The organism is Cupriavidus sp. CER-90, assembly GCF_057652055.1.
The window spans coordinates 2779122-2894464 of record NZ_JBYGYM010000002.1; the positions used below are offsets into that span (position 1 = coordinate 2779122).

The 115343-nt window shown below is 65.4% G+C and carries 96 protein-coding genes and 1 tRNA gene (2 of these 97 cut by a window edge); 69 read left to right on the forward strand and 28 right to left on the reverse strand.

The annotated features are described in order from the left end of the window. The 9 genes from narI to argA all read right to left on the reverse strand — a co-directional run. Positions 1-354, reverse strand: the 5' portion of a protein-coding gene (narI, locus tag AC24R4_RS23375; protein WP_487523674.1) for a respiratory nitrate reductase subunit gamma. 330 nt of this gene lie to the left of the window's left edge; 354 of the gene's 684 nt are visible here — the first part of the coding sequence; the start codon lies at positions 352-354; its stop codon lies beyond the left edge, outside the window. Positions 355-369: 15 nt separating this feature from the next. Next, positions 370-1056, reverse strand: a complete 687-nt coding sequence (gene narJ, locus AC24R4_RS23380) for a nitrate reductase molybdenum cofactor assembly chaperone (RefSeq protein WP_487523675.1) — start codon at positions 1054-1056, stop codon at positions 370-372. An 18-nt stretch (positions 1057-1074) separates the two neighbouring features. Continuing rightward, a complete protein-coding gene (narH, locus tag AC24R4_RS23385; protein ID WP_487523676.1) occupies positions 1075-2625 on the reverse strand; it encodes a nitrate reductase subunit beta in 1551 nt (516 codons plus the stop codon). Next, positions 2622-6383 (reverse strand): nitrate reductase subunit alpha, encoded by a 3762-nt coding sequence (locus AC24R4_RS23390; RefSeq protein WP_487523677.1) that lies wholly within the window; start codon positions 6381-6383, stop codon positions 2622-2624. Before AC24R4_RS23390 ends, narH begins: the two co-directional genes overlap by 4 nt. Before the next feature lie 40 nt (positions 6384-6423). After that, positions 6424-7809, reverse strand: coding sequence for a NarK family nitrate/nitrite MFS transporter (locus tag AC24R4_RS23395; RefSeq protein ID WP_487523678.1), 1386 nt, complete (start codon positions 7807-7809; stop codon positions 6424-6426). A 34-nt stretch (positions 7810-7843) separates the two neighbouring features. Continuing rightward, a complete protein-coding gene (locus tag AC24R4_RS23400) occupies positions 7844-9172 on the reverse strand; it encodes an MFS transporter (protein ID WP_487523679.1) in 1329 nt (442 codons plus the stop codon). Between the two features lie 290 nt (positions 9173-9462). Then, complete coding sequence (locus tag AC24R4_RS23405) at positions 9463-12087, reverse strand: hypothetical protein (RefSeq protein ID WP_487523680.1); 2625 nt, start codon at positions 12085-12087, stop codon at positions 9463-9465. A 216-nt stretch (positions 12088-12303) separates the two neighbouring features. Next, complete coding sequence (locus AC24R4_RS23410) at positions 12304-12579, reverse strand: oxidative damage protection protein (RefSeq protein ID WP_066733742.1); 276 nt, start codon at positions 12577-12579, stop codon at positions 12304-12306. Positions 12580-12688: 109 nt separating this feature from the next. Then, a complete protein-coding gene (gene argA, locus AC24R4_RS23415) occupies positions 12689-14068 on the reverse strand; it encodes an amino-acid N-acetyltransferase (RefSeq protein ID WP_400394778.1) in 1380 nt (459 codons plus the stop codon). A gap of 104 nt (positions 14069-14172) precedes the next feature. Between argA and hrpA the strand changes: the two genes are divergently transcribed. The 6 genes from hrpA (at position 14173) to AC24R4_RS23445 (ending at position 23130) form a co-directional block, all read left to right on the forward strand. Next, positions 14173-18306, forward strand: coding sequence for an ATP-dependent RNA helicase HrpA (gene hrpA, locus AC24R4_RS23420; RefSeq protein WP_487523681.1), 4134 nt, complete (start codon positions 14173-14175; stop codon positions 18304-18306). Between the two features lie 152 nt (positions 18307-18458). Beyond that, complete coding sequence (locus AC24R4_RS23425; RefSeq protein ID WP_400395226.1) at positions 18459-19445, forward strand: YVTN family beta-propeller repeat protein; 987 nt, start codon at positions 18459-18461, stop codon at positions 19443-19445. A gap of 27 nt (positions 19446-19472) precedes the next feature. Then, a complete protein-coding gene (locus AC24R4_RS23430; RefSeq protein WP_400395229.1) occupies positions 19473-20330 on the forward strand; it encodes a polysaccharide deacetylase family protein in 858 nt (285 codons plus the stop codon). Continuing rightward, a complete protein-coding gene (locus tag AC24R4_RS23435) occupies positions 20330-21325 on the forward strand; it encodes a sterol desaturase family protein (protein ID WP_400395232.1) in 996 nt (331 codons plus the stop codon). Before AC24R4_RS23430 ends, AC24R4_RS23435 begins: the two co-directional genes overlap by 1 nt. Positions 21326-21394: 69 nt before the next feature. Next, positions 21395-22270 (forward strand): EI24 domain-containing protein, encoded by an 876-nt coding sequence (locus tag AC24R4_RS23440; protein ID WP_400395234.1) that lies wholly within the window; start codon positions 21395-21397, stop codon positions 22268-22270. 59 nt (positions 22271-22329) lie between these two features. Beyond that, positions 22330-23130 (forward strand): competence/damage-inducible protein A, encoded by an 801-nt coding sequence (locus tag AC24R4_RS23445; RefSeq protein ID WP_400395235.1) that lies wholly within the window; start codon positions 22330-22332, stop codon positions 23128-23130. Positions 23131-23226: 96 nt separating this feature from the next. Here the strand turns inward: AC24R4_RS23445 and AC24R4_RS23450 are convergent, their stop codons facing one another. Continuing rightward, on the reverse strand, positions 23227-23691 hold the full coding sequence (locus AC24R4_RS23450) for a rhodanese-like domain-containing protein (protein WP_487523682.1): 465 nt from the start codon (positions 23689-23691) through the stop codon (positions 23227-23229). A 531-nt stretch (positions 23692-24222) separates the two neighbouring features. Between AC24R4_RS23450 and AC24R4_RS23455 the strand changes: the two genes are divergently transcribed. The 4 genes from AC24R4_RS23455 to ntrC all read left to right on the forward strand — a co-directional run bounded on the left by AC24R4_RS23455 (position 24223) and on the right by ntrC (position 29177). Beyond that, a complete protein-coding gene (locus AC24R4_RS23455; RefSeq protein WP_092594071.1) occupies positions 24223-25638 on the forward strand; it encodes a 3-hydroxylaminophenol mutase in 1416 nt (471 codons plus the stop codon). 137 nt (positions 25639-25775) lie between these two features. After that, entirely contained in the window at positions 25776-26348 is a 573-nt protein-coding gene (locus tag AC24R4_RS23460; RefSeq protein WP_487523683.1) for a DUF4124 domain-containing protein, read from the forward strand. A 5-nt stretch (positions 26349-26353) separates the two neighbouring features. Further along, entirely contained in the window at positions 26354-27526 is a 1173-nt protein-coding gene (glnL, locus tag AC24R4_RS23465; protein ID WP_487523684.1) for a nitrogen regulation protein NR(II), read from the forward strand. An 88-nt stretch (positions 27527-27614) separates the two neighbouring features. Continuing rightward, complete coding sequence (gene ntrC, locus AC24R4_RS23470) at positions 27615-29177, forward strand: nitrogen regulation protein NR(I) (RefSeq protein WP_487523980.1); 1563 nt, start codon at positions 27615-27617, stop codon at positions 29175-29177. 86 nt (positions 29178-29263) lie between these two features. Here the strand turns inward: ntrC and AC24R4_RS23475 are convergent, their stop codons facing one another. From AC24R4_RS23475 to AC24R4_RS23485, 3 genes are all read right to left on the reverse strand, one after another. Beyond that, positions 29264-29593, reverse strand: coding sequence for a hypothetical protein (locus AC24R4_RS23475; protein WP_487523685.1), 330 nt, complete (start codon positions 29591-29593; stop codon positions 29264-29266). 46 nt (positions 29594-29639) lie between these two features. Continuing rightward, on the reverse strand, positions 29640-31367 hold the full coding sequence (locus AC24R4_RS23480) for a M30 family zinc metallopeptidase (RefSeq protein WP_487523686.1): 1728 nt from the start codon (positions 31365-31367) through the stop codon (positions 29640-29642). Positions 31368-31490: 123 nt separating this feature from the next. After that, positions 31491-32297 carry an HAD-IIB family hydrolase gene (locus AC24R4_RS23485; RefSeq protein ID WP_400394720.1) on the reverse strand — a complete coding sequence of 269 codons (807 nt, stop codon included), beginning with the start codon at positions 32295-32297 and terminating at the stop codon, positions 31491-31493. 204 nt (positions 32298-32501) lie between these two features. Between AC24R4_RS23485 and ugpB the strand changes: the two genes are divergently transcribed. The 18 genes from ugpB (at position 32502) to AC24R4_RS23575 (ending at position 53232) form a co-directional block, all read left to right on the forward strand. After that, positions 32502-33812, forward strand: a complete 1311-nt coding sequence (gene ugpB / locus AC24R4_RS23490) for a sn-glycerol-3-phosphate ABC transporter substrate-binding protein UgpB (protein ID WP_400394719.1) — start codon at positions 32502-32504, stop codon at positions 33810-33812. A gap of 125 nt (positions 33813-33937) precedes the next feature. Further along, a complete protein-coding gene (gene ugpA, locus AC24R4_RS23495) occupies positions 33938-34819 on the forward strand; it encodes a sn-glycerol-3-phosphate ABC transporter permease UgpA (RefSeq protein WP_092594064.1) in 882 nt (293 codons plus the stop codon). Positions 34820-34833: 14 nt separating this feature from the next. Continuing rightward, complete coding sequence (gene ugpE / locus AC24R4_RS23500) at positions 34834-35682, forward strand: sn-glycerol-3-phosphate ABC transporter permease UgpE (RefSeq protein ID WP_400394718.1); 849 nt, start codon at positions 34834-34836, stop codon at positions 35680-35682. A gap of 8 nt (positions 35683-35690) precedes the next feature. Beyond that, complete coding sequence (locus AC24R4_RS23505) at positions 35691-36809, forward strand: sn-glycerol-3-phosphate import ATP-binding protein UgpC (protein WP_400394717.1); 1119 nt, start codon at positions 35691-35693, stop codon at positions 36807-36809. Beyond that, positions 36806-37555, forward strand: coding sequence for a glycerophosphodiester phosphodiesterase (gene ugpQ, locus AC24R4_RS23510; RefSeq protein ID WP_487523687.1), 750 nt, complete (start codon positions 36806-36808; stop codon positions 37553-37555). Before AC24R4_RS23505 ends, ugpQ begins: the two co-directional genes overlap by 4 nt. A 286-nt stretch (positions 37556-37841) precedes the next feature. After that, the gene (locus AC24R4_RS23515; protein WP_153945236.1) at positions 37842-40694 is read left to right on the forward strand and encodes a 2-oxoglutarate dehydrogenase E1 component; all 2853 of its coding nucleotides are present in this window, start codon (positions 37842-37844) and stop codon (positions 40692-40694) included. A gap of 96 nt (positions 40695-40790) precedes the next feature. Further along, the gene (gene odhB, locus AC24R4_RS23520) at positions 40791-42044 is read left to right on the forward strand and encodes a 2-oxoglutarate dehydrogenase complex dihydrolipoyllysine-residue succinyltransferase (RefSeq protein WP_092594059.1); all 1254 of its coding nucleotides are present in this window, start codon (positions 40791-40793) and stop codon (positions 42042-42044) included. Between the two features lie 146 nt (positions 42045-42190). Beyond that, positions 42191-43615, forward strand: coding sequence for a dihydrolipoyl dehydrogenase (lpdA, locus tag AC24R4_RS23525; RefSeq protein WP_400394294.1), 1425 nt, complete (start codon positions 42191-42193; stop codon positions 43613-43615). A 92-nt stretch (positions 43616-43707) separates the two neighbouring features. After that, complete coding sequence (gene zapE, locus AC24R4_RS23530) at positions 43708-44805, forward strand: cell division protein ZapE (RefSeq protein WP_153945233.1); 1098 nt, start codon at positions 43708-43710, stop codon at positions 44803-44805. A gap of 158 nt (positions 44806-44963) precedes the next feature. Beyond that, on the forward strand, positions 44964-47585 hold the full coding sequence (locus AC24R4_RS23535; protein ID WP_487523688.1) for a heavy metal translocating P-type ATPase: 2622 nt from the start codon (positions 44964-44966) through the stop codon (positions 47583-47585). Next, positions 47585-47752 (forward strand): cbb3-type cytochrome oxidase assembly protein CcoS, encoded by a 168-nt coding sequence (gene ccoS, locus AC24R4_RS23540; protein ID WP_153945231.1) that lies wholly within the window; start codon positions 47585-47587, stop codon positions 47750-47752. The genes AC24R4_RS23535 and ccoS overlap by 1 nt, the downstream gene beginning before the upstream one ends. 168 nt (positions 47753-47920) lie before the next feature. Continuing rightward, positions 47921-49369 (forward strand): cytochrome-c oxidase, cbb3-type subunit I, encoded by a 1449-nt coding sequence (gene ccoN, locus AC24R4_RS23545; protein WP_153945230.1) that lies wholly within the window; start codon positions 47921-47923, stop codon positions 49367-49369. Positions 49370-49390: 21 nt separating this feature from the next. Further along, positions 49391-50086: a cytochrome-c oxidase, cbb3-type subunit II gene (ccoO, locus tag AC24R4_RS23550; protein WP_487523689.1), complete on the forward strand. Its 696-nt coding sequence runs from the start codon at positions 49391-49393 to the stop codon at positions 50084-50086. A gap of 4 nt (positions 50087-50090) precedes the next feature. Beyond that, positions 50091-50249 carry a cbb3-type cytochrome oxidase subunit 3 gene (locus tag AC24R4_RS23555; protein WP_153945228.1) on the forward strand — a complete coding sequence of 53 codons (159 nt, stop codon included), beginning with the start codon at positions 50091-50093 and terminating at the stop codon, positions 50247-50249. A 5-nt stretch (positions 50250-50254) separates the two neighbouring features. Then, positions 50255-51181: a cytochrome-c oxidase, cbb3-type subunit III gene (gene ccoP, locus AC24R4_RS23560; RefSeq protein WP_153945227.1), complete on the forward strand. Its 927-nt coding sequence runs from the start codon at positions 50255-50257 to the stop codon at positions 51179-51181. Between the two features lie 61 nt (positions 51182-51242). After that, positions 51243-52733, forward strand: a complete 1491-nt coding sequence (gene ccoG / locus AC24R4_RS23565) for a cytochrome c oxidase accessory protein CcoG (protein ID WP_487523690.1) — start codon at positions 51243-51245, stop codon at positions 52731-52733. 47 nt (positions 52734-52780) lie between these two features. After that, a complete protein-coding gene (locus AC24R4_RS23570) occupies positions 52781-52990 on the forward strand; it encodes a FixH family protein (RefSeq protein ID WP_153945225.1) in 210 nt (69 codons plus the stop codon). Continuing rightward, entirely contained in the window at positions 52987-53232 is a 246-nt protein-coding gene (locus tag AC24R4_RS23575) for a hypothetical protein (RefSeq protein ID WP_487523691.1), read from the forward strand. The genes AC24R4_RS23570 and AC24R4_RS23575 overlap by 4 nt, the downstream gene beginning before the upstream one ends. An 83-nt stretch (positions 53233-53315) precedes the next feature. Here the strand turns inward: AC24R4_RS23575 and fnr are convergent, their stop codons facing one another. Continuing rightward, positions 53316-54041 carry a fumarate/nitrate reduction transcriptional regulator Fnr gene (fnr, locus tag AC24R4_RS23580; protein ID WP_153945224.1) on the reverse strand — a complete coding sequence of 242 codons (726 nt, stop codon included), beginning with the start codon at positions 54039-54041 and terminating at the stop codon, positions 53316-53318. Positions 54042-54126: 85 nt separating this feature from the next. Between fnr and AC24R4_RS23585 the strand changes: the two genes are divergently transcribed. The 8 genes from AC24R4_RS23585 (at position 54127) to truB (ending at position 65210) form a co-directional block, all read left to right on the forward strand. Beyond that, positions 54127-54894 carry a sulfite exporter TauE/SafE family protein gene (locus tag AC24R4_RS23585; protein WP_487523692.1) on the forward strand — a complete coding sequence of 256 codons (768 nt, stop codon included), beginning with the start codon at positions 54127-54129 and terminating at the stop codon, positions 54892-54894. A 553-nt stretch (positions 54895-55447) separates the two neighbouring features. Beyond that, positions 55448-56488: an SMC-Scp complex subunit ScpB gene (gene scpB, locus AC24R4_RS23590; protein ID WP_487523693.1), complete on the forward strand. Its 1041-nt coding sequence runs from the start codon at positions 55448-55450 to the stop codon at positions 56486-56488. A 28-nt stretch (positions 56489-56516) separates the two neighbouring features. Beyond that, on the forward strand, positions 56517-58448 hold the full coding sequence (gene rluB, locus AC24R4_RS23595; RefSeq protein ID WP_400393929.1) for a 23S rRNA pseudouridine(2605) synthase RluB: 1932 nt from the start codon (positions 56517-56519) through the stop codon (positions 58446-58448). A 331-nt stretch (positions 58449-58779) separates the two neighbouring features. Further along, complete coding sequence (rimP, locus tag AC24R4_RS23600) at positions 58780-59268, forward strand: ribosome maturation factor RimP (protein ID WP_029051042.1); 489 nt, start codon at positions 58780-58782, stop codon at positions 59266-59268. Next, a complete protein-coding gene (nusA, locus tag AC24R4_RS23605) occupies positions 59265-60740 on the forward strand; it encodes a transcription termination factor NusA (protein WP_153945219.1) in 1476 nt (491 codons plus the stop codon). The genes rimP and nusA overlap by 4 nt, the downstream gene beginning before the upstream one ends. 84 nt (positions 60741-60824) lie before the next feature. Then, complete coding sequence (gene infB, locus AC24R4_RS23610) at positions 60825-63761, forward strand: translation initiation factor IF-2 (RefSeq protein WP_400393931.1); 2937 nt, start codon at positions 60825-60827, stop codon at positions 63759-63761. A 68-nt stretch (positions 63762-63829) separates the two neighbouring features. Next, positions 63830-64201 (forward strand): 30S ribosome-binding factor RbfA, encoded by a 372-nt coding sequence (rbfA, locus tag AC24R4_RS23615; RefSeq protein WP_092289589.1) that lies wholly within the window; start codon positions 63830-63832, stop codon positions 64199-64201. Between the two features lie 70 nt (positions 64202-64271). Further along, on the forward strand, positions 64272-65210 hold the full coding sequence (truB, locus tag AC24R4_RS23620) for a tRNA pseudouridine(55) synthase TruB (protein ID WP_400393933.1): 939 nt from the start codon (positions 64272-64274) through the stop codon (positions 65208-65210). A gap of 126 nt (positions 65211-65336) precedes the next feature. Here the strand turns inward: truB and AC24R4_RS23625 are convergent, their stop codons facing one another. The 4 genes from AC24R4_RS23625 to AC24R4_RS23640 form a co-directional block, all read right to left on the reverse strand. Then, positions 65337-66944 carry a DHA2 family efflux MFS transporter permease subunit gene (locus AC24R4_RS23625; RefSeq protein ID WP_400395411.1) on the reverse strand — a complete coding sequence of 536 codons (1608 nt, stop codon included), beginning with the start codon at positions 66942-66944 and terminating at the stop codon, positions 65337-65339. Between the two features lie 38 nt (positions 66945-66982). After that, a complete protein-coding gene (locus tag AC24R4_RS23630) occupies positions 66983-68230 on the reverse strand; it encodes an HlyD family secretion protein (RefSeq protein ID WP_400395409.1) in 1248 nt (415 codons plus the stop codon). Between the two features lie 70 nt (positions 68231-68300). Beyond that, positions 68301-69827 carry an AdeC/AdeK/OprM family multidrug efflux complex outer membrane factor gene (locus AC24R4_RS23635; protein ID WP_400395414.1) on the reverse strand — a complete coding sequence of 509 codons (1527 nt, stop codon included), beginning with the start codon at positions 69825-69827 and terminating at the stop codon, positions 68301-68303. Positions 69828-69914: 87 nt separating this feature from the next. Beyond that, positions 69915-70430, reverse strand: coding sequence for a MarR family winged helix-turn-helix transcriptional regulator (locus tag AC24R4_RS23640; RefSeq protein ID WP_400394192.1), 516 nt, complete (start codon positions 70428-70430; stop codon positions 69915-69917). A 195-nt stretch (positions 70431-70625) separates the two neighbouring features. Here AC24R4_RS23640 and typA point away from each other — a divergent pair, with 195 nt between their 5' ends. Beyond that, the gene (gene typA, locus AC24R4_RS23645) at positions 70626-72446 is read left to right on the forward strand and encodes a translational GTPase TypA (RefSeq protein ID WP_153945212.1); all 1821 of its coding nucleotides are present in this window, start codon (positions 70626-70628) and stop codon (positions 72444-72446) included. 79 nt (positions 72447-72525) lie between these two features. On the opposite strand, the gene AC24R4_RS23650 is transcribed toward typA, so the two are convergent. Next, positions 72526-73446 (reverse strand): sterol desaturase family protein, encoded by a 921-nt coding sequence (locus AC24R4_RS23650; protein WP_400394194.1) that lies wholly within the window; start codon positions 73444-73446, stop codon positions 72526-72528. A 222-nt stretch (positions 73447-73668) separates the two neighbouring features. On the opposite strand from AC24R4_RS23650, the gene AC24R4_RS23655 reads away from it, so the two are divergent. From AC24R4_RS23655 to AC24R4_RS23680, 6 genes are all read left to right on the forward strand, one after another. After that, positions 73669-75237: a methyl-accepting chemotaxis protein gene (locus tag AC24R4_RS23655; protein WP_400394195.1), complete on the forward strand. Its 1569-nt coding sequence runs from the start codon at positions 73669-73671 to the stop codon at positions 75235-75237. 114 nt (positions 75238-75351) lie between these two features. Then, a complete protein-coding gene (locus AC24R4_RS23660) occupies positions 75352-76431 on the forward strand; it encodes an enoyl-CoA hydratase/isomerase family protein (protein ID WP_400394197.1) in 1080 nt (359 codons plus the stop codon). Between the two features lie 158 nt (positions 76432-76589). Then, a complete protein-coding gene (locus AC24R4_RS23665) occupies positions 76590-77153 on the forward strand; it encodes an NADPH-dependent FMN reductase (RefSeq protein WP_400394198.1) in 564 nt (187 codons plus the stop codon). Between the two features lie 401 nt (positions 77154-77554). Further along, the gene (gene dusA / locus AC24R4_RS23670; protein ID WP_487523694.1) at positions 77555-78559 is read left to right on the forward strand and encodes a tRNA dihydrouridine(20/20a) synthase DusA; all 1005 of its coding nucleotides are present in this window, start codon (positions 77555-77557) and stop codon (positions 78557-78559) included. Between the two features lie 822 nt (positions 78560-79381). Next, a complete protein-coding gene (locus tag AC24R4_RS23675; protein ID WP_153945206.1) occupies positions 79382-79642 on the forward strand; it encodes a hypothetical protein in 261 nt (86 codons plus the stop codon). Between the two features lie 125 nt (positions 79643-79767). After that, positions 79768-79843, forward strand: a tRNA-His gene (locus AC24R4_RS23680). Positions 79844-80098: 255 nt separating this feature from the next. Here AC24R4_RS23680 and AC24R4_RS23685 read toward each other — a convergent pair. Beyond that, positions 80099-80272 (reverse strand): hypothetical protein, encoded by a 174-nt coding sequence (locus tag AC24R4_RS23685; RefSeq protein ID WP_194946421.1) that lies wholly within the window; start codon positions 80270-80272, stop codon positions 80099-80101. Between the two features lie 153 nt (positions 80273-80425). After that, positions 80426-81082: a transcriptional repressor LexA gene (lexA, locus tag AC24R4_RS23690; protein WP_153945205.1), complete on the reverse strand. Its 657-nt coding sequence runs from the start codon at positions 81080-81082 to the stop codon at positions 80426-80428. A 234-nt stretch (positions 81083-81316) separates the two neighbouring features. Here lexA and AC24R4_RS23695 point away from each other — a divergent pair, with 234 nt between their 5' ends. From AC24R4_RS23695 to AC24R4_RS23730, 8 genes are all read left to right on the forward strand, one after another. Beyond that, positions 81317-82327, forward strand: a complete 1011-nt coding sequence (locus AC24R4_RS23695; protein WP_487523695.1) for an asparaginase — start codon at positions 81317-81319, stop codon at positions 82325-82327. Positions 82328-82442: 115 nt separating this feature from the next. Continuing rightward, a complete protein-coding gene (rpsF, locus tag AC24R4_RS23700; RefSeq protein ID WP_029051059.1) occupies positions 82443-82817 on the forward strand; it encodes a 30S ribosomal protein S6 in 375 nt (124 codons plus the stop codon). A 20-nt stretch (positions 82818-82837) separates the two neighbouring features. After that, positions 82838-83137 (forward strand): primosomal replication protein N, encoded by a 300-nt coding sequence (gene priB / locus AC24R4_RS23705; protein ID WP_029051060.1) that lies wholly within the window; start codon positions 82838-82840, stop codon positions 83135-83137. Positions 83138-83140: 3 nt separating this feature from the next. Continuing rightward, positions 83141-83419 (forward strand): 30S ribosomal protein S18, encoded by a 279-nt coding sequence (gene rpsR / locus AC24R4_RS23710; protein WP_006163606.1) that lies wholly within the window; start codon positions 83141-83143, stop codon positions 83417-83419. A gap of 30 nt (positions 83420-83449) precedes the next feature. Beyond that, on the forward strand, positions 83450-83902 hold the full coding sequence (gene rplI / locus AC24R4_RS23715; protein WP_029051061.1) for a 50S ribosomal protein L9: 453 nt from the start codon (positions 83450-83452) through the stop codon (positions 83900-83902). Positions 83903-84025: 123 nt separating this feature from the next. Next, positions 84026-85417, forward strand: a complete 1392-nt coding sequence (locus AC24R4_RS23720) for a replicative DNA helicase (protein ID WP_029051062.1) — start codon at positions 84026-84028, stop codon at positions 85415-85417. A 152-nt stretch (positions 85418-85569) separates the two neighbouring features. Then, a complete protein-coding gene (locus tag AC24R4_RS23725; protein ID WP_029051063.1) occupies positions 85570-86196 on the forward strand; it encodes a DUF47 domain-containing protein in 627 nt (208 codons plus the stop codon). Between the two features lie 13 nt (positions 86197-86209). Next, positions 86210-87220: an inorganic phosphate transporter gene (locus tag AC24R4_RS23730; RefSeq protein WP_092594047.1), complete on the forward strand. Its 1011-nt coding sequence runs from the start codon at positions 86210-86212 to the stop codon at positions 87218-87220. 55 nt (positions 87221-87275) lie between these two features. On the opposite strand, the gene AC24R4_RS23735 is transcribed toward AC24R4_RS23730, so the two are convergent. From AC24R4_RS23735 to AC24R4_RS23755, 5 genes are all read right to left on the reverse strand, one after another. Further along, a complete protein-coding gene (locus AC24R4_RS23735; protein WP_487523696.1) occupies positions 87276-87953 on the reverse strand; it encodes a C40 family peptidase in 678 nt (225 codons plus the stop codon). A 159-nt stretch (positions 87954-88112) separates the two neighbouring features. Continuing rightward, a complete protein-coding gene (locus AC24R4_RS23740; protein ID WP_400393178.1) occupies positions 88113-88658 on the reverse strand; it encodes a hypothetical protein in 546 nt (181 codons plus the stop codon). Positions 88659-88826: 168 nt separating this feature from the next. Further along, a complete protein-coding gene (locus AC24R4_RS23745; RefSeq protein ID WP_400393180.1) occupies positions 88827-90524 on the reverse strand; it encodes a PhoH family protein in 1698 nt (565 codons plus the stop codon). 395 nt (positions 90525-90919) lie between these two features. Then, entirely contained in the window at positions 90920-91381 is a 462-nt protein-coding gene (locus tag AC24R4_RS23750) for a peroxiredoxin (RefSeq protein WP_400393182.1), read from the reverse strand. Between the two features lie 197 nt (positions 91382-91578). Next, positions 91579-91965 carry an Mth938-like domain-containing protein gene (locus tag AC24R4_RS23755; RefSeq protein WP_400393184.1) on the reverse strand — a complete coding sequence of 129 codons (387 nt, stop codon included), beginning with the start codon at positions 91963-91965 and terminating at the stop codon, positions 91579-91581. 317 nt (positions 91966-92282) lie between these two features. Here AC24R4_RS23755 and AC24R4_RS23760 point away from each other — a divergent pair, with 317 nt between their 5' ends. The 11 genes from AC24R4_RS23760 to AC24R4_RS23810 all read left to right on the forward strand — a co-directional run bounded on the left by AC24R4_RS23760 (position 92283) and on the right by AC24R4_RS23810 (position 107189). Further along, the gene (locus AC24R4_RS23760; protein WP_400393186.1) at positions 92283-93512 is read left to right on the forward strand and encodes a pyridoxal phosphate-dependent aminotransferase; all 1230 of its coding nucleotides are present in this window, start codon (positions 92283-92285) and stop codon (positions 93510-93512) included. A gap of 50 nt (positions 93513-93562) precedes the next feature. Further along, positions 93563-94873, forward strand: a complete 1311-nt coding sequence (locus AC24R4_RS23765) for a homoserine dehydrogenase (RefSeq protein ID WP_400393188.1) — start codon at positions 93563-93565, stop codon at positions 94871-94873. Positions 94874-94897: 24 nt separating this feature from the next. Beyond that, positions 94898-96343, forward strand: a complete 1446-nt coding sequence (gene thrC, locus AC24R4_RS23770; RefSeq protein ID WP_400393190.1) for a threonine synthase — start codon at positions 94898-94900, stop codon at positions 96341-96343. Between the two features lie 142 nt (positions 96344-96485). Next, positions 96486-97721 carry a molybdopterin molybdotransferase MoeA gene (locus AC24R4_RS23775; RefSeq protein WP_400393192.1) on the forward strand — a complete coding sequence of 412 codons (1236 nt, stop codon included), beginning with the start codon at positions 96486-96488 and terminating at the stop codon, positions 97719-97721. 10 nt (positions 97722-97731) lie between these two features. After that, on the forward strand, positions 97732-97989 hold the full coding sequence (moaD, locus tag AC24R4_RS23780) for a molybdopterin converting factor subunit 1 (RefSeq protein ID WP_400393194.1): 258 nt from the start codon (positions 97732-97734) through the stop codon (positions 97987-97989). A gap of 1 nt (position 97990) precedes the next feature. Next, on the forward strand, positions 97991-98488 hold the full coding sequence (locus AC24R4_RS23785) for a molybdenum cofactor biosynthesis protein MoaE (RefSeq protein ID WP_400393196.1): 498 nt from the start codon (positions 97991-97993) through the stop codon (positions 98486-98488). Between the two features lie 36 nt (positions 98489-98524). Further along, the gene (gene crcB, locus AC24R4_RS23790) at positions 98525-98905 is read left to right on the forward strand and encodes a fluoride efflux transporter CrcB (protein WP_400393198.1); all 381 of its coding nucleotides are present in this window, start codon (positions 98525-98527) and stop codon (positions 98903-98905) included. A 313-nt stretch (positions 98906-99218) separates the two neighbouring features. Then, the gene (locus AC24R4_RS23795; protein WP_487523697.1) at positions 99219-101402 is read left to right on the forward strand and encodes a D-(-)-3-hydroxybutyrate oligomer hydrolase; all 2184 of its coding nucleotides are present in this window, start codon (positions 99219-99221) and stop codon (positions 101400-101402) included. A gap of 206 nt (positions 101403-101608) precedes the next feature. Further along, on the forward strand, positions 101609-104197 hold the full coding sequence (gene clpB, locus AC24R4_RS23800; RefSeq protein WP_400395712.1) for an ATP-dependent chaperone ClpB: 2589 nt from the start codon (positions 101609-101611) through the stop codon (positions 104195-104197). A 136-nt stretch (positions 104198-104333) separates the two neighbouring features. Then, on the forward strand, positions 104334-104813 hold the full coding sequence (locus AC24R4_RS23805) for an OsmC family protein (RefSeq protein ID WP_400395710.1): 480 nt from the start codon (positions 104334-104336) through the stop codon (positions 104811-104813). A gap of 393 nt (positions 104814-105206) precedes the next feature. Continuing rightward, on the forward strand, positions 105207-107189 hold the full coding sequence (locus AC24R4_RS23810; RefSeq protein ID WP_400396488.1) for a gamma-glutamyltransferase family protein: 1983 nt from the start codon (positions 105207-105209) through the stop codon (positions 107187-107189). A gap of 297 nt (positions 107190-107486) precedes the next feature. On the opposite strand, the gene AC24R4_RS23815 is transcribed toward AC24R4_RS23810, so the two are convergent. Together AC24R4_RS23815 and AC24R4_RS23820 are read right to left on the reverse strand one after the other, a co-directional pair. Further along, positions 107487-107906: a type II toxin-antitoxin system HicB family antitoxin gene (locus tag AC24R4_RS23815; protein WP_487523698.1), complete on the reverse strand. Its 420-nt coding sequence runs from the start codon at positions 107904-107906 to the stop codon at positions 107487-107489. A gap of 83 nt (positions 107907-107989) precedes the next feature. Continuing rightward, complete coding sequence (locus tag AC24R4_RS23820; RefSeq protein ID WP_153945187.1) at positions 107990-108175, reverse strand: type II toxin-antitoxin system HicA family toxin; 186 nt, start codon at positions 108173-108175, stop codon at positions 107990-107992. 276 nt (positions 108176-108451) lie between these two features. Here AC24R4_RS23820 and AC24R4_RS23825 point away from each other — a divergent pair, with 276 nt between their 5' ends. The 7 genes from AC24R4_RS23825 to AC24R4_RS23855 all read left to right on the forward strand — a co-directional run. After that, positions 108452-109459, forward strand: coding sequence for a sulfate ABC transporter substrate-binding protein (locus AC24R4_RS23825; RefSeq protein WP_153945186.1), 1008 nt, complete (start codon positions 108452-108454; stop codon positions 109457-109459). Between the two features lie 247 nt (positions 109460-109706). Then, positions 109707-110726: a sulfonate ABC transporter substrate-binding protein gene (locus AC24R4_RS23830; protein ID WP_153945185.1), complete on the forward strand. Its 1020-nt coding sequence runs from the start codon at positions 109707-109709 to the stop codon at positions 110724-110726. A gap of 37 nt (positions 110727-110763) precedes the next feature. Further along, positions 110764-111927, forward strand: coding sequence for an FMNH2-dependent alkanesulfonate monooxygenase (gene ssuD / locus AC24R4_RS23835; RefSeq protein WP_400395017.1), 1164 nt, complete (start codon positions 110764-110766; stop codon positions 111925-111927). 13 nt (positions 111928-111940) lie between these two features. Next, complete coding sequence (gene ssuC, locus AC24R4_RS23840; RefSeq protein WP_400395019.1) at positions 111941-112762, forward strand: aliphatic sulfonate ABC transporter permease SsuC; 822 nt, start codon at positions 111941-111943, stop codon at positions 112760-112762. A 14-nt stretch (positions 112763-112776) separates the two neighbouring features. Continuing rightward, the gene (locus AC24R4_RS23845; protein ID WP_487523699.1) at positions 112777-113694 is read left to right on the forward strand and encodes an ATP-binding cassette domain-containing protein; all 918 of its coding nucleotides are present in this window, start codon (positions 112777-112779) and stop codon (positions 113692-113694) included. Between the two features lie 39 nt (positions 113695-113733). Next, positions 113734-114594, forward strand: a complete 861-nt coding sequence (locus AC24R4_RS23850; protein WP_400394869.1) for an EAL domain-containing protein — start codon at positions 113734-113736, stop codon at positions 114592-114594. Between the two features lie 131 nt (positions 114595-114725). Then, positions 114726-115343: the 5' portion of an RBBP9/YdeN family alpha/beta hydrolase gene (locus AC24R4_RS23855; RefSeq protein WP_400394859.1), read on the forward strand. It continues 48 nt past the right edge of the window; only the first 618 of its 666 coding nucleotides appear in the window; its start codon is at positions 114726-114728; its stop codon lies off the right edge, out of view.

Here is a 115343-nt window from a genome sequence, read left to right on the forward strand (position 1 = left end):
GCGGGCGTTGGTCAGACGGCGGTGCAGCAGGATCAGCAGCCCGGCCAGGCACATGGTGCCCATGACGCCGCCGGCCGTCATGGCCACGGCCTGTTTGAGGCTGTGCGAGACACCCAGCGCGTCCCACACCGCCACCGGCGTGAGCAGGCCCGCCAGATGGCCGAAGAACAGGCCGAGGATGCCGACATGGAACAGGATGTTGCCCGTGCGCAGGTTGCCGCGGTACAGCATCTGCGAGCTGTCCGATTTCCATGTGTACTGCTCGCGCTCGAAGCGCGCCAGGCTGCCGAACAGAAAGATGGCGGCGGCGATATACGGGTAGATCCCGAACAGGAATTGATGGACCAGAGTCATGGTGAGGGTGCTCGGTTAGCGGGGGTGGGTGGCTGACGGCTTGCCGCGCGCGGCGGCCGCGGCGTCCCGCTTGTAGAAGCGCACCGTCTCGACGTCGGGCTTGCGGGCCAGCAGCGGCTCCACGCCGTCCGCGCCGGGGCCGAATCTCTCCATGGCCTCGTCCATGTCGCGCACGGGCGGTTCTTCCTGCGGCTGCGGCTGCACGTCGGTCAGCGTGCGCAGCGTGCGGAATGCGGCGGCATAGGGGCTTTCGCTGCGGGCCAGGCGGTCGCCAATGGCGGCCAGCACGTGGATGGCGTCGCCCAGCAGCTGCCCGGCACGCGCTGGCTTGCCGTCCATGACCAGGGCGCCCAGGTATTCCAGAAACAGCGGGACATAGTCCGGCAGTTCGGCGGTGGTCAGGTCGAAGCCGTCGCGCCGGTATTCCTGCAGCAGGTCCACCATCGCCTGGCCGCGATCGCGGCTTTCGCCGTGCACATGCTCGAACAGGTGCAGCGAATGGGCCGGATTGCGGTCGAACGTGGCCACGTAGTTTTCCTGCAGCCGGATCAGCGGTTCGCGGCGCAGCATTTCGGTCAGCGGCGCCAGCATGTCGCGCGCCTGCGGCCATTCGGCCAGGGCCAGGTCGATGTCGGGCATGCCGTCGACCAGTGCCTGGTCCGGATAGCTGAGCATGGCGCTCAGCACTCGATGAATAGTCATGGCGTTCTCCGGATCTGGTCAGGTGGCCAGCGCCTTGCGCGAGCGCGGCAGGTCGGCATAGGCCACGTCGGGCTGCGGTTTCTTGCGGCCGAACAGCGTGCCGTCCGATGTGCCGCCCGAGCAGCCGTTGCCGAAGCTGAAGCCGCAGCTGCCTTTTTCGTCGAAGCTGTCCTCGGACATTTCCTTATGCGACGACGGCACCACGAAGCGGTCCTCGTAGTTGGCGATGGCCATGGTCTGGTACATGTCCTCGACCTGCGCAGGCGTCAGGCCCACCTGTTCGAGCACGGCCATGTCCTCGATGCCGTCCACGTGCTGGCCGCGCTTGTAGGCGCGCATGGCCAGCATCTTTTCGAGCGCGCCAAGCACCGGGATGACATCGCCGGCGGTCAGCAGGTTGGCCAGGTACTTCACCGGGATGCGCAGGCTCTTGACGTCGGGGATCACGCCGTTCATGCCCATGAAGCCGGCTTCGGCGGCCGACTGGATCGGGGACAGCGGCGGGATGTACCAGACCATCGGCAGCGTGCGGTATTCCGGGTGCAGCGGGAAGGCCACCTTCCATTCGACGGCCATCTTGTAGACGGGCGACTTGCGCGCGGCGTCGATCCAGCTCTGCGCAATGCCCTGGCGCAGCGCTTCGGCCTGCACGGCCGGGTCGTTCGGGTCCAGGAAGATGTCGAGCTGCGACTGGTAGAGGTCCCGCTCATCGGCCACCGAGGCGGCCTGTTCGATACGGTCGGCGTCGTACAGCATCACGCCCAGATAGCGGATGCGGCCCACGCAGGTCTCCGAGCAGACCGTCGGCTGGCCGGCCTCGATGCGCGGATAGCAGAACACGCACTTCTCGGCCTTGCCGCTCTGCCAGTTGAAATAGATCTTCTTGTAGGGGCAGCCGGAGATGCACATGCGCCAGCCGCGGCACTTGTCCTGGTCCACCAGCACGATGCCGTCTTCCTCGCGCTTGTAGACCGAGCCCGAGGGGCACGATGCCACGCAGGTCGGGTTCAGGCAGTGCTCGCACAGGCGCGGCAGGTACATCATGAACGTGTTCTCGAAGGTCGAGTACATGTCCTTCTGGATCTCGTCGAACAGCTTGTCGCGGCTGCGCGAGTCGAATTCGCCGCCCAGGTCGTCCTCCCAGTTCGGGCCCCATTCGATCTTCTCCATCCTCTGGCCGGTAATGGCCGACACGGGGCGTGCCGTCGGCGGGGTTTCCACCAGCGGGGCCTTCTGCAGGTGTTCGTAGTCGTACGTGAACGGCTCGTAGTATTCGTCGATCTGCGGCAGGTTCGGGTTGGCGAACATGTTCGACAGGATCTTGCCCTTGCCACCCTGGCGCGGGGTCAGGCTGCCGTCGGCATTGCGCTTCCAGCCGCCGTTCCATTTGTCCTGGTTTTCCCACTCCTTGGGGAAACCGATGCCGGGCTTGGTCTCGACGTTGTTGAACCAGGCGTATTCGACGCCCTCACGGCTGGTCCAGACGTTCTTGCAGGTCACGGAGCAGGTATGGCAGCCGATGCACTTGTCGAGGTTCAGCACCATGGCCACTTGAGCGCGGATCTTCATTGCCATGCTCCTTCAGTCTTTTCTGTTTTGTTTTGGGGGGAGGGTGCTTCCTTGCGCGGACCTTCCAGCCAGTCCACCTTGTTCATCTTGCGAAGGATCACGAATTCGTCACGATTGCTGCCGACCGTGCCGTAGTAGTTGAAGCCATAGGCCAGCTGCGCGTAGCCGCCGATCATGTGCGTGGGCTTGGTCACGGCGCGCGTGACCGAGTTATGGATGCCGCCGCGCATGCCGCTGGTTTCGGCACCTGGCACATTGACGATTTTTTCCTGTGCGTGATACATCAGGCACATCCCCTGGGGCACCCGCTGCGACACCACCACCCGGGCGGTCAGCGTGCCGTTGACGTTGAACACTTCCACCCAGTCGTTGTCGCGGATGCCGTTGGCCTTGGCCTCGGCTTCCGAGATCCAGACGTGCGGGCCGCCGCGCGACAGCGTGAGCATGCGCAGGTTGTCCGAGTAGGTGGAGTGGATGCCCCACTTCTGGTGCGGCGTGATCCAGTTCAGCACCAGTTCCGGATTGCCGTTCGGCTTGCGGCCCAGCATCGGGCTCACCGTCTTGGTGTCGATGGCGGGCTTGTAGACGCATGCGCCTTCGCCGAAGTCGAGCATCCAGCGGTGGTCCTGGTAGAACTGCTGGCGGCCGGTCAGCGTGCGCCATGGAATCAGTTCGTGGACGTTGGTGTAGCCGGCGTTGTAGCTGACTTCCTCCGATTCCAGGCCGGACCACGTCGGGGCGGAAATGATCTTGCGCGGCTGGGCCTGCACGTCGCGGAAGCGGATCTTGTCGTGCTCGCGGCCGGCGGCCAGGTGCGTATGGTCGCGCCCGGTGATCTTCGACAGCGCGTCCCAGGCCTTCACGGCCACGTGGCCGTTGGTTTCCGGGGCAAAGGTCAGGATCATCTCGGCGGCGTCGATGGCCGTTTCCAGCCTCGGACGGCCGTGGCTGACGCCCGGCTCGGTCACGGTCTTGCTCAGGTGGCCGATCTCGCGGACCTCATGCTTCGTATCCCAGTTGATGCCCTTGCCGCCGTTGCCCAGCTTGTCCAGCAGCGGCCCGACCGACGTGAACTTCTTGTAGATGTCGGCGTAGTTGCGTTCGACCACCGTCATCGACGGGGCGGTCTTGCCCGGGATCAGGTCGCATTCGCCATGCTTCCAGTCCTTCGGCTCGAACGGCTGGCCCAGTTCGCCCGGGGTGTCGTGCAGCAGCGGCGTGCAGACCAGATCCTCGCGCGTGCCCAGGTAGGGGCCGGCAATCTCGCTGAACTTTTTCGCGATGGCCTTGTAGATCTCCCAGTCGGTCTTGCTTTCCCACAGCGGCTGCACGGCTTCGGACAGCGGGTGGATGAACGGGTGCATGTCCGACGTGTTCAGGTCGTCCTTTTCGTACCAGGTGGCCGTGGGCAGCACGATGTCGCCGTACAGGCAGGTGGTGCTCATGCGGAAGTCGAGCACGGTCAGCAGGTCGAGCTTGCCCTCCGCGGCCGGGCGCACCGTGACCTCGCTCGGCTTGATCGCGTCGTTCTCGTCGCCGAACACCGCGTTCTGCGTGCCAAGCAGGTACTTGAGGAAGTATTCGTGGCCCTTGCCCGAGCTGCCCAGGATATTCGAGCGCCATACGAACATGTTGCGCGGGAAGTTGGCCGGGTTGTCGGGGTCGTCGCAGGCAAACTGCAGCGCGCCCGACTTGAGCTGTTCGACGGTGTGGGCGACCGGGTCCTTGCCGGCTGCGCGGGCGTCGGCCACCACGTCCAGCGGGTTGCGGCCGAGCTGCGGCGCCGACGGCAGCCAGCCCATGCGCTCGGACTTGGCGTTCAGGTCCAGCAGCGACAGGTTGTCGTACCGCTTGGGATCGGCGGTCGGCGCCAGGATCTCGTCCACGCCAAGCTTCTCGTGGCGCCACTGGCTCGTGTGGTTGTAGAAGAACGATGTGCCGTTCATCTGGCGCGGCGGGCGCGACCAGTCGGCGCCGAAGGCCAGCGGCGCCCAGCCGAATTGCGGGCGCAGTTTTTCCTGCCCGACGTAGTGAGCCCAGCCGCCACCGCTCTGGCCCACGCAACCGCACATCATCAGCAGGTTGATGATGCCGCGATAGATCATGTCGTTGTGGTACCAGTGGTTCAGCGCCGCGCCGACGATCACCATGCTCTTGCCATGTGTGCGATCGGCGTTGTCGGCGAACTCGCGGGCCACCTGGATCACCAGGTGGCGCGGCACGGTGGTGTGCTTTTCCTGCCAGGCCGGCGTGTAGGGCACATCGTCGTCGAACGACGCGGCCACGTTGGGGCCGCCCAGGCCCTGGTCGACGCCGTAGTTGGCCATCTGCAGGTCGTAGACGGTGGCCACACGCGCCACGGTGCCATCAGCCAGCGTCAGCCGGCGCACCGGCACGCGACGGCGCAGCAGCGCATCGTGCTCGCCGCCGAAGTAGGGGAAACCCACCTCGGCCACTTCGTCCTCGACGCCGATCAGCGACAGGCGCGGGTCGATGTCCCGGCCGCTGCCGCCATCCTTCATTTCCAGGTTCCAGCGTCCCACCCTGGCGCCGTCGTCATGGGCGGCCTCGCCCCAGCGGAAGCCGATCGAGCCGTTGGGCGCCACGATCTCGCCGCTGGCCTGGTCGATCACCAGCGTCTTCCATTCCGGGTGATTGGCCTGGTCCAGATTGCCGTCCAGATGGGAGGCGCGCAGGAAGTGGTCGGGCACCAGCGTGCCGTCCTGGTCGCGCAGCAGCACCAGCATCGGCATGTCGGTGTACTGCTTCACGTAATCGCGGAAATACGATGACTTGCCGGTGGCGTGGAATTCCTTGAGCACCACGTGGCCCATGGCCATCGCCAGCGCGGCATCGGTGCCTTGCTTCGGGGCCAGCCAGATGTCGCCGAACTTCACCATTTCGCCGAAATCCGATGACACGGCGACGGTCTTGGTGCCCTTGTAGCGGACTTCGGTATAGAAGTGCGCGTCAGGGGTACGCGTTTGCGGCACGTTCGAGCCCCAGACCATCAGGTAGGTGCTGTTGTACCAGTCGGCCGATTCGGGCACGTCGGTCTGCTCGCCCCAGATCTGCGGGCTGGCAGGCGGCAGGTCGCAGTACCAGTCATAGAACGACAGGCAGGCCCCGCCGAGCAGGCTCAGGTAGCGCGCCCCGGCCGCGTACGAGACCATCGACATGGCCGGAATTGGCGAAAATCCGATGACCCGATCCGGGCCGTATTGCTTGACCGTGAAGGCGTTGGCCGCGGCGATCATTTCCGTGGCCGTATCCCAGTCCGCCCGCACAAAGCCGCCCTGGCCGCGCACGCGCTTGTAGCGCGCGGCCTTCTCGGGGTCCTGGCTGATCGATGCCCACGCGGCGATCGGGTCCATGGTCTTGCGCGCCTCGCGCCACATCTCCATCAGCCGGCCGCGGATCATCGGATACTTCACACGCTGCGCCGAATAGACGTACCAGCTGTACGACGCGCCGCGCGGGCAGCCACGCGGTTCGTGGTTGGGCAGATCGGGACGGGTGCGCGGGTAGTCGGTCTGCTGGGTTTCCCAGGTGATCAGGCCGTTCTTGACGTACACCTTCCACGAACACGAGCCCGTGCAGTTCACGCCGTGCGTCGATCGCACGATCTTGTCGTGCTGCCAACGGCTGCGGTAGCTGTTTTCCCACGTGCGGTCTTCGTTGACCACCGCGCCATGCCCGTCCGCGTACGTGGACTTCACGCGCGACAGGAACTTCAGTCGATCCAGAAAATGAGACATTTCTTATGTTCTCCGCTTGCTTTTTGTGGGTGATGCCGCCTCAGCAGGGCATGGGGGCGTTCCGGCGTGCGTAGTACCACCAGGTCACCAGTACGCAACTCAGATAGAAGGCGATAAAGCCGTAGAGCGCGGCATCCGGCGAGCCCGTCAGTTCCAGCGACGTGCCGAAGCTCTTCGGAATAAAGAAACCGCCATAGGCACCGATCGCGCCCGAGAAGCCCAGCACCGCGGCCGATTCCTTGCCGGCGTCCTGCTGGGCCTGCTTCTGCGCGGCGTCGCCCTTGCCGGCGGCGTCGCGCTGGCGCTCGGTCAGGAAGATCACCGGGATCATGCGGAACGTGGAGCCGTTGCCGACGCCGGTCAGGGCGAACAGCACGATGAACGCGGCCAGGAAGGCCTGGAAGTTGCCCGGCTGTCCGTCATGGGGCAGGGCGGACAGCACGGCGCAGACGGCCGCGATCATGCCGATAAAGGTCCAGAGCGTGACCCGCGCACCGCCAAGCTTGTCGGAGATCCAGCCGCCCACGGGGCGGGTCAGGGCGCCGACCAGCGGGCCCAGGAAGGCATAGGCCGTGGGGTTGATGCCCGGAAACTGTGATTTGGTCAGCAGCGCCAGTCCGGCCGAGAAGCCGATGAACGAGCCGAACGTGCCGATATAGAGCCAGCACATCAGCCAGTTGTGCTGGCGCTGGAAGATCACGGCCTGTTCCGCGAACGACGCGCGCGCATCGGCAATGTCGTTCATGCCGAACCACGCGGCCAGCGATGCCGCCACGATGAACGGCACCCAGATAAAGCCCGCGTTCTGCAGCCAGAGGCTTTGCGTGGCGCCGCCGGCCTGGTAGCTCTGCGGTTCGCCGCCAAGCGCGCCGAACACGGCCACCGACACCACCAGCGGCGTGACGAACTGCACCACCGACACGCCGAGGTTGCCGATGCCGGCGTTGAGCCCGGTGGCCAGCCCCTTCTTCGCCTTGGGGAAGAAGAAGCTGATATTGGCCATCGACGAACTGAAGTTGGCACCGCCCAGCCCGCACAGCAGGGCCAGCACCAGCAGCGTGGGGTAGCTGGTCGAAGGGTCGCGCAGCGCAAAGCCCATGCCCAGCGCCGGAATCAGCAGCAGCGCGGTGGAGATGGCCGTGAAGCGGCGGCCGCCGAACACCGGCACCAGGAACGAATAGAAGATGCGCAGCGTGGCGCCGGACAGGGCGGGCAGCGCGGTCAGCCAGAACAGCTGGTTCTTGGTGAACTGGAAGCCGGCGCGGTCAAGGTTGACAGCCACCACGCTCCACAGCATCCAGATCACGAAGGCCAGCATCAGGGCGGGGATCGAGATCCAGAGGTTGCGGTAGGCGATGCGTTCGCCGCGGTCGCGCCAGAACGTGGCGTTCTCGGGCTCCCAGCGGGTCAGTACGGTACTGGTCATGGTGTGCGAGACAGGAAAGTTGGGAAATCGCGGATCAGGCGGTCTGCGTGGACGGGTCCAGCGCGGCGGATGCCTCGGGCTGGGGCCGCGCACGCCGCTGCTCCGCGCGGTGGCTGTAGTGCATCCAGACCAGGCTCACGCAGACCGTGCCGTACATCAGCATGAAGCAGCTGCTGCGGATGCCGGTCAGGTCGGCCAGCGCGCCGAACAGGATCGGCAGGATGAAGCCGCCCAGGCCGCCGGCCAGGCCCACCACGCCCGACACCGCGCCGATGTTGTGCGTGAAGTCGTTGGAGATGAACTTGAAGACCGAGGCCTTGCCGATGGCGAAGGCGATGCCGACCACGAACATCAGGATCGTGAACAGCGTAGGCGTCAGGGCGATCTGGAAGCTCTGCGGGCCGGTGACCGTGTGGATCACGAAGTCGGTCTTCGGGTAGCTGAGCAGGAAGAAGCCCACCCAGCTGATCCACATCACCCACCACGTGGTGCGATGGGCGCCGTAGCGGTCCGAGATCCAGCCGCCGATCGCGCGCAGCACGCCGCCGGGCAGCGAGAAGCAGGCGGCCAGGAAGGCGGCGGTCTTGATGTCGAAGCCGTATTCGCCGATGTAGTACTTGGTCATCCACAGCGACAGGCCCACGTAGCCCCCGAACACCACCGAGTAGTACTGCGAGTAGCGCCACACGCGCGGGTCGCGCATCACGGCCAGCTGGGCGCGAAAGCTCGTGGCCGATGTGGAGCGGTGAGCCGGGTTGCTGCGCGAAAACAGGAAAAATACGATGGCCGTGACCAGCATCGCCACCGAGTAGACCTTGGGCACGATTTCCCAGGTGCCGGCGGCCAGGATCAACGCCGGGGCCACGAACTTGGTCAGCGCGGCGCCCGAGTTGCCGGCCCCGAAGATGCCCATCGCCAGCCCCTGCCGCGAGCGCGGGAACCAGCGGGCCACATACGGCGTGCCCACCGAGAACGAACCGCCGGCCAGCCCGACGAACAGCCCCAGCACCAGCAGCTGCCACAGCGTGTGGACATAGGAAATCAGCCAGATCGGGATCACCGTCAGCAGCATCAGGACGAAAAACACCACGCGGCCGCCGTAACGGTCGGTCCAGATGCCCAGCGGTACGCGGATCAGCGAGCCACTGAGCACCGGGGTGGCGGCCAGCAGGCCGAATTCCGTGTCGTTGAGGCCGAGTTCGTTCTTGAGCGGGATACCGAGCACCGCGAACATCATCCAGACGGCAAAGCAGATGGTGAACGCGAACGTGCTGGACCAGAGCGTGGTCCAGGCGCCGGGCGGTACGGCTTGCGCGGCTTGCGAGGCTTGCGAGGCTTGGGAAGAGTGGGGTGCGGTGGGCATGGCCGGTTCCGGAGTCACTTCGAGGAGTGATGCCAGAGTAGGCCTGCGGGTCTGCGGGGAACATTCGCCGGCCGTACAGCCGGAAGCGGGCGGGGCTATGCCGTGCGTACTAGTTCTTTCGGCATAGGCCCGCCGGAAAGCCGCGTGGGGCAGCGGTTACAGCGGGCCTGGCGCCAAAGGTCGGCGTGGCGGCAACCAGGCTCGCTGCAACAGGTTCATGATTTAGATCAAATCGGATGCCGCCGGCAGAAACGGGTGCCGGGCACCCGTCCTGCGATGGCCTGGGACGGCTAGCGCACGAGCCTGGCCGCGCCGCGGCTGCCGCACCAGCGTGCCGCGCGGCGGCGACGCGGCCTGCGTACCGCGTTGGCGGGCTGGCGTTCTGCTCCGTACGGGTTTTCCGAGAACGGAATCGGCGCATTCATATAGGCGTTGAGCTTGTCGCGCACGAACGACGTGTCGTCACCCACGCTGGAGATGATGCCAGTCGTGGCGCCGCCGCCGAGCAGCAGCGTGAAGATGCCGCGATACGGGAAGTCGGCGTAGGCCGGCCCGCTCACATCGAATGGCTCCGATCGCTTGAACATGTCTTCGGCCGTGGCGCCCATGGCCCAGTGGAACGCGGCCGGGAATTTCAGCGCGACGATCCGGGGATGGATGTTGTGATAGTCCGACCCTATCGCCGGATCGCCAAAAATGTAGGTGCCGCCCGTCCCCCAGTTCTGCGTGTCGAAGTCTTCGTTGACGGTGTCCGACACCAGCGGCGCATGGCTGGCCGGAATCTGCCAGGGCATGATCGGAACCTTGAGGTCGCGGCTCAGCTCGGCGCAGAAGTCGAAGAAGCGCGCCCACTCGTGGGTCCAGTAGCAATAGCCATTGGCATAGCTGCGGATGGTGAAATCGTCGGCTTCGTAGCGGTCCACGGCCAGGAAGTCCGGTGCGTTGGGGCCCTCGTGGACGCGCATGGCGCGGATGAAATCGGCGGTGGCCCGGGCATTCTGGACTGGCTCGTCGCCGGAAGCGTAAATCCATTCCGATGCCCCGACACCCCACAGGTTGACTTGCCAGCCGAAGGTGATGGCGGGCGCCACGGTGCGGATCAACCAGTTCACGGCGGCGATATAGCCGCGGATGTTCTCCTCGATGTCCTGCGGGATCGTGGCCTGGACGTTCCAGTGATCGAGCGCCATCCGCAACGGCTCGCGGACCGGCATGGCGTATTCCGGACCGAATCCGCCTTGCTGGCAGGCCCCCAGGAAGTCGGGATTGATGACATAGCCCGCGGGCACCGGATGGCTGGCATCGGTATGTTCCTTCGCCAGGTTCAGCGACAGGATCAGGTTGGCCAGGCTGTGGGCCAGCCCCTGCTTGTTTGCCAGCTGCGTCGGGGTGTCGCCCAGCGACAGGTTGCAGGTATAGGAAACCAGCACCGGCAGCACCTGGTGGCCGCCGCCGATCTGCCGCTCGATATCGCGCGCCAGCAGCACGGTGGCGGTGGTCTGGTTGTCGGCGCTCAGGTAGGTATTGGCATCGCCGGCGCCATCGAACCCGGCGTACTTGAACACCGACGATGCGCGGGCCGCCACGAAGTCGGCGGCGTTGCCCGGCGTCAGGTCGGCGCAGCCCCCGAAGCTCAGGAAGTCGGGGAACCCGCGCACGTTCAGGTTTGCGCCGCGGGCCACCTCGATCGTGAGCCGCGACACGCCGTTCTGCGCCACGCGCAGGGTATCGGGCGCCTGTACGTGATAGACCTGGCCGTCGATCAGGAAGTCCGCCACCTCCACCGTATAGGTCTGGGGCTGCACGGGCACGGCCAGCTCGTACGTGTGGGTGCCGGCCTCGATCCGGATATCCTGCCGATAGGTCATGTTGGCGGCCACCAGCCGCACTTCCAGCGGGACGCTGACGCCGACGTCGGACACGATCTCGACCGGCAGCTTGACAAAGCCCGTGGTATCGACGGCCGTGGCCTGCATTTCCGCGGAAGAGAACAGCACGTTCTGGACGTTGGCGTCGAGGTCGCGATACTTGGCGGGGAAGGCGTAGCGGACGTTGTTCAGCGGATATGGCGCTACGGCGATATCGACGACGCCCGCGCGCGGCAGCCCGCCGAGCGGCATGATGCCACCCGGCGGCAGCAGGAATTCCACCAGCAGGTCGCCCGTGTTGCGCACCACCACGCTGATGTCGAGTTCCTCGTCAAGCAACGGCTGGATGCGCTCGATCGCCACATTGAGGCGGGCGTAATACCGCGCATCCGCATAGCTGACGACCACTGCGGCGGTGCTGCCCGGGGTGACCGTGACCGTGGTGGGGTGCGCGACGGCGTCGGCCACCACCGTGTAGGCGGCGTTGGACAGCGCGTCGACGCTGACCGCGTAGGTGCCGGCGGGCAGCGCCACCGGCGTGGTGGCGCCCGGTGCCACCGTTTCGACGTGCGTCTGCGAGCCCTGGGTGAACGTGATGGTTTGTGCCGCCGAGTACAGCGCGGCGTCGGGCGGGGAGTCCGCCTGGACCCGTACCGTGCCGCGGGTATCGGGGATGGCGTCGGCTTCCAGGGCGAAGGACGACAGGTAGGCCGCTGCATTGGGGCCGGTCAGGTCGCCGTTGATGCCGATCTTGATCGTGTCCTGCGCGGTGAACGTGTGGGGCGTCTCGAAGTTGAGCGTGGCCTCGACGCCCCAGGTCGTGCTGTCGATCCGGACGTTTTCGGTCTGGGCCGTCGTGGCCTGCCAGCGCCAGAGCTGGACATTGAAGTCCGTGGGTTGCACCGCGGCCGGGGACTTGAACGCCAGGCCGAGGAAATGATCGATGCTGACTGACGAACCATCGGCATGGCGGATGTTCGCGATGTTGATCACGCCATACCACTGCGATGCCCCGCTTTCCACCTTGATGTCGAAAAGGATTGCCATGACTGTTGCCTCCCGGCCGGTTGTGAACGCTGCGCACCATGCGCAGGCGTCAGCGCAGGATAGGAGGCAAGGTACCGGCCTGAGAATGGATTTGCCGCACGGCACGTCCGGCCCCGATGGGTCCGGCGCGGCATGCGGCAATGGATTCCCTGGTGCTGACGGTCAGGGAGGCAGGAGGGGCGGCGGGCGGGCCCGGTGTGCGCGGGCCCCGTACGGTTACGCCGAAGGCGGCGGCACGTAGCCGGCGGCCTGGTCGGCGCCTTCGCCGAAGAAATACTTCTCGGTCTGCTTGAGCAGGTACTGGCGCGCGCGGACGTCGGCCATGTTCAGGCGGTTCTCGTTGATCAGCATGGTCTGGTGCTTGAGCCAGCCCGCCCAGGCTTCCTTCGACACGCTTTGCCAGATCTTCTTGCCGAGGTCGCCCGGCAGCGGCGGGAAGTCGAGGCCTTCGGCTTCCTTGTTCAGTTTGACGCAATGGACCATGCGGGCCATGAGGGACTCCTTTTTCGTGTGGCCGCTATTGTAGCCAAGCCGGGCCGCCGGGGCGGGGCCGGTGGCCCATGCCCCTGCGGCGGCTGTTGTCTTTGCGGACGTTGCGGGGTTACAGCTTCTTCATCAGCACCATCGACTTGCGCTGCCAGTTGTAGAGCTTGCGCTTGTCTTCCGGCAGGTCATCCACGGTGGCGTGCACGAAACCGCGCTTGAGGAACCAGTGCTCGGTGCGCGTGGTGAGCACGAACAGGCGGTCCAGGCCCAGCGTGCGGGCGCGGCGTTCGATGCGCTTGAGCAGGCGCTCGCCGTCGCCGGTGCCCTGGGCCTCGGCCGATACGGTCAGGCAGGCCATCTCGCCCATGTTCTCGCGCGGGAACGCGTACAGCGCGGCACAGCCGAACAGCACGTTGTCGTGCTCGATCACCGAGAACTTGTCGATGTCGCGCTCGATCAGGTGACGCCCGCGTGGCACCAGCGTGCCATCGGCCTCCAGCGGCGCGATCAGCTGCAGGATGCCGCCCACGTCGTCCAGGGTGGCTTCGCGCAGGCTTTCCAGGTCGGTATCGGACACCATCGTGCCCACGCCATCGTGCAGGAACAGCTCCAGCAGCACCGAGCCGTCCATATCGAACGGGATCAGGTGGGCGCGGGGCACGCCGCCCTTGAGCGCCTTGACCAGATGCTCCAGGTAGTAGGCCACGTCGGGCGGCAGGTGGTTGTTCTGCAGCCGCTCCACGGCGGTGCGCAGCGACATTTCCTTCATCAGCTTGCCGACGGCGTCGGGCACGCCCGGCACCTCGGTGATGAAGATCAGCTTGTCGGCCTTGAGCGCGCTGGCCGTGGCGCTGGCCACGTCTTCCATTGACAGGTTGAACGCCTGGCCTGTCGGCGAGAAGCCCAGCGGCGACAGCAGCACGATCTTGCCGTGCGACAGCGACATGCGCATCGACTCGTCGTCGATCTTGCGCACCAGCCCCGTGTGCTGGTAATCCACGCCGTTGACGATGCCGACCGGCCGCGCCGTGATGAAGTTGCCCGACACCACCGACAGCTGCGCGCCGGCCATCGGGGTATTGGGCAGGCCCTGGCTGAACGCCGCCTCGATGTCCAGGCGCAGTTCGCCGGCCGCCTCCTTGGCGCATTCGAGCGCGGCGTTGTCGGTGATCCGCACGCCATCGGCAAACTGCGACTGCACGTTGCGCAGGCCCAGCTGCTCTTCCACCTGGGGCCGCGAGCCGAAGACCAGCACCACGTGCATGCCCATGGCGTGCAGCAGCGCCACGTCGTTGACCAGTGCGTTGAGCACGCCGGCCTTGACCAGTTCGCCGCTGAAGGCGATCACGAAGGTCTTGCCGCGGAACGTGTGGATGTACGGGGCGACCGCGCGCAGCCAGTCGACGAACTGCTGCTGGTCGGGGCCGCTGGCCTCGGCCAGATCGGCGCCGGCCGACGCTGACGGGATGGGCGTGGCAGGCTCGGCAGTGGTCATCGGGACGGTCGACGGATCGGCGGGCGAGGGCGGGTCGGCAGGATCTGGGTCCTGCTGCGGGGAGTCGGTTCTGGCGTTCATGCGGCGGATTATAATCCCGGCCAATGTCAGCACAACGCCCCGCCAAGCCTGCCCCGGCCAACCCCGCCGAGGCTACCTCCGCCCAGGCCAGCCAGAACCCCGCTCCGCGCGACGCGGGCGGTGGTGCTCGCCCCCCGAAACAGGCGCAGCAACGGCCGCCACAACAGTCGCAGAAGCCGGCGCAGAAGCCTGCGCAGCATCCGCAACAGCCGCGTCAGCCCCGTCCGCCGCGCCAGGGCGGCGCCCAGCGACCGGCGCGCCCCGACGCCGGGCAGCAGGCCGCTCGGCCGGAAGCCGGCCAGCGTCCGCCGCGTCCCGAAGGCGGCCAGCGTCCGCCGCGTCCGCCCCAGCCGGTGCGGCTGGCCAATCCGCTGCCCGAGATCACGTTCCCGGAGGCCCTGCCGGTGTCGGCGCGCCGCGACGAGATCGCGCAGGCGCTGCTGGCCAACCAGGTGGTGATCGTTTCCGGCGAAACCGGCTCGGGCAAGACCACGCAGCTGCCCAAGATCGCGCTGTCGGTGGGGCGTGGGCCGGCCCGCGAGGGCAAGCCCGGCGGCGGCCTGATCGGCCACACGCAGCCGCGGCGGATTGCCGCCACGTCCACGGCCAAGCGCATCGCGCAGGAACTGGGCACGCCAGTGGGCGAGCACGTGGGCTACCAGGTGCGCTTCAACGACACCATGTCGGCGGGCGCGTCGGTCAAGCTGATGACCGACGGCATCCTGCTGGCCGAGACGCAGAACGACCCGCTGCTGCGCGCCTACGACACGATCATCATCGACGAGGCGCACGAGCGCAGCCTCAATATCGACTTCCTGATCGGCTACCTGCGCCAGATCCTGCCCAGGCGGCCGGACCTGAAGGTGATCATCACGTCGGCCACCATCGATGCGAAGCGATTTGCCGAGCATTTCGCGCGCGATGGCAAGCCGGCGCCCGTGATCGAGGTCAGCGGCCGCCTGTATCCGGTGGAAATCCGTTACCGCCCGATCCAGGAAGACAAGCCGGCACCGGGTCAGGCGGCCGCGCCGCGCGCCGAAAAGGCGAAGGAACGCGACCTGTACGACGGCATCGTCGATGCCGTGGACGAACTGTGCCGGCTGGGCCCGGGAGACGTGCTGGTCTTCCTCCCCGGCGAGCGCGAGATCCGCGAGGCCGCCGAGGCGCTGCGCAAGCATCATCCGCCGCATACGGAGATCCTGCCGCTGTTTGCGCGGCTGTCCGTGCAGGAGCAGGAGCGCGTGTTCCGGCCGTCGAACGCCCGGCGCATCGTGCTGGCCACCAACGTGGCGGAAACGTCGCTCACGGTGCCCGGCATCCGCTACGTGGTGGATACGGGCCTGGCGCGCGTGAAACGCTATTCGTACCGCAACAAGGTGGAACAGCTGCAGATCGAGTCGATCTCGCAGGCGGCCGCCAACCAGCGCGCCGGCCGTTGCGGCCGGGTGGCCGACGGCGTCTGCATCCGGCTGTACGAGGAAAGCGACTTCGCGGGCCGGCCGCGCTTTACCGACCCGGAAATCCTGCGCTCGTCGCTGGCGGCGGTCATCCTGCGCATGAAGGCGCTGCGCCTGACCGATATCGAGGCCTTTCCGTTCATCGAGCCGCCGCTGGGCCGCGCCGTGGCCGACGGCTACCAGCTGCTGCAGGAACTCGGTGCGCTCGACGAAGGCAACCAGCTGACCGGCACCGGCCGCCAACTGGCGAAACTGCCACTCGATCCGCGCGTGGCCCGCATGATCCTGGCCGCCCGCGACCACCACTGCCTGAAGGAAGTACTGATCATCGCCAGCGCGCTGTCGGTGCAGGACCCGCGCGAGCGGCCGCAGGAAGCCCAGGAAGCGGCCGACCAGGCGCATCGCAAGTTCATGGACGAAAAGTCCGAGTTCCTGGGGTGGGTCAAGCTGTGGAAGTGGTTCGAGGAAGCCGTCGCCCACAAGAAGACCAACCGCCAGCTTCAGGACCAGTGCCGCAGCAACTTCCTGTCGCACGTGCGCCTGCGCGAATGGCGCGATGTGCATTCGCAGCTGCACACCACGGTGAGCGAGCAGGGCTGGCGCCTGAACGAGTCCGAGCCGACCTTCGAGCAGCTGCACAAGGCGCTGCTGACGGGCTTGCTGGGCAACGTGGGCCTGAAGCTCGACGAGGCCGACGGCAAGGGCCGCGAGTACCTGGGCGCGCGCGGCATCAAGTTCCACCTGTGGCCGGGATCGCTGATCGCGCGCAAGGTGGGCCGCTGGATCATCGCCGCCGAACTGGTCGAAACCAGCCGGCTGTATGGCCGCACGCTGGCCCGCGTGGAGCCCGAATGGGTCGAACAGGTGGGCAAGCACCTGCTCAAGGTGAGCTGGAGCGAGCCGCACTGGGAGAAAAAGGCCGGCCAGGTGCTGGCGCTGGAACGCGGCACGCTGTACGGGCTGCCGGTCTACCAGCATCGGCGGGTGGATTTCGGCCCGATGAACCCGGTGGAGGCGCGCGAGCTGTTTATCCGTAGCGCGCTGGTGGAAGGCGAGTTTGACACCCGCCTGCCGTTTTTCGCCCATAACCAGCGGCTGGTGCGCGAGATCGAGAACCTGGAGCACAAGTCGCGCCGGCAGGACGTGCTGGTGGACGATGCGCTGATCTACGCGTTCTACGACAAGGCCATTCCGGCGGACATCCACAACCAGGTGGCCTTCGAGACGTGGTACCAGGCCGAATCGGCCCGGGACCGCAAGCTGCTGTACCTGAACCGCGACGAACTGATGCGGCACGAGGCGGCCGGCATCACCACCGACCTGTTCCCGAAGATCCTGCCTGTCGCCGGCATCGACATGGGCTTGTCGTACCACTTCGAGCCCGGCAGCCACCGCGACGGCGTGACGCTGACCGTGCCGCTGTACGCGCTGAACCAGGTCAGGCCCGAGCGCGCCGAATGGCTGGTGCCGGGCATGATCAAGGAAAAGGTGCATCTGCTGCTGAAGTCGCTGCCGCAGAAGCTGCGCCGCCATTGCGTGCCGCTGCCCGATTACGCGGCCGGGTTTGTCGACCGCCAGCCGTTTGGCGAGGGCGACCTGCTCGACGTGCTGATCGCCGACGTGCGCGAGCAGACCGGGACGATGATCCGGCGCGCCGACTTCAAGCTGGAAACGCTGCCGGCGCACCACACGATGAACTTCAAGGTGATCGACGAGCACGGTCGCCAACTGGATATGGGCCGCAACCTGGCCCAACTGCGCGCCGAACTGGGCGGGCAGGCGCAGCAGTCGTTCCAGAACATCGCCGCGCGCGATGTGCCGGCCGTCGAGGCCGGGCAGTACGAGAACCTGACCTCATGGTCGTTTGGCGAATTGCCCGAACTGCTGGAAATCCGCAAGGGCAACCAGACGCTGTTCGGCTACCCGGCGCTGGTGGACCGTGGCGACCACTGCGACGTGGAAGTGTTCGACGATCCCCAGGAGGCGGCGCGCATCCACCACGCGGGCCTGCGGCGGTTGTTCGCGCTGCAGTTGCGCGAGCAGGTCAAGTTCATCGAGAAGAACATTCCGAACCTGCAGCAGATGGCCATGCAGTACATGACGCTGGGCACGCAGGAGGAATTGCGCAACCAGATCGTGCTGATGGCGCTGGAGCGTGCCTGCCTGCAGGCCCCGCTGCCGCGCAACGAAGCCGAGTTCAATGCCCGCAAGGACGAAGGCCGGGCGCGGTTGTCGCTGCTGGCGCAGGAAATCGCGCGGCTGGTCGGCACGATCCTGGCCGAATATGCATCGCTGCCGCGCAAGCTGTTGCAGGCCAAGCCGTTCGGTTCGGCCTACCAGGACCTGGAAGCCCAGCTCGGCCGGTTGATGAACAAGTCATTTGTGATCGATACGCCATACACGCAGCTGGTCCACTATCCGCGCTACCTGAAGGGCATGGCGATGCGGGTGGACAAGCTCAAGGGCGACCCGGGCCGCGACAGCCAGCGCATCCAGGAGATGGCGCCGCTGGTCCAGCAATGGCAGCGCGCCGAAAAGCAGTTGCGCAGCCAGGGCAGGGGCGCGGCCGACGCGCGGCTGGACGAATTCCGGTGGATGCTGGAAGAACTGCGCGTGGCGCTGTTTGCCCAGGAGCTGCGCACGCCACAGCCGATCTCGGTCAAGCGGCTGCAGAAGGTCTGGGAGTCGATCCAGCGCTGACCGGGAAAAGCGGGCCGCAGCGGGCGTTCGCGATGGAAAGCGCCGCTCACATGTATCCAAATGTAAGTTACGCTTAAGAATCCGTTCTACTCGTCATCGCAACCGTCAGACGAAACGTTAGAATGCGCGATTCGTGTAGAAATGGCGGTCTTATGCTTGCATTGCGTCGTGTTGTGGCGGGGGTGTTGTCGATAGGCGCCCTGGCTTTGGCAATGGTCTCCGCGTCCGCCCGGGCAGAGGTGGTGACGATCCTGAACTCCGGTGACGCCAGCGTCACGCTGATCGACAAGGACACCCAGAAGGTTCTGGAAACGTTCCCGATCGGCAAGGAGCCGCATCACCTGATCGCCACGCCCGACGAGAAATCGCTGATCGTGGCCAACGCGGTCGGCAACGACCTGGTCTTCCTGGACCCGGTCACCGGCAAGGTGCAGCAGCGCGTGCCGGGCATCGACGATCCGTACCAGGTGGGCTTCTCGCCGGACCAGAAGTGGTTCATCGCCACCGGCAACCGGCTGGATCGCGTGGACGTCTACCGCTGGGACGGCCATCAGCTCAAGATCGCCAAGCAGTTCCCGCTGGCCAAGACGCCCAGCCATATCGCCTTCACCGCCGACAGCAAGATCGCCTTCATCACGCTGCAGGATTCCAACCAGATCGCCGCCATCGACCTGACCACGCTCAACGTGATGTGGGTCATGGAGGCGGGCTCGGCGCCGGCCGGCGTCTGGGTCACGCCTGACCAGAAGTACCTGCTGGTGGGCATGACCGGGGCCGACTACGTGGCCGTGATCGACTGGCGCACGCGCACCGTGGTCAAGCAGATCCAGACCGGCAAGGGCGCGCACAATTTCCGCGCCGTGGGCGACAAGCGTCACCTGTTCCTGACCAACCGCGTGCAGGGATCGATCAGCATCATCGACCAGCAGACGCTGTCGAAGGTGGGCGACATCACGGGCCTGCTGCCCGGCCCGGACGACATGGAACTGACCGCCGACGGCAAGACGCTGTGGGTGACGTTCCGCTGGGCGCGCTCGGTGGGCCTGATCGACGTGGCCAGCCGCAAGATGGTGAAGACGATCCGCGTGGGCAAGTCGCCGCACGGCATCTATTTCAAGACCCGCGCGCCGCTGTATTGATATTGACCCGACAAGTCTGAGGACAACATGCGCCGAATGATTTCGCGCATTGCCGCGCTGGTGCTGGCACCGGTGGCGGCTTCGGTGGCCGGCATGGCGCTGGCCGCCGGGGCGGGGCAGGCGGCTGGCGCGTGCCGCGCCGGCACGCTGTACCTGACCTTCGACACCGGCAGCATGAGCCAGGCGGAGCTGATTGCCCGCACGCTGCGCCGCCACCATATTCGCGCCACCTTCTTCCTGGCCAGCGAACCGACCATCAACAAGGACAACTCGCTGGACCCGGCGTGGGCGCCGTACTGGAAATCGCTGGCCGCTGACGGCCACGCCTTCGGCACCCATACGTTCGACCATGTGTACCTGCGCAGCGTCAAGGGCGGCAAGGTCACCATGCGCCCGCAGTTCGGCGCGCAAGCCGGCCGCGATGTGGTCATGGACGAGGCGTCGTTCTGTACCGAACTGCGCCGCAGTGCGCAGGCGTTCCAGTCGATGACGGGCCAGCCGATGGTGCCGCTGTGGCGCGCCCCGGGCGGCCGCACCGCGCCGCAGACGCTGGCGTGGGCCGAGCAGTGCGGCTTCAGGCATGTGGGCTGGGCGCCGGCCGGATTCCTGGGCGACGAGCTGTCGTCGGAGACATTTCCGAACCAGGCGCTGCTGGACAAGGCACTGCGTGACCTGCGCGATGGCGATATTACGATGGCCCACCTGGGCATCTGGTCGCGCAAGGACCCGTGGGCGCCGGCCGTCCTCGATCCGCTGCTGACGGGGCTGGAGCAAAAGGGATTCTGCTTTGCCACCTTGCGCGAACATCCGCTATACAAGAACTGGATCGCGCAGCACGGCGCGGTGGAAGCCGGCGCGCAACCAATTTCCGGGTCGAAACGGTAATGTGGGACGCCTTCACTAACTGGCTCAATCTCTGGGTCGGCCAGATCGAGGCCACGGTCTTCCAGGACGTGATCCTGCCCGTGGTCTACAACCTCGGTTTTGGCGGCTATGCGGAGGACGCCTTTACCGGCACCGAATGGCTGCTGGTGGGCGTGGTGCAGATCGCCGTCATGGTGCTGATCCTGGGGCCGCTCGAAAAGCTGCGCCCGGTGGAGGCCGTGACCGACCGGCGCGCCATCCGGACCGACATGTTCTATACGGTGATCCACCGCCTGGGGCTGTTCCGGCTGGCCATGTTCTTCCTGCTGGCGCCGCTGATGGACGGCCTGGAAGGCCAACTGCGCCTGCTGGGCTGGCAGCGCATCAATGTGGAAGACTGGTGGCCGGGCGTGACATCGGTGCCGCTGGTCAGCTTCTTCGTCTACCTGCTGCTGTTCGACCTGCTCGACTACTGGTATCACCGGCTATCGCACACCTACCGGTGGTGGTGGAGCCTGCACGCGGTGCATCACAGCCAGCAGCAGATGACGCTGTGGAGCGACAACCGCAACCACCTGCTCGACGACATCCTGCGCGACGCCGTGTTCGCCACGGCCGCGCTGGCCGTCGGCGTGGAGCCGTCGCAGTACGTGCTGCTGGTGGCGCTGTCGCAACTGCTGCAGAGCCTGCAGCACGCCAACCTGAAGCTGCACTTCGGCTGGCTGGGCGAGCGGCTGCTGATCTCGCCGCGCTTTCATCGCACGCATCATGCCGTCGGGCTGGGCCACGAGCGCGCCGGCGGCGATGGCCGGCCGGTGCGGCTGGGCGGCTGCAATTACGGCGTGATCTTCCCGTGGTGGGACATGCTGTTCCGCACGGCCGTCTTCACCGACGTCTACTATCCCACCGGCATCCGCGACCAGCTGCCGCCGCCCACGGGGCGCGGGCGCAACTATGGTGGCGGCTTCCTGTCCCAGCAATGGCTGGGCATCAAGCGGCTTTTGCGTCTGGGGTGATGGGAACGCCCCCTGGGCTGTGCTAGGCTCTGGTGGCTTTCCTGAACACTCTTTTTCGCAGATCGCTGCATGAACGATATTCTTCGCGCGTTTGGGCGCGCCGTGGTCAGCCAGCTGCATCCGCGCATGCTGATGCTGACCGTCATCCCGTTTGTCCTGGCCACGGCCCTGTGGGGCGGCCTGATCTGGTGGGGCTGGGACCCGATCATGGGCACCGCCCGCGCGCTGCTGGAAGGTTCGGTCTTCACCAGCTGGATCTACGCCATGCTCGACTGGCTCGGCCTGCAGTCGCTGCGCACCGTGGTGGCGCCGCTGTTCGTGCTGACGCTGGCGATTCCGCTGGTCATCGCGTCGATGCTGATCTTCATCAGCCTGTTCTCGGTGCCCGCCGTGGTGAAGCACCTGGAGCGCGCCTATCCGGACCTGCAGAAGGCCCACGGCGGCAGCATTGCCGGCAGCGTGTTCCAGGCGCTGGGCAATACGGTGGTCTTCCTGCTGCTGGTGCTGGTCACGCTGCCGCTGTGGCTGATTCCGCCGTTTTTTGCGCTGATCCCGCCGGTGCTGTGGGGCTGGCTGACCTACCGCGTCATGACGTACGACGCGCTGTCCGAGCACGCCACGGCCGAGGAGCGCAAGACGCTGATGAAGCGCCACCGCATTCCGCTGCTGACGATCGGCGTGGTGGTGGGCCTGCTGGGCTCCGCCCCGACCTTGCTGTGGGTATGGTCGGCTGTCATCATCTTCCTGTTTCCGGTCGTGCTGGCCGGCACGCTGTGGCTGTACGTGCTGATCTTCATCTTCTCGGCGCTGTGGTTCGGCCACTTCTGCCTGCGCGCGCTGGCGGACCTGCGTGCCGAACGGGCCGCCGGGGCACCGCCGCCACCGCCGCCGGGCGACGTGATCGACCTGGCGCCGTCCGACGTGCGCCAGATCGGGCAGTCGTGATGGCGGACGCAACGGCGGCGTGAGCTTTCCATCCTGAGTCTTCAACCAAGAGGGGCATCATGGGTTTCGGTTTGATTGTCATCGGCGACGAGATCCTTTCCGGACGGCGCGAGGACAAGCACATGCGGCGCGCCATCGAACTGCTCGGCGAGCGCGGACTGGCGCTGGACTGGGCCGAGTACGTGGGCGACGAACGCGGGCGCATTACCGCCACGTTGCGGCGGACGTTCGCCGGTCCCGATGTCGTGTTCTGCACGGGCGGCATCGGCGCCACACCGGACGACCATACGCGCCAGTGCGCGGCGGCGGCACTGGGCGTGGACCTGGCACTGCACCCGGAGGCGCGCGAGCAGATCGCGCTGCGCATCGCGGAGACCGCCAACGGCGATCCGGTCAAGGCCGACCTGAATGCGCCCGAGAACCAGCATCGGTTCAAGATGGGCGAATTCCCGGTGGGCGCGCGCATCATCCCGAACAGCTACAACCGGATTCCGGGCTTCTCGGTGGCCGATCACCACTTCATGCCCGGCTTCCCGGTGATGGCCTGGCCGATGATGGAGTGGGTGCTCGACCACTACTACACGCACCTGTTCCATCTGGACGCCGAGCAGTCGCGGGCGTTCTACGTGTTCGAGGCCCCGGAATCGACGCTGACGCCGCTGATGGAGCAGGTGGAAGCCACGTTCCCGGGCATCCGCGTGTTCAGCCTGCCGTCGGTGGGCGACGTGACCCGAGGCGACCGCCTTGGGCGGCGGCATATCGACCTGGGGGTGAAGGGGCCAGCCGACCTGGTGCCGCCGGCCTACGCGATGCTGCTCGAAGGTGTCCGCGCGATGGGGTTCGAGATCGTCGAGCAGTAGGGCGGGGCGTCAGCTTGGCTGGCCGAAAAAAAGCGCATCACGGTGGTGATGCGCTTTTTTGTTTGCCGCGTGGGGCGCTGGCCGGCGTTACCGGACTCAGGCGCCGTGCCACGGCAGGCCGCGGAAGCACCAGCCTTCCACGGTCTTGCGGTGGTGTTCCTCGTCGCGCGGGCCCTCGAAGCCTTCCAGCACATCCATGGCCAGCGTGTAGCCGGCCTCGGTCGCCACGCGCGCGGCATGCTTCGAGCGGGCCGCGCTGCGGCACAGGAACAGCACCGGGGCGTCCTGCGGCACGCGCGCCTTCAGTTCGGCCACGAAATTGGGGTTCTGGGTGCCGCCCGGGTAGGTCGACCATTCGACATGCGCGAGCTGTTCGTCGGGCAGCGCCACGCCGCCCACCCAGTCCAGTTCGGCCTGGGTGCGTACATCGACCAGTACGGCCTTCGGGTCGGCCTGAAGCAGCGCGTAGGCTTCCTGCGGGGAGAGGGCGCCGTAGTAGGGGAGCTGGCCCTGTTGCTGACGGGCGTGGGCGGCCTGGAGGAGGGTGTCTCGGGTAGTCATTCTGTGTGACGAAGTCAATAAGAAAGCGATCAAAACTGGCGCGCTCGGACGGCTTGCGGGGGCGATCGCAAGAAAGCCCAATCTTTGCTGGGAGCCAGCCCGAATCGGCGCTATTCTAGCGCCCGGCCGTTGCGAGCGGCCCGAAAAATGGTGGCAAACCGGATGCGCCGTTTTGGTGCCAAACTGGTGCATTTATCACGGTTTGGCACTGTCACGGTGCCATGACTTGAATGATGCACCATAATGGTGTGTCATGGGTGTCGGGTCTGCCGGGCCGCGGCGGCAAAGCCAGGCGGGCTCAGGCCGGCAACCGGGATTGCATGCAATCCGCATCCCCCGTCGCGGTGCGGCCTGACAGGCAGATGCACGTTTTTCGGGAAGTCTGTGCGATTGGCGCCCCGTTGGGGGCAGGCGTTGGCACGCTTTCTGCTAACATCCCTCGTCCCTTTTGGGGCGGCCAGATCGGCAGGTCCGGAGGTCGCACCAACAATGGCTTTCTCAGACACAGCCTCGAATTTCCAGGAGATAGGCATGGCGCAGAGCGTTGCAGATGTGATGAAGCTCGTGAAGGAAAACGACGTCAAGTTCGTCGATTTCCGCTTCACGGATACCAAGGGCAAGGAACAGCACGTGTCGGTGCCGACGTCGCACTTCGACGAGGACAAGTTCGAAAGCGGTCACGCCTTTGACGGTTCGTCCATCGCGGGCTGGAAGGGTATCGAAGCCTCGGACATGCTGCTGATGCCGGATTCGGGTACCGCCTACATCGACCCGTTCTATGAAGAACCGACCCTGGTCCTGACCTGCGACGTGATCGAACCGTCGGACGGCAAGGGCTACGACCGCGACCCGCGCTCGATCGCCAAGCGCGCCGAGGCCTACCTGAAGAGCACCGGCCTGGGCGACACCGCCTTCTTCGGTCCGGAACCCGAGTTCTTCATTTTCGACGGCGTGACCTGGAACATCGACATGCAGGGCTGCTCGGTGAAGATCCAGTCGGAAGAAGCACCGTGGTCGTCGGGCAAGGAATTCGAGCACGGCAACAGCGGTCACCGTCCGGGCAAGAAGGGCGGCTACTTCCCGGTCGCCCCGATCGACACGTTCCAGGACATGCGTTCGGAAATGTGCCTGATTCTGGAATCGCTGGGCATTCCGGTCGAAGTGCACCACCACGAAGTGGCTGGCCAGGGCCAGAACGAAATCGGCACCAAGTTCAGCACGCTGGTGCAGCGCGCCGACTGGACGCAGCTGCAGAAGTACGTGATCCAGAACGTTGCGCACACCTATGGCAAGACCGCCACGTTCATGCCGAAGCCGGTCGTGGGCGACAACGGTTCGGGCATGCACGTTCACCAGTCCGTGTGGAAGGACGGCCAGAACCTGTTCGCGGGCAACGGCTACGCCGGCCTGTCGGAATTCGCGCTGTACTACATCGGCGGCATCATCAAGCACGCCCGTGCCCTGAACGCCATCACCAACCCGGGTACGAACTCGTACAAGCGCCTCGTGCCGGGCTTCGAAGCCCCGGTGAAGCTGGCCTATTCGGCCCGCAACCGTTCGGCCTCGATCCGCATTCCGTACGTGGCGAACCCGAAGGGCCGCCGTATCGAAACGCGTTTCCCGGATCCGCTGATGAACCCGTACCTGGGCTTCTCGGCACTGCTGATGGCCGGCCTGGACGGCGTGATGAACAAGATCCACCCGGGCGAAGCTGCCGACAAGAACCTGTACGACCTGCCGCCGGAAGAAGACGCAAAGATCCCGACCGTCTGCTCGAGCCTCGACCAGTCGCTGGAGTACCTGGACAACGACCGTGAGTTCCTGACCCGCGGCGGTGTGTTCTCGAACTCGATGATCGATGCGTACATCGAACTCAAGATGGAAGAAGTCACGCGTTTCCGCATGACGACTCACCCGATCGAGTTCGACATGTACTACTCGCTGTAAAGCGATAAGTGGGTTGCCAGGTTGTGACCGGGCAACACTTGCACCAGGAAGGGGCGGCTTCGGCTGTCCCTTTTTGTTTTGCGGCGACGTTGCTCGCTAGAATGGGGCTCCTTTTCCCAACCTTCATGTCGATGTTCATGAACGCCATTTCGAACAAGGGTTTCAGCATGGCCGGCGGCGCGCTGCCGCACCAAATGCGTGTGGGTTTCCCCATTCTGGTGACGATGGCCGCCCTGGCGCTGGCCGTCTGGGCGGCGCCGGCCGCGGCGCAGTCGTCGGACGTGTACATGTGCAAGGGCCCCAACGGCGTGCCCGAGTACCGCAACGGCAGCGGCGGCGGCAAGGACTGCAAGAAGCTCAACCTGCCCGACGTGATGACGGTGCCCGGCACGCGTACCAGCGGCGGTGGCACCACGGCGGCCGCCAGGCCGGCCGCCACGTCGCCGGCGGCATTCCCGCGCGTGGACAGTGCCACGCAGAAGACCCGCGATGGCGAACGCCGCACGGTGCTGGAGCAGGAACTGCAATCCGAGGAAGCCAGGCTGGCCGGACTGCGCGCCGAGTACAACAACGGCGAGCCGGAGCGCCAGGGCGGCGAGCGTAATTATCAAAAGTATCTGGATCGCACGGCACGGCTGCGCGATGACGTTGCGCGTAGTGAAGCCAATGTGGCTTCGCTTCGGCGGGAACTGTCGAATCTGAAGGATTGAAACCGATGCGTCGCCTGATTCGCGGAGTTTCGCGCAAGGTTACCGGGGCCGACCGCAAGCCGGACGTGGCCGGTTCCGAGGCCCCGGAAGTGCGTGATGCCGATATCCTGCCATTGGGCGATTTCGCATTGCATCCCGGCCTGGACGTGGTGGCCAACCCGGTGCTGCTGGTGCGCCAGCCGGGGCTGCGGGTGGTCTACGCCAATCCGGCCGCCGAGGCCAGCTTTGCCATGTCGCGCAAGGCCATGGTGGAGCTGACGCTGCCCGACCTGTTCGGCGCGTCGGAAGAGCTCGACACCATGATCGACTCCGTGATGGCCCGGCAGGTGGACGTGCGCCGCCAGGACCTGGTGCTGCGCCCGCCGCTGCAGGAACCGCTGCACGCCCACGTGGTGGTGGGCGGCATCGAGGGCAATTCGAGCACGGCGCTGGTCGAGATCCTGCTCAACGAGCAGAAGGTGCGCAGCGACCGCGAGGAACGCCTGATCGACCTGACATCGGCCAACAAGGAACTGATCCGCAATCTGGCGCACGAGATCAAGAACCCGCTGGGCGGTATCCGCGGGGCGGCGCAGCTGCTGGAATTCGAGCTGCCCGAGCGTGCGCTGCGCGAGTACACGCAGGTGATCATCAAGGAATCGGACCGCCTGCAGACGCTGGTGGACCGCCTGCTGGAGCCCCATCGCCACCCGCACATCGTCTCCGAACTCAATATCCACGAAGTGCTGGAGCGGGTGCGCTCGGTGGTGCTGGCCGAATTCCCGAACGGGCTCGATATCGTGCGCGACTACGATGCCAGCCTGCCGGAGCTGCGCGGCGACATGGAGCAGCTGATCCAGGCCGTGCTGAACATCGTCCACAACGCGGCGCAGGCGCTGCACGAGCGCATCGCCCAGGGGGACGCGCAGATCGTCCTGCGGACCCGGGTGGCCCGCCAGGTCACGATTGCCAAGCGTTTGTACAAGCTGGCATTGGACTTGCATGTGATAGACAACGGCCCGGGCATCCCCGAGGACATTCGCGAACGCATCTTCTATCCGCTGGTGTCGGGGAGGGATGGCGGTAGCGGTCTCGGTCTCACACTCGCTCAAACCTTCGTGCAGCAGCACGAGGGCTTGATCGAATGCGAGAGCCGGCCGGGCTGTACCGACTTCCGTATCCTGCTGCCGCTGCACTGACCGCCGATCCAGACATCGACGCGTCCCACGCGGCGATCCAGCGGGTCATACGGGAGACCACATGACACCGAGCAGACAAGCGACGCACATGAAGCCGATCTGGATAGTCGACGACGATCAATCAATCCGCTGGGTCCTGGAAAAGGCCCTTGCCCGTGAAAGCCTGCTCTCCCGCAGTTTTACCAATGTGCGCGACGTGCTCGCGGCGTTGGAAGAGGACGAGCCGCAAGTCCTGATTTCCGATATCCGCATGCCTGGCGGGTCGGGACTGGACCTGCTGCAGGCGATCAAGGCGCGCCACCCCGGGCTGCCGGTCATCGTGATGACCGCGTACTCGGACCTGGACAGCGCCGTGGCCGCCTTCCAGGGCGGCGCGTTCGAATACCTGGCCAAGCCGTTCGATGTCGACAAGGCTGTCGAGCTGATCCGCCGCGCGCTGGAGGAAAGCCTGCGCGAGGAGGAAATGGACGATCGGCTAGTCGATGCGCCCGAGATCCTGGGCCAGGCGCCGGCCATGCAGGACGTGTTCCGCGCCATCGGCCGCCTGTCGCAATCGAACGTGACCGTGATGATTACCGGCGAGTCCGGTACCGGGAAGGAACTGGTGGCGCGGGCGTTGCACAAGCACAGCCCGCGCGCCAACGGCCCGTTCATCGCGCTGAACACGGCGGCGATTCCGAAGGACCTGCTGGAATCGGAACTGTTCGGCCATGAGCGCGGTGCGTTCACGGGCGCGCAGACCATGCGGCGGGGCCGCTTCGAGCAGGCCGAGGGCGGTACGCTGTTCCTCGATGAAATCGGCGATATGCCATTCGATCTGCAGACGCGGCTGCTGCGCGTGCTGTCGGACGGCAATTTCTATCGCGTGGGCGGCCACAATCCGCTGCGCGCCAATGTGCGGGTGATTGCCGCCACCCACCAGAACCTGGAAACGCGGGTCAAGGAAGGACTGTTCCGCGAGGACTTGTTCCACCGGCTGAACGTGATCCGGCTGCGCCTGCCGCCGCTGCGCGAGCGGCCCGAGGACATCACGCTGCTGGCGCGGCATTTCCTGCAGAAGAGCGCCAAGGAACTGGGCGTCGAGCCCAAGCGCATGTCGGACGAGGCGCTGACCTACGTCAGCACGCTGCCGTTCCCGGGCAACGTGCGCCAGCTTGAGAACCTGTGCAACTGGCTGACCGTGATGGCGCCGGCGCAGACCATCGAGGTCAAGGACCTGCCGCGCGAGATGATCGATGCCGGGCATGGCGAAAGCCCGCCGGCGTCGCGTCCGCCGGCGCCCGACCTGCGGCCTGCCGGCGATTACGAGGCCGTGGACACGTCCGACTACGGCATGGGCGCGCCGGGCGGGGATGGCGACACCCTGGTGGCGACGCGTCCGCCCATGGTGACGACATCGTCGGCCATGGCGCCGGCCTATGCCGCGCCGGCTGTCACGCAGAGCTGGGAAAGTCTGCTGGCCGGCGAGGCAAAGTCGATGCTGGAATCCGGCCAGCCGGAAGTCATGGACGCGCTGACGCGCCGGTTCGAAAAGGCCGTGCTGGAAGCCGCGCTCGGCGTCACGCGCGGCCGCCGCGTGGAAGCCGCGACCCGGCTTGGAATTGGCCGGAATACGATTACGCGGAAGCTCCAGGAGCTGGGATTCGACTGAACCCCGGTGGCAATGCCGCGCAACGCGCAAACGTGACGGGAGGCCGGGTCGGGCCTCCCTTTTTCAATGGGGAACGTGGGAATCGCTTAGGGACTGACCGGCTCGGGCGCCTCATCCACCTGGAACGTGGGAAGCCACACGTCGGGCCCTGGCGCCACCAGAATCCTGCCGCGCGCCGACACCCGCTTGCCGGCCAGCGCGCGGGCCTGGCGGACCGTCATGCCGCGCAATTCCCAGAAGTCGAACGCGTCCGTTTCCAGCATGATCGTCGGGAACGGGTCGTTACCCCGGATCTGGATCTCTCCGACCAGCGTCTGCGGCGGCTCGACGCGCGGGTCGGTGGCACATGCCGTGATGGCCAGTGCGGCGAGGAGTGCGGGTGTTGCACCGAGGATTGCGCCGAAACGTGCTTTCACGTCGGGTCTCCGGAAGTGCAGGGTGACGGCGCACCCCGCCAACGCCTTATTGGACCACGACCGACAGCGATGTGCCCGCAGGAACCTCGACTGTCTCGCTGTACGTTCCGGTCACGGCACTGCGGACGATCGGCAGGCTGCCGTAGGGCTGCAACAGAAGCGGCACCGACTGCGTCAGCGTTCGAATCGGCAGGAAGTCCTGGGGATCGATCGACGGCAACCTGAAGTCACCGTCCACCCGTGCCGGGAAGCCAAAGCCGGCAGGGCTTGGCGTTTTCATCAGCGCACCCGCGGTCGCGGCAAACGCGCGTAGCTGTTCGCCGAAACCGGAAGTGTCCTTGACCGAGCGGATGGCCGAATCCAGAACCCGGACCGAATTGGTGCTGCTGAAATCGTTCAGCAGGGCTTTATAGAAGTCGAGTCCGAGCTGCCGGGTCAGGAACCCGCCGAGCGATCCGGAGACGGCATAGCTGTTGCAGGATGCCGATGCAACCCTGAAGTCGAGCAGGCTGCAGTTATAGGAACCGGCCCGGTAGCCGACGTAGTCCGGAAAGCGCATGTCGCGGATCGTGTTGTAGTCCGGGCTGACGGCATCGCTGACCAGATCCTCCAGCATCATGGCTGAAGCTTCCTCCAGCCACGGTTCAAACATGTACGCGGGCCCCTTGGCCACGCCTCGGCGGTAGAAGCTCTGCAGGTGCATCGCTTCATGGATCATCGTAGAGACCATTTCCGTCAGCGCCGCGGGGTCGTCCAGATAGAGCGCCTCGGCATCCATGTACAGCGATACCGACTCGTTGCTGTAAGGATTGGTGACCGGATGCCGGGCGATGGCATTCCGTCCATAGAAGTACCCGAGCATGCCGGTCGGACGCTCGTCGTTGTTGAAATTCAGGATCACGATGTCGATGGGCTGCCCGGTCGCGGGGATCAACTCCGAATAGTCGTGCGGCCCCCAAAGTGGGCCACCGACCGAGGTGAGCGTGTCGTAGAGCCGTCCGGCGGGCGTAAAACTGTCTGCAAGCAGCGCCACGATTTCAGGGCTCACCCTGTCTGGCGTATTTTCTGATTCCTCCACCCAGAAATTGACGGTGGTGCCGTCGCTGGTGGCGCGCTGGAGCACCAGCGTGGCCGAACGCGCGGTATCGTCGGCGTGGTACCAGGTTCTGGTAGTGTTCGCGACCGCGGGGGCCTGGCTCTGCCGTGCCGAGAAGGCCGGCATGCTGCTGCGCTTGCCGGCGAGTGCCGCCCAGCCTTCGCGATTGAAGTCCGCAATGCGTTGCCGGACGGCCTGCTCGCCATCCTCGTTCCATCGCAGCGCGTTCGCCGCGACCGGGGATGCCTGCGGCGTCGTCAGCGAAATCGTTGGCATGATCTTCGGCACGGCGGTCTGGTTGGTAAAGACCAGCGTGACGTCCTGCCCGCTCAGGCCGTCGATCCGGACCGGGATCCTGGCCGGGGTGGCAGAGGCGTTGATGGCTTGCCACACGCCCACGCCATTGCCTGCATAGGTATTCGCGCTGACAGTGCCGCAGTTGCTGCAGGCCGGCGACACCGTGCGGGGCGGGTCCGGCAGCGGCGCGGGCGGCGGTGTTTCGGGTGCGGGTGCGGGTGCGGTTGGGGGTGCCGGCGCGGGCGCGGGCGCCGCGACAGTCGTGGGTGGCGCGGACGGTTCGCCATCGCCACCACCGCCACAGCCGCCGAGCGTGGCGGCAGCCAGTAGTGCTGCGGATACGGACTTCGAATGCGCAAGGATGCGCGACGTGTTTGTCATGACGATTCCCCTCGAATGTCGGTTGGCGAAGCCGGGCGCCATCGCGGCGCAGCGGTGCTTATACCGGCGTGGATGGCAGGTTCGCCGTCCACACGAGGGGAAATCGAGATTAATTGACGGCCGTCATGCCAACTGTTTCAGCGTTAAGACCCTTTCTGCCATTTCCGTAAATCCTTCGCCGCCGGACGCGTCGGTGATGTAGGCCGGCTTCACTGGCAGTTTGTCCAGAATGTCGCGCACGTTGGCGACGCCCACCGACAGCGGGAAGTGCCCGAACATCGCCACGTCATTGGCCGAATCGCCAATGAACAGCCATTCGTCGCGCCTTGCGTCGATATCGTCCCCGAGTAATTCCGCGACACAGAGCCGGCTCATCGACAGCTTGTCGTGATGGCCGAACCAGCCATTGACGTGGATCGAGCTGACCGTGGCCGTCATGCCGGCGCTGCGCATGATCGCCACGATGCGGTCCACGGCGGCCTGCGGCAGCGGCGATACGTCCTCGGCGTGGTCGATGGCCAGGTCGGCCGCGTGCCATGCCTGATCCGAGGCCAGCGCGCAGCCGGGGACTTCGCGCAGGATTTCCTGGCCCAGTGCATGGATGCGGAACAGGTTCGCCTCGCGGGTGGCGGCGTCGTCCAGGAAACGCGTGATGAGTTTGTTGTCGACAAGATGCGAATAGAACGCACCGTTTTCGCCGATGATGGCGTCCACCGGCCATAGGCGGGTGAGGATTTCCGCCCACGCGATGCAGCGCCCCGTGACCGGAATCACGTGCAGCCCGGCCCGTTTGAGGCGGTCGAGCGCGACGTAGGTGGAGGCCGGCAGGCGGCCGTCGGTGGTCAGGGTGCCGTCGATGTCGGTCAGGATGCCGCGGACACGGCGCAGCGCGCTGTCGGGCAGGGCGGAAAAGGAGGTCGGTACGGTCATGGCGGGGCATTGTAGCCGTGGCGAACCGCGCCCGGCGTGGCAATTGTCTGTCGTCAATATGCTGCAACATTCTCTTGCGCAAGGGCGGGTTTGCCCGGTGTTCGATGACAACGGAGCGGCGTAACATGCCTGTCACAAAAAATGCATACAGTCGGTCGCTTTTTCAAAAAAACTGTCGCACCGAACGGCCTCAGGAGAAATACCATGTCCTTCCCGCGCTTCGCAGTGAAATTCGCCGCAGTGGCCAGCCTGGCCCTCGCCGGCACGGCCCACGCAGCCGTAGAGATCCAGTGGTGGCACGCCATGCAGGGCGCGCTGAACGACAAGGTGAACGAGATCGCCAACAAGTTCAACGCCAGCCAGTCCGATTACAAGATCGTGCCCGTGAACAAGGGCAATTACGACGAAACCATGGCCGCCGGCATTGCAGCGTTCCGCGCTGGCGGCGCCCCGGCCATCCTGCAGGTGTTCGAGGTGGGTACCGCCACGATGATGAGCGCCAAGGGCGCCATCAAGCCGGTGTCCGTCGTCATGAAGGAATCGGGCGAGAAGTTCGACCAGAAGGCCTATATCCCGGCCGTGGCGGGTTACTACACCTCGTCGAAGGGCGAGATGCTGTCGTTCCCGTTCAACAGCTCGACCACCGTCTTCTATTACAACAAGGACGCCTTCAAGAAGGCCGGCCTGTCGGCGCCGCCGAAGACCTGGCCCGAGGTCATGCAGTATTCGGCCAAGCTCAAGGCGGCCGGCAGCAGCTGCGCGTACACGACCGACTGGCAGAGCTGGGTGCACCTGGAGAGCTTCTCGGCCTGGCATAACACGCTGTTCGCGTCCAAGAACAATGGCTTTGGCGGCACCGACGCCCGCCTGGTGTTCAACAGCCCGCTGCACGTGAAGCACATCACGAACCTGCAGGAAATGGTCAAGAAGGGCTATTTCAGCTACGGCGGCCGCAAGTCGGAGTCGCAGGCCAAGTTCTATAACGGCGAATGCGCGATGTTCACCGGCTCGTCGGCGTCGCTGGCCAATATTCGTAAAAACGCCAAGTTCCAGTTCGGCGTGTCGCAGCTGCCGTACTACGCGGACGTGCAGGGGGCTCCGCAGAACACGATCATCGGCGGTGCCTCGCTGTGGGTGATGGGCGGCAAGAAGGCCGAAGAATACAAGGGCGTGGCCAAGTTCTTCACGTTCCTGTCGCAGCCCGAAATCCAGTCGGACTGGCACCAGGCCACCGGCTACCTGCCGGTGACAATGGCCGCCTATGAGCTGACCAAGAAATCAGGTTATTACGACAAGAACCCGGGTGCCGACGTATCGGTGGAGCAGATGGTCGTGAAGACCACCGAGAAGTCGCGCGGCGTGCGCCTGGGCAACCTGGTGCAGATCCGCACGATCGTCGACGAGGAGCTGGAGTCGGTGTGGGCCGGCAAGAAGGAACCGAAGGCGGCGCTGGACGCGGCCGTGGCACGCGGTAACGAACAGCTGGAACGCTTCCAGAAGACCGCCCGGGATTAAGCCCGGCCGGTGCGGCACCCGAGCGGGCGGCGGCACAACCGTCGCCCGCTCGCCGTTTGTTCAGTCGTTCAGTCGTTCAGTCGTTTGGCCGTTTGGTCGTTTAGTCTCAGGGCGGACTCCATCCCATGGAAAAACGCGTCGTATTCCGGTCGCCGTGGCTGCCGTATCTGCTGGTATTGCCGCAGATCGTCATCACGCTGGTCTTCTTCTTCCTGCCCGCCGGGCAGGCGCTGTGGCAGTCGATGCTGCAGCAGGATGCCTTCGGCATCCATCTCGATTTCGTCGGCGCCGACAACTTCGTCACGCTCTGGAACGATCCGAACTACATCGAATCGTTCCAGGTGACGGCCGTCTTCGCCATCGGCGTGACGGTGGTGGGCCTGTCGGTGGCGCTGCTGCTGGCGTACTTTGCCGACCGCGTGGTGCGCGCCGCCACCGGCTACAAGACGCTGCTGATCTGGCCGTACGCCGTGGCGCCGGCCGTGGCGGGCGTGCTCTGGATGTTCATGTTCAACCCGACGCTGGGCGTGGTGTCGTACGCGCTGCGCAAGATCGGCGTGGACTGGAACTACCTGCTGGACAGCAACCAGGCGCTGGCGCTGGTGGTGCTGGCGGCCGCCTGGAAGCAGATCAGCTACAACTTCCTGTTTTTCCTGGCCGGGCTGCAGAGCATTCCGAAGTCGCTGATCGAAGCGGCGGCCATCGATGGCGCCGGGCCGTGGAAGCGGTTCTGGTCGATCGTGTTCCCGCTGCTGTCGCCGACCACGTTCTTCCTGCTGGTGATCAATGTGGTCTACGCGTTCTTCGACACCTTCGCGATCATCGACGCGGTGACGCACGGCGGCCCGTTCAACTCCACGAACACGCTCGTGTACAAGGTGTTCCACGATGGCTTCCGTGGCATGGACATCGGCGGTTCGGCCGCGCAGTCGGTGGTGCTGATGGTGATCGTGATCGCGCTGACCGTGGTGCAGTTCCGCTTCGTGGAACGCAAGGTCCAGTACTGACAGGAGGATAGGCAATGGTAGAGCGTCGTCCTGTACTGGACTTCATTACCCACGTGGTGCTGATCCTGGGCATCGTCGTGGTGGCATTCCCCGTGTACCTGACCTTCGTGGCGTCGACGCTGACGGCCGAGCAGGTGCTGGATGCCCCCATGACGCTGATCCCGGGCAGCCACCTGATCGACAACTATCGCACCGTGCTGTTCCAGGGCGTGGGCGAGTCGGCATCGCCGGTGTCCACGATGATGAAGAACAGCCTGATCATGGCGCTGGGCATCGCGCTGGGCAAGATCGCGATCTCGATCATCTCGGCCTTCGCGGTGGTCTATTTCCGCTTTCCGCTGCGCAAGGTCTTCTTCTGGATGATCTTCATCACGCTGATGCTGCCGGTGGAAGTGCGGATCCTGCCCACCTACAAGGTGGTGTCGGATCTGGGCCTGCTGGACAGCTACTTCGGGCTGACGATTCCGATCATCGCGTCGGCCACGGCCACGTTCCTGTTCCGCCAGTTCTTCCTGACCATTCCGGACGAACTGGCCGAGGCGGCCCGCATCGACGGCGCCGGCCCGCTGCGCTTCTTCTGGGATGTGGTGCTGCCGCTGTCGCGCACCAGCATCGCGGCGCTGTTCGTGATCCAGTTCATCTACGGGTGGAACCAGTACCTGTGGCCGCTGCTGATCACCACGCAGAAATCGATGACGCCCGTGGTGGTGGGCGTCACGCAGATGATCTCGCGCTCGGGCGATGCGGCCACCGACTGGAACCTGGTGATGGCCACGGTGATGCTGGCGATGATCCCGCCGGCCGTGGTGGTCGTGCTGATGCAACGCTGGTTCGTCAAGGGCCTGGTGGAAACGGAAAAATAAGGTCAGACATGGCAAGGCTGTCTCTTCGAAACGTACAGAAGACCTATGCCGGCGGCACCCAGGTGGTGCATGGCATCGATATGGAAATCGCCGACGGCGAGTTCATCGTGATCGTTGGCCCGTCCGGCTGCGGCAAGTCCACGCTGCTGCGCATGGTGGCGGGGCTGGAAACGATCACCGGCGGCGAGGTGCATATTGGCGACAAGGTCGTGAACGACCTGGAGCCGGCCGAGCGCGACATCGCGATGGTGTTCCAGAACTATGCGCTGTATCCGCACATGAGCGTCTACGACAACATGGCGTACGGCCTCAAGATCCGCGGCATGTCGAAGGCCGAGATCGCGCAGCGGGTGACGCACGCGGCCGGCATCCTGGAACTGGCGCCGCTGCTCGAACGCAAGCCGCGCGCGCTGTCGGGCGGCCAGCGCCAGCGCGTGGCCATGGGGCGCGCCATCGTGCGCGAGCCGGCGGTGTTTCTGTTCGACGAGCCGCTGTCGAACCTCGATGCCAAGCTGCGCGTGCAGATGCGGCTGGAACTGAAGGACCTGCATCGCCGCCTGAAGACCACCAGCCTGTACGTGACCCACGACCAGGTGGAGGCCATGACGCTGGCCGACCGCATGATGGTGCTCAACGGCGGACGGGTCGAGCAGATCGGCACGCCGCTGGAAGTCTATTCGCGCCCGGCCAGCACGTTCGTGGCCAGCTTTATCGGCTCGCCACCGATGAACCTGGTGCCGGTGGCGCGCAATGGGTCGGGCCAGGGTACCCAGGGCGGCGAGGCGCAGATGCGCGTGCTGCCGAAGGAAGGGCAGGGCGCAGCGGCCACGCTGGGTCATCTGCCGATGGGCCTGCACCTGCCCGAGCAGGCGCTGATGGGGCTGCGCCCCGAACACATCGAGCCGTGCGCGACGCACGAGGCGATTGCCGAGGTCGATGTGCGCGTGGTGGAGGCGCTGGGCGCCGACTCGTTCGCGTATGGCACGCTCGGCGGCCAGCCGATCGTGGTGCGGCTGGACAGCCATATGCCGGTGCGCGCCGGCGACAAGCTGCCGATCACGGCATCGGCCGACCACCTGCATTTCTTCGACATGCAGCACGGCAGGCGGATCGAGGCGCTGGCATGAGCGATATCCGGACGCGCTGGCCGTATCCGCGCCATATCGCGCACCGTGGCGCCGGCAAGCTGGCGCCCGAGAACACGCTGGCGGCATTTCGCCACGGCGCGTCGTTTGGCTACCGGATGTTCGAGTTCGACGTGAAGCTGTCCGGCGACGGCAAGCCCGTGCTGATGCACGACGCCACGCTGGACCGCACGACCTCCGGCCACGGGCGCGTCGATGCGCTGACGCTCGGCGAGATCGCCTTGCTGGACGCGGGCAGCTGGCACAGCCCGGCCTTTGCCGGCGAGCCGGTGCCCACGCTGGCGGCCATCGCCCGCTATACGCAGGCCAACGGCTTCCTGGTCAATATCGAGATCAAGCCGGTGCCGGGTGCCGAATATCGCACCGGTGCTGCGGTGGCGCTTGACGCACTTTCGTTGTGGAAGGGCGCTGCGGTCCCCCCTCTGCTATCGTCGTTTTCCGAGGTCGCGCTCGAAGCGGCGCGCCTGGCCGCGCCGGGCCTGCCGCGTGCATTGCTGCTGGACAAGCTGCCGGCCGACTGGCTGGACCGGCTGCGGCGTCTGGACTGCGTGGCGCTTGATTCGAATCATCGCGAACTCGACGCCAAAGTCATTGCCGACGCCCATGCGGCAGGCTTCAAGGTCCTGTGCTACACGGTCAACGACCGTTCCCGCGCGCAGGATCTGCTGTCCTGGGGCCTCGATGGCCTGATTACCGATGCGGTTGACCAGATCGAACCGCAACCGTAACGTTCCTGGACACACTGTCTCGATTTTGCATCACGAAAAGTCCCCACTGTCTGGGGGATTACATGCTATGCTCTGCGAGTGAAGACTTAGGTCCTTCCCGCACAACTTGCCCTTTCGGGTCTGGCGGCGAGACCGAGACAGACGGCACCCCCGGGTGCCGTTCGTTCAAGGTGGTAACCGCAGGACCCCCAAGAGTTGTTTGCAATCCGCTAACCGGTCAGGCCGTGTCGCGGAAGGTTGATGAACCCGCTTAACTCCGGCATACCCGGAGAATAGTGAGCGCCCCATGATGCAGCAGTATCAAAGCAATTCGTACCTCTTCGGCGGCAACGCCCCCTATGTGGAAGAGCTGTACGAGGCCTATCTCCAGAATCCCAGTTCGGTTCCCGACAACTGGCGCGCGTATTTCGACGCGATGCAGAATGTCCCGGCTGTGGATGGTTCCAACGCCCGCGATATCCCCCACGCACCGATCGTCGCCTCGTTCGCCGAGCGCGCCAAGGCGGGCCCCATCAAGACCATCGTTGCCTCGGCCGACTCCGACATGGGTCGCAAGCGCGTCGCTGCCACGCAGCTGATCGCCGCCTACCGCAACATCGGTTCGCACTGGGCCGACCTCGATCCGCTCAAGCGCCAGGAGCGTCCGCCCCTGCCTGACCTGGATCCGGCGTTCTACGGTTTTTCCGAGGCCGACCTCGACATCGTCTTCAATGCCAGCAACACGTATTTCGGCAAGGAGTCGATGAGCCTGCGCGAGCTGCTCAACAACCTCCGTGAGACCTACTGCGGCACCATCGGCGCCGAGTTCATGTACGTGAGCGACCAGGCGCAGAAGCGCTGGTGGCAGGAGCGCCTGGAAACCACGCGCTCCAAGCCCGTGTTCACGCTGGAGAAGAAGAAGCACATCCTCGACCGCCTGACCGCGGCCGAAGGCCTGGAGCGATTCCTCCACACCAAGTATGTCGGCCAGAAGCGTTTCTCGCTGGAAGGTGGCGAGAGCTTCATCGCCGCCATGGACGAACTGATCCAGCACGCCGGTACCAAGGGCGTGCAGGAAATCGTGATCGGCATGGCCCACCGCGGCCGTCTGAACGTGCTGGTCAACACGCTGGGCAAGATGCCGGCCGACCTGTTCGCCGAATTCGAAGGCAAGCACGTCGATGACCTGCCGGCCGGCGACGTGAAGTACCACAAGGGCTTCTCGAGCGATGTCTCGACCGAAGGCGGCCCGGTTCACCTGTCGCTCGCGTTCAACCCGTCGCACCTGGAAATCGTCAACCCGGTGGTGGAAGGCTCGTCGAAGGCCCGCCAGGAACGCCGTGGCGACGCCGGTCACAAGGAAGTGCTGCCGGTGCAGGTGCACGGCGACGCGGCCTTTGCCGGCCAGGGCGTGGTGATGGAAACGCTGAACCTCGCGCAGACCCGCGGCTACGGCACGGGCGGCACGATGCACATCGTCATCAACAACCAGATCGGCTTCACGACGTCCGACCCCCGCGATGCGCGTTCGACGCTGTATTGCACGGACGTGGTCAAGATGATCGAAGCCCCGGTGCTGCACGTGAACGGCGACGATCCCGAAGCCGTGGTGTACGCCATGCAGCTGGCCGTTGACTTCCGCATGGAATTCAACAAGGACGTCGTGGTCGACATCATCTGCTTCCGCAAGCTGGGTCACAACGAGCAGGACACCCCTGCCATGACGCAGCCGCTGATGTACAAGAAGATCGGCCAGCACCCGGGTACGCGCAAGCTGTACGCCGACAAGCTGGTGGCCCAGAACCTGACCGCCGCCGACTTTGGCGACGAGCTGGTCAAGGGTTACCGTGCCGCCATGGACGCCGGCAAGCACACGGTGGACCCGGTCCTGTCGAACTTCAAGAACAAGTTCGCCGTGGACTGGATGCCGTTCCTGAACCGCAAGTGGACCGATGCCGCCGACACCGCCGTTCCGATGACGGAACTGAAGCGTCTGGCCGAGCGCATCACCACGATTCCGGAACAGCTCAAGCTGCACCCGCTGGTGGACAAGGTCATCAAGGACCGTGCCAACATGGGCAAGGGCGAGCAGATGCTGGACTGGGGCATGGGTGAACACCTGGCCTTCGCCTCGCTGGTCGCTTCGGGCTACCCGGTGCGTATCACCGGCCAGGATGCCGGCCGCGGTACCTTCACGCACCGTCACGCCGTGCTGCACGACCAGGCGCGGGAACGCTGGGATGCCGGTTCGTACGTGCCGCTGCAGAACGTGTCGGACAACCAGGCACCGTTCACGGTGATCGACTCGGTGCTGTCGGAAGAGGCCGTGCTCGGCTTCGAATACGGCTACTCGACCGCCGAACCGAACGCGCTGGTGATCTGGGAAGCCCAGTTCGGCGACTTCGTCAACGGCGCCCAGGTGGTGATCGACCAGTTCATCTCGTCGGGTGAAGTGAAGTGGGGCCGCGCCTCGGGCCTGACGATGATGCTGCCGCACGGCTACGAAGGCCAGGGTCCGGAACATAGCTCGGCCCGTATCGAGCGTTTCCTGCAGCTCTGCGCAGACCACAACATGCAGGTGGTCCAGCCGACCACGCCGGCCCAGATCTTCCACCTGCTGCGCCGCCAGATGATCCGTCTGTTCCGCAAGCCGCTGGTGATCATGACGCCGAAGTCGCTGCTGCGCAGCAAGGACGCCGTGTCGCCGCTGTCCGATCTGGCCAAGGGCCATTTCGAGACCGTGATCCCCGATCACGAGGAACTGAACGCCAGCAAGGTCAAGCGCGTGATCATGTGCTCGGGCAAGGTCTACTACGACCTGGTCAACACCCGCAAGGAACGCGAGGCGACCGACACGGCGATCATCCGCCTGGAGCAGCTGTATCCGTTCCCGCACAAGGCCGTGGCCGCGGAACTCAAGAAATACCCCGGCGCGACCGAAATCGTGTGGTGCCAGGACGAACCGCAGAACCAGGGCGCCTGGTTCTTCGTCCAGCACTACATCATGGAAAACATGACGGAAGGCCAGAAGCTCGGTTATGCCGGTCGTCCCGCCTCGGCTTCGCCGGCGGTGGGCTACTACGCAAAGCACAACGAGCAACAGAAGGCGCTGCTGGAAGCCGCGTTCTCCAAGCTCAAGGGCTTTGTTCTGACCAAGTAATTCGTTGGTACCCCGCGGCGGCGCTCAGGGATGCGCGCCGCGGGACTACCTGCCTGAAACGAAACACACACGCATACATCGAGGATTTAACAAACCATGGCTATTGTTGACGTCAAGGTTCCGCAACTGTCTGAATCGGTCGCCGAAGCGACCATGCTGAACTGGAAGAAGAAGCCGGGCGAAGCCGTTGCTCAGGACGAAATCCTGATCGAAATCGAAACGGACAAGGTTGTGCTGGAAGTGCCGGCCCCGTCGGCTGGCGTGCTGTCGCAGATCGTCAAGAACGACGGTGACACCGTTGTTGCCGACGAAATCATCGCCAAGATCGACACGGCAGCCACCGCTGGCGCCGCCGCTCCGGCCGCTGCCGCCCCGGCGCCCGCTGCCGCCGCACCGGCTCCGGCCGCTGCCCCGGCTGCCGCGCCCGCCGCAGCTGGCGCCATCGCCATGCCGTCGGCTGCCAAGCTGATGGCCGAAGGCGGCCTGTCGGCCTCGCAAGTGGCTGGCACCGGCAAGGACGGCCGTATCACCAAGGGTGACGTGCTGGCCGCCGGTTCGGCGCCGGCCGCCAAGGCTGCGCCGGCGCCGGCCGCTGCCAAGCCGGCCCTGCCGCAAGTGTCGGCCCAGGTCGACTTCGCCGCGCTGGGCGACCGCCCGGAAGAGCGCGTGCCGATGAGCCGCCTGCGCGCCCGTATCGCCGAGCGCCTGGTGCAGTCGCAATCGACCAACGCCATCCTGACCACGTTCAACGAAGTGAACATGAAGCCGGTCATGGATCTGCGTAACAAGTACAAGGATCGCTTCGAGAAGGAACACGGCGTGAAGCTGGGCTTCATGTCGTTCTTCGTGAAGGCCGCCGTCCACGCGCTGAAGAAGTACCCGATCATCAACGCTTCGGTGGATGGCAACGACATCGTCTACCACGGCTACTTCGACATCGGTATCGCCGTTGGCTCGCCGCGTGGCCTGGTGGTGCCGATCCTGCGCAACGCCGACCAGATGAGCCTGGCCGATATCGAGAAGAAGATTGCCGAGTTCGGTGCCAAGGCCCGTGACGGCAAGCTGTCGCTGGACGACCTGACCGGCGGTACGTTCTCGATCTCGAACGGCGGTACGTTCGGTTCGATGCTGTCGACCCCGATCATCAACCCGCCGCAATCGGCCATCCTGGGCGTTCACGCCACCAAGGACCGCGCCGTGGTGGAAGACGGTCAGATCGTGATCCGTCCGATGAACTACCTGGCCATGTCCTATGACCACCGTATCATCGACGGCCGCGAAGCCGTCCTGGGTCTGGTGGCCATGAAGGAAGCCCTGGAAGATCCGGCCCGCCTGCTGCTGGACCTGTAATCGGTCCTGTCCCCAGACAGACACTCCGTCTTTCGTTTGTCGTCGTCCCCGCACCTCGGTGCGGGGACCCGGCGAGCGCATCTGCACGATGCCGCCGGATGCCCGCCTTGTTGGCGCGGGCATGACGTGCCAAAGAGATATTTCCCATGAGCAAACAATTCGACGTGCTGGTGATCGGCGCCGGCCCCGGCGGCTACATCGCCGCCATTCGTGCTGCCCAGCTGGGCCTGAACGTGGCCTGCCTGGAAGGCAACGCCTATGACGATCCCAAGGGCGAAGCCCGCCTGGGCGGCACCTGCCTGAACGTGGGCTGCATCCCGTCCAAGGCGCTGCTGGCTTCCTCGGAAGAGTTCGAGAACGCCTCGCACCACCTGGCCGACCACGGCATCACCGTGGGCGACGTCAAGGTCGACGTGGCCAAGATGCTCAAGCGCAAGGACGACATCGTCGGCAAGATGACCAAGGGCATCGAGTTCCTGTTCCGCAAGAACAAGATCACGCTGTTCAAGGGCTACGGCAAGTTCGCAGGCAAGGCCGCCGAAGGCTTCCAGGTCGAGGTGAACGGCGAAACGCTGACCGCCAAACAGGTCATCATCGCCACGGGCTCGAAGGCCCGCCATCTGCCGGGTATTCCTGTCGACAACAAGCTGATCAGCGACAACGAAGGCGCGCTGAAGTTCGAGACGGTGCCGAAGAAGCTGGGCGTGATTGGCGCCGGCGTGATCGGCCTGGAACTCGGTTCGGTCTGGCGCCGCCTGGGTGCCGACGTGACCGTGCTGGAAGCGTTGCCCGCGTTCCTGGGCGCCGCCGACGAAGGCGTGGCCAAGGAAGCCCAGAAGCTGCTGACCAAGCAGGGCCTGAAGTTCAACCTGGGCGTCAAGGTCAACGAAGTCAAGGCCGGCAAGGACAACGTCACCGTTGCCTACACCGACAAGGACGGCAAGGACCAGACGCTGGAAGTCGATCGCCTGATCGTATCGGTTGGCCGCGTGCCCAACACCGACAACCTGGGCCTGGAAGCGGTTGGCCTGGGCGTGGATCAGCGTGGCTTCATCGAAGTCGACGACCACTGCCAGACAAAGGTGCCGGGCATCTGGGCAATCGGCGACGTGGTGCGTGGCCCGATGCTGGCCCACAAGGCGGAAGACGAAGGCGTGGCCGTGGCCGAGCGCATCGTCGGCCAGAAGCCGCACATCGACTTCAACACGGTGCCGTGGGTCATCTACACGTTCCCGGAAATCGCGTGGGTCGGCAAGACCGAGCAACAGCTCAAGGCGGAAGGCCGCGCGTACAAGTCGGGCCAGTTCCCGTTCATGGCCAACGGCCGTGCACTGGGCATGGGCGCGGCCGACGGCTTCGTCAAGATGCTGGCCGACGCCAAGACCGACGAGATCCTGGGCGTGCACATCGTGGCAGCCAATGCTTCGGACCTGATCGCCGAAGCCGTGGTGGCCATGGAGTTCAAGGCGGCAAGCGAAGACATCGGTCGTGTCTGCCACCCGCACCCGTCGATGTCGGAAGTCATGCGCGAAGCCGCGCTGGCCGTCGACAAGCGTCAGCTGAACATGTAATACCCGTTCACCTCCGGGTGAGCACCGGCGCGCCGCGATTCCTGCGGCGCGCCGTTTTCGCTTGAAGCACCCCGGCATTTCCGAGCCCCGACATGAACGTCACCGAGTTTTACGAACACGAACTCAAGCAGCGCGGCTACCAGTCCGACGAGGCGCAATTGCGCGCCGTGGCCCGGCTGCAGCAGTGCTACGACGAGTGGGTGGCGTACAAGAGCCGCCGCAACAACGCGCTGAAGAAGCTGCTGGTACACCCGGATGTGCCCAAGGGCGTGTACCTGTGGGGTGGGGTGGGGCGCGGCAAGTCGTTCCTGATGGACAGCTTCTATTCCTGCGTGCCCGTGGTGCGCAAGACCCGGCTGCATTTCCACGAATTCATGCGCGAGGTGCATCGCGAGCTCGAGGAGCTGCGGGGCCGCGCCGATCCGCTCGACGAACTGGCCAGGCGCATCGCGCGCCGATTCCGGCTGATCTGCTTCGACGAGTTTCACGTCAGCGACGTGGCGGATGCCATGATCCTGCACCGCCTGCTGCAGCAGCTGTTCGACAACGGCGTGCAGTTCGTGATGACTTCGAACTATCGCCCGGACCTGCTGTACCCGGACGGCCTGCATCGCGACCGCGTGCTGCCGGCCATCCACCTGCTGCAGACGAAGCTCGACGTGCTGAATGTCGACGCCGGCATCGATTACCGGAAGCGGGCGCTGGAACAGGTGCAGGCATACCACACGCCGCTGGGCCGCGAGGCAAGCGCCGCACTGCGCGACGCGTTCGTGTCGATCGCGGGGACTGCCGATGAATCGCCGATTCTCCATATCGAGCATCGCGAGATCAAGGCGCTGCGCAAGGCCAACGGCGTGGTCTGGTTCGATTTCGCCACGCTGTGCGGCGGACCGCGTTCGCAGAACGACTATCTGGAAATTGCCTCGCAATTCCACACCGTGATTCTCTCGGACGTGCCGAAGATGACGCCGCGGATGTCGTCGGAGGCGCGCCGCTTCACCTGGCTGATCGACGTGTTCTACGACCACAAGGTCAAGCTGCTGATTTCGGCCGAAGTGCCGGCCGACGAGCTGTACACGGAAGGGCAGATGGCCAACGAGTTCCACCGGACCGTGTCGCGGATCATCGAGATGCAGTCGCGGGAATACCTGGAGTCGGAACGCCGGGTGATGGACACTTCGCTGACCTGACCGGCCTGAAGTCGAGGCACGTCAAGGCATCCGGCAAGCCGCCGTTGTTTGCCGGACACCCTGGGGGGCGATTCTGAGGTCGTTTCCCCAAGTTTGATTTGTATCAAGGTAGGGCGCGCGCAAGGTACCTAGTATCCACTGGGTAATAAAAGCGCGCCATGTCGTCTCCAACTCCCGCCCCCCTCGCGCCAGGTCTGGTATCTGCCGCCGTTCCGGCCAGTACCCTTGCCGACCATCCGGACGCCCGTTCTCCCGGGCGGGCATTGGCGTCTTCTGCGTCATTAGCCTCAGACTCCACCGATTGTTTCCATTGCGGCCAGCCGTTGCAGGCCGCCGCGCCATTTGTCGCCCGGATTGATGGTCAATCGCGCAGTTTTTGCTGTGGCGGCTGCCAGACCCTGGCGCAGACGCTGCACGCGGCCGGTTTCGGTCATCTCTATGGCGATGTCACGCGCTTTGCGCGGCCGATCGACGCCGAAGCGCGGCGCGAGGCGGAGCCGGTCTGGGCGGCCTACGACAGCCCGGAACTGCGCGGCCAGTTCGTGCGACCGGCCGGAGAGGGCCGCTCCGAGGTGACGTTGGCGCCGGAAAACATCCGCTGCGCTGCCTGCGCCTGGCTGATCGAACAGCATCTGGGGCAGCTCGACGGGGTGGAATCGGTGGTGGCCAACGTGGCGACGCGCCGCGTGATCGTGCGCTGGCGCGACGCCTCGCAGGGCGTGGCCAACCTGCTGTCCAGCCTGGCCGATATCGGCTATGCGGCGTGGCCGTTCGAGGTATCGCGCTCCGACCGGCAGGACCGCCGCGAACGCCGCAGCCTGCTGATGCGGATGGCGGTGGCCATGCTCGGCATGATGCAGGTGATGATGTACGCCTGGCCGCTCTACACGCATGAGGCCACGATCGATCCCGGCCAGCTGCAGCTGATGCGCTGGGCCAGCTTCGCGCTGACCGTTCCTGTCGTTCTCTATTCCGCGTGGCCGATCTTTGCCGGCGCCTGGCGGTCGCTGCGCCACCGCCACATGGGCATGGACGTGCCGGTCGCGATTGGCGTGGCGGCTGGGTTCCTGGCCAGCGCCGTAGCCACCGCGCGCGGCGTGGGCGAAGTCTATTTCGATTCCGTGACGATGTTCGTCGCGTTCCTGTTGCTGGCGCGCTATCTGGAACTGCGCGTGCGCCAGGCATCGCGCAGCGGCGCGGAAATGCTGGCGCGGCAGTTGCCGGCCACCTGCGAGCGGCTGGCCCAGGCCGGCGGGGCGGGCGAGCGCGTCCCGGTCGCCAGATTGCAGCCGGGCGACCGCATCCGCGTCAAGGCCGGCGAGATCGTGCCCGCCGACGGGGTGGTGCTGGCCGGCGCGAGCGAGCTTGATGAATCGATGCTGACGGGCGAGGCGCGCCCGGTGAAGCGCGCGATGGGCGACGCGGTGCTGGCGGGCTGCTTCAATGCCGCCAGCCCGCTGGAGATACGTATCGAGCGGATTGGCGCGCAAACGCGCCTGGCGGAGATCGTCGCCGTGCTGGACCGTGCGCTGGCGGACAAGCCCAGGCTGGCGCAAGTGGCCGATCGCGTGGCCGGCTGGTTCGTCGGCACGCTGCTGATCATGGTCGTGGTGACCGGGGCGGTCTGGGCGCTGTGGATCGATCCGTCGCGCGCGTTGCTGGTGACGGTGGCGGTGCTGGTCGTCAGCTGTCCTTGTGCGCTGTCGCTGGCCACGCCGGCCGCGCTGGCGGCTGCGGGGGCGGCGCTGTCGCGGCGCGGGATGCTGCTGACACGCGCGCACGCGCTGGAAGCATTGGCCCGGGTGACCGACGTGGTGCTCGACAAGACCGGCACGCTGACCGAAGGGCGCTTTGCGCTGGTGTCCACGCAGACGTTTGGGGCGCTCGATGCGCAGGCTTGCCGACGCGTCGCGGCCGCCATGGAACGCGGCGGCGAGCATCCGATCGCACGGGCGTTCGCCGAATCCTGCGACGACGCGGGTGCCGGCCAACCCGTCGTGAGCGAACTGCGCAATGTGCCGGGGCAGGGGCTCGAAGCGTCGGTCGACGGCTGCCGGCTTCGCCTGGGGCGCCGCGAGTACGTGGCCGCCCTCTCATCGAGCGCAGAGGCCGCTGAATGCGGGCACGAGAGCCATCCCGGCGCCACGCAGGTGTGGCTGGGGGACGCCACCGGCTTGCTCGCCTGCTTCCTGCTGGCCGATGTCGAACGCGGCCAGACCCGTGCATTGCTGCGCGCGCTGGATTCGCTGGGCGTGCGCTGCCACCTGGTGTCGGGCGATGGCACGGCGGCCGTGCGCTGGTGGGCCGGCCGTTTCGGCATGGATACCGCCCTGGGCGCCGTGACGCCCGAAGGCAAGCGCGAGTACGTGGCCGCACTGCAGCAGCGCGGCGCGGTGGTGCTGGCGGTGGGCGACGGCATCAACGATGCCCCGGTGCTGGCGCAGGCGCAGGTATCGATCGCCATCGGCAGCGGCGCACCGCTGGCGCAGGCAGGGGCCGATGCGGTGCTGACGCACGGCGGGGTGGCGGAAATCGCCACCGCCGTGGCGGCCGCGCGCCGCGCCCGCCGCGTGGTGCGGCAAAACCTGGGCTGGGCCTTTGCCTACAACGTGGTGGCCATCCCGCTGGCCGCGACGGGCCACGTCACGGCCTGGATGGCGGGGATCGGCATGTCGGTGTCATCGCTGCTGGTGGTGGCCAATGCATGGCGGCTGCTGCGCGTCAAGGCAGCGGCGCCCGAAGCGCCCGAAGCGCCGGACGCGCGGGAAGGGAAATCCTGATGGAAACGCTATATCTGCTGGTGCCGATGAGCCTGGTGCTGGTGGCATTGATCGCCGGGGTCTTGTGGTGGGCGCTGCATGCGGGTCAGTACGACGACCTGGACCGGCCCGCCGAAGCGATCCTGCTCGATAACGACAAGCCGCAGGGGCCCGAACACGCCCGGTAGGGCGAATCGGCCGATGCGTCCTGGTGCAAGACCGGTGCACAGACATTACCCGGCGAAAACAGTTCGTGCGTGGTGCGTAAGGATTGATTGAAGTCAACGCGACGAGCGCGCTGTTTTTCTAAAGTCACACAGTCAATAGGTTTATTCTTACTTAGCTTGGGGGTCTGAATGGCTGTCACCACCGCGTCTCCACGCGTCGACACCTTCAACTACGGTGTAGTGCGGCAGTTTGCCGTCATGACCGTTGTCTGGGGCATCGTCGGCATGGCCGTAGGCGTTCTGCTTGCGGCGCAACTGATCTGGCCGGATCTGAATTTCAATACGCCGTGGCTGTCGTTCGGCCGACTGCGACCATTGCATACCAATGCGGTGATCTTCGCATTTGGCGGCAGCGCACTGTTTGCCACGTCGTATTACGTGGTGCAGCGCACCTGCCAGGCGCGCCTGTTCTGCGGGCCGCTCGCGGCATTCACGTTCTGGGGCTGGCAGATCGTCATCGTGGCCGCCGCGATCACGCTGCCGATGGGCATCACGAGCTCGAAGGAGTATGCCGAGCTCGAATGGCCGATCGACATCCTGATCACGCTGGTCTGGGTGGCCTACGCCATCGTCTTTTTCGGCACGATTGTCAAGCGCAAGACCCGGCACATCTACGTGGCCAACTGGTTCTTCGGCGCCTACATCCTGACCATCGCCATCCTGCATATCGTCAACAACATCGAGATGCCGGCGTCGATGTGGAAGTCGTATTCCGCCTATGCGGGCGTGCAGGACGCCATGATCCAGTGGTGGTACGGCCATAACGCGGTGGGCTTCTTCCTGACCACCAGCTTCCTGGGGATGATGTACTACTTCATCCCGAAGCAGGCCGAGCGGCCGATCTATTCGTATCGCCTGTCGATCGTCCACTTCTGGGCGCTCAATTTCACCTACATGTGGGCCGGCCCGCACCATCTGCAATACACCGCGCTGCCCGACTGGGCACAGTCGCTGGGCATGGTGTTCTCGCTGATCCTGCTCGCGCCGTCGTGGGGCGGCATGATCAACGGCATCATGACCATGTCCGGTGCCTGGCACAAGCTGCGTACCGACCCGATCCTCAAGTTCCTGGTGGTGGCGCTGTCGTTCTACGGCATGGCCACGTTCGAGGGCTCGATGATGTCGATCAAGACCGTGAACGCGCTGTCGCACTACACGGACTGGACGATCGGCCACGTCCATTCGGGCGCGCTGGGCTGGGTCGCGATGATCTCGATTGGCTCGCTCTACTACCTGATTCCGCGCCTGTTCGGCGAAAAGCAGATGTACAGCACGCGCCTGATCGAACTGCACTTCTGGGTGGCCACGATCGGCGTGGTGCTCTATATCGCCTCGATGTGGATCGCCGGTGTGATGGAAGGCCTGATGTGGCGCGCCACGCAGCCGGACGGCACGCTGACCTACGCGTTCGTGGAAGCGGTCAAGGCCAAGTATCCGTTCTACCTGATCCGACTGGCCGGTGGCCTGTGTTTCCTGGGTGGCATGTTCATCATGGCCTACAACGTGTTCCGCACCATCGCCGGCAAGCCGGCCGTGGACGCGCCGATTCCGGCCAGCCTGCCGGCTTCCGCCCACTGACCAGAGCCGAGGACGCAAACAATGTCTCAGAATCAAGGATTTTTCAGGCACGAGACGCTGGAAAAGAACGTCGGCTGGCTGATCATCGCGACAATCATCGTGGTCAGCATTGCCGGTCTGGTGCAGATCGTGCCGCTGTTTTTCCAGCACTCCACCACCCAGCCCGATCCGGGCATCACGCCGTATTCGCCGTTGCGGCTGATGGGGCGTGACATCTATATCCGCGAAGGCTGCGTGGGGTGCCATTCGCAGCAGGTGCGCACGCTGCAGGCCGAAACCGAGCGTTATGGCCATTTCTCCACGGCGGGGGAGTCGGTGTATGACCACCCGTTCCTGTGGGGTTCGAAGCGGACGGGCCCCGACCTGGCCCGCGTGGGTGGCCGGTATTCCGACGACTGGCAGCGCATCCACCTGCGCAGTCCGCGCGACGTGGTGCCCGAATCGGTGATGCCGTCGTATCCGTGGCTCGAAAAGACGCCGCTGCCGACCGATTCGGTCCAGGCCCGCATGCGCGCGCTGCAGCGTCTGGGCGTGCCCTATACCGATGCCGACATCGCTGGCGCACCGGAAGAACTGGTGGGCAAGACCGAAGAGGACGCCATGGTCGCGTACCTGCAGGGTCTGGGCCTGAACCGTCGCAATGTCCGTCTGGATACGGCCCCCGCGCCCGCCGCGGCAGCCCCCGCGGCCGAGACGGCCGCACCCGCCAAGGAGTAACGCCATGGTGATCGTGACTTCCATTGCCACTGTCCTGTCGATGCTGACGTTCCTGGCCATCTGCTGGTGGGCGTGGTCGGCGGGCCGCAAGGCTGCCAACGAGGAATCGGCGATGCTGCCGTTTGCCTTGCCGGACGAACATAACAATCCAAGCCGGAACTAGTAACCATGAGCGATTTCATTTCCGATTTCTGGGGCTACTACATCACGGCCATCGCGCTCATTGGTATCGTCTGGTGCGTATGGCTGCTGTTTTCGCAACGGAAGATGCCGAAGGGCATCAGTACCACCGACGACACCGGTCACGTCTGGGACGGCGACCTGCGCGAACTGAACCATCCGCTGCCGCGCTGGTGGATGTGGATGTTCCTGCTGGCCTGCGTGTTCAGCGTGGCATACCTGGTGCTCTATCCGGGCCTGGGCACCTACGCCGGCGTGCTGAAGTTCTCGACGCAGGGCGAACTTGCCGCGCATCGGGAAGCGGCCGAAAAGATGCAGCACGAGATCTATGCCAAGTACCTGAAGATGGACGTCAAGCAGGTGGCGGCGGACCCCGATGCGCGCGAAATCGGCCAGCGCCTGTTTCTGAACTACTGCGCCCAGTGCCATGGCTCGGACGCGCGCGGCAGCCGCGGCTTCCCGAACCTGACCGACAACGACTGGCTGTATGGCGGTGATCCCGACACGATCCAGCAGACGATCGCGAAGGGCCGCAACGGCGTGATGCCGCCGTTTGCCGGCACGATCGATGCCAAGCTGGCCGGCGATACGGCGCAGTATGTGCGGTCGCTGTCGGGGCTGACCTATGACCCGATCCGGGCGTCGCGCGGCGAAAGCACGTTCAAGTCCACCTGCGCGGCCTGCCATGGCGCGAGCGGCAAGGGCAACCAGGCGCTTGGCGCGCCCAACCTGTCCGACAACGTGTGGCTGTATGGCAGTTCGGAGGGCGTGATCGTCGAGGCCATCCTGAAGGGGCACAACGGCCATATGCCGGCCCATGAGGAAATCCTGACGCCTGAACGGATTCGCATGCTGACGGCATACGTCTGGGGCCTGTCGAACAGCAACGCGAACGCCGCATCCACAGGGCAATGACAAACCGTCCCCCGGGGTCCGGCGGCCACGCCGTCCGGACCGGGGGCATGAGGGCTGAACAATGAGCGCGCCCCTGGAATCTCCCCCCACTACACGCGAATCAAGCGAGGCCGCCTGGCGGCCCGCACCGCCGCCAAAGCCGGCGGCCGACGCCACCGAAGAGGCCCTGTACGAAGTCCGGCGCAAGATCTACCCGCGCTCGGTCACGGGCGCTTTTTCGAGCTGGCGGGTCTGGCTGGTCATCCTCACGCAACTGGTCTACTACGGCACGCCGTGGCTGCAATGGAACGACCGGCAGGCCGTCCTGTTCGATCTCGGCGCCCGCAAGTTCTACATCTTCGGCCTGGTGCTGTGGCCGCAGGACGTGATCTACCTGGCGGTGCTGCTGGTCATCTCGGCGCTGGCACTGTTCCTGTTTACGGCCATCGCCGGACGGTTGTTCTGCGGGTACGCGTGCCCACAGACGGTCTATACCGAGATCTTCATGTGGATCGAGCGCCGGGTGGAGGGCGACCGCATCGCCCGCATCCGGCTGGACGGCGATCCGTGGAGCCTGCGCAAGATTCGCCTCAAGGCGACCAAGCACGCGCTGTGGATCCTGATCGCGCTGTGGACGGGCTTTACGTTCATCGGCTATTTCGCACCGATCCGCGAACTGGGCGGCGAGGTCCTGCACTGGACCCTGGGCCCGTGGCAGGCGTTCTGGATGCTGTTCTATGCGTTTGCCACGTGGGGCAACGCCGGCTTCATGCGCGAGCAGGTGTGCAAGTACATGTGTCCGTACGCGCGCTTCCAGAGCGTGATGGTGGACCGCGACACCTACGTCGTCACCTATGACGTGGGCCGTGGCGAACCGCGCGGCAGCCGGTCGCGCAAGGCGGACCACCACGCGGCTGGCCTGGGCGACTGCGTGAACTGCAGCATCTGCGTACAGGTGTGTCCGACCGGGATCGACATCCGCGACGGCCTGCAGTACGAGTGCATCGGCTGCGGCGCGTGCATCGACGCCTGCGACCAGGTCATGGACAAGATGGAGTATCCGCGCGGGTTGATCCGGTACACATCGGAAAACGCGATGCGCAAGAAGCTGTCGGCATCGGATGCCCGCAAGCGGCTGATGCGTCCGCGCACGATCGTCTACACGGCGATCTGGCTCGCCTTGACGGCGGGCTTCGTCACATCGCTGGCCATGCGGGCGCCGCTCAAGGTCGACATCATTCGCGATCGTGGCGCGCTCGGGCGCGAAGTGGAAGGGCGCTGGATCGAGAACGTGTACCGGCTGCAGCTGATCAATGCCACCGAGGCGCCGATGAAGTTTCACGTGCAGGCGCAGAGCGACGCGTTGCAGGGCATGGTCGTGGAGTACGACCATGGCGCGGAATCGCTGTCGCCCACGTCGAACCGGCTGCTGCCGATCCGGATTCGTGTGCCGATCGACGATGCGAAGCAGGGTACGCACAAGATCGAGGTGACGGTCACCGCCGAGACCGAAACCGATCGGAAAGTGGATATCCGGCAAAGCACGAGTTTCATCGTGCCTCGCGATCTGTGATGCTGTCACGGATGGTGAGCCGGGACGAATGCCAATAGGAGAGCGCAATGACCCAACACCCCGCAAAGCCCTGGTACAGGGAGCCATGGCCCTGGATTCTGATGAGTGGTCCGCTGCTGGCGATGGTCGCCTGCGGTATCACGATCTGGCTGGCAAACACCCATGCCGATGTGCCGGTGACCGATGCCACGCGCCACGGCCTAGTGGTCGAGAAGGCCGGTGCCGACCGCGCTGAACCCGCTGCGAGGCGCCCATGAGACTGCGCTGGCTGATGTGGGTGCTATGGCCGGCGTTTCTGATGGGCGGTGCGGCCACGGCGGTGGTGTTCTCGGTGGTGGATCCCGGCGACCTCAGCTTCTTCGGACAACCGGTGGAAGCTTCCCGGCAGGCGATCTACACCGTTGGCTTCCTGGTCGCGTGGTTGTTCTGCGCGTTGTCCAGCGGCCTCACGCTGTACACGATGCCGGTGAAGCTCAGCGACACCGATGAACTCGAATAGCAATGCAGAACAGGCGCTGCAAACAGAAAGGCCGCGCTGGATGGCTCCGGCGCGGCCTTTGTCGTGATGTGTGGCCCAGGCATTCAGCAGGACCGGCTGTACACCTGCTTGATGCCTGCCATATCGACGAGCTTCACATGTCGCTGACGAATCTGGATCAGGCCTGCTTCGGCAAAGCGCGAGAACAGGCGGCTGACGGTCTCGAGTTTCAGGCCCAGGTAGCTGCCGATTTCCTCGCGGCTCATGCGCAGCACGAACTCGGTGGACGAATAACCGCGTGCCGACAGACGCTCGGACATGTTGACGAGAAATGCCGCCAAACGCTCTTCGGCGCGCATCGATCCGAGCGTGATCAGCATGACCTGGTCCTGCGAGATTTCCTTGCTCATCAGACGCAGGAACTGGCCTTGCAGGGAGGGCAGGATGCTCGACAGCGATTGCAGGTCGTCGTAGCGTACGACGCAGACTTCGGCGTCTTCCAGCGCGGTGGCGTCGGACGCGTGCTGCATCTCGCTGAGGCCATCGAGGCCGATGACTTCACCGGGCAGGTGGAAGCCCGTGATCTGTGTGCGCCCGTCTTCCATCGTGACGTGCGTCTTCAGTGTGCCGAAGCGAATGGCGTAGACCGCATTGAGCGGTTCGCCCATGCGGTAAAGCGTTTCGCCCTTGTGAACACGCACGCGTTCCTGCACGAGCGTGTCCATCTTCGCCAGGTCTTGTTGCGACATGCCCACGGGCAGGCAAAGCTGGCCCATGGCACACGTTGAGCAACGGGGCGACATCTCGGTGACGGGAATGGAAGTCAACAATTGAAGTGCTCGTTATGAATGCGCTTGCAGCGAGGGCGCGATGCAGGCATTTTACAGCGTCATGTGACGCAGAAGCGAGGAACAGTTGCCTTTTGGTGTGCTTTTAAGCGTTTTTCTGATGGCATTGCTCGGTGGCATGCATTGCGCGGCCATGTGTGGAGGAATTGCTATTGCCGCGGAGCAGAAACAGCACCGCGATGTGGCAATTGTCATACACCGTACCGCTCGCCAGTGGTGGACTGCGCTGTGCATCATGCATGCGGGCCGCATCACGACATACATGCTGCTGGGTGCGGTGATGGGTGCTGTCGGTGCGACGGCGTGGCGGCAGGAGTATCTGCCAATGCAGCGATGGCTTTATGCAGCGGGCAGCATGATGCTGGTGCTCACCGGTGTGTGGCTGTTGCGTGGACGCGTGATGCGTTCCGACTGGATCGAGCGGCTGGCCTCGCTGGCCGCCGTGCACGTGGTGCAGCGTGCGCGGGCCATGACCGCCCGACTGCCGGTGCGGCTACGCGGCGAGCGTCGCGCAAGGCCGCTGTTGCGCCGATACGGTATGGGTCTGGCCTGGGGGCTGGTGCCATGCGGAATGATCTATGGCGCATTGGCGCTGGCACTGCTGGCAGGCAACGCGGTGTCGGGCGCGCTCGTGATGGGCGCGTTCGGACTGGGCACGCTGCCCAACCTGCTGGTGATCTCGGGGCTGTCGGGGTACCTGCGGCAACTCTCGCGCAAACCTGCGGTGCGGGTCGCGTCGGGGCTGGTGGTGATCGGCTTCGGCGTGCTCGGCGTGGCCCGGTCGATCTGGCTCCCGGACACGCTGGCCCAACACGGCTTTTGCGTGGTGTTCTGAATCGGCCACAAGGGCGGGTTGCGGGCGGGGCCGGGAATGCCATACAATCGACGGAACCACGGTATCGCGCCGCACCATTGCTCGGGGCGCCGCTGGGGCCGCATTCCTGATCTGGGGAGCGTGCCCAGGGTTTTCGGCCGCTCCGGTGCGCCGAGAACGTCTCAACAGTCCATCCGGTTCAAAAGATCTGGTTAAAAGACCGGCTGCGGTTGGGAAGATGGCGCCGGTCAGGGCAGGGTTGCCTGAGCCGATACCGTTTTGTTTCTTGCCGTCTTGGCCATCTGGTGGCCCTGGCGAATGTCCGCCCCGAAGGGAGAAGGCGCGACGCAAGAGGTCCGTTGACTGGTGAAACTGGCCATCGCCGGACGATCTCCTGCCGGATCGACCCGGCAATTCGATGCAAAAGAACGAGGTGCGCACGGCTGCGCTGCATTTGGCAGGCGAGCTGGCTGCGCGATGAAATGGCGGCGGCTTCGGCCTCGCTGTATCTGCAATCTCCAGTGCTCCGGGATTCGTCCGGGGGCAGGTGCAAAGACAGGCTGCACGCAATCACATGAATACCCAAGAGGCGAAGATCGTCCTCGAGACCGCGCTGATCTGTGCGCAGGAGCCGCTGCGCGTTGGCGATCTGCGACGGTTGTTTGCCGACGACGTCGGTGCCGACACGATCCGGGTGCTGCTCGAGGAACTGCGGCAGGACTGGCGGCCGCGCGGGGTCGAACTCGTGGCGCTGGCCAGCGGCTGGCGCTTCCAGAGCCGCCCCGAGATGCGGGAATTTCTCGACCGGCTGAATCCGGAAAAGCCCCCCAAGTACTCGCGTGCGGTCATGGAGACGCTGGCGATCATCGCGTATCGCCAGCCTGTCACCCGTGGCGATATCGAGGAAATCCGGGGCGTGACGGTCAGCACGGACGTGATCAAGAAGCTCGAGGATCGCAGCTGGATCGAAGTCATCGGCCATCGCGACGTGCCCGGGCGTCCCGCCCTGTACGCGACGACCAAGGCGTTCCTGGATGACCTTGGCCTGCGTTCGCTGGACGAACTGCCCCCGCTGGAGGATGCCCAGGCGCAGGCGCAAGCGGCGCTGCTGGAGCAGCAGGCCATCGATTTTGAAGAAATCGCCACGGCTAACCCGCCTGCCGGCGACGAGGAAGCGTTTGCCGAATCGGCAGCCGCCTTGACCGTCGCGGCCGCCGGGCCTGTCGAGGCGGGACAAGAGGTAAAAGCCGTAGAAGCCGTAGAAGCGGTAGAAGCGGCAGAAGGATCTGAAGCCGCTGCACCCGCTGACTTGGCCGGCTCGGCCGAGGCCGGCGAAGGCGCCTGGCGGGAAGAGCGCGCCGATGCCGGATCGGCGCAACATGAAGCGGGGCCTGCCGCCCCCAGCGAGGAAGTCGCCGACGGCGATGCCTCCGAAGACGATATCAGCGCCGCCCGGATGCCTGAAGACGACGGGCAGGAAGACGCGCCGGTGGCTCATGCCAACGGCTTCCACATGGACACCGGGGCGCCCGAAGCGGCGCCCGCCGACCCTGCGGACCGGAATGGCGATATGCCGTTCTCGACCGAGGACGACGACGAGCGTGTGTCCAACTGAACAACATGCAACATCGATAGTGAATACTTTGTCTGATTCCGCTGAGCAAGACGTCCGCCAGCCGGACGTGCCGGGTGACACCGGCGCCCCCGATACGGGAAATGACGCCGACGGCGCGCCGCGCCGCAAGGGGCTCCGCCGCGGTTTGCGCAATCTGGTGGCGTCGCGCCGCCAGGCCGCGCAGGATCGGGACGCGGGTCGCGCCGATGGCGACGCGCCGGCGCCGGCCGAGGCAGGCGACACCGCCCAGCCGGCCGCGCCGCGTGGCCGTGGTCGCCGCAAGCCGGCGCCTGCCGCCGATGCCGGTGCGCCAGAGGCGCGGCAGGCCGACGGCGGGGAAGCGCAGGCCCAGCCTGGTCAGCGCAAGCGCCGCCAGCAGCCGCAGCGCAAGGCCGCACTGGTCGACGGCGACAACAAGCCGGCGGCCGAGCAGGCTGGCAAGCGCAATCGCAATGGCCAGCGCAAGAATCAGGCGGGTGCCGGCAAGCAGGGCGCCCGTGGCGAACAGCGTCAGGGCGACAAGTCGGCGAAGCCGGCCGGCAAGACCGGTGGCGCCAAGGCTGCCGCCGGTGCCGAGGACGTGTTCCGCTTCGTGATCTCCGAGCAGTTCGACGAGGAAGATACCGTCGTGCCGCGCACCAAGGCCAAGCCCGTGCGCGAACTGACGTCGGATGACGATGCGCCGAAGCTGCACAAGGTGCTGGCCGAAGGCGGCCTGGGCTCGCGCCGCGAAATGGAAGAGCTGATCCTGCAGGGCCGGGTGTCCGTCAACGGTCTGCCCGCGCATATCGGCCAGCGCATCCTGCCGGCCGACCAGGTCCGCGTGAACGGCAAGCTGATTCATCGCAAGGTAACGACCAAGCCGCCGCGCGTGCTGCTGTATCACAAGCCGTCCGGCGAGATCGTCAGCCAGTCGGACCCGGAAGGCCGTCCGACCGTGTTCGACAGCCTGCCGCGCATCAAGAACGGCAAGTGGGTGGCGGTTGGACGCCTGGACTTCAACACCGAAGGCCTGCTGATCTTTACCACGTCCGGCGATATCGCCAACCGCTTCATGCATCCGCGCTACGGCGTGGAGCGCGAATACGCGGTACGGACGCTGGGCGAACTGGCGGAAGCCGATCGCCAGGCGCTGTTGCATGGTATTCAGCTCGACGACGGCGAGGCCAACTTCCTGCGCATCGCCGACGGCGGTGGCGAGGGTGTGAACCAGTGGTATCACGTGGCGCTGACCGAAGGCCGGAACCGCGAAGTCCGCCGGATGTTCGAAGCCGTCGGCCTGACCGTGTCGCGCCTGATCCGCACCCGCTACGGCCAGTTCCTGCTGCCGCGTGGTCTCAAGCGCGGCCGCTGGCAGGAGCTGGAAGCCGCGGACGTGCGCAACCTGATGGCCAACATCGGCCTGAAGGCGCCGGCCAAGGCCGAGCAGGGCGGTGGCAAGGGTGGCGTGACGAAGGTGGGTGGCCGCAAGGCGCGTACCGAAGCCGCCATTGCGGGCATGCCGATGCACACGGGCATGGACGGCCTGCCGCGCTTTGAAAAGGCCGGCGGCAACCGCGGCGGCGGCAACGCCGGCCGGGGCCAGCCTGATCCGATGCAGACCTCGATGGGCTACATCCCCTCCGGCCCGGCGCCGCTGACGTCGCACACGACGAAGTTCAGTGGCGGCCTGGGTGGCGCCGGCGCACTGCGCGGCGCGGGCGGCACGGGCGGCATGCGCGGCGCGGCGGGCGGCAAGGGTGCTGGCGGCGGGCGTGGCGGACGCGGCGGCATGGGCGGCATGGGCGGCATGGGCGGCAACGCCGGAAATGCCGCGAACGCAGGCGGCAATCGCCAGCGCCGTGGCGGCGGTGACGTCAACGGCAATGTGATGCCGAAGGCCGCCAAGGGCGGCGGCGGTGGTGGCGGTGGCGGCGGCAATCGCCGGCCGCGCGGCGGTGGCCGGGGCGGTCAACGCTGATACGGAAGGGGCCGATGCCGGAAAAGTCCGGCGTTCGGCCGCGTTCCGGCGCGGATCCCAGCAGGCTTTTGCCTTTTAGTCATAATCCGCGTATAATCCAAGTCTATTCAAAAGTATCATCCTCGGCGAGGATGGGCGAATGATGGGCATTGCGCCCATTTTTTTTTGGTTCGCCCGTTTGTGCTTGCGGCTGGATTGCGTCACATGACGCGCCCGGTTTCGTGGGGATGATGGGCAGGCAGGGCTTACAGGCCGTTTCGGAACCTCGATTTCAGAACGTTGTGTTGTCCGGTGTCTGCCAAGGTATTGAAAGCCACTATTCGGGAATACAGTGCATCTGGCAGATTTGATCGAAACCACCCTTAACGGCATGGGCTACGAGTTGGTTGAGCTTGAGCGTGCCCCGGCCGGACTTCTGCGTGTCTATATCGATCAGCCTGAAACCGGCATCGTCATTGAGGATTGCGAGAAAGTCAGCCGCCAGCTCACGCACGTGCTGATGGTCGAGAACGTCGACTACGAGCGCCTCGAAGTGTCGTCGCCGGGCCTGGACCGTCCGCTCAAGAAGCTGGCCGATTTTGTCCGCTTCGCCGGTGAGGAAGCCAGGGTCACGCTGCGCCTGCCGGTCAACGGCCAGAAGAACTTCGTCGGCATCCTGCGCGAACCCGCGGGTGAGGCCGGGGCCGAGAAGATCGGCCTGGAATTCGAGGGCAAGGACGGCGCTGCACTGCTGGAATTCGCCATATCCGATGTCGACAAGGCCCGTCTGGTGCCTGTGATCGACTTCAAGGGAAATCAAAGAAAAGGGAACAAGCAATGAGCCGCGAAGTTCTGTTGCTCGTCGATGCGCTAGCGCGCGAGAAGAACGTTGACAAGGATGTGGTCTTTGGTGCACTGGAGGCCGCGCTGGCCTCGGCCACCAAGAAGCGTTTCGAGGAAGACGTGGATATCCGCGTGCATATCGACCGTGAATCCGGTGAGCACGAAACGTTCCGCCGCTGGCTTGTCGTCCCCGACGAACAGGGTCTGCAGGAACCGGACAAGCAGATCCTGCTGTTCGAAGCCCGCGACCAGAACGCCGACATCCAGCTGGACGATTTCATCGAAGAGCAGATCGAGTCCGTGGAGTTTGGCCGTATCGGCGCCCAGGCCGCCAAGCAGGTGATCCTGCAGCGTATCCGCGACGCCGAGCGCGAACAGATCCTGAACGACTACCTGGATCGCGGCGAAAAGATCATGACCGGCACGGTCAAGCGCGCCGACAAGAAGGGTCTGATCGTCGAATCCGGCCGCGTCGAAGCGTTGCTGGCCCGCGACCAGATCATTCCGAAGGAAAACCTGCGCACCGGCGACCGTGTGCGCGCGTACATCCTGAACGTGGACCGCGCCGCGCGTGGCCCGCAGATCGAACTGTCGCGCACCGCGCCCGAGTTCCTGATCAAGCTCTTCGAGAACGAAGTGCCGGAAATGGAACAGGGCCTGCTGGAAATCAAGGCGGCGGCCCGCGACCCGGGCGTGCGCGCCAAGATCGCCGTGGTGGCGCATGACAAGCGTATCGACCCGATCGGCACCTGCGTGGGCGTGCGTGGCACGCGCGTCACGGCGGTGCGCAACGAGATTGGCGGCGAGGCCGTGGACATCGTACTGTGGTCTGAAGACCCGGCGCAGTTCGTGATCGGTGCGCTGGCGCCGGCACAGGTGCAGTCGATCGTGGTCGACGAAGAGAAGCACAGCATGGATGTGGTGGTCGACGAGGAAAACCTCGCCGTCTCCATCGGCCGCAGCGGTCAGAACGTACGCCTGGCGTCGGAGCTGACCGGCTGGCAGATCAACATCATGACGCAGGAAGAATCGGCGCAGAAGCAGGCCGAGGAAAGCGAAGTGGTGCGCAAGCTGTTCATGGCCAAGCTGGACGTGGACGAGGAAGTGGCGGACATCCTGATCGAGGAAGGCTTCTCCACGCTGGAAGAAGTGGCCTACGTGCCCATCAGCGAAATGATGGAAATCGAGGCCTTCGACGAGGACACCGTCAACGAGCTGCGCAACCGCGCCCGCGATGCGCTGCTGACGATGGAACTGGCCCGGGAAGAAAAGGTGGAAGAGGTGTCGCAGGATCTGCGTTCGCTCGACGGCCTGACCCCCGAGCTGATCGGCAAACTGGCCGAAGGCAACATCCATACGCGTGACGACCTGGCCGAACTGGCCGTGGACGAGCTGGTCGAGATGGCCGGCGTTGGCGAGGATGAAGCCAAGGCGCTGATCATGAAAGCACGGGAACATTGGTTTAACTGAGGGACACGTCCGGGTTCAACGCCCGGACGCGCTTTCCGCACACGAATTGTCCCGACGTAGAAACCGAGCATTGAAAGGGTTTGAATGGCAAGCACAACAGTTGCCCAACTGGCCGCAGAACTGAGCCGCAGCCCTGCTGCACTGCTGGAACAATTGCAGGCAGCTGGGGTGGGCAAGGCGACGCCTGAAGACATCATTACCGAATCGGACAAGACCCGGCTGCTGGATTACCTGAAGCGGTCGCACGGTCAGGCCGATGACAGCGCACGCAAGAAAATCACGTTGACCAAGCGCGAAACGTCCGAAATCCGTCAATCCGACTCCACCGGCAAGACCCGCACCGTGCAGGTCGAAGTGCGCAAGAAGCGCGTGCTGATCAAGCGCGACGACGTCGAATCGCACGACGACGGTGCCGACGCCCACGCAGCCGAGGCGGCTGCCGAGCTGGCCCGTCGCGACGAGGAACAGCGCCGCGAGCAGGCCGAGGCCCTGGCACGCCAGGAAGCCGAAGCCCAGGCAGCCCGCGAGGCCGCCGAGCGCGAGGAAGCCGAGCGCCGCGCCAGGCAGGAAGCCCTGGAGGCCGAACAGCGCCGCCAGGCTGAACTGCTGGCCCAGAAGGCCGCCGAGGAAGCCGCTGCCGCCCAGGCAGCCTCCGACGCCGCCGAGGAAACCGCGCGCAAGAAGGCTGAAGAAGACAAGGCACGTCTGGCCACCGAACGCGCCCAGGCGCAGAAGAACGCCGACGACGCCAAGGCTGCCGCCGACAAGGCCCGCGCCGAGCAGGACAGCGCCAAGGCTGCGGCCGACAAGGCACGTGCCGAACAGGACGCCGCCGCGCGCCGTCGCCGCGAAGCCGCCGAAGCCGAGGCCCGCGCCATCCAGCAGATGCTGAATGCGCCGCCCCGCGTGCTGAAGGCGCCGTCGGAGCGCAAGGCCGAGGAAAAGAAGGCCGAGCAGACCGGCACGCTGCACAAGCCGGTGAAGCCGGCGGGCACCGAAGTCAAGAAGGACGAGAAGAAGACCGCCGCCGCGCCGGCCGCCACGACGACCACTGCCACCGCTGACAAGAAGGGCGGCAAGGGCAAGGGCGGCGGCAGCTGGCAGGACGACAGCCGTGGCAAGGGCAAGGGCGGTGGCCTGAAGACCCGTGGCGATTCGTCGGGCGGTACCGGCGGCTGGCGCAGCGGCCCGCGTGGCCGTGGCGGCAAGCAGCACGGTGACGACGGCCGCAGCAACTTCCAGGCGCCGACCGAGCCGGTGGTGCGCGAAGTGCACGTACCCGAGACCGTCTCGGTGGCCGATCTGGCCCACAAGATGGCCGTCAAGGCATCCGAGGTCATCAAGCAGATGATGAAGCTCGGCCAGATGGTGACGATCAACCAGGTGCTGGACCAGGAAACCGCCATGATCGTGGTGGAAGAAATGGGCCACAAGGCATATGCCGCCAAGCTGGACGATCCGGAAGCGCTGCTGCTGGTGACCGAAGGCGAAGAGCAGACCGATGCCGAGCTGCTGCCGCGTCCGCCGGTGGTGACCGTGATGGGTCACGTCGACCACGGCAAGACCTCGCTGCTGGATTACATCCGCCGCACCAAGGTTGCCGCGGGCGAAGCCGGTGGCATTACGCAGCACATTGGCGCGTACCACGTCGAAACCGACCGTGGCGTGATCACGTTCCTGGACACCCCGGGTCACGAGGCCTTCACGGCCATGCGTGCCCGTGGCGCCAAGGCGACCGACATCGTCATCCTGGTGGTGGCGGCCGACGACGGCGTGATGCCGCAGACCAAGGAAGCGATTGCGCACGCCAAGGCTGCCGGCGTGCCGATCGTGGTGGCGATCACCAAGGTCGACAAGCCCGAAGCCAACCCGGACCGCGTCAAGCAGGAACTGGTGGCGGAACAGGTGGTGCCGGAAGAGTACGGCGGCGATTCGCCGTTCGTGCCGGTGTCGGCCAAGACTGGCCAGGGCATCGAGGATCTGCTCGAGAACGTGCTGCTGCAGGCCGAAGTGCTGGAACTGCGCGCCCCGGTGGACGCCCCGGCCAAGGGTCTGGTGGTGGAAGCCCAGCTCGACAAGGGCAAGGGCCCGATCGCGACGATCCTGGTGAGCAGCGGTACGCTCAAGCGCGGCGATGTCGTGCTGGCCGGCAGTGCCTATGGCCGCGTGCGAGCCATGCTGGACGAAAACGGCAAGCCGGCCAAGGAAGCTGGCCCGTCGATCCCGGTGGAAATCCAGGGTCTGTCGGAAGTGCCTGCTGCCGGTGAGGAAGTGCTGGTGCTGCCGGACGAGCGCAAGGCGCGTGAAATCGCCCTGTTCCGTCAAGGCAAGTTCCGCGACGTGAAGCTGGCCAAGCAGCAGGCGGCCAAGCTGGAAACGATGCTCGAGCAGATGGCCGAGGGCGAAGTCCAGACGCTGCCGCTGATCGTGAAGGCCGACGTGCAGGGTTCGCAGGAAGCACTGGTGCAGTCGCTGCAGAAGCTGTCGACCGCCGAAGTGCGCGTGCAGATCGTGCACGGTGGCGTGGGTGGCATCTCGGAATCGGACGTCAACCTGGCCACGGCTTCGAAGGCGGTGATCATCGGCTTCAACGTGCGTGCCGACGCCGGTGCGCGCAAGCTGGCCGAGCACAATGGCATCGACATCCGCTACTACAACATCATTTACGATGCTGTGGACGAGATCAAGGCGGCCATGTCGGGCATGCTGGCGCCGGAAAAGCGCGAGACCACGATCGGTCAGGTGGAAGTCCGCCAGGTCTTCCGCGTGCCGAAGGTTGGCGCCGTGGCCGGCTGTATGGTCACCGACGGCCTGGTCAAGCGTACGTCGCTGGTCCGTGTGCTGCGCAACAACGTGGTGATCCACGACGGCGAACTGGACTCGCTCAAGCGGTTCAAGGACGACGTCAAGGAAGTCAAGCAGGGCTTCGAGTGCGGTCTGTCGATCAAGAACTTCAACGACGTTCAGGAAGGCGACCAGCTCGAGGTGTACGAAATCACCGAGGTGGCGCGTACGCTGTAAGGCGATACGCAAAGACGGCAGGCTCCGGCCTGCCGTTTTCACATCATCGGTACAGCAAAAAGTTTTGCATGGCCAAGAAAGGCAATATCTCCTCCCGTAATTTGCGCCTGTCCGACCAGATCCAGAAGGAACTGGCCGAGATGATCCAGCGCGAGCTCCGCGATCCGCGCCTGGGGCTGGTCACGCTGCAGTCGGTGGCGCTGACGCCCGACTACGCGCACGCCAAGGTCTACTTCACGGTGCTCGGCGCCGAGCCCGAGGTGGCGGCCGGCATCCTGCGGGAAAAGGCTGGCTACCTGCATTCGCTGCTGTTCAAGCGCCTGCATATCCATACCGTCCCGACGCTGCATTTCCATCACGATACGTCGGTGGAGCATGCCATCGAGATGTCGAAGCTGATCAACGAAGCCAATTCGACGCGCGCCAAGGACGACGAATAAGGCGTCGTCGTTTCTGCCGTTTTCTCGCGAGCCGGCCTCCGGGCCGGCGCCGCAAACCTCTTCCCCCGCAATGACCGATTCCCAAGCCAACCGTCCGCCCCGGCTGCCGCGCCGTGACGTGCATGGCGTGCTGCTGCTCGACAAGCCGCTGGGCCTGTCGTCCAACGATGCGCTGGTGCGCGCCAAGCGCCTGCTGCGCGCGAACAAGGCCGGCCATACTGGTACGCTCGATCCGCTGGCCACGGGCCTCTTGCCGCTGTGCTTTGGCGAGGCCACCAAGTTTTCGCAGGATCTGCTCGATGCCGACAAGACCTACGAAGCCGCCGTGCGCCTGGGGGCGACCACGACCACCGGCGATGCGGAGGGCGAGTTCGTCAGCGAACGTCCGGTCACGTGCGACCGTGCCGCGCTCGATGCGGCAATCGTGCGCTTCACGGGCGAGATCGAACAGGTGCCGCCGATGTACTCGGCGCTGAAGCGGGACGGCAAACCGCTCTACGAATATGCGAGGGCGGGGCAGACCGTGGAGCGCGCGGCACGCCAGGTGACCATCCGCGCGATCACACTGCTCGAAGTCGATCTGGAAAATTGCCGTTTTACGATGCGCGTGACCTGCAGCAAGGGGACGTACATTCGCACGCTGGCCGAAGATATCGGCGAGGCGCTCGGTTGCGGCGCGCATCTGACCGGGCTGCGGCGCACGGGCGTGGGCGACCTGACGCTGGACGGCGCAGTGACGCTGGAACAGATCGACGCACAGGCGGACGATGTGCGGCCGACGCTGCTGGCGCCGGTAGACGCGCTGCTGCAGCGTTGCCCGCCGGTCCATCTGGATGCGGTGTCGGCCGGGCGTTTCCTGCAGGGCCAACGTATCGCTCAACGTGACCTGCCCGAAGGCCAGGCGCCCGGAGCGGGCACGCTGGCGCGCGTCTATGCCGAAGGCAAGCTGCTGGGCGTGGCGCGGATGAAGGATGGCGCGCTGCGGCCGGAGCGGCTCGTAAAACTCTGAGGGCTCGTAAAACTCTGAGTTTTACCGGCGCCGAAGGCAAGCATCCCAAAGAAGAAGGGCATCGACCAGCATCGATGCCCTTTTTTCATGCCGCGTGGCGCGTGTCACACGCCGCAAGCCGGCCGGTCAGTGCGCCCCGGCCGCGTCCGCGCCGCCGCCACCCTTGGCACGCTTGGTCAGCCAGACAAAGCCGATCAGCGCGAAGAACAGCACGCCCGAGATCCAGAAGATGTCGTTGGCGCCCAGCATCGACGCCTGCAGCGAGAGGTTCCGCTCCATCAGCCCGATGGCCTGCATCTTCGACATGCCCATTGCCATCAGGTGATCAAGCTGGGCCTGGTACGTCGGGTTGTACGGGTTGATCTGTTCGACCAGCTGCGCATGATGCAGCGCCGAGCGGTTTTCCCAGACCGTGGTCGAGATCGACGCCCCGATGGCACCGAACGTGATCCGCACGAAGTTCGACAGGCCCGAGGCTGCCGGGATCTTCTCGGGCGGCTGGCCCGACAGGATGATCGACGTCAGCGGGATGAAGAACATCGCCATGGCCGCGCCCTGGATCAGCGTGGGAATCACCAGCGCGCGCGTGTCCACGCCCGTGGTGAAGCCGGCGCGCATGAAGCTCACCGCACCGAACGTGATGAACGCCGTGGTGGCCACCCAGCGTGCGTCGATCTTCGGCAGCACCCGGCCGATGATCGGCGACAGGATGATGGCGAAAATACCCACCGGCGCGGTCACCAGGCCGGCATCGGTGGCGGTGTAGCCGACGATGGTCTGCAGCCACAGCGGCAGGATCACGAGATTGCCGAAGAACAGGCCGTAAGCCACCGAGATCGCCACCACGCCGGCCGCGAAGTTGCGGCCCTTGAACAGGTGGATGTCGACGATCGGATGCTTTTCGTAGAGCTCCCAGGCCAGGAAGAACAGGAAGCCGACCACGGCGGTGACGCCGAGCGCCACGATCACGCCCGAATGGAACCAGTCGAGTTCCTTGCCCTTGTCCAGCATCAGCTGCATCGAGCCGACCCAGATCACCAGCAGCGCCAGGCCGATGCGGTCGATCGGCAGCACCTTGGTGGGCGTTTCGCGCTCGCGGTAGATCGACCACGTGACCCAGGCGGTGACGATGCCGATCGGCACATTGATGTAGAAGATCCACGGCCAGGTCATGTTGTCCGAGATCCATCCGCCCAGCAGCGGCCCCATGATGGGCGCCACCAGCGTGGTCATGCCCCATAGCGCCAGGGCCATCGAACTCTTGGCGGGTGGATAGCTGGCCAGCAGCAGGGCCTGCGACAGCGGAATCATCGGGCCGGCCACGGCGCCCTGCAGCACGCGGGCGGCCAGCAGCGTTTCGAGGTTCGGCGCCACGCCGCACAGCCACGACGACACCACGAACAGCAGGATCGACAGCACGAACAGCCGCACCGCGCCAAAACGCGTGGTCAGCCAGCCGGTGAGTGGCACCGAGATCGCGTTGGCGACCGCGAACGACGTGATGACCCAGGTGCCCTGGTTCGGCGACACGCCAAGGTCGCCCGAAATGGCCGGGATCGACACGTTGGCGATCGACGAATCGAGCACGTTCATGAACGTGGCCAGCGACAGCGCGATGGTGCCCAGAATCAGCTTGCCGCCGGTCAGCGGCGGATGCGCGGCGGGGCGGGCGGGCGCCGGCTTCGGGGCCGGTGCCGCGCCGCTGTCCGGCGTCGCGGTGGTGGAATTTGCCATGGGCAGTCAGCCAGTCAAACAGGTCGGATCGGATCGATTCAGGTACGGGCGGGCTTGGCCGCCGCACGCGCCGCAGCCGCGCTGGCCGCGCTTGCGGCACCCGCCGCGCCCGGCGCCGGCGGGCGGCCGCCGTTGTTGACCGCGATGATGCGGGCGATCAGCGCGTCGGCGTCCTGCGCCACCTTGTCATACACATCGGTCTGCAGCGGCCTGGCCGACTTGGCGCTGACCAGCGACGCGCCTTCTTCCTTGTGCACGTCGACCGTGGCGTTCATCGACAGGCCCACGCGCAGCGGGTGGTCCTTCAGTTGCTGCGCGTCCAGCGCGATCCGCACCGGCAGGCGCTGCACCACCTTGATCCAGTTGCCGGTGGCGTTCTGCGCCGGCAGCAGCGCGAACGCGGCGCCGGTGCCGGCCGAAAAGCCTTCCACATGGCCCGTGTACTTGACCTTCGAGCCGTAGACGTCGGCTTCCAGTTCCACCGGCTGGCCGATCCGCATATGCGTGATCTGCACTTCCTTGAAGTTGGCATCGACCCAGACCTGATCCAGCGGCACCACGGCCATCAGCGGCGTGCCGGCCGCCACGCGCTGGCCGACCTGCACCGAACGCTTGGCCACGTAGCCCGTCACGGGCGCCGGCATCGTCGAGCGCGCGAACGCCAGATAGGCCGAGCGCAGGTTGGCGGCGGCGCGCTGCACGTTCGGGTGCTTTTCCACCGTGGTCTGGTCGGTCAGCACCTGGTTCGAGGCCAGTTGCTCGCGGGCGGCAACCAGCGCCGACTCGGCCGCCTTCAGCGCGGTCTGGGCGTGGGCGATTTCCTCGCTCGACACCGCGCCCGAACCGGCAATGGCCTGGCGGCGGCGCAGGTCGTCGCGGGCCTTGGCCACATCGGCTTCGCGCAACGCCACCTGTGCGGACAGCGAGCCATTGTTGACATACAGCGTGCGCACCTCGCGCACGGCCTGGGCCAGCTGGGCTTCGGCCTGCTCCATCGCCACCTGGGTGTCGGCGCGATCGAGCTGGATCAGCGGCTGGCCGGCGGTCACCAGCTGCGTATCGTCGGCGGCAATCGACACCACGGTGCCGCCCACCAGCGGGGTGACCTGCACGACGTTGCCGGCGACGTAGGCGTCGTCGGTGTTCTCGAAATGGCGGGCGTAAAGGCCCCAGTACAGGCCATAGCCGATGCCGGCCACCACGACCGCGGCGGTCAGGGAAACGAGCAGGCGCTTGCGCTTGCCGTTGTTGTCGCCCGCGGGGGCTGCTTGCTGGTTGGTGCTCATGATGGAATCTCTCGAATCTCTGCGATGTGTCGTCTTGTCTGGTTTCAGCCGTTTCCGTCAGCCGCTGCCCTCAACCCTGCGTGCCCGGGGCCGCGCTTGCAGGCTTGCCGGATGCGCCATGGCTGGCGCCCTCGGCTTCCTGGTAGCCACCGCCAAGCGCCTTCATCAGGCTCATCTGCAGGTCCAGCCGGCGCGCCTGCAGGTCGGTGGCGAGCCGGCGCTGTTGCAATACGTTGCTTTCGGCATTGAGCACCGTCAGCTGCGTGCCCAGGCCGGCCTTGTAGCGCGTGGTGGACAGTGCGTAGGCATGCTCGGCCAGGTTCAGCGCCTCGCGCTGCGTCTCGATCTGCTGGTCCACGCTGCGGATGCTGGTCACGGTATCGGCGGTCTCGCGCAGCGCGTCGACCAGCGTCTGGTTGTAGCTGGCCGCCGCGATGTCGTACTGCGCGTACTTGCCCTTGAGGTTGGCGCGCAGGCGGCCGCCCTGGAAGATCGGCAGCGTTACCGACGGCCCCACGCCGAACGTGCGGCTCATGCTCATCAGCAGGTTCGACGGATCGAGCGAGGCCACGCCGGCAAAGGCGGTCAGCTTCACATCGGGCAGGAACTCCTTCTTCGCCACGGTGATGTCCTTGGACGACGCCTCCACGCGCCAGCGTGCGGCCACGATGTCCGGGCGGCGGCCAATCAGGCCGATGGTCAGGTCGTCGGGCAGTTGCGGCGTGGCGTTGGCCAGCAGCGTGGGCCGCGTGATCTGCAGACCGCGGTCGGGCCCCTTGCCCAGCAGCGCGGCGATCTGGTTGCGCGCCAGCGCGATTTCCTCGTCAACGCGTTGCAGGTCGGTCTGGGCGGCGGCCACGGTGCCGCGCGCCTGGGTGGTTTCCACCTGGGTGTCGAGGCCGGCGGCCAGGCGCTGGCGCGACAGGTCGGTCAGGTCGCGGCGCTGGGCGATGGCGCGTTCGGCCACGTCGCGCTGGGCGTACAGCGCGGCCAGGCGGTTGTAGCCGCGGGCCACCGACGTGGTCAGCATCAGGCGCGCGGCCTGGGTCTCGGCTTCCATCGCCCGGTCATCGGACAGCGCGGCTTCCAGCGCATCGCGGTTCTTGCCCCAGAAATCGAGGTCCCACGACAGGCCCAGCTGCAGGCGCGACTGGTTCTGCCATGACCCGGCCAGCGGCGTGCCCGTGAACAGGTCGGTCTCCGAGAAACGCTGGCGCACCAGGCTGCCTTCAAAGTCCACGCCGGGGTAGAGCGCCGACCGCGTGGCATCGGCCATCGCGCGCGACGCTTCCAGGCGGCCAAAGGCCACCTGCAGGTTCGGATTGCCCTGGATGGCTTCGTCCACCAGCGCACGCAGTTGCGGATCGTGGAACTGGTCGACCCAGTCCTGCGACGGCCACTGGCCATGTTCGCTGGCGAAGGTCTGCGGCGAGGCCAGCGTGCCGGCGTCGGTCATGGTCTGCGTGCTGTGCGAATTGCCCAGCGCGGCGCAACCGGCCAGCACGGCGGCGGCCAGCACGGTCAGCGCAAGCGTGCCCGTGCGGCGAAGCTCGCCCGCGCGGCTGGCACGGTGGTAAAGAGAATGAGCGGTGGTCATAGGGGGTGAACTGTGACGCGGTCTGGCAGTTTCAGGAATGGCGTGTCTGACGATTGGAATTCTTCTTCGGTGTCGCGGGCGGCCCGCCTATCCTGTGTTGCGCTCGAAGGGACAGCCCGCCGGGTCGGGGCCGCCGTTGTTGGCGAGGATCCGCAGCAGCATGCCGCGCAGCACCTCGATCTCGTCATGGGTGAAGCCCTCGAAATGGCGGCGCATGACATTGCAGAAGACGGCCGGCAGCTTTTCGACCATGGCGTTGCCGGCCGGGGTGATCGACAGGTCCACCACACGGCGGTCGTCGTCGCGGCGCGTGCGCGCGATCAGGCCGCGCTTTTCCATGCGGCTCAGCAGGCGCGTGACCGATCCGGCATCGGTGTTCAGGTTGCGGGCCAGGTCGGTCACCGTGGTGGCCTCGCCCTTGGCCAGCATCATCAGGCAGCTGGCCTGGGCCTGGGTCATGTCCAGGCTGCTGACCTCCTGCTCCACGCCCTGCGACAGCGTGTTCTTGGCGCGCGCCAGCAGGTAACCGACGCTCTTGCCGATTTCATAGTCGGCCGGGTCGAACAGGTCTTCGGGCGGGGATAGGGGTGTCGGGTACGTCATCTCTTGTCGCTGCAATCTTTGCCTGGGCAAATATAAGCATGTCGCAAGTGATGTTCAAGCACTGAAATTTGTTATTGCGGAAAACGCAATGACGCGTCTTGATCTATGCTGAACAGCAATAGAGTGTTCTGCGCTGCAACATGCTAGAATGTCGGGTTAATTTTTTCCGATAGCTCCGCCTTCAGGGGACGCCGAATGACCCGCGCCATCCGTAATATCGCCATCATCGCTCACGTCGATCATGGCAAGACCACCCTGGTCGACCAACTCCTGCGCCAGGCAGGCACCTTCCGCGACAACCAGCAAATCGCCGAACGGGTGATGGACTCGAACGACCTGGAAAAGGAACGCGGGATTACCATCCTCGCGAAGAACTGTGCCGTCGAGTACAACGGCACGCACATCAATATTGTCGATACCCCGGGCCACGCCGACTTCGGCGGTGAAGTGGAGCGCGTCCTGTCGATGGTCGACGGCGTGCTGCTGCTGGTGGACGCCGTGGAAGGCCCGATGCCGCAAACGCGTTTCGTGACGCGCAAGGCACTGGCCCTGGGCCTGAAGCCCATCGTGGTGATCAACAAGATCGACCGCCCGGGCGCCCGTCCGGACTGGGTGATCAACCAGACCTTCGACCTGTTCGACAAGCTGGGCGCCAACGACGACCAGCTCGATTTCTCGGTGATCTACGCCTCGGGCCTGAACGGCTACGCCGGCCTGACCGAGGACGTGCGCGACGGCGACATGAAGCCGCTGTTCGAGACCGTGCTGGACAAGGTGCCGGTGCGTAACGACGACCCGAACGGCCCGCTGCAGATGCAGATCATCTCGCTGGACTATTCGAGCTACGTCGGCAAGATCGGCGTGGGCCGCATTTCGCGTGGCCGCGCCAAGCCGCTGCAGGACGTGGTGGTCAAGTTCGGCCCGGAAGGCAACCCGATCAAGGGCCGTATCAACCAGGTGCTGAAGTTCAGCGGCCTGGAGCGCGAAATCGTGGCCGAGGCGGAAGCCGGCGACATCGTGCTGATCAACGGTATCGAGGAACTCGGCATCGGCTGCACCGTGTGCGCCCCGGAAGCCCCGGACGCGCTGCCGATGCTGAAGGTGGACGAGCCGACGCTGACGATGAACTTCTGCGTCAACACGTCGCCGCTGGCCGGCCGTGAAGGCAAGTTCGTGACCAGCCGCCAGCTGCGCGAGCGTCTGGACCGCGAACTGAAGTCGAACGTGGCGCTGCGCGTGGCCGATACCGGCGACGACACCATCTTCGAAGTGTCGGGCCGTGGCGAACTGCACCTGACCATCCTGCTGGAAAACATGCGCCGCGAAGGCTACGAGCTGGCCGTGTCGCGTCCGCGCGTGGTGTTCAAGGACATCGGCGGCGTCAAGCACGAGCCGTACGAACTGCTGACCGTGGACGTCGAAGACGGCCACCAGGGTTCGGTCATGGAAGAGCTGGGCCGCCGCAAGGGCGAGCTGCTCGACATGGCGTCGGACGGCAAGGGCCGTACCCGCCTGGAATACCGCATTCCGGCGCGTGGCCTGATCGGCTTCCAGGGCGAATTCCTGACGCTGACCCGTGGTACGGGCCTGATCAGCCACATCTTCGACGACTACGCACCGGTGCGCGAAGGCGGCCTGGGCGAGCGCCACAATGGCGTGCTGATCTCGCAGGACGACGGCGACGCCGTGGCCTACGCGCTGTGGAAGCTGCAGGATCGCGGCCGCATGTTCGTGAAGCCGGGCGATGCGCTGTACGAAGGCATGATCATCGGCATCCACAGCCGCGACAACGACCTGGTCGTGAACCCGATCAAGGGCAAGCAGCTGACCAACGTGCGCGCGTCGGGTACCGACGAAGCGGTGCGCCTGGTGCCGCCGATCCAGATGTCGCTGGAATACGCGGTGGAATTCATCGCCGACGACGAACTGGTGGAAATCACGCCGAAGAGCATCCGTCTGCGCAAGCGTCACCTGAAGGAGCACGAGCGCAAGCGTGCTTCGCGCGACGCGAACTGATTTCCGGTGTCCGGCCTGCTGGCCGGCTGGAAGCAAATAACCGCGCCCATGTGGCGCGGTTTTTTTTTCGTCGCCCGACTTAGGTTTGCTCCCCTCTCCCGCTCGCGGGAGAGGGGCCGGGGGAGAGGGCAAGCCTATCAACCTCCGAAGCCGCAGCCCGCGGTCCTCGCCACTCCGGCGGCTTCCACAAATACCGCAGATCGCGCTCGCGCCACACATCGGCAAACATGTCGCGCCATTCGTGAAACGTCAGCGTCAGCGGGTTGTAGGTGCGGACCTGCCGCGTGATGCCGTATTGCGGCGCCTCCTGCTCGGGCACGAAGGTGCCGAACATGCGATCCCAGACCGTCAGCACGCCGGCGTAGTTGCGGTCGATGTACTGCGGATTCTTCGCATGATGTACGCGGTGCACGCTTGGCGTATTGACGATCTTCTCAACGATCGGCCATCGCTGTCCGAGCCGCGTATGGACGAAGAACTGGAACGCCAGGTTCAGCCCGACGGCCAGGATGACCCAATCTGGAGAAAATCCGATAAAAGCCAGCGGTATCCAGAACATCCACATGCCCGAGATCGGATAGGTCAGGCTTTGCCGGAACGCCGTGGAGAAGTTCATGCCTTCCGACGAGTGATGGGCCACGTGCGACGCCCACATCCATCGCACGCGATGGCTGGCGCGGTGGAACCAGTAATAAAGAAAGTCCTGCAGCAGCAACAGCAGCGCAAACGACCACCACGTCTGCGGCACGGCGCGCAGGCCGTGGGCGTAGCACCACGTGTAGACCGTGCGGATCATCAACCAGAGAAAGAAGGCGTCCGATGCCTGGTGCATCAGCGCCAGCGTGGCGTTCGACAGCGTGTCGCGCCAACTGTAGACCGAGCGGTCGCGCCTGGACCAGTACCAGGCCTCCCAGCCTATCGTCAGCACGAAAACTGGCGCGAACGCCATCAGGATCAGGCCGGGGTCAAAACCTTGGGCGTCGGGAGCGCCCGATGTCATAGGGGATGTCATGGCGCAAGTGTGCATATTTCCGCCAGATTCGCACCGAGGATTTCCTCCATACGCACGTCAAGTGGCGCCCGCATAACGTTTTGCGATCCATCACGAAAATGAAGGACTGACTATCACCAGCAGGCAATCAAGTCGGCCAAGACAATGCCGTCATTGGGGCGACGGCCATGGAGGAGTGGCCGATATTCAAGTCACGGAGAGAACTGCCCCATGTTTCGCAACACTACGATTGGAACCCGTTTGTGGCTTCTGACAATTGTCACAAACTTGTTGCTGTTGATTGTCGGTGCCGTTGGTTGGATCGGCATGTCGCGTAGCAACGACGCCACGCGCCAGATCTACCAGCAGCAATTGTCGGCCGCCACGTATCTGGCCGAGGCGCGCTCGAATCAACTGCTGGTGCGTGTGCTGCTGGACCAGGCGGCCTTTGCCACCGAGGCGGCCGACGCCAAGGCCCGCGCCGCCACGGCCCAGGACTTCGCGCGGCTGTCCGACGCCGCATGGCAGTCGTATCTGGCCATTCCGCGAACCGACGAGCAGACACGCGCCACCGAGACTGTGTCAGAGAAACGCCGCGCGCTGTTCCAGGAGGGCGTGACGCCGATGATCGCCGCCCTCAACGCAGGCAACCGCGAGGCGATGATGAAGGCGGTCATGGAGACGATTCCGAAACTCGATATCCAGTTCACCGCCGTCAATACGGAACTTGGGCGCCTGCAGGTGGAAAGCGCCAAGGCCGTCTACGAGAATTCCCAGCATCGCTACGACCGGCTGCTGACCGTTTCCATCGCGGTCCTGGTGCTTGGCCTGGCGTTCAGCACCGTGGTGGCCTGGCGCCTGCGTGCGTCGATCGTCCATCCCCTGGATATCGCCATTGGCCGTTTCGCGCGCATGGCGGACGGCGATCTTAGTATTTCGGCGATGCGCGATGGCGCTGCAATGGCCGACGAGCACGCAAGAAGCGAGACCAGCCGCATGCTCGGCATGCTGGGTCGCATGCAGGGGCGTCTGGCCGAGATGGTGGGCGAAGTGCGCAGCGGCGCCGATTCGATTGCGGCGGCCAGCCAGCAGATTGCCAGCGGGAATGCCAACCTGTCGCAGCGTACCGAGCAGCAGGCCGCGTCGCTTCAGGAGACCGCTTCGAGCATGGAGGAGTTGACCAGCACCGTGCGCCACAACGCCGATAGCGCCCGCGAGGCCAGCACATTGGCGGTGGATGCGCGCCGGCTGGCCGAGACCGGCAGCCAGGCCGTGTCGCGGGTGCAGAGCACGATGCAGCAGATCGACACCGGCGCCAACAAGGTGGTGGACATCATCGAGGTGATCGAGAAGATCGCCTTCCAGACCAATATCCTGGCGCTCAATGCCGCCGTGGAAGCCGCGCGGGCCGGCGAGCACGGCCGTGGCTTCGCGGTGGTGGCCGGCGACGTGCGCGATCTGTCGCAGCGGTGCGCGGCGGCGTCGAAGGAAATCCGCACGCTGATCGGCGCCTCGGTGTCCAATGTGCGCGAAGGCACATCGCTGGTGGACGATGCGGAGCGCGCCATGCAGGACATCGTCAATGCGGTGCGCCGCGTGAGCGATATCGTCGGCGGCATCAGCGCGGCGTCGGACGAGCAGTCGCGCGGCATCGAACAGGTGAACGTGGCCGTCTCGCACATGGACGGCATGACGCAGCAGAACGCGGCGCTGGTGGAGGAAGCCGCCGCGGCGGCCGGATCGCTCGAAGACCAGGCGCAGCGGCTGACAGGGCTGATGTCGGCCTTCCGGCTGGCGTGATCGCCAGGGCTGCATTGGCTCGACAGAGTATGAGCCGATTCTGAAACGGCGCCGTCATCGAATCCGGGCAAGACAGGTGGCGTAAAATTGCCGCCTACTGGAACGGAGACGGATATGACGGAGTTTGTATCGACGGCGGTGCAGGGCGGTGTGGCCTATCTGACGCTGACCCGCCCGCAGGCCCTGAATGCGTTATCGCTCGACATGATTCGCGCGATCACGCAGGCGCTTCAGCAGTGGGAAGCCGATGCCGCCGTGCATGCGGTGGTGGTGGCCGGCGCGGGCGGCAAGGCGTTCTGCGCCGGCGGCGATATCCGCTGGTTCCATCAGGCGTACTACGCCAACGACCCGATGCTCGACCAGTTCTTTGTCGAGGAGTACGCGCTCAACCATCTGATCCACCGCTACCGCAAGCCCTATATCGCCCTGATGGACGGCGTGGTGATGGGCGGCGGCATGGGCATCTCGCAGGGCGCCCGGCTGCGCATCGTCACCGACCGTACCAGGATGGCGATGCCGGAGACGAACATCGGCCTGTTCCCCGATGTGGGCGGCGGCTGGTTCCTGGCGCGTACGCCGGGCCATATCGGCGAGTACCTGGGCCTGACCGGCACGGTGATTCATGCCGCCGACGCCCTGTACGCGAAGCTGGCCGATGCCTATCTGCCGTCCAATGTGATGGCGGAACTGGCGGCATCGCTGCAGGCGCATGCGTTTGACAGCGGCGACGCCGTGCTGGCCCATATCGCCACCTTCACGGGTCAGCACGCGGCGGCGTGCGTGCCGCAGGCCAGCCCGCTGGCCCAGCATGCCGGCATGATCGACACGCTGTTTGCCGGCGCCACGGCGCAGGAGATTCTGAGCGCCGTCAGCGACACGGCCGGCGACTGGGCGGCCCAGACCGCCGCCACGCTGCGCAGCCGGTCACCGCTGATGCTGTGCGTCACGCTGGAACAGATCCGCCGTGCGCGCACGATGACGCTGGAAGACGAACTGCGCATGGAGCTCGACATGATGTACGACGTGTTCCGTCATGGCGATGGCATCGAGGGCATCCGTGCGCTGGTCATCGACAAGGACCACCAGCCGAAATGGAATCCGGCCCGCCTTGACGACGTGACGCCGGGCCGCGTGCGCGCGTTTTTCGACAGCAAGTGGCGGCGCGAGGACCACCCGCTGGCTTCGCTGGCGTAGTCGCTCCGGCCGCTGCGCCATGCGCATCGGCACGGCAGTTGCGCGCGGTGGCCGGCGGCGGCCATGCAAGTCAAGTACAGTGTGGGCAGGGCTGGCCCGGCTGCCGGAGCCGGCCTGTGAATCCATTCGACCGTGTGTGAACAGTGAAAGGAACCGTAATGAGCAATCCTCGTGATGTCGCCGTACTGGTGGGAAGCCTGCGCAAGGAATCCCTGAACCTGAAACTGGCCAAGGCCTTGGCCGCGATTGCGCCGCCGCAGCTCAAGCTCGATATCGTCGAGATTCGCCAGTTGTCCCACTACAACCAGGACGACGACGCCAATCCGCCATCGGAATGGGTGGCCTTCCGCGACCGTATCCGCCGGGCCGATGCCGTCCTGTTCGTCACCCCGGAATACAACCGCTCGGTGCCGGGCGTGCTGAAAAATGCCATCGACGTGGGATCGCGCCCGTACGGGGAGAGCGCCTGGGACGGCAAGCCGGGTGGCGTGATCAGCGCGTCGCCGGGCAATATCGGCGGCTTTGGCGCCAACCACCATCTGCGCCAGTCGCTGGTGTTCCTGAATATTCCGGTGCTGCAACAGCCGGAAGCCTATATCAGCGGGGTGGACAAGCTGTTCGACGCGCAGGGCGGCATCAGCAACGACTCGACCCGGGGCTTCCTGAGCAAGTACCTGACGACCTTCGCGGCCTGGATCGACCGCAACGCCGCCGCACGCTGACAGGCGGCCGCCGATCGCGCCAGCCCGATTCAAACGTCGGTAAGCCCCGTCCTACAAGGCGAAGCGGGGGAGACCCGACACCGGCAGTGACCCCTGCTTTCTATAGTGGAGCCATGTTCAAACACATAGACAAGGAGGAAACACCATGCCCTACATTCTCGCCTGGCTGCTCGGCGTCCCGGCCTTCGTCCTGATCCTGATCTGGCTGTTCATGCACTGAGTGCAGCCCGCCCAACATGAGAAACGGCGCCTCCGGGCGCCGTTTTTACTGGCCGCATGCCGCGCACCCGATGCGAGCCATCCGGGGCGCTGCTCAGGAACGTCATCTCGCGTATACTTGCGGGTCTTCCTCAGTCCGCGGACCTAGAACCGTACCCGGACGCTCCCTCGACGCCATACCCATGACTGCAAATCCGCGCCGCATCTCGGTTGCCCCGATGATGGACTGGACTGACCGCCACTGCCGCACGTTCCATCGCGCGCTGAGCCAGCACACCTGGCTTTATACCGAGATGGTCACCACGGGCGCGCTACTGCATGGCGATGTGACGCGGCACCTGGATTTCGACGCGGCCGAGCAGCCTGTGGCACTGCAGCTGGGCGGTAGTGAACCGGCCGATCTCGCACAGGCGGCGAAGCTGGGTGAGCAGTGGGGCTATAAGGAAATCAACCTCAATTGCGGGTGCCCTTCGGAGCGCGTGCAGCGCGGGGCGTTCGGCGCGTGCCTGATGGCGGAGCCCCAGCTGGTTGCCGATTGCGTCAAAGCGATGCGGGATGTGGTGTCGGTGCCCGTGACGGTGAAGCATCGCATTGGTATCGATACGATCGAGCACTATGACTTTGTTCGCGACTTCGTTGGCATTATTGCCGACGCGGGTTGCGAAACATTTATCGTCCACGCCCGTAATGCCATTCTGAAAGGCCTTAGCCCGAAAGAAAATCGAGAAATTCCGCCGTTGCGGTACGAAGTTGCATACCAGTTGAAGAAAGAATTTCCGCAGCTGGAAATCCTGATTAACGGCGGGATTGTTTCCTATGGCGAAATGGAAGAGCATTTGCGCCACGTGGATGGGGTAATGATCGGCCGTCAGGCTTACCACGATCCTTATATCCTCGCGGAAATGGACAGCCGTTTCTACGGGGTTGACGCGGCGATTCCGACGCGCGAGGACGCCGAAATGGCCATGCAAGCCTATATCGGCAATCTAGTGGAGCGGGGCGGCTATATGGGCGCTGCCATCCGGCATATGCTGGGCCTCCATCGCGGAGTCTATGGCGGACGCGGCTGGCGCCGGGTGCTGTCGGATGCACGGCGCATGAACGCTGCCCGCACCCGGGCCGACGTGGATGCGCTGTTCGAAGAAGCGCGTTCCCATCTGCGTCCAGACCTGCTGGAGGCGGCCTGAGCGACCCCCGAACGTGACGATCGTATGCGGGGCGGACTGGAGGAAAAACTCTAATTTCGAACGATCGTGCTATGCAGTTGCCGCAAATGTATGCCCCAAGGGCGTTTGCGGCGGTTGATGTGACTGGAAACCCGCGTGGGCAAAGGGATTCCCCTAATTCGCCAGTCCTGCGGCATGTTCTTACACTGTGCCTGCCCTCGAATACAGGGCTTTCTTCAACTGATTTTTGAGCCCGCCGTGTGCGGGCTTTTTTTCTGCCCCGTCTCGTTGTTACCACAGCAACCGTGGGTTTGCCCGGATGGTGCGCCGTGCGTTCGGGGTCTACATTGAATGTGCCTTCAGGGCATTGAGATCGCTAATTTAAGAGTCCGCTTGCGAGCGGGCTCTTTTTTTTCGTGGGTCACGCCATGCACGAATCGCGCATAAAACCAGGGCGTACCTGAACACCAAAAAAAAGCAGGCGATGCTCGTCGGGAGTGATCGCCTGTCGGGAATGTCGAGGGGGTCAATGTCCCTCGGGGAAGAGTATCCAACAGCATTATTTGCGACAGAACCCTGCCGTGGTGGGGCAAGACCTCCGCTTTTGAGGGGCAGGCCGATACGTCAAGCGCTGGCTATTGTTAAGACATACCTTGTTGAGCGGCGCGTAGGTCATGTTACGATGCGCCTGAAAAATGCCGCGACATAAGCCGGCATGGCATGGGAGTCGTGTCTTCACGGATGCGGCGCCAAGTGGGGGAAAAGCAGGTGGGCTGGCCGGTTCGAGCGGTGCGACGGGGATGTCGAAACCAGTGAAACGGAAGCGAGCCCTGAGGAAATGAAATGGAAGCGGAAGAACCATTCGGTGAAGTCTTCGAGGACTACCGGGTGATCTGGGTAGCCGAGCAACTGCAGGACGGCAAATGGACGGCGCGCTATTGCTGGCACCCAGGCACATCGATCGACGCCGGCAAGGCGTTGCAGCGCGATGTCCTCAATGGCAAGTCGAAACGCTTGCTTGGACTTTTTCCGAGCGAGGCAGAGACCATCGCCGCCATCAAGGAAGCCGTGCTGCTGGAAGCAAAGTGGGTGGGCCCCCGATGAAGTCCGGAAGCCATCCGCCAGCGAATCCGAAATTTTTTTGTGCGGAATACTAGCCATCAGCAGAGAATGCTTGTATAGTCTTGTTCTTCGCTGATCGACACAACGGTCAACGAAAAATCTCTACGGTGGCTGTAGCTCAGTTGGTAGAGTCCAGGATTGTGATTCCTGTCGTCGTGGGTTCGAGTCCCATCAGCCACCCCAAAGAATTCCCTTACGAAACAGCCGCTTACTCAAGTGGCTGTTTTGCTTTGCACGCATCCCTTCCCATCATTCCTTCCGCCTGGTGCAACCGGCGCCTGATGGCATCACGGTTGCGATCGCATACGCCAAGGCGAAGCCCGTCGATGGGCGAAAAAAAACCGGACGTTGGCGAGTTCGACAAGGTCCGGTTCTGCGCATGACGCGAATGCGCAGTGATGCAGTTGCGCGCTGATCCGCGGGGCAGGCGGCCAGATTTCAGTCGAGCAGTTTCGTGGTCGGTTCTGCCAGTTCCAGCATGCGGCAGATGGCTGCCATGTTGCCGACCATCGTGCGACGTTGCGCGCCCTGGTAGACGCGGACGCCCTTGATTTGCCGGAACGGGACCGGCTTGACCGGGCGGCGGGAAGCGATGGGATTCGATTGCAGCATGGCAACACCTCGTAATTTGCGACAGCAGTGGTCCGCGCCCGTCGTCCAGCAAGGACGGGGCGGCATGGGCAAAGCAAAGCGGGTGACCAGGGCAGACGGCCGTGCTGCCTAAGTCTCGGGAGCCGGAGTCGCTGTCAGGCGCCTCCGATCACGCTAGAAGCCTGATGATCGGATCAGGCCGACAGCGATACCTTCAAGGGAGAACTCGTCGCGCCCCGAATGGAGCACGATGTTCTGGAAATCCGGGTTTTCTGCGATCAGTTCGATCGTGTCGCCGCGTTTCTTGAGGCGCTTGACCGTGACGTCCTCGCCCAGGCGGGCCACGACGATCTTGCCGTTGGCTGCCTCGCTGGCTTTTTTCACGGCCAGCAGGTCGCCATCCAGAATGCCGGCGTCGCGCATGCTCAGGCCGCGCACGCGCAGCAGGTAGTCCGGACGCTCGTCGAAGACCGATGCATCCACCTGGTACTGACGGTCGATATGTTCTGCGGCAAGAATCGGGCTGCCCGCTGCGACGCGACCGACCAGCGGCAGCGTCAACTGCAGCACGCCTGCCATTGGCAGCGAGAACTGGTCGGAACGTTCCGAATCGCTGCGTGCCACCTTGAGCCGGATGCCGCGCGATGCGCCGGGGGTCAGTTCGATGACGCCCTTGCGTGCCAGCGCCCGCAGATGTTCCTCGGCCGAATTGGGCGAGGAAAAACCAAACTCGGCGGCGATCTCTGCGCGCGTGGGCGGGAAGCCCGTGTTGCGGATCGTGTCGCGGATCAGATCGAAAATCTGCTGCTGCCGGGGTGTCAGGGTCGCCATGGTTCGCCGGTCTCTCGTGCCGAAGCACTGTATGTTTAAACAGTATGCTGTGATTTTATACAGTATCGTGTGAAGTGCAAGCACAATTTGCGCAGTGGGCTCTACATGGGCGACGGCGGCACCGGTGGCTTCGCGGGTTTGCCAAGGGGGCGCCGGGGCGGGGCGGCAGTTACAATCGTCGGCCAGATCCCGGGCCGCGCCCGCCCGGCCAGACCCCTCAGCCAGCCTATTTACATGTCAGCGTCTTCCTCATCGTTGCCCCGTGTCGTCGTGCTTGCCACCGGCGGCACCATTGCCGGATCGTCCGGCGACCCCGCCAGCAGTGCCCAGTACCAGGCGGCTACCGTGCCGGTGTCGCAACTGGTCCAGGCCGTGCCCGCGCTGGCCGATGTGGCGCGCGTGGAGGCCGAGCAGGTCGCGCAGGTCGACAGCAAGGACATGACGTTCGGTCTCTGGCAGCAGCTGGCGGCGCGGGTGGCGTACTGGTCCGGCCAGCCGGATGTGGCCGGCATCGTGATCACGCACGGCACCGATACGCTTGAAGAAACAGCGATGTTCTTGCACCTGACGCAGCCGTGTTCCGTGCCGGTGGTCATCACTGCGGCGATGCGCCCGGCAACGTCGCTGTCGGCGGACGGCCCGCTGAACCTGCTCGATGCCGTGCGTGTCGCGGCCCATCCGGGCGCGCGGGGCCTGGGCGTGCTGGTGGTGCTGAACCAGCAGATCCACGCCGGGCGCGATGTGACCAAGGCGCATACGTCCGCCGTCGATGCCTTTGTCTCGCCGAATGCCGGTCCGGTCGGCTACGTGCAGGACGCCTATATTCGATTCACGCGTGCGCCGGCCAGGCGGGAGGCGCCGTGCTTGCCGGTGCCGTCGGCCTGGCCGATGGTGGAAATCGTGGTCAGCCATGCCCAGCCGGGCAGGGTGGCCGTCGATGCACTGGTGTCGGCCGGTGTGAAGGGGCTGGTCGTGGCCGCCACCGGCAATGGCTCGGTCCACGAAACCCTGCTGGCGGCGCTGGCCGACGCGGCGGCGGCCGGCGTGGCAGTGGTGCGCAGTTCACGTACTGGCGCCGGCCATGTGTCGATTCCGGCGCGCCCGGCGGCGGGGGCTGGCCTGTTTGCCTCGGCGGCCGACCTCAATCCTTACAAGGCGCGCGTGCTGCTGCTGGTGGCGCTGGCAGCCGACCCCGCGCTCGGCGTCGATGCCGGGCGTCTGCAGTCGCTTTTTGCCGCCTGCTGAGCCACCTGCGCCGCGTGCCTTGCGGATTCCCGGGTCTCCGGGCTATACTCGCGGGCTATTCAACCTTGCCGCACCGGACGTGACGCCCGGGTGGCTCATCCCAAAAGGAGCGTCAATGCGTCATTACGAAATCGTATTTATCGTCCATCCGGACCAAAGCGAACAAGTGCCGGCGATGATCGAGCGTTACAAGCAGCTCGTCACGTCGCAAAATGGCCAGATCCATCGCGTGGAAGACTGGGGTCGTCGTCAGATGGCCTACATGATCCAGAAGCTGGCCAAGGCTCACTACGTTTGCCTGAACATCGAATGCGGCAAGGACACGCTGGCTGAACTCGAGCACGCGTTCAAGTTCAATGACGCCGTGCTGCGTCACCTGATCGTCCAGACCAAGAAGGCTGAAACCGCGCCGTCGCCGATGATGAAGGAAGTGCAGCGCGAAGAAGCCCGCAAGGCCGCGCAAACGACCACGGAAGGCCAGGCCGCCTGAGTGCGGACTGCTGTGTCGCGGTGAACCAGCTTCGGCTGACCGCCACGCTCGCCGAGCGAGATACGCTGCGCTATACGCCGGCCGGCATCCCTGTCGTCAACTGCATCCTGCAGCATGCCGGCGAGGTGATGGAGGCGGAAACGCCCCGGCAGGTGGAATTTGCAGTGGTGGCCATGGGCATCGGCCCGATTGGCCAGCGGCTCGAGCGCATGCCGCTCGGCACGCTGCTCGACTGCGAAGGCTTTCTGGCCCGCAAGCACCGCAACAGCAAGACACTGGTCTTTCACATCACTCGATGTAAAGCATTCGAAAAGGATTGAATCATGGCATTCGTCAAACGTGACAACAAGAACAAGAAGCGCTTCCAGCAACAGAACCCGCTGTTCAAGCGCAAGCGCTTCTGCCGCTTCACCGTGGCTGGCGTCGAACAGATCGACTACAAGGATCTGGACACGCTGAAGGACTTCATCGGCGACAACGGCAAGATCACGCCGGCTCGTCTGACCGGTACCAAGGCGCACTATCAGCGTCAGCTGGATACGGCCATCAAGCGCGCCCGCTTCCTGGCGCTGATGCCGTACACCGACCTGCACAAGAACTGATAGTCCCGGGACCGCAAGGAGAAATACACGATGCAAGTCATTCTGCTGGAAAAAGTCATCAACCTGGGCAACCTGGGCGACATCGTTCGCGTGAAGGACGGTTACGCACGTAACTTCCTGATCCCGACCAAGCGCGCTCGCCGTGCTACGCAAACCGCCATCGCCGAATTCGAAGTGAAGCGCGCCGAGCTGGAAAAGGCCGCCGCCGCCAAGCTGGCTGCTTCGCAAGCCGAAGGCGAGAAGCTGAACGGTCTGACCGTCCAGATCACGCAGAAGTCGGGCGTGGACGGCCGTCTGTTCGGTTCGGTGACCAACGCCGACATCGCCCAAGCCCTGGAAGGCCAAGGCTTCAAGGTCGAGAAGTCGCAAGTGCGCCTGCCGAACGGCCCGCTGAAGATGGTTGGCGACTACGCCGTTGGCGTGTCGCTGCACACCGACGTGCTGGTCGACATCACCGTTTCGGTGCTGGGCGAGCACGTCTAAGCTGTACGCGTCCACGATGTGCCGGTCCGGACCGGCGCGTCGGATGCACAAAAAAGGCAGGGGCCACGCTCCTGCCTTTTTTTGTTTTTTGCGTGGCGCCCGGCGCCGTTATAATTCCCTCCCATGAACGCGCCCGCCGCAGATCCCCAACTCGACAACCTCAAGGTTCCTCCGCACTCGATCGAGGCCGAACAATCGGTGCTTGGCGGGTTGCTGCTGGATAACGCCGCCTGGGACCGCATCGCCGACTTCCTGTCCGAAGCCGATTTCTATCGGTTTGACCATCGGGTGATCTTCCAGAGCATCGCCCGCCTGATCTCCGCCACCAAGCCGGCGGACGTGATCACGGTCTTCGAAATGCTTCAGGTGGCCGGCAAGGCCGAGGAAGTGGGCGGGCTGGCCTATCTGAATTCGCTGGCGCAGAATACGCCGAGCGCAGCCAATATCCGTCGCTACGCCGAGATCGTTCGCGAACGCTCGGTGCTGCGCAAGCTCGTGACGGTGGCCGACGACATCGCTTCCGCGGCTTTCGCGCCCAAGGGGCGCGAGGTGCGCGAACTGCTCGACGAGGCCGAATCCAAGGTTTTTGCGATTGCGGAAGAAGGCTCGCGTGGCCAGAAGGGCTTCCAGGAGATCCAGCCGCTGCTGACGCAGGTGGTGGAGCGGATCGACGAGCTCTATCACCGCGACAGCACCACGGACGTGACCGGCGTGCCGACCGGCTTCATCGACCTGGACCGCATGACCAGCGGCATGCAGCCGGGCGACCTGATTATCGTGGCCGGTCGCCCCTCGATGGGTAAAACCGCGTTTTCGCTGAATATTGGCGAGCATGTGGCGGTAGAGCAGGGCTTGCCCGTGGCCGTGTTCTCGATGGAAATGGCAGGCGTGCAGCTGGCCATGCGTATGCTGGGCTCGGTGGGTCGCCTGGACCAGCATCGCCTGCGTACCGGCCGCCTGCTGGACGAGGACTGGCCGCGGCTGACGCACTCGATCCAGCGCATGAACGATGCGCAGCTGTTCATCGACGAGACGCCGGCGCTGAATCCAATGGAATTGCGGGCCCGCTCGCGCCGGCTGGCGCGTCAGTGCGGCCAGCTGGGCCTGATCATCATCGATTACCTGCAGCTGATGTCGGGATCGGGTGGCGGGGAAAACCGCGCCACGGAAATTTCCGAAATTTCTCGGTCGTTGAAGGGGCTGGCCAAGGAGCTCAACTGCCCGGTCATCGCGCTGTCGCAGCTGAACCGAAGCCTGGAGCAACGTCCGAACAAGCGCCCCGTCATGTCCGACCTGCGCGAATCGGGCGCCATCGAACAGGATGCCGACGTGATTCTGTTCATCTATCGCGACGAGGTCTACAACCCTGACTCGCAGGACAAGGGGACTTCCGAAATTATCATCGGCAAGCAGCGTAACGGGCCGATCGGCACCGTTAGGCTCACGTTCCTGGGTCAATTCACGAAGTTCGACAACTTCAGCGGCGGCCCGGCGTTCTTCGACAACGACACCTGATTCTCAGGGGGTTACACCGCTGGACGGTGCAACCCTGTAAAATATTGCGCTTTGATGACAGCCGCCCACGAGGCGGCTGTCGTGCGATTGCTCTGCCTCCCATTTGCAACACACAACCGAGCGTGCCGTGAGGTACGCCACAAGGACATTTCATGTTCGGCCGTTTCATGCCCACCGAGGGCAAGTTCTTCGAATACTTCAACCAGCACGCCGATTGCGCCGTTACCGCCGCGCACGAGCTGGAAGCGTTGGTCAATGACCTGCCCAACGCCGAAGGCCATGCCCGACGCGTGCAGGCTACCGAAAAGAAGGCAGACCGTATCACGCACGACACGATCGACCTGCTGCACAAGACCTTCATCACGCCGCTGGACCGTGACGAGATCCACAAGCTCATCACGACCATGGATGACATCCTGGACCTGATGGAGGACGTGGCCGAGACGATCTCGCTGTACGACGTCACGCACCTGACCGACGAAGCCCGCCGGCTGGCCACGATCTGCGTGCAGTGCTGCGAAGCCGTCAAGATCGCCGTGGGACTGCTCGAAGACATGGGCAACGCCAGCACGATCCTGAAGACGGCCCAGCAGATCGACCAGCTCGAATCGGAAGCCGACCGCGTCATGCGCTCGGCCATGTCGAAGCTGTTCCGCGACGAGACCGACGTCAAGCGTCTGATCAAGCTGAAGGCGATCTACGAGCAGCTGGAGTCCATCACCGACAAGTGCGAGGACGTGGCGAACATCATCGAAGGCATCGTCCTGGAAAACGCCTGAGGCTCCCACTGGCATGCAAACAGTACAAATGAGCTTGTGGGTCATCGGGTTGCTGGTGGCGCTGGCATTGCTGTTCGACTTCATGAACGGCTTTCACGACGCGGCCAATTCGATTGCCACGGTGGTCTCCACGGGCGTGCTGAAACCGCACCATGCCGTGGCCATGGCGGCCATGTGCAACGTGGTGGCGATCTTCATCTTCCACCTGAAGGTGGCGGCCACGGTGGGTACGGGCACGATTGACGTGCATATCGTCGATCACTACGTGATTTTCGGCGCGCTGGTCGGCGCTATTGCCTGGAACGTGATTACCTGGCTGTACGGTATTCCGTCGTCGTCGTCGCACGCGCTGATCGGCGGCCTGGTGGGCGCCGCGGTGGCCAAGGGCGGCACGGGCGTGCTGGTGGGCAATGGCCTGCTGAAGACCGTGGCCTTCATCCTGATCTCGCCGTTGCTGGGCTTTATCCTGGGCTCGCTGATGATGGTGATCGTGGGCTGGACGTTCTTCCGGACGCCGCCGTCGCGCGTGGACCGCTGGTTCCGCCGGCTGCAGCTGGTTTCGGCGTCGCTCTACAGCCTGGGACACGGCGGCAACGACGCGCAAAAGACCATCGGCATTATCTGGATGCTGCTGATCGCCAGCGGCCACGTGGCCGTGGGTGGCGCGGAGCCGCCGATGTGGGTCATCGTGAGCTGCTACGTGGCCATTGGCATGGGCACGCTGTTCGGCGGCTGGCGGATCGTGCGGACCATGGGCCAGAAAATCACCAAGCTGAAGCCCGTGGGCGGCTTCTGCGCGGAAACCGGCGGCGCGATTACGCTGTTCATCGCTTCGGCGCTGGGCGTGCCGGTGTCGACCACGCATACCATCACCGGCGCCATCGTCGGCGTTGGCTCGGCGCAGAAGATGTCGGCCGTGCGCTGGGGCGTGGCGGGCAATATCGTATGGGCATGGGTGCTGACGATTCCGGCATCGGCGTTCATGTCGGCCATCGCCTGGTGGATCGGCAAGCAGATCCTGTAAGCCTTGCCGGACGTATCGGCAAATGAAAAGCCAGGCATTGCGCCTGGCTTTTTTACTATTGATTCGCGAATGCCGCGATCGGGTCGTCGTCCGGCGGTGGGGCTGAGGGTGCGGCGGGCGCCGGCATGGGCGAGGTCGGGGCGGGCGTGATCGACGGTGCAGGCGAGGGCGCCGGCGCCGGGGTCATTGGCAGATTGCTGGCCGCCACGACGCGCCGCGCGCCGTTGTAGCGCGAGGCCCAGTAGGACTTGCCCATGTCTTCGAGCCGGACCGTGCCGCCGGTGGCCGGCGCGTGCACGAAGCGGTTCTGTCCGACATAGATGCCGACATGCGAGTTGGCGCGGCCGGTGGTATTGAAGAACACCAGGTCGCCCGATGCCACGTCGCTACGGTCGAGCGATACGCCGCGCTGGCCCATCTGCTCGGTGGTGCGCGGCAGGTTGACGCTGGCGGCGCGCTGCACCACGTAGCGGACCAGGCCGCTGCAGTCGAATCCGGAATCGGGCGTGTTGCCGCCGTAGCGGTAGGGCGTGCCGACCAGCGACATCGCCTGGATCGAGATTTCTTCCAGGCCGGCGCTCGGGTCGATCATGGGCTTGCCCGGCGTACGGGGCAGCGAAGACGTATGGCGGGCCGGGGGGCCGCCGGCGCAAGCGGCCAGCAACAGGGCGCTGGCACACAGTGCAGTCAGGGCGAGCCGGGACGAACTCCGCGATGACGGAGCCGGGAACATCGACACACGCGCCGGGCGCGGTGAGGGCGGCAATAAAAGCGGGCGCTGCGGCATCCTTCTTGTCGTTCGGTTGCCGGGTCAGGCGTCCGCCCCCCCGTACAGGGTGGGTGCCAGCGAAAACTTCCAGGTAGAACTACCAGGTAGAACTACCAGGTAGCACTACCAGCGCAACTGCGCGTTGCGCGTACCGGTACTGATCTTGATGGACTTTGGCTGACCCTTGTAACTGGCCTCGATATTGTAGCTGCCTTCTGGCGCACGTATGAGGCAGCGCGGGCCGCCCGCACGGAAATCGGCCACATTCTGGCCGTCGCGTGTCAGTTTTACGTCAACATCGGCCAGGTATTCGCCATTGGCACCCCGGGTGAACAGGATGCCCATGTTGAAGTTCTTCTCCTGTTCGGCCAGCCTGGCCCGTTCGTCCTCGGCAATGCCGCCGCAGACATAGCTGACCGGGCCCATGGTCCGGATCACCATTTCATTGCCTACCGGGGCGCTCGCTGCCGGGGCGCTGCCTGCCGGCGTGCTGGCTGCCGGCGTGCTGGCGTCCGCGGCCTTGGCCGGCTGCAGGGCGGCCGCCACGATGACCGTGGCGCCAATCAGCGCAGCCACGGCAAGGCGCTTGCGCCGGGCGGCGCGCGCGTTATGGGAAAACAGGGTCCTACTGGTGGACAGGTATCTGCTGAAAGACTGTTGCCTGTTCATCGACGCCTCCGTATCGACATGAACACCCGGTCATCATAGCCGGGTCGTGCGGTGCTGGCTGTCGGCCAAACGCCGACGCTGTGGGTTGCACCACACTACGCGATGCGGCCACGGCCGGCCATGGAACAGGCCGGCCGTGGAAGTGCCAGGTTTGCAGTGACTGACGCGTTACAGCACGTCCGCCGCGTGGTCGGCCAGGCGCGAACGCTCGCCGCGGGCCAGCGTCACATGGCCGCTATGGCTCCAGCCCTTGAAGCGGTCCACCACGTAGGTCAGGCCGGACGAGCCTTCGGTCAGGTACGGCGTGTCGATCTGCGCGATATTGCCCAGGCAGACGATCTTGGTGCCGGGGCCCGCCCGGGTAACCAGGGTCTTCATCTGCTTCGGCGTCAGGTTCTGCGCTTCATCGATGATCACGAACTTGTTGACGAAGGTACGGCCACGCATGAAGTTCATGCTCTTGACCTTGATACGCGAGCGGATCAGTTCCTGCGTGGCCGCGCGGCCCCATTCGCCGGCGCTGTCGTCGCTCTTCTGCAGCACTTCGAGGTTGTCGTCGAAGGCACCCATCCACGGCTGCATCTTCTCTTCCTCGGTGCCCGGCAGGAAGCCGATGTCCTCGCCCACGGGCACGGTGGCACGCGTGACGATGATCTCGTTGTAAAGCTTCTGGTCCAGCACCTGTTCCAGGCCGGCTGCCAGCGCCAGCAGCGTCTTGCCGGTGCCGGCCTGGCCCAGCAGCGTCACGAAATCGACGTCGGGGCTCATCAGCAGGTTCAGCGCAAAGTTCTGCTCGCGGTTGCGGGCCACCACGCTCCACACGTTGTTCTTGTTGTGGGTGTAGTCCCTGAGCGTCTGCAGCAGGGCGGTCTTGCCGTTGATCTCCTTGACCTGGGCGTACAGCGGCAGGCTGCCGTCCATCGGCTCCAGATAGACGAACTGGTTGACCAGGAACGACGGCACCAGCGGGCCGGTCAGGCGATAGAACATCGTGCCCGACTTCGGGTCCTGCCAGCTTTCCACGCCCTTGCCGTGCTTGGCCCAGAAGTCGTTGGGCAGCTGCATCACGCCCGAGTACAGCAGGTCCTTGTCTTCCAGGACCTGGTCGTTGAAGTAGTCCTCGGCCGGCAGGCCCAGCGCGCGGGCCTTGATGCGCATGTTGATGTCTTTCGACACCAGCACCACCTGGCGCTCCGGATACTGCTGCTGCAGCGCGCTGACCACGGCCAGGATCTGGTTGTCGGCCTTGCCCTGCGGCAGGCCTTCGGGCAGCTTGATGTCGTTCAGGCGGGTCTGGAAGAACAGCTTGCCGGCCGCGTCGCGGTTGCCGAGCGTGGCCAGCGGCAGGCCTTCGTCGAGCACGCCGTCGGTGCCGCCCACGAGCTGGTCCAGCGTGCGGCTGACCATGCGCGCGTTGCGCGCAACTTCGCTCATGCCCTTCTTGTGGTTGTCCAGCTCCTCGAGCGTCATCATCGGCAGATAGATGTCGTGTTCCTCGAAGCGGAACAGCGAGCTCGGGTCGTGCATCAGCACGTTGGTGTCGAGCACGAACAGCTTGCTGGGGCCTGCGGCCTTGCGCGTGCGGCGCGTGGGGCCGGCGGCCGGCTTGACCAGGCTGACGGACGGCGATGCCGGCGGGGTGGCGACCGGCGCCGGGGCGTCGGCGGTCTTGGCCCGGGTTGTGCTGCCGGCGCGTGCGCGGGTGGCGGGCGCCTCGGTGTCGCCGGTCTCGAGCAGTGCCACACGCTCGAGGACCGGCACGGGTTTCTTACCCTGCGCGGCTTTGGCCTTGGGCAGTGTCACCGGAGCGAATTCGCTCGGGTCGAGCAGTTGGGCAGGCTTGGCGGGCATGGTAGGCAGCGGCATGCTTGGCTTTCCTTTCAGGGGAGCAAACGGGGGCGAAAAAGCTGGCTTACAGCCGGGCGTACAACCAGGAAACGGCGGAAATCGGGAAAACCGGAGTGGCGGGACGCAAGGCGTCCCGGAAGGAAACCAACCAGCAAACAAAAAAGCCGCCAGTCCTGGAATACAGGGGTGGCGGCTTGTCTGCGGTCCCGCGACGCGGCAGGTCCGCTACCAGCCCTGGGACTGTGCCTGTCGGGCCGGGACGTTACTGCAGCGTGGCAACTGTGATCGGAACGCATTGAGGCCAAATCTACCCGAAGGTTTTCGCTTTTGCAATCGGTCAGACTCTCGTCGCGGTTGCGCAACTGTCGTCGGGCCGCGCAACGCGCGGGTTGCCTCGCCGAGGATGTTCCGGTTCACATCCCCTTGACGATTTCCAGCACTTCGTCCACATGGTTCGGCACCTTGATGCCCCGCATTTCGTGGCGCAGCACGCCCTTGGCGTCGAGGATGAAGGTGCTGCGCTCGATGCCGCGCACTTCCTTGCCATACATCTTTTTCATCTTGATGACATCGAAGAGGCTGCAGATGGCTTCGTCCGCGTCGGAGATCAGCTCGAAGGGCAGTTCCAGCTTGGCCTTGAAGTTCTCGTGCGACTTCAGGCTGTCGCGCGAAATGCCGAAGACCGTCACGCCGGCGGCCTCGAAGGCGTCATGCTGGTCCCGGAAATTCATGGCCTCGGTGGTGCAGCCCGGCGTGTTGTCCTTCGGGTAGAAGTACAGCACCGTGGTCTTGCCGCGCTGGTCGGCAAGACGGAAATCCCCGCCGGTAGCGGGGGCCTGGAAGTCGGGAACGGCCTTGTTGAGACTGACGGTCATGCTGGTGGCTCTCCTGGATGGCAGTGCATCATCGGTGACGGCAGCGGCCGATTATTGGTGGTGTTCGCCCGGACCTGCGCCATGGCGGGTGCAGATTGGGGCAGTTGGCCGGACTTCAAGCGTGGCGCAGCCGCAACCCGGCAAAAAAGCGGCGCATGGACGGCCGCGCCCGCCGCGCGCTGCCTGGGGGCCCCGCGTCAGCCCTGTGCAGCGGGCTCCACCAGCAGCACCGCCGCGACTTTGCGGCCCTCGGCCATCAGGATATTGTAGGTGCGGCATGCAGCCTGCAGGTCCATGGCGTCCACGCCGATATGCAGGCGCGCCAGCGACGCCGTCAGCCGCGGATGCGGAAAGCGCAGCCGGTTGCCGGTGCCCAGCAGCACGACTTCCGGCTTCTTTTCCAGCAGCGCCTCGAAGTGGGTCGGTTCCAGGTCTTCGAAGCGGCCCACCGGCCAGGGCGCGACATCACCCTCGGGCATGACCAGCACCGACTGGTCGTGTCGCACCGCATTGATTTCGACATAGCCGGGGCCGTAGCCGGTCACGGTATTCAGGTTCTGGGGTTGGTCGGCGTGGAGTTTCAAGGAGGGGGCCTCATGCCGCCCGGGGTGTCCGGAGGCCGCTCCCTGGGGTGGGACGGGCGGCCGGATCGGCCACGGAAGGGGCGGGCGGCGGGTTGGTGGCAGGATCGTGCGCGCGGGGAGCCAAAAGGCTCGCTGCAATGCAAGAATCCATGCCGAAGTCTGTCATAATCCGATATCTTATAGCTTTTGCCTCCCGGTCTGCCACGCCCGACTGCTGCCCAGCGACGCGCGCCGCCAGACGTCCAGGACAATCCAGAAGATTCCCAAGACCGCTGCCGCCGAGACCGGCAGCTTGCCCTGACATCGCCGAAACCGCCGTGAAACCCATCCAGAAATCGAACAAGCTCCAGAACGTTTGCTATGACATCCGCGGCCCGGTGCTGGAAAAGGCCAAGCAGATGGAGGAAGAGGGGCACAAGATCATCAAGCTGAACATCGGCAACCTGGCCGTGTTCGGGTTCGATGCGCCGGAGGAAATCCAGCAGGACATGATGCGCAACCTGCCGAATTCGGCCGGTTATTCCGATTCCAAGGGCATTTTTGCCGCGCGCAAGGCGATCATGCACTACACCCAGGAAAAGAAGATCCAGGGCGTGGAACTGGACGACATCTACGTGGGCAACGGCGCGTCCGAGCTGATCGTGATGTCGATGAACGCGCTGCTCAACAGCGGCGACGAAGTGCTGGTGCCGGCGCCCGACTATCCGCTCTGGACGGCCGCGGTGAGCCTGTCGGGCGGCACGCCCGTCCACTATGTGTGCGACGAGGCCAACGAGTGGATGCCCGATCTGGACGACATCCGCCGCAAGATCACGCCGAACACGCGGGCCATCGTCGTGATCAACCCGAACAACCCGACCGGCGCGCTGTATTCGGACGAACTGCTGCAATCGATCGTCACCATCGCACGCGAGCACGGGCTGATCATCTTCGCCGACGAGATCTACGACAAGGTCCTGTACGACGGCAACGCGCATACGTCGATCGGCTCGCTGTCCACCGACGTGCTGACCGTGACCTTCAACGGCCTGTCGAAGAACTACCGATCGTGCGGCTACCGTGCCGGCTGGATGGTGGTGTCGGGTGACAAGCGCCCGGCGCAGGACTATATCGAAGGCCTGAACATGCTATCGTCGATGCGCCTGTGCGCCAATGTGCCGGGCCAGTGGGCGATCCAGACCGCGCTGGGCGGCTACCAGAGCATCAACGACCTGGTCGCCGAAGGCGGGCGCCTGCGCCGGCAGCGCGACCTGGCCCACGAGCTGATCACGCAGATCCCCGGCATTACCTGCGTCAAGCCCAAGGCGGCGCTGTACCTGTTCCCGAAGCTCGACCTGTCGATGTATCCGATCCAGGACGACCAGGAATTCATCTACGAGCTGCTGCAGGAGTCGAAGGTGCTGCTGGTGCAGGGCACGGGCTTCAACTGGGACGCGCCGGACCATTTCCGGATCGTGTTCCTGCCACACGAGGAAGACCTGCGCGAGGCGGTCAGCCGCGTGGCGCGCTTCCTTGAGAACTATCGCAAACGTCACGGCACGGCCTGAGCCGCCGGGGCGCCCCCTTTTCGTATCAAGCAACCCAGAGTCAGACGTCCATGAATCCCATCAAAGTCGGCCTTCTCGGCATCGGTACCGTCGGTAGCGGCACGTTCAACGTGCTCAAGCGCAATCAGGAGGAAATTCGCCGCCGTGCTGGCCGCGGCATCGAGATTGCGGTGGTGGCCGACCTCAACACCGAACGCGCCCGGGAACTGACCGGGGGTACCGTGGACGTGGTCAGCGACGCCAACGACGTGGTGACGCGCCCCGACATCGACATCGTCGTCGAGCTGATCGGCGGCTACGGCATCGCGCGCGAGCTGGTGCTGAAGGCCATCGAGAACGGCAAGCACGTGGTCACCGCCAACAAGGCACTGCTGGCCGTGCATGGCAACGAGATCTTCGAGGCCGCCCGCAAGAAGGGCGTGATCGTGGCGTTCGAGGCGGCCGTGGCCGGCGGCATCCCCATCATCAAGGCGCTGCGCGAAGGCCTGACGGCCAACCGCATCCAGTGGATTGCCGGCATCATCAACGGCACCACGAACTTCATCCTGTCCGAGATGCGCGACAAGGGCCTGGATTTCGACACCGTGCTCAAGGAAGCGCAGCAGCTGGGCTATGCCGAGGCCGATCCGACCTTCGACATCGAAGGCATCGACGCCGCGCACAAGGTGACGCTGATGAGTGCCATCGCCTTCGGCATGCCGGTGCAGTTCGACCGCGCCCACGTGGAAGGCATCACCAGGCTGGCCGCCATCGACATCAAGTACGCCGAGGAACTGGGCTACCGCATCAAGCTGCTGGGTATCACGCGCCGCCGCGAAGACGGCGTGGAACTGCGCGTGCATCCGACGCTGGTACCGGCCTCGCGCCTGATCGCCAATGTGGAAGGCGCGATGAACGCCGTGCTGGTGCAGGGCGACGCCGTGGGTGCCACCCTGTACTACGGCAAGGGCGCCGGCGCCGAGCCGACCGCGTCGGCCGTGATTGCGGACCTGGTGGACGTGACGCGCCTGCACACGGCCGATCCGAACCATCGCGTGCCGCACCTGGCGTTCCAGCCGGACGAACTGTCGAGCGTGCCGGTGCTGCCGATCGACGAAGTCACCAGCTCGTACTACCTGCGCATGCGCGTGGCCGACCAGACCGGCGTGCTGGCCGAAATCACCCGCATCCTGGCCGAAGCCGGCATCAGCATCGACGCGATGCTGCAGAAGGAATCGCGCGAGGGCGAGCCGCAGACCGACATCATCATCCTGACGCACCTGACGCGCGAAAAGCACGTCAATGCCGCCATCCGCAGCATCGAAGGCCTGCAGACCGTGCTGTCGCCGGTCACGCGCCTGCGCATGGAAGAACTGAACTAAGACGCCGAAACTGGACGAATTGCTATGAAATACCAGTCGACGCGCGGCCATGACATGCCGCAATCGTTCTCCGAGATCCTGCTCGGAGGCCTGGCGCCGGACGGCGGCCTGTACCTGCCGAAGCAGTATCCGCAGGTCACCGCCGATGAACTCGAAGCGTGGCGCAAGCTGCCGTACGCCGACCTGGCGTTCGAGGTGCTGTCGCGCTTCTGCGACGACATCCCGGCCGACGACCTGCGCGCGCTGACGCGCAAGACGTACAGGGCCGAGGTGTACTGCAACGCGCGCCCGGGCGACAACACCGCCGACATCACCCCGCTGCGCACGCTGGGCGAGGAAGGCGGCACCAGGCTGCAGCTGCTGGGCCTGTCCAACGGCCCGACCCTGGCCTTCAAGGACATGGCCATGCAGCTGCTGGGCAACCTGTTCGAGTACGCGCTCAAGCGCGCCGGGCTGAAGCTCAACATCCTGGGTGCCACGTCGGGCGACACCGGCAGCGCGGCCGAGTACGCGATGCGCGGCAAGGAAGGCATCCGCGTGTTCATGCTGAGCCCGCACCGCAAGATGAGCGCGTTCCAGACCGCGCAGATGTTCAGCCTGCAGGACCCGAACATCTTCAACATCGCCATCGAAGGGGTGTTCGACGACGCGCAGGACATCGTCAAGGCCGTGTCGAACGACCACGCGTTCAAGGCGCGCCAGTGCATCGGCACCGTGAATTCGATCAACTGGGCGCGTGTGGTGGCCCAGGTGGTGTACTACTTCAAGGGCTGGCTGCTGGCCACCGATGGCCCGGGCCAGAAGGTGTCGTTCTGCGTGCCGTCGGGCAACTTCGGCAACGTCTGCGCCGGCCATATCGCGCGCATGATGGGCCTGCCGATCGACAGGCTGGTGGTGGCCACCAACGAAAACGACGTGCTGGACGAGTTCTTCCGCGCCGGCACGTACCGCGTGCGCACGTCGGCGCAGACGTACCACACGTCGAGCCCGAGCATGGACATCTCGAAGGCGTCGAATTTCGAACGATTCATCTTCGACCTGCTGGGCCAGGACGCCGGCAAGCTGGCCGCGCTGTTCCGCGACGTGGACGCCAAGGGCGGCTTCGACCTGTCCGGCACGCCGGAATTCGACCGCATCCGCCAGTTCGGCTTCGTGTCGGGCCGCAGCACGCACGATGACCGCCTGGCCACCATCCGCGACGTCAAGCAGCGTTACGGCGTGACGATCGACACCCATACCGCCGATGGCGTCAAGGTGGCGCGCGAGCACCTGTCGGCCGGCGTGCCGATGGTGGTGCTGGAAACCGCGCTGCCGGCCAAGTTTGCCGACACGATCCGCGAGGCGCTGGGCCACGAGCCCGAGCGCCCGGCGGCGTTCGACGGCATCGAGTCGTTGCCGCAGCGGTTCGAGGTCATGCAGGCCGACGCGGACACAGTCAAGGCGTATATCGTGCAGCACACGGGTCTGTAATACAGGGTATTGCCACAGACCCCTGTGGTTCCGGCGCCAACTCGCTACAATCGGGTTTGCCGGGCCCCGCTGCCACGGCCCCCGGACGTTACCCCGGGGGCTGTTTTGCTTTCTGGGGCCAACCCAGATTCCCAAGACCCCCATGACCCAACCCGCAGCGCGCCCCCCGATGCTGACGATGGCCCAGGCGCTGGAAGCCCTGATGGCCGGCGTTCGTCCCATCACCGAAACGGAAACCGTCGATACGCTCGATGCCAACGGCCGCGTGCTGGCGGCGCCCGTGACCAGTACGCTGCGCGTGCCGCCCGCCGACAACACGTCGATGGACGGCTACGCGATGCGCGCGGCCGACGTGCCGGCCGAAGGCACGCGCCTGCCGGTGTCGCAGCGGATTCCGGCCGGTCATGTCGGGTCCGAACTGGCGCCGGGCACGGCCGCGCGCATTTTCACGGGCGGGCTGATTCCGCCGGGCGCCGATGCCGTGGTCATGCAGGAGCAATGCCAGGCCGACGGCGATGCGGTAATCGTGAACCATGTGCCGACGGCGGGCGAGTGGATCCGCCGCGCGGGCGAGGACATCGAGGCCGGCAGCCAGATCCTGCCGGTGGGCGCGCGGCTGTCGCCGCAGGCGCTGGGGCTGGCCGCCTCGGTCGGGCAGGCCAGGCTCGACGTGATCCGCCGGGTGCGCGTGGCCGTGTTCTTTACCGGCGACGAACTGGCGATGCCGGGCGAGCCGCTCAAGCCTGGCGCCATCTACAACTCCAACCGGTTCACCTTGCGCGGCCTGCTGGAAAACCTGGGCTGCGAGATCACCGACTTCGGCATCGTGCCCGATACCCTGGCCGCCACGCGCGACACGCTGCGGCGCGCGGCCGAAGGCAACGACCTGATCATCACGTCGGGCGGGGTGTCGGTGGGCGAGGAAGACCATATCCGTCCGGCCGTGACGGCGGAAGGGCGCCTGGATCTCTGGCAGATCGCGATCAAGCCCGGCAAGCCGCTGGCGTTCGGCCAGGTGGCCAACGGCACCGACCAGCCGACCTTCTTTATCGGCCTGCCCGGCAATCCGGTGTCGAGCTTCGTCACGTTCCTGCTGTTCGTGCGGCCATTCCTGCTGCGCCTGCAGGGCGTCGCGGACGTGACGCCGCGCCGCATTGCCATGCGCGCCGACTTCGATCTGCCGAAAGGCGACCGCCGCAACGAATTCCTGCGCGCGCGCCTGAACGATGCGGGCGGGCTCGAACTGTTCCCGAACCAGAGTTCGGGCGTGCTGACGTCCACGGTCTGGGGCGATGGCCTGATCGACAATCCACCCAACCAGCCCATTGCGCGCGGCGACACCGTGCAGTTCATCCCGTTTGCCAGCCTGCTGGCCTAGGTTTTATCCGATGCAACTTGAACTTCGTTATTTCGCCAGTGTGCGCGAGCAGGTAGGCCGGGCCGCCGAACGCGCCGAGGTGCCCGCCGACGTCCGTACCGTCGGCGATCTGCGCGGCTGGCTGCGCGCGCGCGGCGGTGTCTGGGCCGAGACGCTGGCCGAAGGCCGCGCGCTGCGCATGGCGGTGGACCATGCCGTGGCCCGTGCCGACACCCCGCTGGCCGACGGCTGCGAGGTGGCGTTCTTCCCGCCCGTGACCGGAGGCTGACATGACGGTCCGTGTGCAGCAGGAGGATTTCGATCTCGGTGCCGAAGTGGCCGCGCTGCGCGCCGGCAACCCCGGCGTGGGGGCCGTGGCCAGCTTTATCGGCACGGTGCGCGATGTTAGCGATGGCACCCGCGTCAGCACGATGGAACTGGAGCACTACCCGGGCATGACCGAAAAGGCGCTCGCCCGGATCGAGGCCGCCGCGTGCCAGCGATGGGCGCTGCTGGGCGTGACGATCGTGCATCGGGTGGGGCTGTTGCAGCCGCTGGACCAGATCGTGCTGGTCGCGGTGGCCTCCGCGCATCGCGGCAACGCCTTTGCAGCGTGCGAGTTCATCATGGATTACCTGAAATCCGAGGCGCCATTCTGGAAGAAGGAAGACACGCCGGAGGGCGCGCGCTGGGTCGACGCACGGGTGTCGGACGATGCGGCATTGCGCCGCTGGGGTATCGAATCGTTCAACGCCGACGCGGCGGGCACGCCCGACAACAACAAATAAGTTCGAAAGCATTCGAACGGACGAAAGGTCGAATCGATGGGTCCGATGGGGTTTGTGGCGGTCGGCGTGGGCGCCGCGGTGGGGGCATGGCTGCGCTGGGGGTTTTCCGTGCTGTGGAATGCCATCAATCCGGCGCTGCCGTACGGCACGCTGGCTGCCAACCTGGTCGGTGGCTACCTGATTGGCCTGGCGGTGGCGTTTTTCGACACCCATCCGTCGCTGCCGCCGGAATGGCGCCTGCTGGCCGTCACCGGTTTCCTCGGCGGCCTGACCACGTTTTCGACGTTTTCCAGCGAGGTGATCGGCAATCTGCTGGCTGGCGACTATCGCTGGGCGCTGGCGCACCTTGCCACCCACCTGGGTGGTTCGCTGCTGCTGACCGCGCTGGGCATCTGGACGTACCGCACGCTCTCGTGAACCATCGGACCGGGCCGGAGTTCCCGCACAGTGCCCCCGTTCTGGGGCATAGGTAACATTCCCGATACTTTTGCTGCTGCCGGTCCGTCCGGGACCGACTACTATTTCCCGCATGGGCATTGAGGTGTGCAACGCACCTCGCGTGGTTTGCCTGTCTGCTTTCACAATCATTAGAAAGTGCAGCTACGGTCGCTTGCCGGCCCGCCGTGGCCTTCAAGAATCCGGCGATCCGTCGGTGGCCATCAGTTTTTGCCCCAAGCAGTCCTTGTGTTATCGCGGCTTACCGTTCCGTTCATAACAAGGAGACATCCCCATGCAGCATCGCCATGCCTCGTCCGCAAGCCCGCAACTGCGGCGCCGGTTCCAGCAGACCGCCGTCGCGGCGGCCGCTGCCACCCTGTTGATCTCGGCCTGTGGAGGCGGGGATTCACACAGCACGCCAGGTGGCGGAGGCAGCACTACGCAGAATCCAAACAATCGGCCAACGTTCATTGTCGGGACGATTTCGATCAAATCCTACGACGGCACGTCGGACGACCTGCTGACGGCAGGGCTGGGCAAGGATGGGCTGGCGGCCGCCGCAGCCCCGGCATTTGCCGATCCGACGGCGCCCACGGCCGCGGAGTTGCGCCGCAATGCCATCTTCGTCAACTACCGCGCCATCGTGGACGTGCAGGCGGCCGGCGGCTACGGCTCGCTGTATGGCCCCAACGTCGACGCACAAGGCAATGTCACAACCAGCCAGGGCAAGGTGCCGGGCACCGAATACCTGGCCTTTGCCGATGACGGCACTGGCACGAAAAACGTCACGATGCTGGTGCAAGTACCGGATGCGTTCGATAAAAGTAATCCATGCGTCATTTCCGCGACCTCATCCGGCTCGCGCGGAGTGTACGGCGGCATCGCAGTCGGTGAGTGGGGCCTCAAGCGCGGCTGTGCGGTGGCCTATACCGACAAGGGCACGGGCGCGGCACCGCACGACCTGGATACCGACACCGTGCCGCTGATCGACGGCACGCGCGCCGACCGGCGCGGCGCCGGCAAGGCGGCCCAGTTTGCGGCCCAGCCGGGCGCGCAATCGCTGGCGGACTTCACCACGGCCAACCCCCACCGACTGGCGTTCAAACACGCCCATTCGCAGCAGAACCCCGAAGCCGACTGGGGCAAGAACACACTGCAGGCCATCCAGTTCGCCCTGTTCGCCATCAATGACCGCTTTGGCACGATGGGCTCGGACGGCGTGCGCCAGGCCTCCTTTACGAAGAACAACGTGCTGGTCATCGCGTCGGCCATCTCGAATGGCGGCGGGGCGGCCGTGGCAGCGGCCGAGCAGGACACCGACGGACTGATCGACGGCGTGGCCGTGGGCGAGCCGAACGTGGAAATGCCGCCGAGCCCGGTCATTACCGTGCGGCGCGGCGGTACGCAGGTGGCGGCGTCCGGCAAGCATCTTTATGACTACACGACGACGGCGAACTTGTTCCAGTTGTGTGCGCGACAGGACGTAAACCTTACGCAGGCGCCATTAGCCGGCGCGCTACTACAGGCCGCCAATCGCTGCACATCGCTGGCAGCGAAGAACAAGGTTACCGGGGCGAATACTGACGCTCAGTCAGCTTCAGCATTGGCGGCACTCCACGCAGCAGGATGGGAGCGGGAGTCCGATGAGCTTCATGCATCCCTTTCGCAGCTTGAAGTGGCTAGCTCGATTTCCGTCACCTACGCAAACTCCTATTCGCGAGCGAGCGTAACGGATCGGCTTTGCGAATATAGCTTCGCAATGCCAGGTGGCTCAGCATCGACCCCCGTGGCAATCGCTCCCGGGGCATTGGCCGGTCTTTTTGCGACGGGCAATGGGATTCCGCCGACTAACGTCGCTCCGTTCGGTATCGCGGTAACGCTTATTAACGATAAGGCTCCAGGCGGTGCGATGCGCGATTTCACCTCGCAATCGCCATCGACCAACCTGGCCGATGCCAACCTCGACGGCGCCCTGTGCCTGCGTGCCCTGCTGGACAACCGGAACGCGGCGCTGATGGCCGGGATCGGGCAGACGTACCGTAACGGCAACCTGCGTGGCAAGCCGGCGATGATCGTCCACGGCCGCAGCGATGCCTTGCTGCCGGTCAACCACACGTCGCGGCCCTATCTGGGCCTGAACAAGTCGGTGGAGGGCAGCGCCAGCCGGCTGTCGTATATCGAGGTGACGAACGGGCAGCACTTCGATGGCTTTATCGACGTGATCGCCGGCTACGGTGCGCGGTATATCCCGATGCACCTGTATCTGAACCGCGCACTCGACGCCGTCTACGCGAACCTCAAGAACGGCACCGCGCTGCCACCGTCGCAGGTCGTGCGGACCACCCCGCGTGGCGGCAGCAACACCGTCGCAGTGGGGCCGCAGATCCTGCCCTCCAACGTGCCGCCGATCGCGGCCAACCCGGCCGCCGGCGATACGATCTCGGTCAGCGGTACGACCGTCGACGTGCCGAACTAGCCACGCGCATCGCGCGGAAGCCGACGTCGCCCGCCATGCACTTGCAGTCTGTACAAGTTGTGTGGCGGGTGTCTTGAAATGTCAATGCAAAGCCCTATCTTTCGGGAGTAACGTGTCCGGCAGGGCATCCGCGACAGGCAGCCGCTGTGCTGCAACGCCGCCGCCCCGCAGCAGGACACACTCATCGACTAGAGAGAGGGCGCCTGATGCGAATTGACAAACTCACTACCCGGTTCCAGGAAGCGTTGGCCGAAGCGCAAAGCCTGGCACTGGGGCACGACAACCAATACATCGAACCCCAGCATCTGCTGCGTGCGCTGCTGGCGCAGGAAGACGGCTCGGCCCGTACGCTGCTGTCGCGTGCCGGCGTGAACGTGAACGGCCTGCAGACCGCGCTGGATGCGGCCATCGGCCGTCTACCGCAGGTGCAGGGCACCAACGAGGTCCAGGTTGGCCGTGACCTCAACAACCTGCTGAACGCCACCGAGAAGGAGGCGATCAAGCGCAACGACCAGTTCATCGCCAGCGAGCTGTTCCTGCTGGCCGTGTCCGACGACAAGGGCGACACCGGCCGCATCGCGCGTGAAAACGGGCTGTCGCGCAAGTCGCTGGAGGCGGCCATCACGGCCGTGCGCGGCGGCGATAACGTGAACAGCGCCGACGCCGAATCGCAGCGCGAGGCACTCAAGAAATACACGGTGGACCTGACCGAGCGGGCCCGCGCGGGCAAGCTCGACCCGGTGATCGGCCGCGACGACGAAATCCGCCGCGCGATCCAGATCCTGCAGCGCCGCACCAAGAACAACCCGGTGCTGATCGGCGAGCCCGGCGTGGGCAAGACCGCCATCGTCGAAGGGCTGGCGCAGCGGATCGTCAACGGCGAAGTGCCCGAGACGCTCAAGAACAAGCGCGTGCTGGTGCTGGACATGGCAGGGCTGCTGGCGGGCGCCAAGTACCGCGGCGAGTTCGAGGAACGGCTGAAGGCCGTGCTGAGCGACGTGGCCAAGGACGAAGGCCAGACCATCGTCTTCATCGACGAAATCCATACGATGGTGGGCGCGGGCAAGGCCGAGGGCGCGATCGACGCGGGCAACATGCTCAAGCCGGCTCTCGCGCGCGGCGAGCTGCACTGCATCGGCGCCACCACGCTGAACGAGTACCGCAAGTACATCGAGAAGGACGCCGCGCTGGAGCGCCGCTTCCAGAAGGTGCTGGTCGACGAGCCGAGCGTGGAATCGACCATCGCCATCCTGCGCGGCCTGCAGGAAAAGTACGAGCTGCACCATGGCGTGGAGATTACCGACCCGGCGATCGTGGCGGCGGCGGAGCTGTCGCACCGCTATATCACTGACCGCTTCCTGCCGGACAAGGCCATCGACCTGATCGACGAGGCGGCCGCGCGCATCAAGATGGAAATCGACTCGAAGCCCGAGGCGATGGACAAGCTCGAGCGCCGCACGATCCAGCTCAAGATCGAGCGCGAGGCGGTGAAGAAGGAAACCGACGAGGCATCGCGCAAGCGGCTGGAACTGATCGAGCAGGAAATCACGCGCCTGGAGAAGGAATACGCGGACCTGGACGAAATCTGGCGCGCCGAAAAGGGCGCCGCCCAGGGTGCGGCCGCGCTGAAGGAAGAGATCGAGAAGATCAAGCTCGACATCTCGCGCCTGCAGCGTGAAGGCAAGCTGGACAAGGTGGCCGAGCTCCAGTACGGCAAGCTGCCGGCGCTGGAAGGCAAGCTGCAGGCGGCGAACAAGGCCGAGGCGGCCGAGCAGAAGCAGCCCAACAAGCTGCTGCGCACGCAGGTCGGGGCCGAGGAAATCGCCGAGGTGGTGAGCCGCGCCACGGGTATCCCCGTCGCCAAGATGATGCAGGGCGAGCGCGAGAAACTGCTGAAGATGGAAGACAAGCTGCACCAGCGCGTGGTGGGGCAGGACGAGGCCGTGCGGCTGGTGTCCGATGCCATCCGCCGCTCGCGCGCCGGGCTGTCGGACGAGAACAAGCCGTATGGCTCGTTCCTGTTCCTGGGGCCGACCGGGGTGGGCAAGACCGAGCTGTGCAAGGCCCTGGCCGAGTTCATGTTCGATTCGGAAGAGCACCTGATCCGCATCGACATGAGCGAATTCATGGAAAAGCACAGCGTGAGCCGGCTGATCGGCGCGCCGCCGGGATACGTGGGCTATGACGAGGGCGGCTACCTGACCGAGGCCGTGCGCCGCAAGCCGTACGCGGTGATCCTGCTCGACGAGGTCGAGAAGGCCCACCCGGACGTGTTCAACGTGCTGCTGCAGGTGCTGGACGACGGCCGCCTGACCGACGGGCAGGGCCGTACCGTGGACTTCAAGAACACGGTGATCGTGATGACGTCGAACCTGGGTTCGCACATCATCCAGGCCATGTCCGGCGAGCCGCAGGAAGCGGTCAAGGGCGCGGTCTGGCAGGAGGTGCGCACGCATTTCCGGCCCGAGTTCCTGAACCGGATCGACGAGGTGGTGGTGTTCCACGCGCTGGACCAGAAGAACATCGAGTCCATCGCCCGGATTCAGCTGCAGCGCCTGCAGTCGCGCCTGGCACGCATGGACATGACGCTGGATATCAGCGAGCGTGCCCTGGAGAAGATTGCCAGCGCGGGCTACGACCCGGTGTTTGGGGCGCGTCCGCTCAAGCGCGCGATCCAGCAGCAGATCGAGAACCCGGTGGCCCGCGCCATCCTCGAAGGCAAGTTTGCCGCCAAGGACGTGGTGCCGGTGGACTACGAGGGCGATCACTTCACGTTCGGACGCGTCGTGCACTAAGCCGGGCGGCCGGCGGCATCGCCGGCATTGCCTGAGAACCAAGGACCTCTTCGGAGGTCCTTTTTTTGTCTGTTGGCCTCCGCCTTTTGCGCCACAATACCGGCTCTGCCCGATTCCCACCCCCTGGAGCAATCCCATGGCTCATGGCGAGCACAAGTACCACGTCACCGTGGAATGGACTGGCAACCGCGGCACCGGCACCAGCGGCTACCGCGCCTACGGACGCGATCACACGATCCGCGCCGGCGACAAGCCGCAGATTCCCGGCTCCTCGGACCCGGCCTTCCTGGGCGATGCCACGCGCTGGAATCCGGAAGACCTGCTCGTCGCGTCGGCCAGCGCCTGCCACAAGCTCTGGTACCTGCATCTGTGCTCGGACGCCGGCATTGCGGTGCTGGCCTATGTGGACCACGCCGAGGGCACCATGACCGATGGCCCGGCAGGCGGGCAGTTTTCGGAAATCGTGCTGCGCCCGCGCGTGACGATCCGGGCCGGCGACGATGCGGAACGCGCCGCGCACCTGCATCACGTGGCGCACGAGAAGTGCTACATCGCCAATTCGGTCAACTTCCCGATCCGGTGCGAAGCGGTCATCGAGCAGGCGGCCGCTGCCTGAGCCGGATGCCGGAAGGTGGGGCAGGGCGTATGTCCGCTGCCTCACCCATACCGTGCGAAAGATGCTTGGCCATCACGATCCTGATGGTCTAGTGTTGACACATTGCATTGATTGACAAGCCAACAGTCAGCACGGTCATGAATCCCCCTGTTGCCCTGACCAACTCCTCATAGCGCGCTGCGCCCGCGCTGCCGCGCGGGCAATCCTTGCTTCCCGGTCCGTCGCCTGAATTTTCCGAGCCATCCAGCCCGGCGGGCCCCGTTCGTCCTTGCATCCAACAAGAAAACGGCAGGTGTCCCATTGCCCGCTGCGCCACGCCTGCCCGTCCGACATCCGCGGATCGCGCCTCCCCCTGGCGCTTCTTTGTAGTCTGGAGGAAATATGGTGTTGCCAATACGGAAGGTCCCCCTGACCCTGGCTGCCGCGGTTGCGGGCACACTGCTGGTCGTTTCCTGCGGTGGCAGCGACGACAATTCGAAGCCCCCCACGCCCACCACGCCACAGGCCGACAACAGTTGCCAGGTGCTGGCCAGCAACGGCAGCACGGTGGTGGTCGGGTCGAACCAGCCTGGCGACCCGGCGCTGCCGGAAGCGGCCACCGGCTATCGCACCGGGTTGAAGCCGGTCTACGCCAGGACCTATATGGTGTCGACATCGAACGCCTACGCCAGCGCGGCGGGCTGCGCGGTGCTCAAGCATGGCGGTACGGCCGCCGACGCCGCCGTGGCCGTGCAGGCCGTACTGGGCCTGACTGTCCCCGAGGCCACGGGGATGGGGTCGGGCGGCTTCATGCTCTATTACGATGCCGCCGCGAAGACGGTGCGGGCCTACGACGGGCGCGAAACGGCACCGGCAGCGGCCACCGAGAACTACCTGCGGTACGTGGACGACGCCACCGACCAGACGCTGCCCAAGCCCAGCGCGCGCGCCAGCGGTCGGTCGATCGGCACCATCGGCGTGCCCCGGCTGATCGAGCGCGTGCAGAAGGAACACGGCAAGCTGGCCTGGAAGGACCTGTTCGACGACGCCATCTCGCTGGCCACCAATGGCTTTCCCATCGGCGGGCGGCTCGCGCAGGCCATCGCGTCGAACGCTGCCAGCCTGAAACGCGACCCCGAAGCCACCGCCTATTTCTTCAACGCCGATGGCACGCCCAAGGCGCTGGGCACGGTGCTCAAGAACCCGGCCTATGCCAACACGCTGACCGCCATGGCCGCGCAGGGCGCCGACGCGCTGTACAAGGGCGCCATCGCCAACGACATCATCGCCAAGATCGGCGCGACTACCGCCACGGACGGCACGCCGACCACCCCGGGCAAGACCACGCTGGCCGACCTGGCCGCGTACGAGGCCAAGCTGCGCACCCCGGTCTGCGTGACGTACCGCGCGTACTGGATCTGCGGCGCGCCGCCCCCGACATCGGGCGGCATCACCGTGGCATCGGCGATGCAGATCATCGAAAACTTCGATATGGCGTCGCTCAAGCCCAACCCCGTCGACAGCGAAGGCGGCAAGCCTACCGTGCAGGGCGTGCATCGCGTGAGCGAGGCCGAACGGCTGGCCTATGCCGACCGCGACAAGTACGTGGCCGATACCGACTTCGTGCCGCTGCCAGGCGGAACATGGGACACGCTGCTGAACAAGCCCTACCTGCAGACGCGCGCCGCGCTGATCGATCCGAACCGTTCGATGGGTACGGCCACGGCGGGTAACTTCGGCGCGGTGCCCCTGGGTGTGGTGCCGCTGGTCGAGCACGGCACGAACCACTACTCGATCGTCGACGCGCAGGGCAATGTGGTCAGCGCCACCACGTCGGTGGAGTCGAGCATGGGGTCGTTCCATATGACCAACGGCTTCCTGCTCAACAACCAGCTGACCGACTTTTCGGCCGCCCCGACCGATGCCAGCGGCAACCCGGTGGCCAACCGGGTGCAGCCCGGCAAGCGGCCGCGCAGTTCGATGGCGCCCACGCTGGTGTTCCGCAAGGCGCCCGATGGGTCGATTGGCGATTTCCTGATGGCCACGGGGTCGCCGGGCGGCGGCACCATTCCGCAATACGTGGTGAAGACGCTCGTGGGCGTGCTCGATTGGGGGCTGGACGCGCAGCAGGCGTCGAACCTGGTGGATTTTGGCGCCAGCAACAGCGCCACCACCACCCTCGGCGGCGAGCATCCGGATATCGATGCCAGCAACGGCGGCGCCAACGATCCGCTGATCACCGGCCTCAAGGCGCTGGGGCACACGATCTCCACCTCGGCGCAGTCCAGCGGCGTCAACACGATCCTGCGCACCCAGGCCGGCGGCGCGCCCGCGCTGCAGGGCGGCACCGACCCCCGGCGCGAGGGCGTCGTGCTGGGCAACACCTTCACGCCATGACTGCCACCTGAACGACACCGTTCGGCAGGGCCATCCGGCCGCGTGGGCCCTGATTTCGCTGCCCACCGCCCCCGATTGTGGGGCGGTTGACCTGCATCAACTTGCAAATGGGAACGGATGGCTAATATCTGAACCGTCATGGAGATGCGGGGGCGCTCTTCATGACTTGTCTACCCGTTTCCGGAATGGAAACTTGACCCGCAGCGCAACTCCGGTGCTGCGGGTTTTTTCTTTTTGGGCGGCCGCCGGAAAGGGCGACGGCCCGCCCATCCGGACGCGCAGTGATAGCGTCGGCGATCAGGCAAGCTGGACGTCGAGCCTCCGGCCCAGCGAATCCAGCGCCTTTTCAATCATTTCCAGTTTGGAGGAGTGCCGCAGGTTCAGGAGCCGATCCACCTGCGGCATGTGTACATCGAGCCGCCGCGCGAGTTCTGCCTTGCGCACGCCTTGTGCCAGCATCTCATTGGCAAGGAGCACCTTGGCGGTGACCAACGCTGGCAACGTGACCGTTGGCTGGCCGCGACGGGCCTTGGACGGCAGCGGAATCTGACGGCGCAAGTCGAAATAAATGTCCAGGGCGGCTTCAAGGGCGTCCAGTCCTTGCTTGAGCGCGTCGGTTTCATCGACGCCCACGGCATTGGCTTCGGGGATGTCAGCAAACGTGACCAGCAGAGTGCCGTTGCTATCGGGCGTCAGCGTTACGGGGTACGAGAACATGTCGTGCGTCCTGTAGTAAGTCGTCGATGCCAGGTACGGGATGGCGAGTTCGAGTGCGAGGAGGCCCTTCGCGGGCCTGCCCGTCACTTCAGGCCGAGTTGCTTTCTGATCCTCAGTTCCAGATCCTTGCCCATCTCTTTGCTGCCGTGGTAGGGAAAGATCGTCGTGAAGCCATTCAGCGTGACCCGGTAGTGGCTGGAGCCGCTGCGGTGCTTCTGGAAGATCGCACCCTGCTGTTCGAGCCACCGCTTGAACTCGCTGTATTTCATGCCCCTCCCTTGTCGGTTGAGAGGCGGGCATTGTGCAACATATATGTTGTGCCTGGCAACGTTGAAAATGCAACATTTATGTTGCGTTGTCAAGGCCCTGACGCATGTTTTCCAGCATTCCCATATTCCCGTCCGATCTTATGCAGAAAACGTGCTTGGATCGGCGAAACCATTCGTTCCGTTCAGAAGGGCCGGCCGGTAGCCTTTCTCCCTGACAGAAACCCCGTCCGATCCAGGCGGGGGCATTCACGACAACTCTGACGGGAGCAATTGAACATGATTCGCAAGCTGGCCCTGGGCCTCGCAGTACTGTCCGCAATCGGCGCGGCGCCGGCCGCCCTGGCCAACACCAACCTGCTGAATGTTTCCTATGACCCCACGCGCGAGCTGTACGTGGACGTGAACGCCGCGTTTGCCAAGGCCTACAAGGCGCAGAGCGGCGATACGGTGCAGATTCGCCAGTCGCACGGCGGTTCGGGCAAGCAGGCCCGTTCGGTGATCGATGGCCTGGACGCGGACGTGGTCACGCTGGCGCTGGGCTACGACATTGACGCCATCGCCGAGAAGGGCCTGCTGAAGCCCGACTGGCAGAAGCGCCTGCCGCACAACGCATCGCCGTACACGTCGACGATCGTCTTTCTGGTGCGCAAGGGCAACCCGAAACAAATCAAGGACTGGAACGACCTGGTGAAGCCGGGCGTGCAGGTCATCACGCCGAACCCGAAGACGTCGGGCGGCGCCCGCTGGAACTACCTGGCTGCCTGGGGCTATGCGCTGCGCCAGCCGGGCGGCAACGAAGCCAAGGCCAAGGAATTCGTCGGCCAGCTGCTCAAGAATGTGCCGGTGCTGGATTCGGGCGCGCGCGGTGCCACCACCACGTTCGTCGAGCGTGGCCTGGGTGATGTGCTGATCGCATGGGAAAACGAAGCCATCCTGGCGATCAAGGAACTGGGTCCGGACAAGTTCGACATCGTGGCGCCGTCGGTCTCGATCCTGGCCGAGCCGCCGGTGGCTGTGGTCGACAAGGTGGTGGACAAGAAGGGCACGCGCAAGGCCGCCGAGGCCTACCTGCAGTTCCTGTACACCGACGAGGGCCAGGAAATCGCGGCCAAGAACTATTACCGTCCGATCTCGGAAAAGGTGGCTGCCAAGTACGCCGCCAACTTCCCGAAGGTGAAGCTGTTCACGATCGACGAAGTGTTTGGCGGCTGGGCCAAGGCCCAGAAGGCGCACTTTGCCGATGGCGGTTCGTTTGACCAGGTGTACCAGCCCGGCAAGCGGTAATCACAGTGCCGGGGGCGGCCCCGGCCGATTGCGCCAGCGATCGTGCCCGCCGCCCCGGTGCGCCTGACGAAGGAGCCCGAGATGTCCGCTGTTCGCGCTGTCCTGCCTTCCCGCGTCGCCATGGGGCGATGTCCCGCCTGACCTGAAGTTTCCTCCACGCATGACGTTTTCCGCATGCCGCGCGCTGGCGCCGGCAGGGCGTCGTGCCGCCATCGATTTCGAACTTCTCCTCATCCGGAACCCCGATATGACATCGTTCAAACCGCTTTCCCTGCGCCGGCGCCTGCTGCTGGGCGCGCTCGTGGTGGCCACCGGCCTGACCTACGGCCTGCTGGCCAAGCCGGCCCAGGCGCAGTCGCAGACCGTGAATCCGAAGCAGCTGCGTATCGGCTATCAGAAGTACGGCACGCTGACGCTGCTCAAGGCGCGCGGCACGCTGGAAAAACGCCTGGCGCAGCAGGGCATCACCGTGAAGTGGACCGAGTTCCCTGCCGGCCCGCAGTTGCTGGAAGGCCTGAACGTGGGCGCCATCGACTTCGGCACCGTCGGCGAGGCCCCGCCGATCTTCGCGCAGGCGGCGGGGGCGCAGCTGGCCTATATCGGCAACGAGCCGCCGGCGCCGACGTCCGAAGCCATCGTCGTGCCGAAGACCTCGACGCTGAAGTCCGTGGCCGACCTGCGCGGCAAGCGCGTGGCGCTGAACAAGGGCTCGAACGTGCATTACCTGCTGGTGCGCCAGCTGGAAAAGGCCGGCATTCCCTGGAGCGAGATCCAGCCCGTCTACCTGCCGCCCGCCGACGCCCGCGCGGCGTTCGAGCGCGGCGCCGTGGATGCCTGGGTGATCTGGGACCCGTTTCTGGCCGCCGCCGAAAAGCAGCTCGATGCCCGCGTGCTGGCCGATGGCCGTACCGCCGACGGCAAGAACCTGGTCAGCAACCATCAGTTCTACCTGGCGTCGCGCCCCTATGCGAATGCCCGCCCCGACGTGGTGAACGCGATCCTCGACGAACTGGCGCAACTGGGCCAGTGGGCTGAGAAAAATCCGAAGGACACCACGCAGTTTCTGGCCAAGGAAACCGGGCTTGACCCGAGCGTGCTCGATCTTGCTGTTTCAAGATTTTCCTATGGCGCGAAGCCTGTGACGGCCGGCGTGCTGGCCGAACAACAGCGCATTGCCGACGCCTTCGTGACGCTGAAGCTGATTCCGAAGCCGATCAAGGTGGCCGATGCCGCCTGGCAACCGCCGGCCGCCACGGCGCAACGCTGAAGCCGCACATCGCAACCGATAAAACAAGAGGCTCGACATGCAAGTTTTCTGGTTCATCCCCACCCACGGCGACAGCCGCTACCTGGGCACCTCGGAAGGGGCGCGCGAAGTCAATTTCGACTACCTGAAGCAGATCGCCGTGGCCGCCGATACGCTGGGCTACGAAGGCGTGCTGATTCCCACCGGCCGCTCGTGCGAAGACCCCTGGGTGGCCGCGTCGGCCCTGGCTGCGGTGACGCGCCAGCTCAAGTTTCTGGTGGCCGTGCGGCCGGGTCTGATGACGCCAACGCTGGCTGCGCGCATGGCCGCCACGTTCGACCGCGTGTCGGGCGGCCGCCTGCTGGTGAACCTGGTGACCGGCGGCGATGTGGCCGAACTGGAAGGCGACGGGCTGTTCCTGGATCACGCGGCGCGCTACGAGGCGTCGTCCGAGTTCATCCGCGTCTGGCGCGACGTGCTGGCGGCCAGCCACGACAACGGCGACATCAGCTTCGAGGGCAAGCACATCACCGTGAAGGGCGCGCGGGTGCTGTACCCGCCGGTGCAGCGCCCGCATCCGCCGGTCTATTTCGGCGGATCGTCGGCGGCTGCGCACGACCTGGCCGCCGAGCAGGTGGAGACCTACCTGACCTGGGGCGAGCCGCCGGCCGAGGTGGCGAAGAAGATCGCCGATGTGCGTGCCCGGGCCGCGAAGCATGGCCGCACGGTGCGCTTCGGCATCCGCCTGCACGTGATCGTGCGCGAAACCGAAGCGGCGGCATGGGCGGCTGCCGACGAACTGATCAGCCGGCTCGACGACGACACCGTGGCCCGTGCCCAGGCCGTCTTCGCGAAGATGGATTCCGAAGGCCAGCGCCGCATGGCGGCCCTGCATGCCGGCGGCGCCAAGCGGACCCGCGAGGCGCTGGAAATCAGCCCGAACCTGTGGGCCGGCGTGGGGCTGGTGCGCGGCGGCGCGGGCACGGCCCTGGTGGGCGACCCGCAGACCGTGGCCGCGCGCATCGAGGAATACGCCGCGCTGGGCATCGACACGTTCATTTTCTCGGGTTATCCGCATCTGGAAGAAGCGTACCGCTTTGCCGAACTGGTCTTCCCGCTGCTGCCGCGCTCGGTGCGCGACAAGCTGCCCGGCCAGGTGCTGTCGGGCCCGTTTGGCGAAGTGATGGCCACCGGCATCGTGCCGCGGGCATCGCAGAGTTGAGGAGGGCGCACACATGACGACGCCCCTGTCGAACCAGGCCGCCAGGAAACCCGCGAACAAGGCGGCGAAGAGAACCCCGGCGCAGGCCGTGGCCCCGTGGATCGTGCCGGTACTGCTGATCGGGGTCTGGCAGGCCGCCTCGCAACTGGGCTGGCTGTCGAACCGGGTGTTGCCGGCACCGCTGGCCGTGGTGGAGGCGGCGTGGTCGCTGGCCGTCTCCGGCGAGCTCTGGCGCCACGTCTGGGTCAGCACCTGGCGGGCGCTGATCGGGCTGGCCGTGGGCGGCGGGCTGGGCCTGGCGCTGGGCCTGCTGACCGGCACGTTCCGCACGGCGGCCACGCTGCTCGACAGCACGCTGCAGATGGTGCGCAACATCCCCACGCTGGCGCTGATCCCGCTGGTGATCCTGTGGTTCGGCATCGACGAGACCGCCAAGCTGTTCCTGGTGGCGCTGGGGGTGTTCTTCCCGGTGTACCTGAACACGTACCACGGCATCCGCGCGGTGGACCCGGGGCTGGTCGAGATGGCGCGCAGCTATGGCCTGTCGGGCTGGCGCCTGTATCGCGAAGTGATCCTGCCCGGCGCGCTGCCGAACATCCTGGTGGGCGTGCGGTTTTCGCTGGGCCTGATGTGGGTGATCCTGATCGTGGCCGAGACCATTTCGGCGCAGTCGGGCATTGGCTACATGACGATGAATGCGCGTGAGTTCCTGCAGACCGACGTGGTGCTGGTCGGCATCCTGCTCTACGCGCTGCTGGGCAAGCTGGCCGATGTGCTGTCGCGCGCGCTGGAGCGGTTCTGGCTGCGCTGGCATCCGGGCTACCAGACCAACTGACAAGGAGAGATCCCATGCAAACGCTATATCCCGTGGAGCAGGCCGCGCTGGCGTGGGCCGAGCGCGATCTGGCCCGGCGTGACGTGGCCCGCCGCGAGGCGGCTGCCGAAGCGCGCCAGACGCCGGCGGCCGCTGGCATCGCGCTGCGTGTGCAGCAGGTGGTCAAGTGCTACAACGGCCGCGAGGTGCTGCATGGCATCGACCTCGATGTGACGCCGGGCGAGTTCGTCGCCATCGTCGGGCGCAGCGGCTGCGGCAAGAGCACGCTGCTGCGGCTGGTGGCCGGGCTGGAGCCGGCCGACGAGGGCGCGGTGCTGCTCGACCATCAGCACGGGCGCCAGCTCGATCGCCAGCAAAGCCGGACCTTGCAGGACAGCATCCGCGTGATGTTCCAGGATGCTCGGCTGTTGCCTTGGAAGCGTGTACTCGACAACGTCGCGCTGGGCCTGCCGCGCGAGCGCCGCGCCGATGCCGCCGCCGTGCTGGCGCAGGTGGGGCTGGCCGAGCGTGCCGACGAATGGCCTGCGCGGCTGTCGGGCGGCCAGCGCCAGCGCGTGGCCCTGGCGCGCGCGCTGGTCCACCATCCGCGCCTGCTGCTGCTGGACGAGCCGCTGGGCGCGCTCGATGCGCTGACCCGCATCGACATGCAGGCGCTGATCGAATCGCTGTGGCGCCGGCTCGGTTTCACGGCGCTACTCGTCACACACGATGTATCGGAGGCCATCGCGCTGGCCGATCGCGTGGTGCTGATCGAGGACGGCCGCATCGCGCTGGACCAGCGCGTGGCGCTTGAGCGTCCGCGCCAGCGCGGATCGGCGGCGTTTGCGCAACTCGAAGACACCGTCCTGCGCCGCGTGATGCGGCAGCCATCGACAGTGTCTGCACCATCAACGAATCTTCACGCCCGGCCCGCCGAGGAGCTTCTATCATGAGCAATCAGGCGAACCGCGCGTACCGACATGGACGTCACCATGACCCACGCTTCCGCAGCTTCCGCAGCTTCCGCAGCTTCCGCACCTTCCGCAGCCTCCGCACTCGAACGCTACCTTGAAACACTGCCGCGCGAGCCGGTGCCCGGCCGCGAGCTGTGGCGCGACGCGCGCGGGCAGGTGCAGGGCCAGTACTTCAACTGCTCGCTGACCAGCGCGTTCGACCCCCTGGTGACGCTGGCCGACCGCGAGGTGGTGGCCCACGAGGGCTCCATCCGCACCTATGCCGAAGATGGCGTGGGGCTGGCCGCCTGGAAGCTGTTCGCGATGGCGGCCGACGACGCGTCGCTGGTGTCGCTGGACCGCCTGTCGCGGCTGGTGCACGCGATGAACTACTTTGCGGCGCACGGCGAGCGCAAGCTCGTGCTCAACGTGCATAACCGCCTGCTGGCGGCGGTGGCCGACGATCACGGCGCGGCATTCCGGCGCGCGCTGGAATCGCTGGGCCTGCCCGTGGACCGTTTCGTGATTCAGGTGCCTGCCAGCGCCAATGACGACCTGCCGCTGCTGCTGCACGTGGTGGGCAACTATCGCCGCAACGGGTTTGCGGTGAGCCTGCAGGCATCGGACCCGGCCGAGGCCGGCGCGCTGATGGCGCATGCGCTGCCCGACTGGCTCAAGCTCGACATGCGCCGCATCTGGACGGACCGCCAGCTTGCCGGCCTGCGCGCCAGCGCCGAGGGCGCCGGTGTCACGCTGATCGGCCGGCGGCTGCAGAACGACGAAGCCGTGGAGCGGCTGCAGAACGCGGGCATCGCGCTGGGCCAGGGCGAGGCCGTGGCTGGCGGTCCGGTGCCGGCACGGCATTTGCGAGAGCCGTTGCAGACAGGCAGTGCTTCCTAGGCGGCATCGCCCTGGCGGCACTGGCTGGCCGGTAGCGCCTGTCGGCGAACATCGACCGGCGCTCGGCAGTCTTGTTGCAGTCCCCATAAGTCCTGAACAACGAAGCACCGAAGCAGAGAAGGAGAGCGCGTATGGCGGCATCGACTCTATCGGGCGGTGTCGCGCGGCTGGAAGTGCCGCGCGGCCTGCAGATCCTGACCGTACCGGGCCTGCATGGCAGCGGGCCCGCACATTGGCAAAGCCGTTGGGAAGGGCTCTACCCGGACTGGCAGCGCATCGAGCAGCACGACTGGGGTCGCCCCAGCCTGCCGCTGTGGGCCGAGCGGGTCTCGGAAGGGGTGTCGCGGGCACTTCGCGTGGCGTCGCGCGGCGCGGTGCTGGTGGCGCACAGCTTCGGCTGCCTGGCCACGCTGCGCCAGGCGTCGCTGGACCCGGTGGGCATCGCCGGCGCGCTGCTGGTGGCGCCGGCCGATCCTGACAAGTTCGGCGTGGGCGGCTTGCTGCCCACGTGGCGGCTGCCGTTTCCGACGGTGCTGGTGGCCAGCACCAATGATCCGTGGATGTCGCAACGCACCGCGTTCAGCTGGGGCACGCTGTGGGGCAGCGAACTGGTGGACGCCGGGGCGCTCGGCCATATCAATGCCGATTCGCACCTCGACGATTGGCCGGCCGGGCAGGCCTTGCTCGCCACTTTGCTGCAGCGGATCGACTCCGAGGGACGCATCCTGCACCTCGGCGACGGCTCGGAC

Bases quoted from the DNA above. Each gene is read 5' to 3' on its own strand.
- narJ (WP_487523675.1), bottom strand. From the start codon at position 1,056: ATGACTATTCATCGAGTGCTGAGCGCCATGCTCAGCTATCCGGACCAG.
- narH (WP_487523676.1), bottom strand. From the start codon at position 2,625: ATGAAGATCCGCGCTCAAGTGGCCATGGTGCTGAACCTCGACAAGTGC.
- AC24R4_RS23390 (WP_487523677.1), bottom strand. From the start codon at position 6,383: ATGTCTCATTTTCTGGATCGACTGAAGTTCCTGTCGCGCGTGAAGTCC.
- AC24R4_RS23395 (WP_487523678.1), bottom strand. From the start codon at position 7,809: ATGACCAGTACCGTACTGACCCGCTGGGAGCCCGAGAACGCCACGTTC.
- AC24R4_RS23400 (WP_487523679.1), bottom strand. From the start codon at position 9,172: ATGCCCACCGCACCCCACTCTTCCCAAGCCTCGCAAGCCTCGCAAGCC.
- AC24R4_RS23405 (WP_487523680.1), bottom strand. From the start codon at position 12,087: ATGGCAATCCTTTTCGACATCAAGGTGGAAAGCGGGGCATCGCAGTGG.
- AC24R4_RS23410 (WP_066733742.1), bottom strand. From the start codon at position 12,579: ATGGCCCGCATGGTCCATTGCGTCAAACTGAACAAGGAAGCCGAAGGC.
- argA (WP_400394778.1), bottom strand. From the start codon at position 14,068: ATGACCACTGCCGAGCCTGCCACGCCCATCCCGTCAGCGTCGGCCGGC.
- hrpA (WP_487523681.1), top strand. From the start codon at position 14,173: ATGTCAGCACAACGCCCCGCCAAGCCTGCCCCGGCCAACCCCGCCGAG.
- AC24R4_RS23425 (WP_400395226.1), top strand. From the start codon at position 18,459: ATGCTTGCATTGCGTCGTGTTGTGGCGGGGGTGTTGTCGATAGGCGCC.
- AC24R4_RS23430 (WP_400395229.1), top strand. From the start codon at position 19,473: ATGCGCCGAATGATTTCGCGCATTGCCGCGCTGGTGCTGGCACCGGTG.
- AC24R4_RS23435 (WP_400395232.1), top strand. From the start codon at position 20,330: ATGTGGGACGCCTTCACTAACTGGCTCAATCTCTGGGTCGGCCAGATC.
- AC24R4_RS23440 (WP_400395234.1), top strand. From the start codon at position 21,395: ATGAACGATATTCTTCGCGCGTTTGGGCGCGCCGTGGTCAGCCAGCTG.
- AC24R4_RS23445 (WP_400395235.1), top strand. From the start codon at position 22,330: ATGGGTTTCGGTTTGATTGTCATCGGCGACGAGATCCTTTCCGGACGG.
- AC24R4_RS23450 (WP_487523682.1), bottom strand. From the start codon at position 23,691: ATGACTACCCGAGACACCCTCCTCCAGGCCGCCCACGCCCGTCAGCAA.
- AC24R4_RS23455 (WP_092594071.1), top strand. From the start codon at position 24,223: ATGGCGCAGAGCGTTGCAGATGTGATGAAGCTCGTGAAGGAAAACGAC.
- AC24R4_RS23460 (WP_487523683.1), top strand. From the start codon at position 25,776: ATGAACGCCATTTCGAACAAGGGTTTCAGCATGGCCGGCGGCGCGCTG.
- glnL (WP_487523684.1), top strand. From the start codon at position 26,354: ATGCGTCGCCTGATTCGCGGAGTTTCGCGCAAGGTTACCGGGGCCGAC.
- ntrC (WP_487523980.1), top strand. From the start codon at position 27,615: ATGAAGCCGATCTGGATAGTCGACGACGATCAATCAATCCGCTGGGTC.
- AC24R4_RS23480 (WP_487523686.1), bottom strand. From the start codon at position 31,367: ATGACAAACACGTCGCGCATCCTTGCGCATTCGAAGTCCGTATCCGCA.
- AC24R4_RS23485 (WP_400394720.1), bottom strand. From the start codon at position 32,297: ATGACCGTACCGACCTCCTTTTCCGCCCTGCCCGACAGCGCGCTGCGC.
- ugpB (WP_400394719.1), top strand. From the start codon at position 32,502: ATGTCCTTCCCGCGCTTCGCAGTGAAATTCGCCGCAGTGGCCAGCCTG.
- ugpA (WP_092594064.1), top strand. From the start codon at position 33,938: ATGGAAAAACGCGTCGTATTCCGGTCGCCGTGGCTGCCGTATCTGCTG.
- ugpE (WP_400394718.1), top strand. From the start codon at position 34,834: ATGGTAGAGCGTCGTCCTGTACTGGACTTCATTACCCACGTGGTGCTG.
- AC24R4_RS23505 (WP_400394717.1), top strand. From the start codon at position 35,691: ATGGCAAGGCTGTCTCTTCGAAACGTACAGAAGACCTATGCCGGCGGC.
- ugpQ (WP_487523687.1), top strand. From the start codon at position 36,806: ATGAGCGATATCCGGACGCGCTGGCCGTATCCGCGCCATATCGCGCAC.
- AC24R4_RS23515 (WP_153945236.1), top strand. From the start codon at position 37,842: ATGATGCAGCAGTATCAAAGCAATTCGTACCTCTTCGGCGGCAACGCC.
- odhB (WP_092594059.1), top strand. From the start codon at position 40,791: ATGGCTATTGTTGACGTCAAGGTTCCGCAACTGTCTGAATCGGTCGCC.
- lpdA (WP_400394294.1), top strand. From the start codon at position 42,191: ATGAGCAAACAATTCGACGTGCTGGTGATCGGCGCCGGCCCCGGCGGC.
- zapE (WP_153945233.1), top strand. From the start codon at position 43,708: ATGAACGTCACCGAGTTTTACGAACACGAACTCAAGCAGCGCGGCTAC.
- AC24R4_RS23535 (WP_487523688.1), top strand. From the start codon at position 44,964: ATGTCGTCTCCAACTCCCGCCCCCCTCGCGCCAGGTCTGGTATCTGCC.
- ccoS (WP_153945231.1), top strand. From the start codon at position 47,585: ATGGAAACGCTATATCTGCTGGTGCCGATGAGCCTGGTGCTGGTGGCA.
- ccoN (WP_153945230.1), top strand. From the start codon at position 47,921: ATGGCTGTCACCACCGCGTCTCCACGCGTCGACACCTTCAACTACGGT.
- ccoO (WP_487523689.1), top strand. From the start codon at position 49,391: ATGTCTCAGAATCAAGGATTTTTCAGGCACGAGACGCTGGAAAAGAAC.
- AC24R4_RS23555 (WP_153945228.1), top strand. From the start codon at position 50,091: ATGGTGATCGTGACTTCCATTGCCACTGTCCTGTCGATGCTGACGTTC.
- ccoP (WP_153945227.1), top strand. From the start codon at position 50,255: ATGAGCGATTTCATTTCCGATTTCTGGGGCTACTACATCACGGCCATC.
- ccoG (WP_487523690.1), top strand. From the start codon at position 51,243: ATGAGCGCGCCCCTGGAATCTCCCCCCACTACACGCGAATCAAGCGAG.
- AC24R4_RS23570 (WP_153945225.1), top strand. From the start codon at position 52,781: ATGACCCAACACCCCGCAAAGCCCTGGTACAGGGAGCCATGGCCCTGG.
- AC24R4_RS23575 (WP_487523691.1), top strand. From the start codon at position 52,987: ATGAGACTGCGCTGGCTGATGTGGGTGCTATGGCCGGCGTTTCTGATG.
- scpB (WP_487523693.1), top strand. From the start codon at position 55,448: ATGAATACCCAAGAGGCGAAGATCGTCCTCGAGACCGCGCTGATCTGT.
- nusA (WP_153945219.1), top strand. From the start codon at position 59,265: ATGAGCCGCGAAGTTCTGTTGCTCGTCGATGCGCTAGCGCGCGAGAAG.
- infB (WP_400393931.1), top strand. From the start codon at position 60,825: ATGGCAAGCACAACAGTTGCCCAACTGGCCGCAGAACTGAGCCGCAGC.
- rbfA (WP_092289589.1), top strand. From the start codon at position 63,830: ATGGCCAAGAAAGGCAATATCTCCTCCCGTAATTTGCGCCTGTCCGAC.
- truB (WP_400393933.1), top strand. From the start codon at position 64,272: ATGACCGATTCCCAAGCCAACCGTCCGCCCCGGCTGCCGCGCCGTGAC.
- AC24R4_RS23625 (WP_400395411.1), bottom strand. From the start codon at position 66,944: ATGGCAAATTCCACCACCGCGACGCCGGACAGCGGCGCGGCACCGGCC.
- AC24R4_RS23630 (WP_400395409.1), bottom strand. From the start codon at position 68,230: ATGAGCACCAACCAGCAAGCAGCCCCCGCGGGCGACAACAACGGCAAG.
- AC24R4_RS23635 (WP_400395414.1), bottom strand. From the start codon at position 69,827: ATGACCACCGCTCATTCTCTTTACCACCGTGCCAGCCGCGCGGGCGAG.
- AC24R4_RS23640 (WP_400394192.1), bottom strand. From the start codon at position 70,430: ATGACGTACCCGACACCCCTATCCCCGCCCGAAGACCTGTTCGACCCG.
- typA (WP_153945212.1), top strand. From the start codon at position 70,626: ATGACCCGCGCCATCCGTAATATCGCCATCATCGCTCACGTCGATCAT.
- AC24R4_RS23650 (WP_400394194.1), bottom strand. From the start codon at position 73,446: ATGACATCGGGCGCTCCCGACGCCCAAGGTTTTGACCCCGGCCTGATC.
- AC24R4_RS23655 (WP_400394195.1), top strand. From the start codon at position 73,669: ATGTTTCGCAACACTACGATTGGAACCCGTTTGTGGCTTCTGACAATT.
- AC24R4_RS23660 (WP_400394197.1), top strand. From the start codon at position 75,352: ATGACGGAGTTTGTATCGACGGCGGTGCAGGGCGGTGTGGCCTATCTG.
- AC24R4_RS23665 (WP_400394198.1), top strand. From the start codon at position 76,590: ATGAGCAATCCTCGTGATGTCGCCGTACTGGTGGGAAGCCTGCGCAAG.
- dusA (WP_487523694.1), top strand. From the start codon at position 77,555: ATGACTGCAAATCCGCGCCGCATCTCGGTTGCCCCGATGATGGACTGG.
- AC24R4_RS23675 (WP_153945206.1), top strand. From the start codon at position 79,382: ATGGAAGCGGAAGAACCATTCGGTGAAGTCTTCGAGGACTACCGGGTG.
- AC24R4_RS23685 (WP_194946421.1), bottom strand. From the start codon at position 80,272: ATGCTGCAATCGAATCCCATCGCTTCCCGCCGCCCGGTCAAGCCGGTC.
- lexA (WP_153945205.1), bottom strand. From the start codon at position 81,082: ATGGCGACCCTGACACCCCGGCAGCAGCAGATTTTCGATCTGATCCGC.
- AC24R4_RS23695 (WP_487523695.1), top strand. From the start codon at position 81,317: ATGTCAGCGTCTTCCTCATCGTTGCCCCGTGTCGTCGTGCTTGCCACC.
- rpsF (WP_029051059.1), top strand. From the start codon at position 82,443: ATGCGTCATTACGAAATCGTATTTATCGTCCATCCGGACCAAAGCGAA.
- rpsR (WP_006163606.1), top strand. From the start codon at position 83,141: ATGGCATTCGTCAAACGTGACAACAAGAACAAGAAGCGCTTCCAGCAA.
- rplI (WP_029051061.1), top strand. From the start codon at position 83,450: ATGCAAGTCATTCTGCTGGAAAAAGTCATCAACCTGGGCAACCTGGGC.
- AC24R4_RS23720 (WP_029051062.1), top strand. From the start codon at position 84,026: ATGAACGCGCCCGCCGCAGATCCCCAACTCGACAACCTCAAGGTTCCT.
- AC24R4_RS23725 (WP_029051063.1), top strand. From the start codon at position 85,570: ATGTTCGGCCGTTTCATGCCCACCGAGGGCAAGTTCTTCGAATACTTC.
- AC24R4_RS23730 (WP_092594047.1), top strand. From the start codon at position 86,210: ATGCAAACAGTACAAATGAGCTTGTGGGTCATCGGGTTGCTGGTGGCG.
- AC24R4_RS23735 (WP_487523696.1), bottom strand. From the start codon at position 87,953: ATGTTCCCGGCTCCGTCATCGCGGAGTTCGTCCCGGCTCGCCCTGACT.
- AC24R4_RS23740 (WP_400393178.1), bottom strand. From the start codon at position 88,658: ATGAACAGGCAACAGTCTTTCAGCAGATACCTGTCCACCAGTAGGACC.
- AC24R4_RS23745 (WP_400393180.1), bottom strand. From the start codon at position 90,524: ATGCCGCTGCCTACCATGCCCGCCAAGCCTGCCCAACTGCTCGACCCG.
- AC24R4_RS23750 (WP_400393182.1), bottom strand. From the start codon at position 91,381: ATGACCGTCAGTCTCAACAAGGCCGTTCCCGACTTCCAGGCCCCCGCT.
- AC24R4_RS23765 (WP_400393188.1), top strand. From the start codon at position 93,563: ATGAATCCCATCAAAGTCGGCCTTCTCGGCATCGGTACCGTCGGTAGC.
- thrC (WP_400393190.1), top strand. From the start codon at position 94,898: ATGAAATACCAGTCGACGCGCGGCCATGACATGCCGCAATCGTTCTCC.
- AC24R4_RS23775 (WP_400393192.1), top strand. From the start codon at position 96,486: ATGACCCAACCCGCAGCGCGCCCCCCGATGCTGACGATGGCCCAGGCG.
- moaD (WP_400393194.1), top strand. From the start codon at position 97,732: ATGCAACTTGAACTTCGTTATTTCGCCAGTGTGCGCGAGCAGGTAGGC.
- AC24R4_RS23785 (WP_400393196.1), top strand. From the start codon at position 97,991: ATGACGGTCCGTGTGCAGCAGGAGGATTTCGATCTCGGTGCCGAAGTG.
- crcB (WP_400393198.1), top strand. From the start codon at position 98,525: ATGGGTCCGATGGGGTTTGTGGCGGTCGGCGTGGGCGCCGCGGTGGGG.
- AC24R4_RS23795 (WP_487523697.1), top strand. From the start codon at position 99,219: ATGCAGCATCGCCATGCCTCGTCCGCAAGCCCGCAACTGCGGCGCCGG.
- clpB (WP_400395712.1), top strand. From the start codon at position 101,609: ATGCGAATTGACAAACTCACTACCCGGTTCCAGGAAGCGTTGGCCGAA.
- AC24R4_RS23805 (WP_400395710.1), top strand. From the start codon at position 104,334: ATGGCTCATGGCGAGCACAAGTACCACGTCACCGTGGAATGGACTGGC.
- AC24R4_RS23815 (WP_487523698.1), bottom strand. From the start codon at position 107,906: ATGTTCTCGTACCCCGTAACGCTGACGCCCGATAGCAACGGCACTCTG.
- AC24R4_RS23820 (WP_153945187.1), bottom strand. From the start codon at position 108,175: ATGAAATACAGCGAGTTCAAGCGGTGGCTCGAACAGCAGGGTGCGATC.
- AC24R4_RS23825 (WP_153945186.1), top strand. From the start codon at position 108,452: ATGATTCGCAAGCTGGCCCTGGGCCTCGCAGTACTGTCCGCAATCGGC.
- AC24R4_RS23830 (WP_153945185.1), top strand. From the start codon at position 109,707: ATGACATCGTTCAAACCGCTTTCCCTGCGCCGGCGCCTGCTGCTGGGC.
- ssuD (WP_400395017.1), top strand. From the start codon at position 110,764: ATGCAAGTTTTCTGGTTCATCCCCACCCACGGCGACAGCCGCTACCTG.
- ssuC (WP_400395019.1), top strand. From the start codon at position 111,941: ATGACGACGCCCCTGTCGAACCAGGCCGCCAGGAAACCCGCGAACAAG.
- AC24R4_RS23845 (WP_487523699.1), top strand. From the start codon at position 112,777: ATGCAAACGCTATATCCCGTGGAGCAGGCCGCGCTGGCGTGGGCCGAG.
- AC24R4_RS23850 (WP_400394869.1), top strand. From the start codon at position 113,734: ATGACCCACGCTTCCGCAGCTTCCGCAGCTTCCGCAGCTTCCGCACCT.